This window comes from Paenibacillus haidiansis, from assembly GCF_036553665.1.
In the GTDB taxonomy this organism is placed as follows: Bacteria; Bacillota; Bacilli; order Paenibacillales; family Paenibacillaceae; genus Fontibacillus; species Fontibacillus haidiansis.
The window spans coordinates 1-115,343 of record NZ_JAZHPZ010000009.1 but is presented as its reverse complement, the minus strand read 5'-3'; the positions used below and the strand labels follow the sequence as shown (position 1 = coordinate 115,343).

Genomic DNA, 115,343 nt, shown 5'->3' with positions numbered 1-115,343 from the left:
CATACGGCCACGATGCCGGCGACGACGCGCTGCGGGATCTCGCGGCCAAAATGCGCGAAAAGCTGCGGGAAGCCGATTTGCTCGGCCGCTACGGGGGCGACGAATTCGCCATTATGCTGCCGGGGGCCGACGAGCAGGCATCGGCCGGCTTTGCCGAAGCGCTGCGGCTTTCCGTGGAGCAAGGCGGCGAAGGGCTGCCGCTGGCTTACTCGATCAGCATGGGCGTTGTCACGACGGTGCCGACCCCCGGCGTCCCGCTGGAGCGGCTTTACAAATCTAGCGACATCGCGCTGTATCGGGCCAAGCAGGGAGGAAGAAACCGGGTCGCCCGCGGCCGGATCGACGGGATGGCGGAGAGAGTGATGGAATAAATATCAGATTATAATATCGATAGATGGCTTCGCCCTTTTATTACTAAGGAGTGAGGCCATTTAAGTTTTGCCGGGAAGGAATCCAAAAATAGTGGAACTTTTCCCAATCAGCGTTCCCTTATGTCCTGGAATTATAGGTACTATAATTATGTATGCGGTTACAAAAAAGCCGACGAAACGAATAAAAAAGGGGGAGCAAGTTTGAAGCCTATGAAAAGTATGAAACGTGTTTTGGCCGGAATTTCCGCCACGCTTCTGATGACATCGGTTCTTGCAGCATGCGGTGGAAACACAACTTCGAATTCTTCCAGTCCAAGCAATTCGGCCCCATCAACCAATACGGCGGGGACTGAAACAAAGAGCGACGGCTCGAAGGTTACCATCAATCTCTGGAGCTTTACGGACGAAATTCCGAACATGACCCAAAAGTATCTGGAGACGCATCCCGACGCCAATGTGGAATTCAAAACAACGATTATTGCCACAACTGAAGGCGCTTACCAGCCTGCTCTTGACCAGGCCCTAGCCGCCGGCGGTAAAGACGCTCCGGACATTTATGCGGCCGAAGCGGCGTTCGTCCTCAAGTACACGCAAGGCGACGCATCCGACTATGCCGCCAATTATGCGGATCTAGGCCTTGACGACCAAATGGTCAAGGATGCGGGCATTGCCCAATACTCGGTTGATATCGGCAGCAAAGAAGGCCAGTTGAAGGCCCTCGGTTATCAAGCGACCGGCGGAGCCTTTATCTATCGCCGCTCGATTGCCAAGGATGTCTTTGGCACGGACGATCCGGCGACGATCAAGAATGAAGTGGGGCCCGGCTGGGATAAGTTCTTTGGAGCGGCCGAGAAGCTGAAAGCCAAAGGATACGGCATCGTATCCGGCGACGGCGATATGTGGCATGCGATCGAGAACAGTTCCGACCAAGGCTGGATTGTCGATGGAAAGCTTCATATTGATCCGAAGCGCGAAGAGTTCCTGGATCTCTCCAAGAAACTGAAAGACAACGGCTATCACAACGATACCCAAGACTGGCAGGAAGCCTGGTTCGCTGATATGTCCGGCAGTGGTCCTCAACCGATCTTCGGTTTCTTCGGTCCGGCTTGGCTCATTAACTATACAATGGGTCCTCAAGTAAAAGACACGAATGGCGACTGGGCCGTTACCGAGCCGCCGACAGGGTTCTTCTGGGGCGGTACCTGGCTGCTGGCCAACAAAGACGTTGCCAAGGACGACGCCAAGAAACAGGCGGTTGCGGACTTTATCAAATGGGTGACGCTCGATACTTCCGAAACTGGGCTCCAGTATTACTGGGCTAACGGCACGATGAAGGAAGGCGAGCAAGGTACGAAGGACAGCGTTGCCTCCTCCGTCGTTATGTCGAAATCCAACGGCGAAATTGAATTGCTGGGCGGCCAGAACATGTTCGACGTGTTCGTTCCGGCTAATGCCAACGCTTCCGGTAAGAACTTGACTCAGTACGACGAAACGATCAACAAGCTATGGCGCGATCAAGTACGCGAATACACCGCCGGCAACAAGTCGCGCGATGATGCAATCGCCACCTTTAAGCAGCAGGTCAAAGACCAGCTTAACATCGAAAGCGAATAAGAAGAAGCGGAGGGGCGGGGGTTACCCCGCCTCTTCATATCAACCAAAGAGGTGAGAGCATGCGCCGCAAAGGTGTGAACTATTCGAAATACGGCTATATCTTTACCTTACCGTTTGTCCTGGCGTTTCTGGTTTTCTCGCTGTATCCGATTATATATACAGCAGTCATCGGGTTCACCAATATGCAGGGAATCATACCGAAGCCGCTTCAAATTCTGGATAATCCTTTTCAAAATTTCAAAGATCTCATCTTTGATAACGCCTCGTTCAGGAAGTCTCTGGTCAATACGGGGTTGCTTTGGATTACCAACTTTATCCCCCAAATCATTCTGGCGCTTCTGCTCACGGCATGGTTCACGAATAAGCGCCTCAACATAAAGGGACAAGGTGCTTTTAAAGTTTTGCTTTATATGCCGAATATCATCACTGCGAGTACGATCGCGGTGCTTTTCAGCACGTTGTTTGCCTATCCGATGGGTCCGGTAAACAGTTTGTTTCAATCGCTGGGATGGACCGACGCCCCGGTCTTCTTTCTTCAGGATAAGACGACAGCACGCGGCATTGTGTCGTTCATCCAGTTCTGGATGTGGTACGGCAACACCATGATCATTCTGATCGCAGGCGTGATGGGCATAAATCCCGCCCTCTTCGAGTCTGCGGCAATCGACGGCGCAAACGGCTGGCAAACCTTCTTCCGCATTACGCTGCCGAGCCTCCGTACAATCCTGCTGTACACGCTGATTACCTCGATGATCGGCGGGTTGACCATGTTCGATATTCCGCAATTGTTTCTTTTGGGCGGACCGGACGACGCTACGCTTACCACATCCATGTTCATCTATGGGCAAGCGTTCAAGGGCAGCTATTTGTACAATCGCGCTGCCGCGGCGAGCATGATCCTGTTCATCATCGCGGCGGTTTTGTCCGGAATTTTGTTCTACCTGATGCGCGACCGCGATGCGGCAAAATTGAAAAAAACGCAAAAGCAGCTAAGAAAGTCTGCCCGTGCAGCAGCTAAAGTGGAGGTGTAGCAGATGGAAAAAATCAAGGAAGGCAGTGCCATTAATCTAAAGATAAACCGGACGATTATTTATATCGTCTGCATACTGCTCGCGCTCCTCAGCATTCTTCCGTTTTGGATCATGTTTGTCAACGCCACCCGCTCAACCGCGGAGATTCAAAGCGGTCTTTCGCTGCTTCCGTCGACTCACTTTATGAGCAACCTGCAAGTGCTGCTGGAAAAGAGCTTTGACCCTATTCAAGGGTTTCTGAATTCGTTTATTGTCTCGGCTTCGGCAACCATTTTAACGGTCTATTTCTCGTCCTTAACGGCCTATGGGCTTGTAGCCTATAACTGGAAGATGCGCCAGCCGTTTTTTACCTTTATCATGTGCGTGATGCTGATTCCCGCCCAGGCAAGCGCAATCGGATTCTATCAATTCATTTATAAATTACATTGGACAAATAACTTTCTTCCGTTGATTCTGCCTGCGATTGCAGCGCCGGCGGTGGTATTCTTCATGCGCCAATACCTGCTGGCAACGCTATCTTTAGAGATTGTGGAAGCGGCGCGCGTAGACGGATCCGGAGAATTCAAAACCTTCAACCGGATTATCCTGCCGTTGATGATGCCGGCCGTGGCGACGCAAGCCATTTTTGCGTTTGTCGCCAACTGGAACAACCTGTTCATGCCGCTCATTCTGCTGACCCAGAAGGAAAAATATACGATGCCGATCATGGTCAGCTTGCTGCGCGGCGATATTTATAAGACGGAGTTCGGCTCGATCTACATGGGGCTGGCTTTGACGGCTTTGCCGCTGTTTGTGGTGTACTTCCTGTTATCCCGTTATATTATCGCAGGGGTAGCGTTGGGAGGCGTCAAGGAATAATCGTTCGAATTCCGAGTCTCCGGGTTGTGCTGACCTTTTCTTTATCGGGTTCAATTATCTCCTTTCTGATACAAAAAGAGGGCCCCTCCAGTCGGTATATTGACTAGGGCCCTTTTTGGGTTGCTCCGCTCCGTTGGGTTTAAGCGCCTATTACACAAAATGCGAGACGACAAAGACGGCGGGCGAGTTCCAGTAAATCGTTACTTCATTGCCGGCATAGCTTTGCTCGTCGTCGATAAAGCATTGAGCCGGGGGCATACCCTGCAGATGCTCAAGCATGCAGTCGTCGTTCAGCCCGCGGTTCGGTCCGCCGGCCACGAGACCCGGCACCGGCTGGGCCACCTTGTCTCCGACCGACGGGCGGTGATGGGGGTGCATGACCGGACGGTCGCCGAACCCGGTGACATAGCTGATATCCAGCGCATTCCGGCCGATCAGGTAATGAATATGGTCAAGCGCGATCACCTCATACTTCTTGCTGCCTCCAAGATGATAGGCCAGAAGCAGGAGCATCGCCCGGTTCAAGACCACCATATTGCTGCCCCAGCTATAGTCCGTCGGGGTCAGGGAAATCCCGTAGCTGTCGGAAGCGCTGATCGCGGCGAACCGCTCCGCTTCCGCGATCAGGCCGTCCAATAATCGGCCGTAAAGCGCCGGATCGGCCTTGGCTCGATCCCCGAACAGATAGGCTATAGTTCCGTAGGCGCCCATGTTGGCCCAGCCCAGATCGTACTTCGGAAACTGCTGCGCGGCCAATACGAGAAACTCTCGATGGTAGGCCTCATCCCCGGTCGTGCGGAAGAGCTCCGCGGCCGCCCAGTAGCGCTCGTCGAGATCGAGGTTATCGCCGTATTCCCCGGTGCCGACATCCCCGGGATTGGTAAAGCCCGGTGCGTCGGGATGATCGGCCAGCCAGCGCCAGGCCCGCTCCGCCGCCGCAAGGCAACGGTCCGCAAATTCGCCGTCGAACGGCCGGTAAACACGCGCCGCCATGGCCATGACACCGGCAAAACAACCGGTAGCCGTAGCCGAAACCGGCAGGAAATACAAATCCGCCAGATCGTCTTCCGGCATGACATCGAGTCCCGGAAATTGCTTCGTGGTCAGCTTGTGAAAGGCGCCGCCCGTCCGCTCGTCCTGCATTTTAAACAGCCAGTCGAGCTCATAGCGGCATTCATGGAGCACGTCCGGCATCCCGCCGCCGCTTTCGGGCAGCGGAAGGGGCTCGCGGAAGGCCTGCGGATAGAGCTCGTAAGCAAGCAGCAAATCGGCTACCGCTTTGGCCCCCGGCCCCGTATACTTCCCGTAATCGCCGGCGTCATGCCAGCCGCCGACGCTATCCAGCTTGCGGCCGGGCTCGTCGTATACTGTCCCGTCCGCCAGATGGCATGCCTTGTGCTGCCACGGTCCGGCGAACTCCTCTTCAAGATCGCAGCCGCAGCGGAAAAAGTAAAAGGCTTTCAGCAGTCCGCGCTGCAATTCCGCATACGGACTTTCCGCAATGACGAACCGGGCGGAATTCTCGCCGCCAAGCCGGATAAAATAGCTTCCGGGCAGGGTAAGCGCAGAGAAATCCCCGGTACATAGCGTGATTCCCGCCGCTTCGTCAAATCGCGGCTGCGCGGTTTCTCCCCGATAGACGGCTTCGCCGCCGGCGGAGTCAACCACTTCGAACGGGCCCCCTTGTCCGATGCAGACAAATGATTTTCGGCCGTCCGCCGGATAGCCGATCTGGTTGACGGCGAGATTCCGAAGTTGTGCTTCTCTCATTGAAACTTCCTCATTTCCGAATTGTTTTGATCATGTGATACGATAAAATAGCCTGATTAAATATGTAATACAACAAGAAAACGCTTTCCAAAATGCAGATTCATTATATCAGAATAAATGGCGGCCTTGGATGTAAAAACTTCCAAGCCCAAGACAAAGCGAAGGGGGAGAATGTTATGAAAGAGGTGCCGGATCATTTGGATCATGGCTTGTCGGTCGTATTTATCGGCTTCAATCCCAGCCCGAAATCGGGGGAAACGGGCCATCACTATGCCAACCCGCGCAACAATTTCTGGCGCATTCTGTACCAGTCCGGGCTTACCCCTCGTCTTTACGAGGCGGCGGAGGACCGGGACTTGCTGAAGCTGGGCTACGGCTTCACCAATATCGTGGCTCGTCCGACCCGGGGGGCGGAGGATATTGCGCGCGAAGAATACAAAGAGGGCCGTTTGATTCTCCGCAGCAAGCTCGAGGAATACCGGCCGAAGGTGGCCTGTTTCGTCGGCAAGGGCGTTTACACGGAGTACAGTTTGCGTCCCCGGACGGAATGGGGGTTTCAGGAGAACAGCGTCGTGGATGGGGTGCTTGACTTCGTGGCTCCCTCGTCCAGCGGTTTGGTTCGAATGAAGATGGAGGAGATCGTCGGGATCTACCGTCAGCTTGCTTTGTTTTTATCGGTAGACCAGGGCACCAGATAGGGATTTCCAAACAGAAAACCGCTTTGGCTGCGGCAAAAGCCCCCTGGTCCGAAGTCCGAGGGACATGCCCAACCGGAGAAGGGGGCACCGCGTTCCTTCATGTGATAAAGTAATCAGGGACATCAAGGAATTGCGGAGGAATTTATAATGAACAAGTTTTTAAAAATCATGTATTGGCTTATTTTCGTATTTTATGCGGCGCTCCTGGTGGATACCGTATTTCTGGCCAGAGGCGAATTAAGAAGCGTCAACCTGGTTCCGTTCAGGATGATACTGGACAATATCAACTTCGATAACGGCGCAAGGACGCAACTGGTCGGAATGAACGTGTGGGGAAATATTCTGATGTTTATTCCCGCCGGGATTTATGCCATGGTTCATAGCAAAAGCGGGTCTTACTTCAAAGGATTCGTCATGATCCTGTCGTTCAGCGTCGGCATCGAGCTGATCCAATACGCATTTGCCATCGGAGCGACCGATATTGACGATTTGATTCTCAACGGTTTGGGCGGGGCGATAGGGCTTGCGGTATTTGCCGCGTTCCGGAAGATTTTTAAATCCAGGGAAAAAGTAAAAAATGCGATTGCCGTGCTGTCGTCGATCGTCGGCATCCCCGTGTTTGTCTTAACCTTGATTCTGGTCATTGTAAACTATTGAGGCCTTTTTTAAAATTCTATGAAATATCGGTCGCACCAATTCTGGAAATTGATCCTCTCTCTCGACTCTTTCTTGGTAGTATGGTATCATGATAGTCTGATAACGAATCACCGAACTAAAGCGAATTTGCTTTATTTATATTATGGGGGAGAGAGATTCAGATGAAAAAGAGCGGAATTTTAATCGTAGTATTGGGAATGATGCTAATAGCTTTGGCGGGTTGCTCCGGCTCCGGTTCGGGCAAAGACGATAACACGCTGGTGATCGGGATCGACGATAAATTCGCCCCGATGGGCTTCCGCGACGAAAATAACGAAATCGTCGGGTTTGACATCGATTATGCGAAGGCGGCGGCCGACAAGATGGGCATGGAAGTGAAGTTCCAGCCGATCGACTGGTCCTCGAAGGAATCGGAGCTGAACAGCGGCCGGATCGACCTGATCTGGAATGGCTACACGATCACCGATGAACGCAAAGGCAAGGTATTGTTCACGAAGCCTTATTTGAAGAACAGCCAGGTGATCGTAACTCTGGCGGATTCGCCGATTTCCGCGATCAGCGAGCTGGCCGGCAAAGTGGTCGGGCTTCAAACGCTGTCCTCCGCGGCGGACGCGCTGGATGCGAATCCGATTAAGGCGGACATCAAAGAGGTATCCGAATTTTCCGACAACGTGCTGGCTTTGAGCGATTTGAAGAACAAGCGGCTTGACGCGGTCGTCATCGATGAAGTGGTAGCCAACTATTATTTGTCCAAGGAAGAAGGCACCTTCAAGATTCTCGACGAATCGCTCGCGCCGGAGGAATACGGCATCGGCGTGAAGAAGGGCAACGAGGAGCTGCTGGACAAGCTGCAGAAAGCTTTGGACGAGATGAACGCCGACGGCACGGCGGCGCAAATTTCCCAAGAATGGTTCGGCGAGGACAAGGTTTTGAAATAATTTGATAGCATTTGATTGTAAAGAATATCCCAGTTTTAAAAACCGGATTGATCCCAATGAATCCGGTTTTTAGTTTTCATATGAGGAGCGTAGTCGTTTATGAGTTTGGAATATATTCTCGATATTACGGGGCCGATGCTGGAAGGGGCGAGGACGACCGTTCTGTTGTTTTTCCTGGCGATCATCACCTCCGTCCCGCTCGGTTTTGCCGTGACGTTGCTGGTCAAGAGCCGGGTGAAACCGCTGGCCTGGATCGCTAACGCCTACATTTATGTCATGCGCGGTACGCCGTTGCTGCTGCAAATGCTGTTTTTCTGCTTCGGCCTGCCGGTCATTCCCGGCATCGGCGAATATCTGGTCATGGACCGTTTCGCCGCCGCTTGCCTGGCGTTTACGCTGAATTACGCCGCATATTTCGCCGAGATCTTCCGCGGCGGGCTGCTGGCGATCGACAAGGGGCAATATGAAGCGGCGCAGGTACTGGGGCTCGGACGCTGGCATACGATGACCCGGATCATTCTGCCGCAGATGTTCCGGATCGCGCTGCCGGCGGTATCGAACGAGGCGATCACCCTGGTGAAGGATACAGCGCTCTTGTACGCCGTCGCGGTTCCCGAACTGCTGCATTTCGCCCAGACCGCGGTCAACCGCGATTTCACGATTATGCCGTTCATTATTGCCGGCATCATCTATCTGTTGATGACGCTGGTGCTGACGCTTTTGTTCAAGCTGCTGGAACGGAAATTCAAATTCGAGTAAAAGGATTAGAGGATATAAGATGACGATGGATAAAGCGATTATCGAAGTAAAGAATTTGCGAAAATCGTTCGGCGCGCTCGAGGTGCTGAAGGATGTATCCCTCAGCGTCGCCCGCAGCGAGGTTGTGGCGGTCATCGGGCCCTCGGGCTCCGGGAAAAGCACGATGCTGCGCAGCCTTGCGCACCTGGAAGAGGTGAACGGCGGAACCATCCGCATCGGGGAAGATCATCTGGTGCTGGACGGAAAATATCCCGGCGCGGCGAAGATCAAGGAAATAACGTCGCGCATGGGGATGGTGTTTCAGCATTTCAACCTGTTCCCCCATCTGACGGTGCGCGGCAATCTGGAGCTGGCTCCGAGACTGACGAAGCGGCTGCCCGCCGCGGACATTGCCCGCAAGGCGGAGGAGCTGCTCGCCAAGGTCGGGCTCCAGGATAAGGGCGACGCTTATCCGGCCAACCTGTCCGGGGGACAGAAGCAGCGGGTGGCGATCGCCCGGGCGCTGATGATGAGCCCGGAGATCCTGCTCTTTGACGAGCCGACGTCCGCGCTCGATCCCGAGCTTACGGGCGAGGTGCTGGAGGTCATGCGGCAGCTCGCCGGGGAGCGGATGACGATGGTCGTCGTCACGCACGAGATGGGCTTTGCCCGGGAGGTGGCCGACCGGGTGATGTTCATGGCGGACGGAGAGTTTATCGAGTCGGGGACGCCGGACGAGCTGTTCGGCAATCCGCGGCAGGAACGGACAAAAGTTTTTTTAAACCGGGTGCTATAGTCGAAGCCCCGGTTTTTTTGTACAATGGTTCGAGTAGAGTAGACGTAATGCATAGGAGAGAGAGGAATATCATGGAACAGCAAAGTGAGCAACAAGCCCAAGGAGCTACCGGGCCCGAGGTGGAACTGATGAAGGAGTACGCATCGGCCACGGTGCTGTCGACGGCGGCCAACTTTATCATTGAACGCGGCGAGGCGTTTACCCATACCTACCGGACCTACGTCCGGGTGCGGGAGCAGGGGGAGCTGGAGCTGCGGTTCTGGTTCAGCAACGCTGTGGATTCGACCTGGGACAAGGGGGCCGTAGCCAAAGGGAGCCAGCCCGGCGGCGACTGGCTGATCGAGGCCGCCTATGTCGCTGACGGAGGAACGGCCAAAGACGGCGGCGTGGCGCCCGGGACCCAGGTTCCCGTTACGTTCGACGGAAACTCCACCCGGCTGGTCCGCCCCGGCGAGAGATTTTGGAGCGATCCGGTTAAGATCGATCTGCCCTCAGGACATGATCTGGCCTTTACCTGGACGATCGCCTCGGGGTCCGGACGGTCGGTGCCTTACAATACCGAACAAATGCTGGTAACGGCGTACGATGCTCCGGGTAAGCATGCGGACGAGGAATCCGGGGATACTTTCTCCCTCTCGGAAAATAAGCTCGTAATGCCTGCCTGGATCGGCTACAAGAAAACGGTAAGCCGGCGGATGGTGTTTTTCGGGGATTCGATTACACAAGGAGTCAGAACGCGGAAGGACGGCTATGATTACTGGGTGGCGCGGATTGCCGACGGGCTCGGCACGGATTACGGCGTCTGGAATATCGGCTCAGGCTGGGCGCGGGCGTATGACGCCGCGACCAATGGCCCATGGCTGCACAAAGCGAAGCAGGGCGATCAGGTCCTGATCGCCCTTGGAGTCAACGATATCGATATCGGCGAGCGAACCGCCGAGCAGCTGCTGGGCGATTTGACAGAAATTATCTCGATACTCAAGCGCCATAATCTGGCGGTCGACATCATTTTGTTCACGGTGCCGCCGTTCAATTTCACAGCGGAACGCGAGAAAGTATGGCGCACTGTAAATGATGTCATTAGGAATTCCCCGCCGGCCGGAGTGAGCCGGGTATTCGATATCGCATCCGTTCTTTCGGTTCCGGCTCCCGAGGAGCACCGGATCAGACCGGAGTTTATGAGCCCGGGCAACGACCCACATCCGAACGGTTTGGCGGGGAAAGCCGTGGCCGAAGCTTTTTTGAGCTGGTATAAATGAATCATTGATATTTCAAGGTCGGCTTAATTGCTCCGGTATTCCCGCGGCGATACGCCGACCATTTTTTTGAATACCTTGCTGAAATATTTGACATCGGGAATGCCGACCATTTCGGCGATCTGCTGCACCTTTAAATTCGGATTCAGCATGAGCAGCTTCGCTTTGTCGATTCGGTATTTGGCCAGGTAATCGGAGAAATTGATGCCGAATTCCTGCTTGAATTTCCGCGAAATATACTCGCGGCTGACATAGAAATGGCTGGCGATATCCTGCAGGGACAGATCGGACCGGTAGTGCTGCTCGACATAGGCGACGATTTCGCCGATCGTGCGGTTCTCCCGCGATTTTCGGGCGGAGATTTCCGCCGCCAGCCGGACCATAAAGCCTTCAAACCAGTCCCGCCAAGCGAACGTGGAGAAGGTATAATCGTTGACGCGGGGAGGCTTGCGGTCCGCATCCTCCTGCTCCAGCAGCGTAAGAACGCTTTCGGCATCCTTGCCGAGCGTCTCTCTGAGCAGATCGAAACGGAAAGACAGGATATCGTTTTTCCAGGATTCGAGCAGTTCGGGCGTTACGACACCGGAACGGCACAACACGTCTACTCCGCGCTGCGCGGCCGAAGCCATTTGCCCCCGATCCCCGCTGAGCAACGCCGTTTTCCAATCCTCACGTACGCCGGCAAAAGCCTGGAAGCCCTCATCCGCGACGGATTCCTGAGCATTCGTCTTCAGCGTGTGGAAGTAAAGGTCCGGCTGCAGCAAATTGCGGCGGCGCAGGCCGAAGGCCGCTTCCTCATACTGGGCGGGAAGACTGCCCGGAAGAGGGCCGGCCGTCGCCGCGCCGACGTGAATTTTGCGCTGAAGGGTATGATACAGACCTTCGTTGATCATGGCCAGCAGCTCCGGCGCGCGGTCCGGAGCCCTCCAGAGCAGGATCGCGATTTCCATCGGCGCCCCCCAATATTTGAACGCGATGCCCAGCCGCTCGGACACCAGGAACTCGTTGCAAATATTAATCAGCGAAAACCGCAGCAGTTCGCTGTCGTGATTGAATCTTTGCTGCAGCGCGGCGTCTCCGGGATCCATCTGTACCAGCAGCAGCCGGGCCGTATCCGCTCCATCGGGGATGACGCCCTCCGCGCGCAGCCGCCGCATGGCGGATTCCGCCGAGCCCGGATCATCGATCAGCGAAGACAGCAGCTTCTCTCCGTAAACCGGCTTGAATTCGTTCAAGCGGATGCTTCTTTGCTGCTGCTCCCGCCGCTCCTCTTCTTCGCGCCGCCATTCGTCCACCGCCTTCGCCACGGCCGCGTTGATCGCCTCGGGTTCGATCGGCTTCAAAATATAGTCGATGCCTCCGTGCCGTACGGCGCTCCGTACGAATTCAAAATCGTCGTGCCCGCTGATCACGATGAACTTCAGCGCCTTGGCATGCTCGCTGACCCAGGCCATCAGCTCCATGCCATGGCCGAGATCCATCATCATATCCATGATCACGATTTCCGGTTTGTTTTCCTGTATGGACCGGATCGCTTCCTTGCCTCCCCCGGCTTCGAGGATTTCCTCCTCGTCGATCCCGTGCCTCCGCCAGTCGACCAACAGCCGTACCGCTTTTCTTACTCTAGCCTCGTCGTCAACGATTAGCGCCTTCATATTGGTTGTCCTCCCGACTTTCACTTTCGTTTTGTATTTTGAATTTCAGCTTGATTTGAACTCCGACCGGCTTCATATTCGTCACGGTCAATTCCGCATTCTCGCCGTAGACCAGGCGAAGGCGGGTCAACACATTGATGAGTCCGATCGACGGTTTCCGGCTCTCGACCTCATCTTCCCCGGGCCGTACCTGCTCCGCCCCCGATGCATTTAATCCGCGCTGCAGCATGCTCAGTTTTTCCTCGGGGATCCAGGCTCCGTTATTTCTTACGATAATAGTCACTTCGTCTTGCCGATTCATCGTCGCGGTCAGTTGAATCCAGCCTTTGGATTTCTTGCGGTCGATCCCGTGCTTGAAGTAGTTCTCCACAATCGGCTGCAGGATCATTTTCGGCATTTTCAACTGCATCATGGAGTCTTCAACCTGATAATCGAAGGAGAACCGGTTCTCGAAACGCTCCTTCTGCAATTCGATATAAGCCTTGACATGGTCGAGTTCGTCTTTCAACGTCACGCCCCGGTCGTCATTGTGCATGCTATAGTGCATCATCTTGGCCAAAGAAGATATGAGATTGTAAATTTGCGGCTCATTCTTCTCCAGAGCAAGCGTACCGATGATCTGTAGTGTATTATTCAGAAAATGAGGGTTGATCTGCGCCTGAAGCGCCCGGAGCTGGTTGTTTTTGCTTGTCAGCTCCAATTTGTACTCCCGCAGGATCAGATTATTGATCGTATCCATCATCTCCCGGAAGCGATCCGTCAGCACGCCGATTTCATCGCTGCCGGCGGAGGCGATGTCTACTTCCAGATTTCCGGTCGCCTGCACCTGGTTTATCGATTGGGTCAGCCGCTTGATCGGCCAAGTAATGCGGATCGAAGACAAGACGGTGGCGACGATAATGATAAGCAGAGCGACCCCGAACAACAGAGCGTTGATCATGGCGGACTGCTTGGCCTCGCCGTACAGGTAGGAAGCCGGGATTTGCTTGAACAGCATCCAATCCGCCCCCGCGCTTTCGATGCGCTGATAGATAAAGACGGAATCGTCCCGTTCGAAAAAGCCCTGATCCTGTTTCAGGCCGTCTCCCATATTGATATACCAGTCGGCATTCAGCGATTTCCCGATCGCCTCGGCGTCGGAGGAATATATCAGCCGGCCCGAGGTATCGGTAATGAACAAATTTTCTTCTCCCTGAACATATAACTGTTCCACGATCTCCCGCAAAGCGGATAATTTGACGTCAATCGACAGATATCCAAGGACTTGCGTCGACGGAACTTTCTCGATGCGCCGGTGAAGCGTGAACACTTGTTCAACTACTTCCTGAGGCAATGTGGAGGTCAGCCCGTAATTGTGGTTGATATGAGTACTCTGAATTTTAAGCGTCTCGTTCTCCGGGAGTACCGAATCCCCGTACGGACTTAGAGACTGCCAGCGTTTAGGGATATCCTGCGTAATCAGGGTAGCCTTATCGTTCTTGACTCCGTACAAATAAACCTGAAGAATGTCCGGCATGGAGCTGTAGATATAATTCATCGTCGAGTAGATCTTGGCATTGGAGGATATGTCCTCGTAACCGGCTTCAAGCAGCCGGTAGAATTCCGAATCGTTATAAACGGTGAGCGAGATACGGTTGACGCCTTGCAGAAGACTGTCGATATTGCGGTATCCCTGGTACAACAAGTTCGTATTTTCTTCGACTGCCCGTGTCCGTAACGATGATGTCGTATGGGTATAACTCACTAATATTGCCGCAACTGTACAAATTATTATAGGTACCAGCAAGGATATGATCAGCTTGGTACGGATGCTGTTCCATTTCACCTTAAACCACTTCCGATCAATATTTTACACCTTAGTGATCACATGCGTCGGTGTAACAAGCCGCTAAATAAGAACATAATAACATTACACAGAAGATTCAACAAAGATAGACATTGAAAGGGGGGGCCAATCATGCGTCATAGAAAGTTGTCCCAATATGGGCAGCAAATCTTTTTCGTCGGCCCAGCCATCCTATTCTTCACTGTAGTCATGATTATTCCTTTTATTATGGGGATGTATTATTCCTTTACGGATTGGAATGGCGTCTCGGGTGAAGTCGCATGGGTAGGTTTCGATAATTTCACTAAAATTTTCACTAATGATCCGGATTTTTGGAATTCATTCTGGTTTACGGTACGCTTTACGGTGCTTGGCGTTATTTTGATCAATGTGGTGGGCTTTTTCCTCGCCTACTTCCTTACCAAGCCGTTAAAATCGCGCAATGTGCTTCGGACCATCTTTTTTATGCCGAACGTCATCGGCGGTCTGCTGCTCGGTTTCATCTGGCAGTTCATCTTTGTTAAAGGTTTTGCCACTTTGGGCGATTTAACCGGCTGGTCGTTCTTCCAATTGCCTTGGCTCGGAACGGAAACAACGGGCTTCTGGGCGATCGTAATGGTGTTTGTATGGCAATACTCCGGTTATTTGATGGTTATTTACATCGCTTCGCTGACCAACGTGTCCAAGGAAGTACTGGAGGCGGCGGAAATCGACGGCGCGACTCATTTTCAGAAGCTGCGCAGCATTATCGTTCCGCTGGTTATGCCGGCAGTCACCGTCGGGCTGTTCCTGGCGATTTCCTGGTCTTTCAAAATGTTTGACCTGAACCTGTCCCTGACTCAGGGCGGACCGTTCAAATCGACGGAATCCGTAGCGATGAATATCTACAATGAAGCGTTCCTGAACAACCGGTACGGACTCGGAACGGCCAAAGCGCTGCTGTTCTTCGTTATCGTGGCGATCATCTCGCTGATTCAGGTGAAGGTCACGAAGAGCAAGGAGGTTGAGGCGTAATGGAAGCTAAATATCGCGGCAGAAACGTCATACTTGAAATCGTCATGGTGCTGATTGCACTGGTGTTTCTCGCTCCGTTTTATTTCTTGTTTGTCAACTCGGTAAAGAGCTTCGGTGAAATTTTGTCCGATGCGGCCAGCTGGCCTAGCCAATTCAATTGGGACAATTACTCCAAAGCCTGGGAATTGGCGCGTTTCTCGGAAGCGTTCCGCAACTCGATTGTTATTACCGTGATCAGCGTAGTTTTGATCACCCTGTTCAGTGCGATGGCGGCTTACCGCATGGTCCGCTCGGACAGCAAGTTTAACCGCGTTCTGCTGATGCTGTTCGTTATGTCGATGGTCGTTCCTTTCCAAACGATCATGATTCCGGTCCTTCAAGTAGTCAATGGCCTGGATATCAACAACAGCATTTGGGGCTTGCTCCTAACCAACCTGGGGCTGAGTCTTCCGATGGCGATCTTCCTGTTCCACGGCTTCGTCAAATCGGTACCGCTGGAGATTGAGGAAGCCGCTACCGTAGACGGCTGCAACCCGGTGAGAGTATTCTTCTCCATTGTACTGCCGCTGCTCCGTCCGATGATGATGACGATCATCGTACTGAATACGCTGGCGATCTGGAACGACTACTTGCTGCCGTCCCTGATCCTGCAGAAACCGTCCCTGCGGACGATTCCGCTGGCGACCTACTCGTTCTTCGGGCAATACACGAAGCAATGGGATATGGCGCTGCCGGCTCTAGCTATCGGCATTCTGCCGATCGTAGCTTTCTATCTGCTCTTGCAGCGTTACATTGTTGAGGGAATTGCGGCGGGTTCGGTGAAAGGTTGATTTCACCGGAACCCGGCGTTCCAAATATAAAAACAGTTTATCAAGGGGGAAAATAAAGTCATGAACAAGAAGCGTTCTTTGGTTCTCTTGTCCGTACTGCTCGTAATGAGTATGCTGCTTGCTGCTTGCGGCGGCAATAAAGCGAATACGGGCACTGCCGAAAACGGCGCGGGAAATGCCGCAAACAGCGGTGAAGTGAAAACGGTTAAAATTTTTCAGTTCAAAACCGAAATCGTTGAAGGCTTGAACGAGCTGAAAGTCGAATTCGAAAAAGAATATCCAAACATCAAGCTCGACATTCAAACGGTTGGCGGCGGCGCGGACTACGCGGCAGCGCTGAAAACGAAATTCGCATCCGGCGACGCTCCTGACATCTTCTCGAACGGCGGTTTCGCGGAACTCGATATGTGGCAGGATAAAATCGAAGATTTGTCCGATCAGCCTTGGGTAAAAGACCTTGTGCCTTTGGCGGCAGAACCGATGACAAAAGACGGTAAAGTATACGGTATGCCGATGAACCTTGAAGGTATTGGCTACGTTTATAACAAAGATTTGTTTGAAAAAGCCGGTATCACGGAAACTCCAAAAACGATCACCGAGCTGGAAGAAGCCGCTAAGAAGCTTCAAGCTATCGGCGTTACTCCTTTCGGCAACGCTTATCAAGAATGGTGGCTCCTTGGCAACCAAGGGATCAGCACCGCATTTGCAAGACAAGACAACGTCGATGAGTTCATCAAAGGCTTGAATGAAGGAACCGCATCGATCGTCGGCAACCAACAATTCGAAAATTGGAGCAATTTGCTTAAACTTACGGTACAATATGGTCAAAAGAATCCGCTCACAACAGACGCTAACACTCACTTGGCCTTGTTCGCCAACGGAGAAGTTGCTATGATGCAAGAAGGCAACTGGGCGCAAACGCTTGTTGACAACATCACGCCGGATATGAACATCGGGATGTTCCCAATGCCGATCGACGATGATGCCGAGAAGAACGACAAATTGACTGTAGGTATTCCGGCCAACCTGGTTGTCAACAAAGAGTCCGCATCCAAGGAAGAAGCCAAGACGTTCTTGAATTGGCTCGTAACTTCCGATATGGGTAAAGAATATATCGTTAAGAAGTGGAAATTCATCCCTGCTCTGACGACGATTCCGGCATCTGCCGAAGATATCGGCCAGCTCGGCGCCGACGTGAAGAAATATGTCGACGAGAACAAAGTCTATGGTCTGCAATCTTCCAAATTCCCTGACGGGGTAACCCAGGAATTTGCCAGCGTGATCCAAGAGCTCATCGCGGACAAGACCGATGTGAACGGCTGGATGACCAAAATGCAGGCGGCATGGGACAAGCTGAAAAAATAAATAAAGTCATCTTAGATTAACGATATGGCAGACTGTTTCCGCTCCTCGTTTTTTACCGGGGCAGCCGGGAGCAGTTTTGCCATTTTTCCGTTACATAAAACGAATGGGGGAAAATGATGATCATGTGGAGGAAGCAGGACAACACCGTTCAAATTGGCGTCGATTATTACCCGGAGCAATGGGATTCTTCCCTTTGGGAAGAAGACATCCAATTAATGAAGGTGACGGGGGTTCGGGTCGTTCGCGTAGCCGAGTTTGCGTGGAGCAGGCTGGAGCCCTCTTCCGGCATTTATGAGTTCGATTGGCTGGATAAGGTGCTCAATTTGTTTCACAAATACGGTATCGGCGTCGTGTTGGGGACACCGACCAATACGCCTCCGCGCTGGCTTACGGATTTAAGGCCGGATATTCTGCCTGTGTCTGCCGACGGCAGCCTCCATCACCCGGGCGTCAGAGGGCACCGCTGCTATAACAGCGAATCGCTCCAGTTGTACGGATTAAGGATCGTGGAACGGATGGCGGAACATTTCGGCGAACATCCGGCCGTGATCGGCTGGCAAATCGACAATGAGTTCGGTATGACCGATTGCCATTGTTCGCGCTGCAGCGCCAGATTCAGCGAATGGGTAAAACGGAAATACGGAACGCTGGCGGCGGTCAACAAAGCATGGGGGACAGTCGTTTGGAGCGGCGAGTACAGCGAATGGAGCCAGATCGGCGCGCCGCTTGGCGGGTCACCGTTTCAGAATCCGTCTTATTTGCTCGATTATGACCGTTTCCAATGGGATGCCGTAACCGAATTCCAACGCTGCCAGATTGATATGCTCCGCAGGCTTTGCCCGGGTCATTTTATTACGCATAATTTCCACAGCTATCCGCAGCGCCTTGATCTGTACCGGCTCGGCAAAGACCTCGACGTCGCTTCATTCGATTATTATCCGAACACCTCGCCGGATAAACAATCAACAGGGCCGTATAGCGGTGCGTTATCCCTGGATTTGACCCGTGGGATCAAGCGGCGGAATTTCTGGATTATGGAGCAGCTAAGCGGGCCTCCCGGCTGCTGGTTTCCGATGTGGAGAACGCCGTACCCGGGATTTATCCGCGCCTTTGCCTGGCAGGCGATCGCCCGGGGCGCCGATACCGTCGTCCATTTCCGCTGGCGGAGTGCCGTGGCCGGAGCCGAGCAATTTTGGCACGGGTTAATCGATCACAGCAATGTGCCCGGCCGAAAGTTTGAGGAATTCGCCGTCCTTTGCTCCGAAGTGAATGCGCTCTCAAATCAGTTGAAGGGCACTGAGCTGAAGCATGAGGCGGCGATCCTGTATTCCCCCGAACAACTGGCGGCACTTCGGATTCAGCCGCAGGCGGAGGGCCTGGATTATTACGAGAACATCAAGGATTACCACCGGGCCTTGACCAAGCTGGGGATCGGCTGCGACGTGATCGACTGGAATGAACCCCTGGACGGGTACAAATTGATCGTGGCTCCGGGGCTGTACTTAATGAATGAAGAAGCGGCGGCCCGGCTGGAGAAGTTTGCGGCGGATGGGGGATCCTTGGTGCTTACCAGCCGAAGCGGAGTGAAGAACATGGACAACCAATGCGAAATGATGCCGCTGCCCGGCCGTTTGGCCCGCTGTGCGGGCATCGTCGTCGAGGAATACGATCCGATCGGCGGCGATATCCACAGCATCGTCGATGCGGACGGCCGGTCTTTCGAATGCAGCCAGTGGTGCGACCTCGTTTCCCCGCGCGAAGCGGATACCTTGATGCGGTACGGCGGAGATTTTTACGCGGGCAAACCTGCGGTGACCGTAAACGCCTTTGGCCGGGGACAGGTGTATTATCTCGGCACACATGCCGAGGAATCCTATCTGAAGCGGCTTTTCTTTAAAATTGCCGGCAGGCAAAAGCTGACGATGTTCCCGAATTTGCCCGAAGGAGTCCAGATTACGATCCGGTCCGGCAAAAACAAGCGGTTCATGTTTGTCCTTAACTTATCCCGGGAGTCCCGTAAAGTCACCTTGCCGGGAGCATATCAAAGCATCCTTTACGAGGAGCCGCGAGGCCGCGAGCTTGAGATGGAACCGTATGGCGTTGATATATTGGAGATATCTAGCAATCAGTCATAGTAATTGCCGAAATTTTTGATCAATAATTTGGCGTGGACTTGGATATCCATGTTGGCGTAAATGTCGTCCCAATGGGCATCCTTCCACGCCTTATACCCCATTTTGTTCCGGACATATTGGCCGATGCCCAGATTGTCCGTACGGTGTTGCTGCAATTGTTTCACGACCCTTTGACCCTGCCGTGAAATAAACCCGCTTAAAGTTTCCTCCAGTTTGATTCTGTCCGAAGTGCTTAATTTTAAATTCCCATTGTATTCTATCAGCCCACCCTCCAATTTAATGTAGATATCCGCCCGGTACTTTCCGTCTGCGCTTCTGCTAATCCTGACCTTTTTTTTACTGTTAATGGCGTTCAGCGTTACGGACTCTACTTCAGGTATGCCCACAACGAGCGTAGTTTCTCCCTTGCTAAGATTCCCGTACATTAAAGAAAAATAAAAGATATCCTTCGGTTCCAGCTTATTTTCGTACTTATCCTCTTGAAACAAGGCGATTCCGCTGATCTCCAGGTCTTTTCCTCTTTGGCGCAGCATGGTCGCAATCGGGTCCTTGCCATCGTCGTAGTAATCGCGCAAAAATTGATGCAGCATAATGTTCGGCGTCGCTTGCGTCTTGAACTCTTTTTTGATCAGCCGGTCAATGTATTGTGCCGTACGGGGATGCTCGGGGTAGTCGCCGGAAATGATTTCGTGAGCCGAACCTTCCACGATGACCATTTCTGTCCGTTTTGAAATCGAGGCGTCCCGCATCAGCGTGTCCATGTACCTCCGCAATCCCCCTTTGGCCACTCTGTCGCTGAACAGAATCGTCCGGGCTTGTCCGCTAACCAGGTTCCGGCTAATCCGCCGGGACAGGTTGTTCCGCGCTTCCTTACTGCTATAGGCTTCACCGGTCAACACTTCGTCTGAAGAGCGGCTTTGATTGGCTTCGTTGACGACGAGCGGAATGCTAAGGGTAATTTGGACTTTTCCCGCCTCAGCCGCATCATATCCGACAGTGCGTATATACCCGATCCTTTCCAGAATATGTTGATCTTGGCTGCATCCCGCAAGCAGCAGGCAGGCCGCGGCCGCTCCTAACAGCATTGTTTTTTTAGGCATGGACTTTCTTTCCTTTCCTCAGTAACAGCGCCAGCAATGCCAGCAACGGAAGCAGGACCGCGACGCCCATTTGGAAATAGGTAACTACGTCAAACCATTGTTCGACGACGATCAGCGCTTTTGGGATATAGGAGACGGCAAAGGTCGCCGCCAGCAATATAAACGTTATCCATTTCCAATTTAATTTGGGGAGTATTTCCTTGAACACCGTTTGGCTGGACCAGTAATACATGGCGGATGTATTTAAAATAGAAAGCAAGAAAAAGCTGAATAGAAAATTTTGTACCCTTTCGGCGAACGGGAAGTGCAAATATCCGAACATTTCAAGTAAAGGAAAAGACAGATGGGTCAATTCTTTATAACTAAAAAATCCATAGCATAAAATGGTGACGAGTAAATAAATGATCGCGGTGAATGCGTTTGAGAAGTGAAGGTATTTCAGCCATCTTTTGCCGCTTTCCGCGTAAGGAAACAGAAAGATAGCCAGCTCATACCCCATAAAGGCACTGAATACTTTTAGGAGGCCCCGTCCCATATCCTTGCCCTCCTGAAAAAAGAAAGGAGTCATCCGGACAGGGTCGAAGCTTTTGAAAATTTCGAAGGCGAACGGGATCATGAGCAGTGTTAGCGTCAGAAAAAAGACGTTTGCCTTGGACATATTGTAGATCCCTTTGGTCACGAGCAAGAAAACAAGAATATCGATCACCAGCTTTAGTAGCATATCCGGGGTTTGCGGGAAGATGAGCATTTGGTACATCAGCGAATACTGCTTGACAACCAGGCAGCCCACCATAGCTAATGCGCAGCCGATCACGAAATATAAAGGTATTAGCAGAAAGCGGGGCAGTCCCGACTTTAAAATAGTAAACACCGATGCTCCGCCTCCCAAACGATAGACGGAATTAATCAGCACTATATTTAAAGTGACGATAACGAACATGATCGGCAAGATCACCCATCCGTTGGTGCCGAAATGGATGGCGATCGTACGCGGAAGAATGAAAAGCACCACACCGACCTGCGTATTATGAAACAGCATGGCAATCTGAAGTGGGCGAAGTTTTTCCTGTGACAACGGGATCACCTATTCCTTCATTTTGTTGGGATATTTGTCTACAGGACGCGGCTGGCTTGGACGCCGGCGCAGCGACCAGAACGGCCCGCGAATAAAAATATCTTTCCAATCCACAAATTTGATCGGAGCGGCCGGGATCGTATAAGGCGCTCCCAGGCTGGTCAGCTTCGATAAATGGATGAACAGCAGGGCTAGGCCGGTCACAAACCCGAAATTGCCGAGCATGCCCGACAAAATAATGAGCCCAAACCGCAACAGCCGGATCGAACCGCTCATGACATAACTGGGAATGACAAAGGAGGCAATCGCGGACATGGCCACGGCAATGATCAGAATATTACTCGTAAATCCGGCTTCCACGGCCGCCGTCCCGATCACAATACCGCCTACGATGCCGATCGTTTGGCCGATTTTCGTCGGCAGCCGCGCCCCGGCTTCACGCAAGAACTCAATGGTTGTTTCCATCAACAAAGCCTCTATGATTGGAGGAAAAGGTACCCTGCTTCTTGATTCCGTCAGCGAGGTCAGCAAATTCTCCGGGATCATTTCGTAATGGTAAGTCGTAATGGCGACATAAAGGGAAGTCAGGGATATCGTGATAATGAATGCGAGATAACGCAGCAATCTCAAGGCGGTGCCGACCACCCAGCGATTGTAATAATCGTCCGGCGTCGTGAAGAATTCAAACAGCGAAGACGGTGCTATGATTGCTGAGGGACTTTGATCCGCAATCACTATGATCTTTCCTTCATTCAGCTTGGAGATCGAAATATCCGGGCGCTCGGAGGTTTGAAACAGCGGAAAGAGGGAATTGGGAAAATCATCGATCATTTGTGTCAACATGGTCCCGTCATACAAACTGCTGAATTCAATGTCCTTAATTCTTTCACTCATCCGGTCGACATATTCCATATTCGCAATCCCGTCGATATAAAGCACGCAAACCGCCGTTTTGCTCAATTCGCCGACCCTGTATTGCCGGACCTTTAAGCGATTGCTTTTTAGCTTCCGGCGGATTAACGATAAATTCGTGTCCAGGGTCTCGGTAAAAGAATCATGCGGACCGGTGATGGCAGTTTCGGTTTCCGATTGCTCAATACTTCTTTTTTCCGGGCCAAAGGCGTCGACGATGTATACGCCTTGAGGCAGAAAAATCGCGATGCCTCCGGCAAGAATCTTCTGTACGGTGTCTGTCGCATCGGTGGCAGGGACGAATTTTGATTCCCCAAGCAGGCCGTCCAGTTCTTCCTTCCTGATATTTTGCAGCGGCCGGAGAACTTCCCGTTCATATAACTGGAGGTCGATTTGATGGCGGAAAAAGAGCAGCTCCGCCTCAAGGACGGGAATCGTATAACGGATCAGGTCCTGGCAATCCCGAAATTCTTGCAGTATCGTCCCCACTGTCAGCGGACCGGACACCTGCGGCTCTCCCTGGGGGAATTTCTCCTTAGGCTTATTCACGGAGCTGAACTTTTTAAAGAATTTGCCGAACATCGACACGACATGACTTCCTCCTCCCGATTCAACTACTCTGGTATTATGCGGAATTTTTGGAATATCATTCGGAAAGCATCACAAAAAGCCCGCCCAGCCATTTACGACATGGCATGGGCGGGCTTGGTTTGTTGTAGCAATGGCCGAAGCGGATCCGTCCGTTCAATCAAAGCGACGGCAGGAGCAGTTGCCTAAGTTCCTCGTAGCTGTTCGCTCGGAAATGCGGCTTGTGCTCCGATTCGGGCTGCGCGTTCCGGTGGTTAAACCATAGGACATGCCAGCCGGCGTCCAGGGCTCCGACGACATCGTTCCGCCAGGAATCGCCGATATAATAACAGGCTTCAGGCGGGAAATTCAGCTTGTCCGCCACATGGGCAAACAACCGGCGATCCGGCTTGGTGAAGCCGACGGCTCCGGAAATGTAAATCAATTCGGGGGGAATCAAATCCGCAAGCCCAAGCGCGGCAATCTTCTTCATTTGGTGCTCGGACGGACCGTTCGTAATCAGTCCGACGGTGCATTCCCGGCCTAATAGATCTGAAATCAGGGAGCGGGCCCCGTCGAACAAGCGGATATCAAATTGGCGGCTCAGATATTCGGCCTGCACCTCGGCAGCTTGCGCGGCGGATAATTCGAGGCCGAACTCGGCCAGGGAAAGGATAAACCGGCGGGTCCGCATCTCATGCAGAGCGCGCCCCTGTGTCGGTGTTCCGCCCGCTTGGGCGGACAAGGTGTCGCTATAATAGCGCATACGGTGATAGGCGGGGGCGTACGGGAAACCGTCGCCTGTGCCAAGTACATGCATGAGAGCTTCACGAAACGGAATCAAATGATCGTAAAGCGTGTCGTCGACATCGAAGAACACCGCTTTCGGCGGCGGTAATACAAAACCATTCATATTCTGCAAGTTTCTCTCCTTTGGCGGAAATCGGGTCGGGTCCACAGAATATTATAACTGGAAAAGGCGGCCCGCGGTATCAAAACCTCCGGCTCGCCCCCCCGCCCCCGGAAGAGCCGCCGCCCCCACCGCGAAATCCTCCGCCTCCGCCGCCAAACCCGCCGCCGCCCCGTCCGCCGCGTCCGAGCATCGCGAGCAGGAACAGAGTCATCGTGCCGCGGAAGAAAATAAAATCGACCGCAAGGAAAAGAACGATGAACAGCATCCATCCGAGCGATATATTCCTGCTCCCGGTTTTCCCGCCGGCTCCCGCGGGAAGGGACACGTCCTGCGGGGCGAGCTCATCTTCCACGCCGTATTCTTTGGCGACTTCATTGTAAAGCGTTTTGTAAGTTTCAACGATCGCTTCGCCGGACTGGCCATTGACCAGATAAGGAATCGTAACCTGGTCGAGAATTCTTCCGACCTTGCCGTCGGGCAGCGCCCCTTCAAGCCCGTAGCCGACCTCGATCCGCAGCGGGCGGTTGCCCGGTTCGCCGTCCTCCATGGATAGAAGCAGAAGGACGCCGTTGTTCTGCCGCTCGCCGCCGAGGCCGTATTGCCGAAACGCCTGCAGGGCGTACTCTTCCACGGAGTAGCCCTCCAGGCTGGGAACGGTAAGCACGGCGATCTGGGCTTCGGTCTTGTCGTCCAGCGCCCGGCCGAGCCGGTTCAGCGCGGCCGCCTGCTCGGCGTTCAGCAGCCCTTCGAAATCCTGAACGTAAATATCGCCCTGCGGCTCCGGGATAGCGGGAGCTGCATAAGCCCGGGAAGCTCCCCACAGCAGCGCCACCGCCAACAGAAGGGCAAACGCCGGCTTGAAATAGCCGGAACGGGACCGGAGCGGACAATCGGGCAGGAGCGGCTGCTTCTTTGCCCTGGTCATGTCCCGAATGTGCCGGCTCCGGCCCATGGCGCTTCCCTATTCGGAACGTTAAACGAAGTATTGTTCCCCGTTCCGAAATCCACCTCCGGATTGGTTCGCGATTCCGGCGTTGTTTCGAAATACTCCCGCGTCTCGAACCCCATCATCCCCGCCAGTAAATTGCCGGGGAAGCGTCTGCGCATGTTGTTATAGCTGGCGACCGCCGTATTGTAATCGTTCCGGGCGACGGCAATCCGGTTTTCCGTTCCGGCGAGCTCGTCCATCAGCTGCGTAAATTGGGCGTCGGCTTTGAGGGTAGGGTAATTTTCCACCACCACGAGCAGGCGGCCCAAAGCGCCGGACAATTGCTGATCCGCCTGCGCAAGTTCATCGGGCGTGCGGGCCCCGCCAAGCGCTGCGCGGGCATCGGCGATCGCTTGAATCACTTCTTTTTCATGCGCGGCGTATCCCTCCACCGTACGGACCAGATTCGGAATCAGGTCGTATCTGCGCTGCAATTGGACATCGATTTTGCTCCATTCCCGGTTTACGGCTTCGTCCGCGGCCACGAATTTATTGTAATTTCCCGCAAACAGGGCAATGAGAATCAAGACGACGGCGATGACGATAATCAGCGGAATCAAACAGCCTTTTCCTTTAAAATTCACGAATTCCCCTCCTGGCATCCTACTTACGATTTATCCGGCTTCTGTTATTACTTCTCCATACTTTTCTCCTTATGCAAGGAAACTACACCCATGCGGGCAAATTCCTGCTAAGATCCAGTTTTATAAGAGGAGCGGTGGATGAAAAAAAGAAATTCCTGCGATTGTGCAGCCATATTCAGACCATTTCCCCGCGAAAGGGGAATAACGCCCGAAAAAAATGCACATTTACAGGAATTTCGTTATCCTACATATTTGGCCAAAGAGATCAACGCCGTAATGGTAATAATATTGAGCAGCGTGGAGATCAGCACGGTTTGGGAAGCGAAATCGGGTTCATTGTCGTATTCTTCGGCGAGGATCGTACTGTTGACGCCGGTCGGCATGCCGGAAGCGATCAGCAGCGCTTGGGCGGGAATGCCCTTCAGGCCAAGCAGGAATACGAGCAAAACGCCGATCGCCGGGCCGGCCAATAGGCGCAGAACCACGCTGATATACACATCGGCACGGTCCAGCCGCAGCGGATACTTCACGATTTGCGCCCCCAGGGTGAGCAGGGCGATGCTGACCATTGAGTCGGAAACGTAGCCGAGCGGCTTGGACAGGAATTCGGGCAGCGGAAGCCGCAGGAAATGGAACAACAGGCCGAGAACGAGCGCATAAGGGACCGGCATTTTCAGGAAGCCGATGAAGGCCGCTTTCAAAGTTCCGCCGGATTTGGCCCGCTGCACCGACATGACACCGTACGTGAAGGTGACCAGGCTTTGAAAAGTCATGATCAGGGCTTGAAGAGAAGAGGCCAACGGATCGCCCTTGAAAGCCAATTGATTGATCGGCAGGCCGTAATTGCCGGAGTTGTCGAGAATCAGGCTGTTCGTGAAAGCCGCCTTCATCCCGGGGCTGAATTTGCGGCTCCGGCTGACAATTGCGCTTACGGCATACAGAAGTATGACGTACAGGACATAGAACAGCGTGACATTTCCGAGCAGTTCCGCCGACATCTCCGCTTCGTACATGCTTAGGAACACCACGGCAGGGGTGATATAATAAAAATTGATTTTGGCCAAGGTATACAGATCCAGGCGAAATGCCCGCTGCATCAGGGCGCCCAGTCCGATCAGCACGAAGATCGGCAGCACGACGTCAAGCAATATTTGAGCGATCATTCTTGATGTTCATCTTCTTTCCGTTCTGAAGTTACGCATTCCATTATAACATGACCATTTGGATAGAGAAGAGAGGAAGAATCATAGATGAGTGTACCCCATCCCTCAAGGTTAAGCGGGGCTTTGTCCGAGGTGGAACGAATCGTCGCCCTGGAAGCGGAGATGACGCAGTTTAACGCCCGGCGCGCCTTGTCGGCCGAAGAGAAAAATTTGGAGCTCAGAAAGCTCGGTTCGACAACGCTGCTGATCGAACCGGGCTCGCCGGATTCGAATTACTATAACCGGGTGATCCGGTTCGGCCTGACTGATCTGGACCTGCTGCCTGAAATATTGGACATATACGAACGGTACGGAATCTCTCCCTGCTTCGATATGACGCCGGATCTTCAGGGCCCTGAGGTGGCGGAAGCCTTGATTTCCTGCGGCTTTTTGCCCTGGCAGCAGCTTGCTTTTCTCTCCTTGGACTTAAGTGGGGGGACCCGGTCTCCGAATTTGGCGGACGAGGAAGCCGGCCAAGTGGAGTTGGTACCGGTAACGAAAGATAACGTGGAGTTCTTTCTGGAACTGGTCGGCCGCACCAAAGGCGAAACGGGCGTCGACCGCGGGCTGGTCGCGCGGAAGAAAGGCTATTACTGCCTCCCCGAATTCATGAACTGGATCGCCCGGATCGGAGGCGAAGCGGCGGGAATATGTTCCTTGTTTCTTCGCGGCGGGGAAGGTTATTTGGCGAACGATTATACATTTCCGGAATTTAGAGGCCAAGGCTGTCAGTCCAAGCTGATCGCGGAACGGATCCGGACCGCCCGAAGCCTGGGAAGTACGCGGCTGTACGTCGATGTCGAATTCGGCGGCACGAGCCATGACAATATGCTGAAGGCCGGTTTCTCCACCGTATACGTCAACACCTTCTGGATGAGGAAATTATAGGCCGGCTCAATTGCCGCGACGCTTTACGGGCAGGCGCCCCGGAATTCTGCGGATAATCATATTCAATACCTCGGACAACACGAGGCCGATGGCGATCGATCCGGAGATCAGGAACGCCTGGGCGGCAAGCTGAATCGCCATATTATAATCGTTCTCCACGAAGTTCCGCATCGCGTCATAGGCCAAGCCGCCGGGAACGAGCGGGATGATGCCCGAAACGCTGAACAGGATGACCGGCTTCTTGTAGGCTCTGGCAAAGAATTGGCTGATCACACCAACGATGAGAGTGGCCGCGACGGTGGCAAAGATCGTATCCAGGCGGTAGCCGAGCAAAATGTAAGCGGCCCAGCCCAGCATCCCGGAGAAGCCGCATTGGAGCAGCGTTCGTCTAGGGGCGCTGAAGATCATGCCGAAGGCGGCGGAGGCGATAAAGCTGGTGAGCATATGCATAGCCAGATTCATGACAGGTCAAGCCCTCTTTTCACGGTTATAAAGTAGTAAAAACAACGGCGATGCCGGCGCCGATGGCAAACGCCGTCAGAAAAGCCTCGGCGCCCCGGGACAAGCCGGAGACAAGATGTCCGGCCATCAGATCCCGTACGGCGTTGGTGATCAGCAGCCCCGGCACGAGCGGCATGACGGAGCCGATAATGATCTTATCCAGATGTGCTCCGATTCCCGCTTTGATGAACAGCGAGGCGATCAGGCCGATCAGGAAAGCGGCGATGAACTCGGCGAAAAATTTCACTTTCACGGCCCGGTTCAGCAGAATAAACGACAGAAAGCCGATTCCGCCGCAAATGACTCCCGGCAGCATATCCTCCCAGCCTCCCCGGAACATCCAGGTGAAGCAGCCGCTCGCAATCGCCGCCGCGGCGATCTGCACCGGAACCGGGTAGGCGTGCCGGGAGGTCTCGATCTCCGCCAGCATGCCCCGGGCTTCGGCGGCGGTTACATCTCCGCTGCACAGCTTGCGGGAGATGTCGTTGACGGCAGCCACCTTTTGCAAATCGGTCGTCCGCTCGACAATCCGGATGAGCTTGGCCCATCTCATCTCCCCGGATTGGAACACGATTCCGGTCGGCGTGACATAGCTGTGCGAACCCTTCAGCCCCAGACAATCGGCCATCCGGGTCATCGTATCCTCTACCCGGTAGGTTTCCGCCCCGCTCTGAAGCATGATTTTGCCCGCCATCAGGCATATCTCGATAGGCTCCTGTTCGTCAGGCGCCTTCGTGTCGTTCATCGCCTTTTCCTCCTTCTAACAACTTATGTCATTATAGCATGAGCCCTCCGAAAAGCGGAACAAGGGATAGGGGGGTATCAAACGATGTAGAATTATGTCGAATTAAATCGAAAATTACGCGAAAATATGACAATTTAGTGGGGTCGCTTCCTTATATTTATGATATGCTAATCATGTTCGCCATTTTTTGGCGCCTGCATATGGCAGGTTTGATTAAAGTCGAGAGGTAACCTTATGCTGCAGGGCTTGATTAACAACTTTACGCTTCTGACCACCTTTTTGTTCTTCGGCAATATGGTCTGGGACAAACGTCAAGCGAGCCGTCCGAACGGGAACTCGGGGACCGGGCTAATACTCGGCCTTGTGCTTGGCCTGTTCGGGGTCGGACTCATGTACTATACGTTTCCGATTAACGCGACGGTGGTCGCCGACTTGCGCCAATTGCCGATCCTCATTGCCGTCTCGATGGGAGGGTGGGTACCCGGCGTGATTACAACCGCAATTATCTTTTTATATCGCTTATTCCTGCTAAACGGTTTGAATATGGCTTCGGTTTGGGGAGCGGCGAATGCGCTGGGGACGCTTGCAATCGCGCTTTCGCTGCTGAGGGGCCAACATCTTTCGCTCCGCAGATGGGCGTCCGCCCTGGGCCTCACCGCAGTCTTGTCGATGCTGATATTCACATTCATCCTCCCGGGGGAGAAATGGGGTCCCATCGCTGTTTTTGGCCTTGTATTTATTGTCGGGGGCTCATTCACGTTCATCATGCTGCATTATCTAAAGCGATCTGGCGAATCCCTGCGGATTATGCGCGAAGCGGCGCACCGCGATTTCCTGACCGGCCTGTTCAATTTGCGGGCCTTTGAAATTATGATGGAGCAGAAAATCGCTTATTCCGACCGATATAGGATTCCTTTCAGTTTGCTGTTGGTCGACATCGACCACTTCAAGCAGGTCAATGACACTCACGGGCATCCTGCGGGCGATGCCGTATTGTCCCAAGTCGCCGCCGTGCTAAGGGATACGTTCCGTCCGGGGGACCACATCGCCCGGAAAGGCGGAGAGGAGTTCACCGTGATCGTGGACGAATGCGGCGCCGACAAGATCGGAATTGTCGCCGAGCGACTGAGGCGCAATATGGAGGGCACCCGGTTTGTTCTGCCGGACGGCAAAGAATTAAAGATTACCATTTCCGCGGGGAGCGCAACCTATCCGGACGTTCCCAGGGAATGTCTGATCGAGCGGGCCGACCGGGCGTTGTACCGGGCCAAGGCTTCCGGCAGAAACCGGGTTTGCACAGCATCGGCCGATGAAGATGAATAAAATAAAGGGCTGTTTTCCGTCAGGGTCCAAGATGACTCTAGGAAAACGGCCCTTTTTATTTTCGGGAGCCGTGAAAGCCAAATCATGAATGGGAAGTTACCATGGTTGGCAAAATAGGCTTGAATCCATAAAGAAATTACCGGAAACAGGGGGATCGCGGATGGTTAGAAAAGGAAGCGGAGAGCTGTCTTTATGGCTTGCGGACCAACTGTCCGACCAGATTGACTTTGAGCAGCTTAAACTGGGGCCCTCCAAGGAGGTCGGGCTTCAATACATGCGAAGCCTGACCAATTCCGATACGGTGAAGCGATATGTAGTCGTGCCGAGTTATGAACTGAAGGATGCGAAGGCATTTGAGGAGTATATCGCCGCTTTTCCGGGAACGGTCCGGGCCGAGGATCGCCGGACGGCGATGGAATATGTCCTGAAAGGATTTGCCATGCTTACTTTCGCTTCCCGGTGCTATTTGGTCGACGCGGTTAAAGTGGAGTCGAGCGGGATCGGCGAGGCAATGAACGAGAGTATCGTCCAAGGTCCGCGCGATGCGTTCAGCGAAAATATCGAGACCAATATCAACATGGTCCGGCGCAGGTATCAGTCTCCGACCTTAAAAGCCGACATGCTGACGGTCGGCAACATCTCGCGGACCACCGTCGCCATCTTGTACGATGACGCCCGGGTAAACCGGCAGGTGCTGCGGGAGATGAAAAAGCGGATCGAAGCCGTCAAGATCGATATATTGCAATCCTCGGGCGAGATGGAGAAATATCTCACCAAGGAGCGCTTTCGTGTATTTCCGACGATGATCGTGACCGAAAGACCCGACCGGGTCGTGTTCAATCTCGCCGAAGGCAAGGTGGTCGTTCTGATCAATTCCAACGGGTTTGCCATCATCGCTCCGACCGTGTTCAGCGATTTCTTCACGGCGATGGACGACAAGATCCAGGTTCCGATGGTCGGCTGGTTCCTGAAAATCACCCGCTATATCGGGTTGTTTTTGACGCTCACTTTGCCCGGTCTTTATATTACGTTTGCTTCCTACAATCCGGAAATTCTAAAAGCGCAGATCTCTCTCCTGATCGCGGGAAGCCGGGCTGGGGTTCCTTACCCGTCCTTTATGGAAGTCTTCCTGATGCTGCTGATGATGGAGTTTCTGACGGAGGCGTCCTTGCGTTTGCCGAAAGCGATCGGCCCAACGGCCACGACGGTCGGCGGTTTGATTCTCGGCCAGGCCGCCACCCAGGCCGGACTGGTCAGCAACATCATGATTATTCTCGTTTCCGCCGTGGCGATCTCGAACTTTATCATCCCGTTAAGCATGATGGGCTACACCATCCGGGTGATCAAGTACATTATCGCTGTACTGGCGATCGCCTTTGGGCTGGTCGGAATCGTCATTTCCGTCGTCGGCTTGATCTTGTATTTATCGGGGCTTCGCAGCTTCGGTCAGCCTTATATGAAGATGCATGTGCTGGAATTCAGGGCAAAGGGAGACCGTTGAGAATGCTGAACAGCAAATACTTCTACTACTTATTTCTGATCAACGCGCTGATCAATATTATTAACTATGTCCCCCGCACCCTGATCAACGACAGATTTGCCGGGGCGCTGCCGTCCATATTCATCTCCATGGTCGTCGGAACAATGCTGCTCTACGGGTTCGCCAAAACGATAAGCCATTTCGGAGGGAAGGGGCTTCCCGAGATTTTTGCCGAACGCTTCTCCAAAATCATTTCACTGCCGCTGCTGATTCTTTACTCCGGACTTTGGTTCGTCGCCGGCATAATCACGATGATTTCTTTCGTGGATATCACCGTACGCTTTGTCAGCCCCGATATTTCACCCTATGCCGTCATCATCGGTTTTTTGCTGGTGGTCAGCTTCTTTGCCCATTTATCCGAGGAATCTATCCTGTACGCCCTGGAGACGCTGTTGTTTCTGTTTACTCCGATTATTTTGTACATATTGATCAAATCTCTTCTAAGCCCGGATTTCAGTTGGGACGCCGTAATGCAGGTGATTACTTATATGTGGACGAAGCCGAAATACGGAACCGTTGCGGCCGGTACCTTTATCTTTTCCGGTTACTTTAATCTGGCGATTTTCAACCGCTGTTTTAAACGGCTCAATACCAGGTATATTTGGACGATTCCGATTACGGGACTAATGATCCTGCTTGTAACTTTTCTAGTTCCGATCGGTTATCATGGGACGATCGGCGTGGAGGATCATATATTCTCCTGGTTTTCCACTGCCGATTCGATTCGAATGGAGCTTTTCATCATCGAACGGTTGCTGTTTTTGTTTTATACCATTTACTTGGCTCTTTCCCTGGTCAGCGCGGTAATCCATTGGCATGTAGGACTGGAGTTGTTTAAAGGGGCTTTCGGTCCCAAAGAGGGAAATTCTGGCTTCAAAAAAGCGGACTGGTGGATTCTCGGCTCCTTTTCGCTTCTTACCGTGCTCATCATGAGCCAATTGGATCAGGAGCGGCTGGCCCTATTCGGTCAGTGGTTTTTGAACGTCCGTCTGGTGGGTGAATTTGCTCTGCTGGCCGTCATTCTTTTTGTAAGGATAAGGAGCGTTAAAAAAGCATGAAAAAATCACTTCTGTTACTGTCTATTATCCTGGCCTCCACGTCTCTCTCCGGCTGCCAGTTTAAAGATATCGACAAAAGAGCGTTCGTGCTGGCGATCGGCATCGACCGCCCGGAGAATATCGAAAAGCAAAGAAAATATGAGGTAACACTCAAGATCGCCGTTCCTGAAGGGGACCCGGCGAAGCGCAGCCAGGCGTCCATCAATATCACGGAAACTGCCGAAAGCGTTCCCGAGGCGATCCGTTTAATGAAATCTAGAATCGACAAGGAGATCGATTTCAGCCATTGCAAAGTAATAGTTTTCGGGGAGTCTTTTGCCCGCGACAATTTGACCCCCATTGTTGACTGGTCTTCCCGCCGTCGCGATATTCAATTGATTATGCTCTGCGCCATAGGGGTTCCCAACGCGCGGAAGGTGATCGAAACGCAGCCGAGAAACGAAAGACTGCCGGGGAACGCGCTGATTCTGTCGCTGGGCAAAGAAGGCTCCGAATCTCCTTTTACTTCTACCGTGTATTCCTTTGACTTACGCCGGAGGGTAAAGGAACGTGGAATTGATCCGATCATGCCGATCGTCGAGGCCAGAAACCCGGATTTGCTGATCTCCGATAAGACCGCTTTGTTCAACAAAAAAAAGCTGGTCGAAATTCTTACCACAAACGAGACAAGATTGCTGAATCTTTTACGGTCAAGCAATTTTCGCACCAGCTTTCACGTTATGGCAGAGGGCACCGCGTTCGACTATAATCTGGAGACGTTTCATTCCAAATACAAGATTAAAGAAAGGCCAAACGGACAAACAACCATCCAGTATCGTATATCGGGGAGAGCGGTCACGGAAGAAAGCGAGTCCGGCGTTCCGGTGGACGCGGCAATGATGAAAGCCGTCTCCAAAGCGGCCAGCGAAAAGCTGGAACGGGACGTCATGCAATTGTTCAAAAAGATTCAGGCTTCCGGATTGGACCCTTTAGGTTGGGGACTCCGCTATTCGTCGCGGCATTGGAATAACGAAACCGAGCAGCAGGACTGGGAACGGCTTTATCCCGGGCTGGAGTTTCAAGTGAATGCCGATCTGGAAATCAAGTATACCGGGATGATCCTTTAAACGAAGCAGGCGGAATAAAACGGGCCGCCCCACTGACTTAACCTTGGGGCGGCCCGCTTCTTCATTTTCTAGGATTACCGGGTCTCGTCTCCGTCGAAGCCGTTCAGCAGATCGGTCCCGTGCATGGCGTCAGGGTCGGGAGCGACCTGATCCACGGGAGTGTCCCGCTCGATCTCGTCCGCGTCGGGGACATCCGGCAGCGCCGTGTCCGCCAGGTAATCCGCATCACCTTCCTCCCCGGCTCCCCGCTCGCTGAGGCCTTGGGTAATCCTGGTGTCGTGCGGGAGCAGATCATCGCCGGGAATATCGTTCTCGGCCCGGTTGTCCCGCTCCAAATTGTACCGCTCGTAGACAAAATCTCCTTCGGTTTTAGGAAAGTCCGGCATAGGATACCGTCTCCTTTCGGGTGATGAATTTTGCTATTTGGAGTTTGCCCCAAATCCGGCGTTTCAAGCACCGGGGCCGGTTCAAAATTTCGGGAATACGTATTTCACGAGGAAATAGAGAAACCCGAAGAACAGGATGATATAGGCCGCATACTTAATGAAGGTCGATGCAACCATGCTGGGCTCGGATCTCTTCTGCACATCTCTGCGTTCCACATCCACATTGCTGTTTTCATTGCGGTCGCGAGGCTCATACATCGGATAATCCTCCTTTGTTCTCCCGTTCCGCCCCCGGTCAAGCTTGCCGGCTTGGCGGCCCGGCTCCGTTTGCTACTTAATAAACGCTACAAGGCGCGGTGAAACAAGCGGATTCCGTAGGGATCAAGCAAGCGTGCTTGTCGATTTGCAGTTGACTTTGTCGCGGGGGGACGGCTACAATTTCACATGAGTCCCCCGGATTGCCGGGCCATAAGAGCGGAGTTGAATGTGCAAGTGATCACGATTTACGATATAGCGAAAAAAACCGGTTTTTCCCCAACCACCGTGTCGAAGGTGTTTAACGATTATAGCGACGTGAGCGCGAAAACCCGGCGCAAGATTTTGGAGGCCGCCGAGCAGCTCGGGTATTTGCCCAATGCGCACGCCCGTACGCTGACGACCAAGCGATCCTGGACGATCGGCGTGCTGTATGTCGAGCCGTCGGGGGCAGGGATCCTGCATCCTTATTTTGCCGGCGTGATCGAAGGCTTCAAGCAGGTGGCGACCGCGAGAGGCTATGACCTGATGTTCATCAGCAAAGATATCGGCGGGAAGAAAAGAAGCTATCTGGAGCATTGCAAAATTCGCGGGGTGGACGGGATCGTCGTCATTTTGCCGGATTATGCCGATCCTTATTTTCTGGAGCTGCTGGATTCGAGCATCCCTTGCGTGCTGCTGGATCAGGAATCGGAGCTCAAGAGCACCGTCTGTTCCGACAACTTGGAAGGCAGCTTGCGTGCGGTAGAGTATCTGTACCGTCTGGGACACCGCAAAATCGCACATATCGGGGGCGGGGATACCTTCTCGGGCAATAGGCGGCTGCAAGGCTATATGCAGGCAATGGAGAAGCTGGGCCTGCCGGTCAACCCGGAGCATGTCATCCAGGGGAGCTTCGATTACACGGTGGAGAGCGGCCGAGCTGCGATGGAACAGCTGCTGCGGGCGGGCGAACGGCCTACCGCCGTCTTTGCCGCCGGCGACAATTTGGCGCTAGGGGCCATGATGGCGTTGAAGGAGCGCGGGATGAAGGTTCCCGGGGACATGTCCGTCGTCGGGTTTGATGATATCGAGATGGCCAAATATTTGACGCCTTCTTTAACAACGGTCCGGCAGGATACATACGCCCTTGGCAACCGGGCAGCCGACATGTTAATCTATACCATAGAAGGCGGGGAAGGGATCCGGACGGATATCCTTCCGGTCGAACTGGTCATCAGGGAGTCCTGTCGTTCTCTCTAGAGTCCGCAGGCTCCGTTTTTTCGCTCTTTTTCGAAACCGGTTTCGATCAAGCTGTTATCCTATTTTCTTCTAAGGAGAGGTTCGAATGGCAAATTGGTCAAAAGTGCTGACTTCCCGTGATTCCGGCGAGCGTCTGGAACAAAAAGGGGAATTGCCGGCTCGCGCAATCGCTTCGGCGGAAACGGGCATCGGTAAGATTCGGGTGAATCCGAACCAAACGTATCAAACCGTCATCGGTTTTGGCGGCGCTTTCACAGAAGCTGCGGCCTATACCTTGTCGCGGATAAGCCCCGACAAGCGGCGGGAGGTTATTGAAAGCTATTTCGACCCGGAGAAAGGGTTGGGCTATACACTGGGCAGAGTGCATATTCACAGCTGCGACTTTTCGCTAGGCAACTACACTTATGTTGAAGATAACGATGCTGAACTGAATACTTTCGATATTTCGCGCGATCGCAAATGGGTGCTGCCGTTCATTCATGACGCGGTTAAGGCGGCGGGCGGCGATATCACCATGCTCGCATCCCCCTGGAGCCCGCCGGCGTGGATGAAAACAAACGGGGAGATGAATCACGGCGGTCAACTGAAGCCGGAGTTCCGCGAGACCTGGGCTTTATACTATACGAAATTTATCAAGGCATATCGCGAGGAAGGCGTGCCGATCTGGGGCATTACGGTGCAAAACGAGCCGGCCGCCGTGCAAACCTGGGACTCCTGCATTTACAGCGGCGAAGAGGAGCGGGACTTCGTCCGCGATTATCTCGGCCCGACGATGCACCGAGAAGGACTGGAGGATGTGAAAATTCTCGTCTGGGACCATAACCGCGATCTTATGGTGGAGCGGGCATCCGCGGTGCTGAGCGACCCGGAGGCGGCGAAATACGTCTGGGGTACAGGCTTCCACTGGTATGTCAGCGAAGCGTTCGAAAACGTCGGCAAGGTGCATGATTTGTTCCCCGACAAACACCTGCTCTTTACGGAGGGCTGCCAGGAAGGGGGCGTCAAGCTGGGAGAATGGTTTACCGGCGAACGCTACGGCCGCAATATGATCGGCGATCTCAACAACTGGACGGAAGGGTACCTTGACTGGAATCTGGTGCTGGACGAAACGGGCGGACCGAATCATGTGGGCAACCTGTGCGACGCTCCGGTCATCGCCGACACGGTAACCGGAACCGTGAATTACAACAGCTCGTACTATTACATCGGCCATTTCAGCAAATTTATTCGCCCGGGCGCTGTCCGTATCGGTCTCGCCTCGGAAATCGCCGATTTGAATATGACGGCGTTCCGGAATGGCGACGGCAGCGTGGCCTTGGTCGTCCAGAACGAAACGGACGACAGCCGGGATTTTACGCTCGAATTCGGCGGAGAAGCCGTGACGGATAGTCTTCCGGGGCATTCGATCGCAACTTACATCATTAAATAACGCGGAACAACCGTTAGTGGAGGATAGAAGACATGCCAAATTACTACTTTGATAAAGACGCATTTATGATAGAAGAATTCGACAAGGCTTCGCCGTTTTCCAGCTTCTTGCCGGGGTTGGCCGGGCTGAAGGGGATTCCGATGTGGACGTTTTACGTCAACCGGGGACAGGGGATCTGCAGCTTCGGGATACGGGACAAGAACAGCCCGATCATGGAATTCTCCCCGGCCAACATCAGCTATCAATCCGTGTCGCTGCAAGGCTTCAGAACGTTTATCAAGCTTGCGGGCGCCGACCGGATTTACGAACCGTTCCAAAGCGCCTGCCCGGATCCCGCCGCCCGGCGCAGCATGATGATCCGGGCCAATGAACTGGGCATCGAGGAAAGTCATGAAGGTACCGGACTGCGCACCAAAGTGACCTATTTCCATATTCCGCATGAAGATTACGCGGCTTTGGTGCGCAAGGTGGAGATCGCCAATATATCCGGCGAATCTATTGTCGTGGAGGCGCTGGACGGTCTGCCGGAGATTCTGCCTTACGGCGTGGAGAATGCCGGGTACAAGGAGATCGGCAACCTGCTGCGCAGCTGGATGGAAGTGGACAATCTGGAGCACGGCATTCCGTACTACCGCAACCGCTCCAGCACCCATGACGAAGCCGAGGTAAGCGAAGTCCGCAGCGGCCATTTTTACTTGTCGTTCGATGAGCAGGGTCAAGTGATACGTCCGTTCGCCGATGCTGAACTCGTGTTTGGCGCGAACACCTCGCTCGGATACCCGGACCGGTTCGCCAGCACCCCGCTTGCCGAACTGGCGGCCCTGCCGCAGTACTGCACGAACAAGGTGCCCTGCGGGTTCACGGGCATTGCCGCCGAACTCGCCCCGGGCGAGAGCAAAACGATCTATACGCTGATCGGCCATTTCGACAGCGTCGAGCGGCTCAACGACAAGGCACCCGCGATTACATCGCCGGCCTATGTCGAGCGGAAGCTGCAAGAAGCGCGGGAGCTGACGGAGTCGCTCACGGCGGATATCGCGACCGCAACATCGCTGCCGTTGTTCGATGCATATTGCAGGCAGAGCTATCTGGATAATTTTCTGCGCGGCGGATATCCGTTCATCTTTGAAAACGGCAGAGAGGGCTTTGTGGTCCATCTTTACTCGCGCAAACACGGCGACCTTGAACGCGATTATAACTTCTTCTCGCTCGCCCCGGAATATTATTCGCAAGGAAACGGGAATTTCCGCGACGCCAACCAGAACCGGCGCAGCGACATTTACTTTAACCCGAGGGTCGGCTCGTTTAATATCAAGACCTTTTTCAGCTTGATTCAGGCCGACGGGTACAATCCGCTCGGGGTGGAGGGCACGAGCTTCCGGGTGCCGGTGGCCCGGGAAGAGCGGCTTACGGAATGGCTAAAGGGCGCGGCGGCCGACCATAGGGAAGAACTGCGGGCGCTTTGCCTCGGCAAGTTTACGCCGGGGAAGCTGATTTCTTATATCGCGGCGCATGGCGTTACGCTAAATATGAGCGAGGAGGCGTTCCTCACCGGCGTCTTCTCGCTGGCCGAACAGCAAATCGAAGCCGGTTTCGGAGAAGGCTATTGGTCGGATCACTGGACCTACAATATGGATCTGATCGACAGTTATCTCGATATTTTCCCGGACCGCAAACTTGAGCTGCTCTTCGAAGACAATGAGTACGCTTATTTCGACAGTCCGGCAAGAGTGCTGCCGAGAAGCGAGAAATATGTTATTAGCGGGGATAAGGTGCGTCAATACGGCTCGCTCGAGCATGATGAGGAGAAGATGCGCCGGTTCGGCTTAACGCTGAAGGATACTCACTGGCTGAAAACCGGGCACGGCATGGGAGAGGTGTACCGGACCAATTTGTTCGCCAAATTGCTGTCCTTGTCCCTGGTCAAATTCGCCACACTCGATCCGTACGGCATGGGGATCGAGATGGAGGGGAACAAGCCGGGCTGGAATGACGCGATGAACGGATTACCCGGCTTGTTCGGCTCGGGGATGAGCGAGACGTTCGAATTGAAGCGGATGCTGAAATTCATACGGGAAGCGGCGCTGGAATCGGGGGATAGAGAGGTGCGCCTGCCCGAAGAGATGGCGAATTTATTGGAGGAAGTATACGGCCTGCTGAACCGCCATTTGCAGGGAGAACTCGAATCGTTCGATTATTGGGATCAGGTCGCCGCGTGTCGGGAGCTATACCGCGACAACATCCGCTTCGGCATCGACGGCGCCGAGCGGACATTAAAGGCATCGTCGCTCATCCCGGCATATGACGCCATGCTGCGCAAGGTTGACGACGGGATTGCCCAAGCGATCCGATTGGGCGGCGGACTGGCGCCGACCTATTTTGCCTATGAAGCGGTGGAGTTTGAACCCGTACTGGACGAAGCGGGTCAGCCGGCGATCAGCTGCTACGGTTTGCCGAAGGCGTCGGTGAAGAAATTCGCGGCGCGCCCGCTGCCGCATTTTCTGGAAGGGCCGGCACGCTGGATGAAGACGCTGGAAACCCCGGAGGAGGCCAAAGCCGCCTATGAGCGGATCCGCCGCAGCGACCTGTATGACGCCGAGCTGCAGATGTACAAAACCTCGGTAAGCCTGGCCGAGGAAGCTCATGAAATCGGGCGAATCCGCGCGTTTACGCCGGGCTGGCTGGAGCGGGAATCCGTCTTCCTGCATATGAGCTATAAATACTTGCTCGCTTTATTGAAGAGCGGGCTTACGGAGCAATTTTTCGCGGAAATCCGCACTTCGCTGATTCCGTTTCTCGATCCGGCGGTTTACGGACGCAGTACCCTGGAGAATTCATCGTTCATCGCGTCCGGCGTCAACCCGGACCCGCAGGTGCACGGCCGGGGCTTTGTGGCCCGGCTTAGCGGCTCCACCGCCGAATTTATCAGCATGTGGATCACGATGATGGCCGGCAAACAGATTTTCCGGTTTATAGACGGGGAACTCCGACTTGGCTTCAACCCGTCGCTTCCCGGCTGGCTGTTCGACGAACAGGGAGAATTGTCGTTCCGGTTCCTCGGCAAGACCGAAGTGACTTATTATAATCCGGACAAACGGGATACTTACGGGAAAGGAGCCGTCTCGATCGCCAAAATGATGCTGCGGATGGCCGACGGAAGCGATGTAATCGTGGATGGCCCCGTCATTAAAGGCGTGCTCGCCGAAGAGGTTCGCAGCGGCGGCGTGGAACGCATTCGCATCGAATTGGCGTAATTTACGCTGAAGAGTTTTAAAAGGGCACTCATTAGCCTAGAAAATTAACACCAGCCTTTCAACACGGGTCCGTGTTGGAGGGCTTTTTTATTGGGCCGGTCCGCACAAACATCCAAATTAACAACATTTGTTAATCATTTGTGAAAGAATTTGGATGATTTCCAAAACTATTCATAGATTAAAATTGTTAATAACGGTAAAATACTTTTATTGCATTAGAACGATAAAATCATGAATTATTTTTTCCATAAAATTGAAGGTTTATTGGGTAATTGTATCGAAGCATTAAGTAATTCTTATTTCATTGGCAGGGGTGCGGTGCTGGAATGAAAGGTTTCTTTAGAGCCATAGCTATTTTCTTTGCATTGTTTCTAGTAACTTACTGTGCATTCCTATTGGAAATGTCCGACGGTAAAACCGAAAATGAGCAAATGATCGGAAATTGGCAAATTCTTTGGACGAATCAGTTTGACCCTAATTTGAGTGAAGAACAACTGGAGAACCTTAGCGGGTGGGTTGATGTAAGCAAGAACGATCCGGTAATCCCGGAAAAGCCTTACGGGGCGGTATCCCAGTGGATAAAAGTAACTCTTCCCGAGCTGAAGGAAAGCTCGCCCGCTATTTTATTCGATAAAGTCTATGGTAGAGAAATTATAGTCAGCATCGACGGCAACCGGGTCTATGAATCGAGCAGAAGTTATAACTACGGCATCAACAGCCTGCTTATTCCACTCAGCCGGATCCATTCCCATCAAACCATGTATATCGGAATCCACTCGGAGACAAGCCGAATAGGAATCTCCGATGAAATAAGAGTGGGCAACTACCAGGATTTGATCAAGTCGTTCGTGAAAGGCAATATTGCGGACTTCATTTTGGGCAGCACCCTTATATTTATCGCCGTAATTATGCTGGTTTGCTCCCTGTTTTTAAAGTCCGTAAATATGTCCCTATGGTTTTCGTTATGTTTGGTTATTTTATCATGCGGAGCCATCGTCATCACCTATTCATCGTTTTTGTTCTGGTTATTTGACGATGCCGGAGAAATGTTCGTGACTCTGTTTGATTTGGCGCTGTTTTTGTTATTGCCGTCCTTTACCTTTTTCTTTGAAAAAATATTCGGAGTCGGTTACGGCTCGATCATACAGCGGTACCGCAAATTCCAGATCGGGTATTCCGTCTTTTGTTTGCTGCTTCTGATCGTTAATGAATTAAGCCATAGTCGGTTCTATAACATTTACGTCTTCGCTACCACCGACATTCTCGGCTACATCATGATTATTCAATTTATAATTTTGATTTGCACCTCGACGGTGTATGCCTTTAAGGGGAATAAAGAAGCGATTATTTTCTGCATCGGATTTTTGATTTTTGCATTTCTGGGTGCCGGCGAACTGATCTGGTTTTTTGCCACATCGGGATATTATGACTTGTTCTTGTGGAAATGGGGAGTCGTATGCTTCCTGACTTCCTTGATCATCATTCTGGGGAGAAGGTTTGCGGAAAATCATGAGCAGGTTGTCGAATACTCCAAGCAGCTGGAGATGTTTAACAATGAGCTTCAACGCTCGGAGAAAATGGAGATCATTAGCGAGCTGGCGGCTTCCGTAGCTCACGAAGTGCGCAACCCGCTTCAGGTGACGCGCGGATTTTTGCAGCTGCTTGCCGAAAAACAACAGCCTTCCGATAAGGTCTATCTAAATATGGCGCTGGAGGAACTTGACCGGGCTTCCAATATTATTACCGACTTTCTGACATTCGCCAAACCGGAGGTCGGCAAGGTGACGACCCTCGATATTTTGGAGGAGTTTATCCATATCGAGGGCATCCTGATTCCGATGGCCAACCTGCAAGGGGGCAAGATATCCGTGCATATCCCCAAAAATCTGCATGTCAAAGGCAACTCCTCCAAATTCAAGCAGGCGTTTGTCAATATAATGAAAAATAGTATAGAAGCGCTGCATGGGGAAGGGAACATCCAGGTATGGGCTTATGAAGAGAACAATTATGTGACTATTCATATTAAGGATAACGGGGAAGGTATGGATGAAGAAGTTCTTTCAAGGCTGGGTGAGCCTTATTTCTCCAATAAGACCAAAGGGACCGGGTTGGGTTTAATGGTAACTTTTCGGATTATCGAGGTGATGAACGGAGAAATCCACTTTAACAGTGAAAAAGGGGTAGGAACGGAGGTTATTATCCGCTTTCCTTCTATTCAGAAGAAGGTAGATGCCGGATAACTTGTCCATTCCTTCCCCTTCGGAAGGCAGAACCGATAAAGAATCAGTTCAACTTATTTGGAAGCACTTGCCGCCCAAGATCCATATGGAGTTACTTCGCTCTTAATCACTCCGGATGGATTTTGGGGAAGCACCAGATAGAATTCGTCGGAATTTTCTTCTACAGTTTTAATTTTGATGTGATCCGGGAAAATTACACCGAGCGCTTCCTGAATTGCCGCCTTTGGGTCGGCGAGCAGTTTTGCTTTAAAGCTTGGGTCTTGCCATGCTTTTTCAATTACTTGTGATTGAAGGAGAGCTCCAGATGTCATTTGAATCACCCTTTCTTTTAAAATGGTTATATTTACCTTTTTTATTATAGCATAAATCAGGTTTGATAGCTAGGAATTATTCATATTTTTCGACAACCAGTATTCCAATCCGCCCCGTGTTAACATCATTCGTTCACGTTCGATCTCCATGGCACCTTCTTCCAAATTGCTTCGCAGGAATTCGTGAAATTCGTACAAATCCGGTACCGACTGCTTTAGATCATGAAGGGATTCATGGTTACGGTTGGACAATTCCGAAAGCCGCGACAGAACCCCATAAGTGTAAATTCCTTGCCGGATCTCGTCGGGCGTAGGACGATGATCGGCCGGGATGCCGGCTTCTCTCCGAACCTTTGAGATAAGAGAATTATAGCTGCCTTCCTGCAGATCCTTCTCCCAATCTTCCCAATCGTCAAGCAGCTGCAGCGTAACCAGTACCGTATCCACCGCTTGCTCCAGGCGGGAGATATGCGTCTCGCCTCCCTCGGCGCGAAGCATGGAGCCGGCGACGGACAGCTTGACCGGCGCGGCTTTGCGGCCCATAAGCACCGGGTTGTCATGCAGATAATCCGACCCGGCTTCCTGGGATACGGCTTCGGCCCATTCCGATACATACTTTCCATAATAAGCCCAAAAGGAAGAATCTCCGGGAAAAATGCCGGTATAATACCGCAGGAATTCCAGATGAATCATCTCCGCAAGCGGCAGCCGCCGTGTCGCTGTAGGCTCGGGCTCGTCCATGCAGGCATCGATCAGATGGTAGTACATCATCCCGAGAATATTGGCGACCGCTAGGCGCCGGCTGTCCCCGGCCCGGTGACCGGCTGTCCGCTCCAGCCAGAACGGCAGAAGATAACATATGTAATTTTGGGAGTGCTTTTTGTTCAGGATGTTAAATCCGTCGAGATAAACCAGTGCCTGCGACCGGAACGGCTCCGGAAAGCCGGACAACACCGCTTGCGCATCGTCAAAAGCAAGCTGGAGCTGCTGCTCATAGGCGGTTAGCCACTGCAAATAAAAGACCTCCTTTCACTACAGTGTTACCTGAATGATCCCCTTCATTATAAATGAAGTTCAGATAAGAAGATACCGGAGGCGGACGTACGGGGAGAATCGTACCGAATTCTTCAAAAATGAAAAGCGCCCGATAGCGGACGCTTTTTTCTTGCGGTTTAATATTCAGGCCGTGCCTTTTTGCTGGTTCATATAGGCCGCGATCAATTTGTCGCATTTGCTGATATGATTGATGAGCCAATCCGTCAGCATCCGGTTCAGCTTGATCGTTGTCAGCACGGAGGTCCCTTTGGCTTTCACGCTTTCCTCCAGCTCAAGCACCGTTTTGACGAATTGCGCATGCTCCTTGCGGTGGTCGGCAAGCTCGGGAAAATGAATATCTTCCATGACCTCTTCTTCGCTTCCAAAATGCTCTAGGGTGTAATCCTTAAGGAATTTCAGAGTTTCCTCGATTTTCTCGGCGCCTTGCCGGTTATTGCAGGCATCCATAAATTCGTTCAATTTAACAAGCAACTGCCGGTGCTGGCAGTCGATCTTCTCGATGCCGATATCGTAAGCGTCTTTCCAAGGAATCATCATCCTCACCACTCTCAAAAAAATTGAAAAATATGAATTCAACATATTTTCCCTCTTCATTCGGGTGGAGAACAGTGAATAACATCACATATTGTCGTCGTGACAAGAAAATTTGTTAGGTTTCTTGACATCATTCATAATAAGACTGCCTGTATGAAAATTCGGCTAAAGCACCACCAAGTCCCGTGTCAGCTTGTTTAGCCGCTCGTTGCCGTGCTCGGTAATGAGCAGCATATCCTCGATCATGACCGAGCCGACGCCGTAGCCGTAATACGGAGTCTCGATGCAGACGAGCATCCCCGGCTCGAGCACGGTCGTTTCGGCGGCGCTGAAGAATGGCGCCTCCTCGGTGGCCAGGGAGAGGCCGATGCTGTGGCCGAGATGGCCGCGGTTGTATTCCGGCAGCCCGGAGCGACGGATGACCTCCATGCCCTCGGCGAATACCGCGGCCATCGGCACGCCGGGGCCGGCCAGCTCGAGCATGCGGTCATGGCCGGGCCGCAGCGCCGCGTAGGCGCGCTTGGCGGCATCGCCCGGCTCGCCGAGCGCGAACGTGCGGGCGATGTCCGCGCCATAGCCCTGCACGTCGGCGCCGACATCGAATTTGACGATGTCGCCGGGGGCCGCGCGGTGCGGCCCGTACACCGACGCCGGCGCGAACGCGGGGCCGACGGAGATCGTGGCGAAGCGCTCGCTGAAGCCGAAGCAGCGGCGCGTCGCCGCGATCCGGAACGCCGCCGCCAGCTCGGCGGCGGTGACGCCGGGAGCGATCGCCGAGACGGCCTCGGCGATCGCTTCTTCCGAAATCGCGCAGCTCTCGCGCAGCCGCACGATTTCGAAACCGGTCTTACGCGCGCGAAGCCGCGTAAAGAGGGGGGCGGCGTCCGCCCAGCGCGCCAGCGGCAGCCGCTCCGCGAGCAGGGCGCGCGCCGGGCCGCGCATGCCGCCGAGCTCGGCGGCTATATGGGCGCCGCCCGCCAAGCCGCCGGCCTGGAGCACGCCGACCAGCGCCGCCAGCGCGGCGTCCGGGCCCGGGGCATCCGGACGCTCGCCGCGGAACAGATCCTTTCTCATTCCGAAAGGATCGTCCAGATCGATCCATTGCGGGTAAGTAACGACGTCGAAGCCCGGGATACTCTCAGGCAGTCCCGAAGCTTCGAATTCGCTCATCAGCAGAACGGATTTCCGGTTCGGATCGCGGAAGACGACGGCAAACGCCGCCTCGCTCATCCGGAACGTGTACATAAACATGCTGGGCTGGCCGGACAAGTAATAGACATTCTCGGCGGTGGACGCGATCAGGGCGTCGAGCCCCTCCCGCTCCAGGAGGTCTTTGGCCCGGCCGTTGACATCCAGCAGGTGTTCTTCTTTGGTATTCACTTCGCTCCAGCTCCTTGGGTAGGGTCGCTAAATTGGTTTTGGTTAATAGGCTTTGGATAGACGCTTTTCAATCCGGTCCAGGATGATGGAAAGCCCGGTGCTCATGATCCAGTACATCAAGCCGATCGCCAGAAAGAACGGCATGGCGACATAATATCTGGACATAAGTAATTGAGCCGCTCGGAACAGCTCCACTACGGTGACCACGGATACGAGGGAGGTCTCCTTGAGCATCCCGATGAACGAGTTGCCGAGCGGCGGAATCGCGATCCGGGCCGCCTGCGGCAGCACGACGTAGCGCATCGTCTGCCAGGGAGTCATGCCGAGCGACTGGGCCGCTTCGGTCTGTCCGTGATCGACGGACATAATCGTGGCCCGGAACGTCTCGGACAAATAGGCGCCGATGTTGATGCTCATCGAAATGTAGGCCGCCATCATAGGGCTCAGTGAGATGCCCCAGTCCGGCAGTCCGAAGTACACGATGAAGATCTGCACCATGAGCGGCGTTCCCCGGATAATCGAGACATATACCCGGGCGATCCCCCGCAGCAAGGCATTCCCCTTCAGGCGGGCGATGGCGACGATCAGCCCGATGATCAGTCCGAAGAACATCGATACCAATGTAATCTTCAGCGTGACATAGGCACCGGTCAGCAAATATTGAATATTGTCGAGCACGAGCTCCATCCGGTTTACCTCCCATCGATGTTGGCGGTGTTATCGTACTGCTTAGAAGTTTGGATCGACGTCAAACCATTTGTTGTAGAGGGTTTTCAGCGTACCGTCGTCCTTGATTTCCTGCAGCGCCTGATTGACGGCTTCCTGCAGCTCGGCGCTGCCTTTCGGCATCGCTACTCCGGCATAATCCGATTTCAGCGGATCTCCGACCGTTTTCAACTTCAGATTGTTGCTTTCGATCAGCGGCTTCAGGGCGAACACATTGTTGATCGTCGCGTCGATCCGGCCGCTGTTCAGGTCCATCAGCGCGTTCAGGTTGTCGTTGTAGGTGACGATTTCGAACTCGCCGACTTTGGGCAGCACTTCGTCGCGAAGGTATGCCTCGTCATTGGTGCCGAGAGCGACGCCGACCTTTTTGCCCTTAAAATCTTCCACCGATTGAATGCTGTCATTGTTGTCCTTGACGATGATGCTGACATCATTTTTCACGTACGGCTCCGAGAAATCGATCGATTGCTTGCGCTCGTCGGTAATCGTCACTTGGCTGACCAGCGCGTCGTATTTACCCTTCTGCAAGCCTTCGATAAGTCCGGAAAATTCACCGGTGACGAACTCGGCTTCAACGCCGAGCCGTTTGGCGATTTCTTTGGAAATATCGGCGTCGTACCCGTCCACTTCATTGTTTTCGTTGACGAAGTTGTAAGGTGCATAGGTCCCCATCAGCCCGATCGTAATTTTCCCCTTGCTCTTGATGGTTTCAAGCGAATTGCCGCCGGTTGGGGCGGTGCCGTTTTGCGCCTCGTTATTGCTTGGCGGTTCCACCGTATTGCCGGTGTTGCCCGGATTTCCCGCATTTCCGCAAGCGGCTAATACTAGGATCAAAGCGGTGAAGAGGGTGAGAAGAAGGAAGTTTTTCTTTTTGGATTGCATGTCGGTTCTCTCCTTTTTTATCTTGAAGTAGGTTAATAGACAGTTGTTCTTATTGTCCCGGCTCGCCGATCAGCCCGTAAAATTCAAACCGGGCGGTGGCGCGGGCCATCTGCTCCGCCGTAAAGACCGGGACGTAATCGATATCATGCTCCGGCCCGAACAGCCATTTGGAAATCGTGCCTTCGATAAGTGAAGTCAGAAGCAGCGTTCGCAGTTCCACGCCCGAAGATTCGGGCAGCATGCCGAGCTCGGACGCCCTTTGGATGTTGGCCCGGAAGGCTTGACCGAAAGCTTGCCAGGTTTGCGAGACGGCCTCCTGCACGGCGGGATCGGCCCCTTGGCCCTTGATGAGCAGCAGCGCCATCAAATGCCGCTCGCTTGCCGCGAAGCGGAACAGCTCGCTCAGAAGCCTGCGTGTGGACAGCTCCATATCCGCAACGGTACCCGGCTCTTTACGGTAGCCTGTATGGATCGTTTCGACTAATTTGTCCCTGCCGCTGTAGATCAATTCAAGCGTCATCTTTTCTTTGCTTTCGAAATACCAGTAGAACGTACCCTGGGAGACGCCGGCCGATCTCACGATATCCGAGATTTTGGTGTTGTGGTAGCCTTTCCGGGCAAACCATTCCAGGGCCGTGTCCTTTAATTGCCGTTTCCGTTCCGGGTCCGGTGAGTTTGCCGGATTCAAATCGGATCCCTCCTTCCCGATTGACTCGTCAGTCAGTTAATTCCGATAAATCTAATAGTATTAATAAGCATTTGATTTGTCAATTCGTTATTTAAAATTTTATACAAAAAATAATCAACGCCCCTTGCCAACGGGGAAGGGGCTTGTAAAGAAGATTTATAAAATTTGATGCAGTCCGATCAGAATGAGCAGCAGGCCGGAGATCACCGTAGCGCGATTGCCGAGTTTTTCGGCGGCGAATTTTTCCCCGAACCCGGCGCATAAGGCCAGGAGAATGTAGCTGAACACGCCGACCGACAGCGAGGTATAGAAAATATTTAAATGCGTTATCCCCGCGTTAAAGCCGCCCGCGAGCGCATTCATGGCTAGAGCGATCCCGAGCAGCAAGGATTCCCCGAGGCTGAGCGAATTGGAACTGTCCGCGTCGGCCTCCTCGGGGTTGCGGAGCAGCCGGGTCAGAATCGACGGGTCGTCCTCCGGGGGAACGGTTTTCTTTTCGACATAGGGTTGAATCAATACCCAGACCCCGACGGCCACGATGACGATGGTGCCGATCCATTGCCCGACCCATGGATGAACCCACAAGGCGATCCAGGTGCCGAACCATCCGGACAACAGCGTTGCCAGAAACGAGATGAGCGCGATCGCAAGATTGGAATACCAAGGAATATGGATTTTTCGGACTCCATACGCAATCCCGACTCCCGCGTTATCCAGATTGGAAGCCAACCCGATGGCGATGATCGCCCATAGACTGTACATGTTCATGATGCTCGCTCCTTCGCGTACAATATGCCACAGCATATGCCCAGGAGCCGGTTTTGGTTTCTTTCGGCTGTAATTTACGGGCAGAAGCGAGATTTTTATCGTTTACCCGAGAAATAGTTTTCCAATATTGCGGATAAAGTTGTATAATTTTAAAAAAGATAGCCTAAAGAGGTGATAAATGTGCTTGAAAATTTGTTAAGGCCGTCTCATTTGCTGTTGCTGGTTATCGCCGCCTTGCTGTTATTCGGTCCGAGCAAGCTGCCTGAGTTGGGGCGGAGCTTCGGGACGATGTTGAAGGAATTCAAAAGAGGGGCCCGCGGGGATTATGAAGACGAGAAGCCGCAGGAGGTTTCCGCGACGCAGAACATAGAGGCTGAACCGCAGAACGTACAGACCGTACCGACACAGACTGTACCTGTACAGACCGCACATGCACAGACCGTACAAGAGACCACTAAATCCTGAAAAAATAAATCCTGAATATAGACTAAGGGCGCCCAAACGGGCGCCCTCGTTGTATCTTTTCATATAAACTATCCTTCGAGAAGCAACAAAATAATCGAGGACAGGCCCAGGCAAGTGCTGACCAAGTACAGGACCATGACCGCCTGTTTATTGTTCAGCCCCGCGCGGAGCAAACGGTAATGGACCTGGCTGGCGTCGGCCTGATAAATCGATTTGCCCTGCAGAAAGCGGCGGATCACGACGAACAGGTTATCGAAGATCGGTACGCCGAGCGCAAGCACGGGGATGAACAACGAAAGCACCGTGGCTTGCTTGAACGCTCCGTCCAGCGCGATAACGGCCAGGATGAAGCCGAGGAATGTCGCTCCCGCGTCGCCCATAAACACCTTGGCCGGGGGTTTATTATAACGCAGATAGGCCAGGGTAACGCCGATCAGGGTCATGGATAGCATCGCCGACGTAGTCTGTCCCTTGGTCAAGGCGACGATGAACAAAGTCACGGCGGAAATGGCCGACAGGCCCCCGGCGAGACCGTCCAGCCCGTCCGAGAAATTAATCACGGTCGTGACGCCGAAGATCCACAGGATCGTCAGGATGAATTGCAGCCACACGGGCAGGAGCACATAATCGCCGCTGAACGGATTGACGAATCCGTTGAATCTGATGCCCGCGGCAAACACGAGCACGGCCGCCGACACCTGGACGATCAATTTCGGCAGCGCCGGGAAATCCTTGCCCTTGGTTTTGAACCAGTCGTCGACGGTGCCGATCGCGAGCAGCAGAATGCCGCCCAAAAAGAGCGCCCCGGTCTCTAGCGAGAAATTGCGCGTAAACAGCAGATAGGAGGCGAAAAAGCCGATGAAAATCGCATAGCTCGCGGTCAGCGGAATCGGGCTGCGGTGAATTTTGCGTTCGACGTCCGCTCTGGGCTTGTCCACGAAATCCAGCCGGAAGGCCAGTCTGCCGAGCGGCGGGATCAGAAAATAAACGATCAGAAACGATAACAAAAACGTACAAATATATAAAATAGTAGTCACCACCAAAATTAAATAATGGAGATTTCAACGTATACTCGCTTACTCGCTAACCCCTATTATAAAAAGAATCGTGGAATCTGTCGAATCATTATTGACTCCTGATCCGGCATTTTTTGGTTTGGCAACGGATTATCCCAGGCATATAGCGGATTATCCCGGCTTTATGCCCGTTTGATGCGCAGCCGCTGCACGGATACGAGCAGGGCGACCAGACAAATGCCCATCGCCGTCCAGAATACCGTATGCAGCGAGCTAAGCGCGGCCTGCGGTTCGCCGGGCGACACGGGGAGCAGATAGTTCAGGCGCGAGGAATACAGGGAGATGGACAAGGAAGTGCCGAGCACCATCCCGATATTCCGCACCAGCGCGTTCAAGCCGCCGGCCGTCCCCAGCTTGTCCCGGGGCACGGAGCCCATGATGCTGGAATTGTTCGGCGACTGGAACAGCCCGCCCCCGAGGCCGAACAACCCGAGATGCAGCCCGACCACCCACGCGCTTTCCTGTGTGGACAGCGTATTGAGCAGCCCGAAGGCCAGCGCGTTGACGAGCAGCCCCGCCGTAGTGAGCGAGTGCGACCCGATCCGGTCGGAGAGCCAGCCGGATATCGGAGCGACGACGGCCATGACGAGCGGGTAGACCATCATCGTGTAGCCCGTTTTGGCCGGCGAAAATCCAAGCACATCCTGCATGTAGAAAGGCATGAGCACATTGGTAAAGAAGAGGGCCATGAACGAAAGCAGCGCCGTGACGTTGCCGATCGCGAACGCCGGAATCCGGTACAGGCTGAAGTCGAGCATCGGATGGCGGGTGCGTTTTTCCCAGAAATAGAAACCGGCCAGCACCAGCAGGGAGACAACGCCTCCGACCCAGACGGACGGAGACACCCAGCCCCAATCCTGTCCGTTCGAAATCACGTACAGAAAAGCGAACATCCCGGCCATAAACAGCAGGGAGCCGGTATAATCGAAAGGCTGATTCTCTTTCTTGCTGCGGTCTTTGGGCAAGATGAACAGGCCGGCGATGAAACCGATCACGCCGATCGGGACGTTGATCCAGAAAATGGACGTCCAGCCCAGATGCTCGACCAGAATGCCGCCGATCCCCGGTCCGGTCAGCGAGCCGAGAGACACCATCGTACCGGTGATCCCCATGGCGCGCCCGCGTCCTTTGCTGGAGAACACTTCGGCGACGATGGCCTGGCTGTTGGACATCAGGCAGGCGGCGCCAAGCGCTTGAATCACCCGGGAGCCGATGAGGAGGCCAAGCGAATTCGAGAGACCGCACAGGGCGGAGCCCAAGGCAAAGATCAGGAAGCCGTAGTTGTAAATCCGGCTTCTGCCGAACATGTCGGAGATTTTGCCCATGATTGGCAAGGTGGCGCAGATCGTCAGGAGATAAGAAGTAAGCACCCATTGGACGACATGGATGGAAGCGCCGAGCTCTCCCGCGATGGTCGGCAGCGCCACGTTGGCGATGCTCCCGTCCAGGGTCGACATGAAGGTGCCCAGCGATACGTTGGCGAGAATGACCCAGGGATTCGCTCCCAGGGCGGCTTTTGATTTGAGTTGTCCTTCTGACACGTTAGGTACCTCTTTTCACTGGATGAGATATTGGTATAATTTCACGTTTTGTATTATAACATGAGTGAAGAAGGATCAGCCTCACGGGATGACATCGATAATCGACGAAAATTATGATACATTAGAAGTGTTATGCATGTGAGAGAAATTGAGGAAGCCATAGGTACGGAGGGATTGCGAATGCAGGATGATTACGCGCGCAAACTGGAGGATCAGAAGGGATTATTCAGACAACTGGGCATCAAACTGGACGCGCTTGCCATTCATGAGAAGGATTTCGACGTGAAAATGCGGGGATACGAAAAAGAAGAGGTCGACCGCTTCCTTGATGATATCATTGTCGATTATGAACGCTTTTATGATATCATTACGGATTTACTCGATAAATATAAAGAAATCCAGCGGCGCCAAGCTTATTGGGAAGAGGAGAAAAAAGCCTTTGCCATACGCAAGCCGCAAATCGACACCGAGAACTCGGTGGACCGCCGCGTGGTGGAGGACGGAATCCGCCAATTGGAACGCAGCCTGGAACAGCTGAAGATGCATATCCGCAATTGAATATGGGACACCGAGGACCGGCAGAATGCTTGCTGGCCCTTTTTTGCCGTCCGCATCGGATACGGGGATTGTATAAACGGAAGTTAATCAACGCAAACTTCAAGATAGGATGGGAAGAAATTCACGGATACCGCGATTTTCACGTGATGTTCATGTTTTTGAACTTGCGGAGAACAAGGTTAGATGGTAATATAATTATAGGATTTAGAATTAGTCTAAATTTAAAACATCTTACTTACATGTTGGAACTCAACCTTATTCTAATATTCGAATGGAGGAAATCGAAATGACGAATCAAAACCTGACCCAAGAAGAAGTAGCATTGGAAAAACAACTGAACCTGCAAATTGCGAACTGGACTGTACTTTACACCAAACTGCACAATTTCCACTGGTTTGTCAAAGGCCCGAATTTCTTCACCCTGCATGAGAAATTCGAAGAGCTGTACAATGAAGCGGCCGGGAACATCGACGAGCTGGCCGAACGCCTGCTGGCGATCGGCGGTAAACCGGTGGCAACCTTGAGCGAATCGCTCGCCATCGCAACCTTATCCGAAGCCAAAGGCGGCGAAACGCCCGAAGGAATGGTAGCCGCAGTCGTTGCCGACTTCGGCGTCGTGATCGACGAACTGAAACAAGGCATGGCAGCCGCCGAGGCGGCGGAAGACGAAGCGACCAGCGACCTCTTGCTGGGCATTGTGTCGGCGCTGGAGAAACACAACTGGATGTTGAACGCTTACCTGGGCAAATAATATTTCTTAATCGGCGTGAAGCACAAGCCGTTTCATTGCATGGAAGCTCATATAATGAGGCCATGCGATGGAGCGGCTTTTTGTTATGTTTTATCGGCTGCCTAAGAAAAGGAGTGTAACTTATGTTTGAGCAAAAATATGAGGAATGGTTGGAAGCGAACATCGCAGAAGAAACCAATCACAGAAGGCGCGAATTGCTTGGAAAGGGGCTTGGCCACGGAACAGCAGAATTCCTTCGCTTGGTTTGGTATCCGGCCGTAGGAAATTTCAATTACCTTTACCCGGAATGGGAAGTCTGGGATTTTAATAACGGATACCGCTACTTGGACCTGGCCTATATGCGGGGCGGCGCGAAGGGAGGGATCGAAATCCAAGGATACGGCTCCCACGCGAGAGACCTCGATGTAAGACGGTTTAAAGATTTATGCATGAGGCACAGTTTATTGGCGCTCGATGGTTGGATGTTTTTGCCGATAGCTTATCTGTCGATCAAGGAAGAACCGAAACAATGCCAGCAATTGATTTTATCTTTTGTCGGAAAGTTTCTTTCGACTGACGTGCCCATGGATCTGAGTTGGGCGGAAGCCGAGACTTTACGATTTGCCCGGCGGCTGCTTCGGCCATTTACTCCATCGGAGCTTGCGGCTCATCTTCGGCTGTCCGACCGCCACACCAGGCGGATTCTTCATGAACTGGTAAGGCGGCAGTTACTTATTGTGGCAGGCGGACGGCAGCGGTTTCGCCGTTATCGGTTGGCGGATACGTTGCACTTGACGTAAGAACGCAGATTTGGGGCAGGCTGCCAATTATTGCAGACATGAAGGCCGTTATTCGGCGGAAAACAAAGCGGTCGGAATACTAACGGACACAGCAGACGTTATTCCCGTATATTGCTTTCAGAAGGGGACAAATACCGTAAATAGCGGTAATGGTGTCCGTTATCCACAGAAAACGTCCTATTTGAACGAAATAACGTCCCGGGTGTCCGCAAGCAACATGAGGAGAGAGGGCGATCGGAAGCACTGTTTTGTTTTCGGGAGAGGGGGTAATACAATAGCGTACCGGAAACGGTACCTTCCAAACAACGATAAGGAGTGATTTCAAATGGCAAACAACAATCGCGATGGCAAAATGAGCCGTGAGGAAGCCGGTCGTATGGGAGGAGAGGCAACAGCCAAAAATCATGACAAGGAATTTTACCAGGAAATTGGTAAAAAAGGCGGCGAAGCCACTTCCCGCAGTCATGATAAAGATTTTTACCAAGAGATTGGGCAGAAGGGCGGGGAAGCGACTTCCCGCAGCCATGATAAGGAATTTTACCAGGAAATCGGCCAAAAAGGCGGCGAAGCCCGCGGCGATTCGGACGGCGACGGCGGCAAGATGAGCCGGGAGGAAGCGGGTCGCAGAGGCGGCGAAGCTCGGGCGCGCCAGCGGAAATAAATAGATTGCCGACTCAAAGCCGGCAATAAATAGACGCAAAGCCCCTCATTCCGGGTTAGGAATGAGGGGCTTTGTCTTGCGTCCTTATCGGCCGTCCTATACTTTAAAACGGTCGATCTGGCTTTGCAGCTTCTCCGACAGGCCGGAGAGGAAGGCGGCGGAAGCGTCGACTTCCTGCATAGCTGCAAGCTGCTCCTGCGAGGCGGCCGACATGGTCTGGGTTCCGTCGACCGTACTGTTGGCGACTTCAACCAATTGAGCCATCGCCTCAACCAGCAGCTTGGAATTGGCGGACAGCTGACGGACGGTTTCGCTGACATTCCCGGCGGCTTCGGCCGAATTTTTGGTCGATTGCTGGATCTCTTCGAACGAATTCCCGGCGTTGCCTACAAGCTCGGCTCCCAAATGCACTTCCCGGGACGTCTCTTCCATCGTCTCCGCCGTCGTGTCCATTTGATCGATGATGAACGTAATCAGCGAAGCGATCTGCTGCGCCGAAGCCGCGGAGCGTTCGGCGAGCTTGCGGACCGAAGAAGCGACGACCGCGAACCCGCTGCCCTGTTCGCCGGCGCGGGCCGCTTCAATGGCGGCGTTGATGGCGAGCAGGTTTGTTTCGGCGGCAATCTCGGTAATAATATCAAGTATATTCCGGATTTCCTTGGAATGGCTGCCGAGCTGCTGAATGCTGGAGGAAAGCGCGGCGATTTTGCCTTCGATCGTGTTCATTTGCCGCATGCCCAGCCGGATCGACGATACGCCTTCCTTCGCCGCGGCGGCGGAAATGCGCGCCTCTTCCGAGACATTGTCCGCCTTGTCGACAATCTGGCTGATAAATGCGGACATTTCTTGCAGTGCCGCCGAGCTTTGCTCCAGGTTTTGCAGCTGCTTCTCGGCGCCGGCGGCGAGCTCCTGGGTAATGAAAACGGTCTGCTCGCTGGCTTTGCCGGTTTCCTCCGCGCTGGCGGACAATTGCTGCGAGGAGGAGGCTACCTGCATAGACATTTCATTGACTTCGGTGATAAGCTGCCGCAAGCTGACGGTCATATTGCCGAAGTCCCTGGATAGGGTGCCGACTTCGTCCTTGCTGGACAGCGACAAAGGCTCGACCGATAAATCCCCTTGGGCCACCAGGTTGACTTGGCGGGACAGCTTCTCGATCGGACGAATCATCCGGTGGATGAACAGGTAAACCGCCATGATCGCCAACAGGAAGACGATTCCCCCGATAATGAACGGCAACGTAAGGATATCCCAGACCCGCTCGTGGATAATGGAAGCATCGAAGTTGATCGCCATCAGGCCGACGATTTCTTTCGTCGGGTCATGGTCCTTGTAGATGGGGCCGTAACCCGTAAGCAGATTGGTTCCGTCATAAGTATAAATCTTCGTGTACACGGAATGCTTCATCTGTATAATCATGTCGCGATCGGCCGGATTGAAGTAAAATTCGTCTCCCGCTTGATATCCCCGCTGCTTGATATTTTGATCCGCGGCCAGAATCTTGCCGTCGAGGGACAGGATGAACACTTCTTTGAACAGCGGCTTATGAGCGACGGTCCAGTTCAGTCTTTCTTCCAGCGCGTCCAATCCGGAGGTATCGCCTTGGGCCAACTGTTCGATGACGCCCGGATCCACAAGACCTGTGGTGATATTGGCACAGCCGACCGTCTCGATCCCGACGGCCTCTTCCACTTGGCGAAAGGCGGTTTGATAGCTGAAAAAGCCGATCAGCGCACTGACAAGGAGAAGCACTCCGATAATGCCAAGGGTAATTTTTCTAGCGAATCCCATATATATTCCCCAATCTTATAAATTGCTGTCGCTTCTAGGTGTACAATCTAATCAAATTATAATAATGAATGTTTGGGCAAATATTGTTTTAATCACCGCGTGTGTGACAAAAGTGTGGATTTTGTTTGTATTTTCGACTTAAGAGGTGAAGCTTTATGGAAAACATTGTAGAATCGTGGCGCATTTTCATCGCCATCCCCCTTCCGAAAGCCATAAAAGAAACATTGTCAGCCTGGTCGGAAGGGCAAAAAAGCGCCTGGGAATTCGCCAAATGGGTGCATCCGGAGGATTATCATATCACGGTGCAGTTTCTAGGCGACACGCCCGCGAACCGGATTCGGGAAATCAAGCAAATGCTGGAACGAACCGCTGCGCAAAGCCCGGCTTTTTCACTTGAAGTTGCCAAGTGCGGGACCTTTGGTGCTCCGGCAGCCCCGCGCGTGCTTTGGGCCGGTGTGGAAGGCGAACTGAAAGCGCTCCGCGAGCTCCAAGCCAAAATCGCGACGGCCAGCACGGAATTGGGCTTTACTCCCGAGGAGCGGCCGTATAATCCGCATATTACCCTGGCCAGAAAGTATCGCGGACACGGTAGGTTCGATCCCGACAGCTTGCGGCTGGCTTCCGCAGATTTCGGGACCTGGAAGGCGGATGCGATTGTTATTTACCGTACGCATATGAATAGAAAGCCTATGTATGAGGAGGTTGCCAGAGTACTGCTCAAGGCATAGCTTGATAGGAAAATGTAACCTTTTGTCGGCGATTTGTATTCAAAAGGTTTTTTTACGGTTACATAGATGAAAGAATGCGTCAATAGAGAGAAATGTCGAGCAGGAGGTCATCTATGTATATTTTTCGGCAGAACCGTTACGTCGCGCTCCTGATTGGGGCGATACTTGTGTGTATAGGGGCGATTTGCTTGCTGAAGCCAAATTCCGGGGCAAGCGGCCGGGAGGACCGGGAGCTTTATCCCGTTTCGGGGTATATGCAAGCAAATCGCGATCTTTCGGCTTCCGTAGGACCGTCCAACAGGAGCGAACCGGCAACGATGCCGGCAGGAGAGAATCGGAACAAGGCGTTCAATAAGGCGTTGCTGCCTAATTTAATAACCTTGGAAATGAAACGTCAGAGCGCGGAGACAGCCGTCCAGAGCTCGCCGAAGGCCCAGACGCTCGTTTCCGAGCGGATTTGGCTGCGCAAACAAGCATTGGAAAAGCCGGAACCCGCCGTAGCGGAGGTTGTTCCGGACCCGCTTACCCCTCCTAAACAATTATTCTTCACGCGGACAGAACTGTTAAGCCATGCGGATAAGGACAAGGCTGTATGGAGCTACGTTTTGGACGATGAAGAGCTGCTTCTCCTGCAAAAAATCGTCATGGCGGAAGCAGAAGGCGAACCGTACGAAGGCAAAGTGGCTGTCGCCAACGTTGTCTTAAACCGGCTGCGGTCCGCCAATTATCCCGACACGATCAAGGAAGTCATTTATCAGAAATCCCAGTTCAGCCCCGTAAGGAACGGGCGTCTGAATAAGGTCAAGCCGGACGAAGATACGATCCATGCCGTGAACGAGGCGCTGAACGGGCGAAAGGAAGTAGCCGACGATACTTACTATTTCTTGTCATTAAAGCTTGCCAAGGATCTCACCATCGCCAAAACGAAAGACAAGGCGAAGGTGATCGGCAACCATACTTTTTACAAATAATCGCAATCCAGAAGGCCCGCGATATTTCGGGCGCAGCTATCCGGTTGATATAAAGAAAAATCCGGATGAAGCGCGTGCTTGGAGGAGGAGACCGAACCGGATTTAGGGCCGGTGCTGATTTCGCCGAACCAAGTGTCCAGAAGCTTTGCGGACGAAAGTTCTCTTCCGCGGCCGATTTTCACGAAATAATCGCGGTTCTTCTCCTCCTGGCCGGGCAATGACGCGAAAAACAGCATGGGTATACCTTTCGCCAGCCCCTCGGTGCAGGTCATTCCTCCGGGCTTTGTGATCAGCAGGTCGCAGGCGTCCATCCACTTGCTGATTTCGCGGGTATAGCCGAGCACGGTAATATTCGGATGCCGCAGGGCTGCGTGACTGCGCAGTCTGGCGGCAAGCTTGTCGTTGCTGCCCACGCAGCAAACGAACTGAATCCGCTCTTTCCACGCGGACAACCGGGAGATCAACTCATCGGAAAATAGCATCCCCCAGCCGCCTCCCATGACAAGCACGGTGGGCATATTTTGGATTCCGAGCTCCTCCCTGACGGAAGCCTTATCCCGTCTGAGCCAAAACTCGGGGTGAACCGGGATGCCGGACACCTCGATGGCCTCGGGGGGAACCCCGCGCCGGATCAAGACGCTTCGCACGTCCGGCGTCGACACGAAGTAGCGGTCGACTCCCGGGCTGATCCAGGAACTGTGGGCATCGTAGTCGGTGATGAGCATAAAGAGCGGGATGTTCATTCCCGCCGCTTTCAGCCGTGACATAACCGCCCCCGGAATAGGGTGGGTGCAGACGATCAGCTCCGGGTTCAACCGGCCGATTACAGCGGCGGCGTGATGATAGAACAATTTATGCAGCGCAAGCCGGGTTAAGCGGCTGACCGGCTTGTCATAATTTTTGCGGTAGAGCCTGCCGACAAGCGTAGGGCTTGAATTTACGGTCATCCGGTAAGCGGACTGAACCCGGGGCGCCAGCTTCGGATTAAGCAGCGAACCGAGCTCCAGCACCTTCGGACGAATTTCGGGATTCATTTTTTTCAAACCGGCGGCCAGCGCACAGGCTGCCTGGGTATGGCCGCTGCCGAAGCCTTCCGATAAAATCAGGACTCTTTTGCCCGGCATGGAATTTCACCCTCTTTTCCAAACTGGATTAGCTCAAGTGGCTAAAACTTACATATCCAGTTTATTTTTTTTGCCCTGCGAGAGGAAGAGACTGCGGACTGGTCTGATGCTGGACTTAAGTCGGGAATAGAACTGGTGAGCAAGATGAGGGCCTAAATATGTGATGAAAATAACATTGAAAGATACAGAAAAATACTTGCATTGGGGCAAAGCAGGTGGTAAAGTGATGAATGACCAAATGACCATAACTGAATTTTAGTCATTTTATAAAATACACCATGAAAGTAAGGAGAGAACACAACATGAAATCGCTGGCGGTGTTTTTTAAGGATCTGACCGCTTCCTTCAAGAATCGCAAGGTTATCATTCCGATCCTGGTCGTGCTGTTTATTCCCTTACTGTACAGCGGGATGTTCCTGGCGGCGTTCTGGGACCCTTACGGCAAGATGAACGAGATTCCCGTCGCGGTCGTGAACCGGGATACGGGGGCCGAATACGAAGGGAAATCGCTGCAGGTCGGCAATGATTTGGTTGATGAGCTGAAGAAAGGCAATGATTTCGCCTGGGATTTCGTTACCCGGGAACAAGCCGAGGAAGGAATGTCCTCCAATAAATACTATATGACGATCGTCATTCCCGAGAATTTCTCGGCCCGGGCGACGACGCTGATGGATGAGCATCCGCAGCCGGCACAATTAATTTATGAACCGAATGAAGGTTATAATTTTCTGGCCGCGCAAATCGGCGGTACCGCCATTAAGGAAATCAAATCCAAAGTTTCTACCAAAGTGACGGAGGCTTATACGGAAACCTTGTTCGATCAGGTGGAGAAAATCTCGGGCGGCCTGAACGACGCCGGTGCGGGCGCCGCGGCGCTGAATGACGGTGCAACCACGCTTGCCGAAGGAGCCGAGCAGATCAAGGCGAATCTGGCCAAGCTGGTCGACGGCACAAGCCGGCTGCAAGACGGAATCGCGCCGCTTGAGCAAGGCGCCGGTTCCCTTACCCAGGGAGCGGCTGATCTTAAGGCAGGCGCTTCTTCGCTTGCCGGAGGGCTGAGTCAGTTGACCGCGGCGGAGCAACAGCTTGAGAACGGCGCGGCGCAGGCTCAGCAAGGCGGCGTTCAACTGCAAGACGGGCTTAAGACTTCCGCGCAAGGCGCCGACAAGCTCAAAGCCGGCCTGGCTTCCTCGACGGAGGGCAGCGCCAAGCTGGTAAGCGGCCTCGAATCCTCGGTGCAGGGCAGCGGTAAAGTGGCCGAGGGTGCCAAGGGTTTAGCCCAAGGCTTGGAACAGCTTGCCGAGGCTAACCCCGAGCTTGCGCAAAGCCCGGAGATGCAGCAGCTGCTTACCGCCAGCAAGGCGGTCGCCACGGGCAGCGAGCAAGTGCGCCAGGGACAGGAGCAGCTGCTCCAGGGCGGCAAGGAGCTTGAGTCCGCGCAGCGGCAATTGCTGCAAGGCGGCGAGCAGCTTGCCGAAGGGCAGCATCAGCTCGCCAAAGGCGCGGCACAATTGACGGCGGGACAAGCGCAGCTTACGGCCGGGCTGAAGCAGTTCGGCGGCAAATTGTCCGAGGCGGCCGTAGGCGGCGGTGAGCTGGCGCAAGGTGCCGGCAAGCTGAGCGCGGGCGCCGAGCAAATGGAAAGCGGCATGGAACAACTGGCCGGAGGGGTCGGTACCTTAACCAGCGGGTCCCGGCAGCTCGATGCTGGCGCGGGCGAGCTCAAGAGCGGCATGGATCGGCTGACCGAAGGCTCCGGTGAACTGGCGACGAAGCTGACGGATGCCGCAAAGCAAACCTCCGGCGTGAAGAAGACCGACGAACTTGTGGATATGTATGCCGAACCGATCGGTATCGAGGAGCAAAAAGTCAGCGAAGTTCCGAACTACGGTACCGGATTCGCTCCATACTTCCTTTCGCTCGGCCTGTTTGTCGGAGCTTTGATCTCGACGCTGGTCGTTCCGCTTCGCCAATCATCGGTCGAAGGGGCTACCGGGTGGAACCGGTTCGTCAGCCGCGCCTTGGCTTTTACCGGTATGAGCCTGCTGCAATCGCTGCTGGCTTCGATTTTGGTACTGTACGGACTGGGGCTTAAGGTGCAAAGCGTTCCAATGTTCTATCTCTTTAGCTTTGTCACGAGCCTGTGCTATATGTTCATTATCCAGGCTTTGGTCACATGGCTGGACAATCCGGGGCGCTTCCTGGCCATCTTGATCCTGATCTTCCAATTGACGACCAGTGCCGGTACTTTCCCGCTGGAGCTGATCCCCGGCTGGATGAAGGCGTTCAACCCGCTGCTGCCGATGACGTACAGCGTCAGCGGCTACAAGGCGGTCGTCTCTACGGGCGACTTCGGTCACGCTTGGCAGCAGCTCGGCATACTGGCTGCATATGGGGTCGTTTTCCTGGCATTGACACTGGCTTACTTCCTCACGCATCAACAGGATAAGCGTGTGAACGCGGAAGCGAAGGCATAAATAATACAAACGCTGGATATAAAAAACTTTTATTATAAATCCGACCTGCAAACACCGCATTCGTCATGGTTTTGCAGGTTTTTTTTATTTAAGATTCATATGATGGAAAGTAGAAAAAAAGGTTTGGTACCGGCCGGAATCGCCTGTTCTTTGAATCTCTGTTTCAAGCTGGTTTGATGCCCCGACTCTGGCAAGTATATCTATCAGGACAACGCTTTCAAAGCCGATGGATGTCATACCTCCGCAAATTTATTAGCATTAGTGCAAAAGAAAGAGAAGATAGTGCAAAAACAGCCGAAGCGTTTTCCGTTAGAATAAAAAGTACAAAATAACCTGTCGTTTACAAGTTGCGTTACTTATTTTTTTAAATAGAAAGGTTGCGCTGATTATGAAACACACAGTTATACCCCCAAAGCAGGGACTCTATGATCCGTCCTTCGAAAAAGACGCCTGCGGCATGGGCTTCGTCGCTCATATCAAAGGCCGGGCTTCCCACGATATCGTGAGCAAGGCGCTTACGATGCTGACCAATATGGAGCATCGCGGCGGACAGGGAAGCGAACCGAATTCGGGGGACGGCGCAGGTATTTTACTGCAAATCCCGCACCGCTTTTTCGCTTCGGAGGCGAAGAAGCTGGGCTACAAGCTTCCCGAAGCCGGACAATACGGGGTGGGAATGCTGTTCCTGCCGCATGATGCCGCGGCCCGCGGCCGGCAGGAAGCCGAACTGACCCGGATTGTCGAGGAAGAGGGACAGAAAGTGATCGGGTTCCGGACGGTACCGACACGTGATGACATGCTTGGGAAAACGGCTAGGGAAGCCAAGCCGTTCGTTCGCCAGATATTCATCTCCCGCGGCGAAGGGCTTGTCACCGATCTGGACTTCGAACGCAAATTGTACGTGATCCGGCGCCGGGCCGAACAGGCGATCCGCTACAGCGGCAGTGCCGACGGCGACGCGTTTTATGTGTCGAGTTTGTCTTGCCGGAAAGTTGTTTATAAAGGGATGCTCACGACCGAGCAGGTTGGACAATTCTACCTGGATCTTAAAGACGAGGGCCTGGAGTCGGCAATCGCTCTGGTGCATTCCCGCTTTAGCACGAACACGTTTCCCAGCTGGGAACGGGCTCACCCGTACCGCTTCATGATTCACAACGGGGAGATCAACACCTTGCGCGGCAATGTGAACTGGATGCATGCCCGTCAATCGCTGTTTGAAACGGAAGCGTTCGGCAGCGATCTGGAGAAGGTGAAGCCGGTCATCAATCCGGACGGATCCGATACCGCCATGTTCGATAATACATTTGAATTTCTGTACCTCAGCGGCCGTTCCCTCCCGCACGTCGCGATGATGATGGTGCCGGAGCCTTGGGACAATAACGCCGATATGGCTGAGGACAAAAAGGCATTTTACGAATACCATAGCGCCCTGATGGAGCCGTGGGACGGGCCTGCGGCGATGGGCTTCACCGACGGGGTGCAGATCGGGGCTATTCTTGACCGCAACGGGCTGAGACCTTCCCGTTACTATGTCACGAAGGACGATCTGATCGTGCTATCCTCCGAAGTAGGGGTGCTCGACATTCCGGCCGAGGAAGTGCTGTACAAGGACCGCCTGCGTCCAGGACGGATGCTGCTGGTCGACACCAAGGAAGGTCGGATTATATCCGACGAGGAAGTCAAGGCGTCGATCGCCAAGGAAAACCCGTACCGCGAGTGGCTGGATGAGCATCTGGTGGAGCTTGAGGAGCTTCCCGAGGCGCCGGAGCTGCCGGCGGAGCCGCACGAGAGCATTACGCAGCGCCAGATGGCGTTCGGATACAGCTATGAAGATTTGCGCAAAGTGTTTGAACCGATGGCGCTGACCGGGCAGGAAAACGTAGCCTCGATGGGTTACGATGCGCCGCTGGCCATCTTGTCGGAACGCCCGCAAATGCTCTACAACTACTTCAAGCAGATGTTCGCCCAGGTGACCAACCCGCCGATCGACGCGATCCGAGAGGAGCTGGTTACCTCGACGGCGACGATGATCGGACCGGAGCGCAACCTGCTGAAGCCGGAGCCGGAAAGCTGCCGCCAGATCCGGTTGGATTCGCCGATTTTGTCGAACGAGGATTTCGCCAAGCTGCGCCATATTCGCAGACCTGGCTTCAAGGCGATGACCATTCCGATTTTGTTCCCGGCGAGCGAAGGCCCGGAAGGGCTCCGGAAAGCGCTGGATACGCTGTGCGAAGCGGCGGACCGCGTCATTGCCAAAGGCCATAACATTCTGATCTTATCGGACCGCGGCGTGGACGCCGATAACGCGGCGATTCCCGCATTGCTGGCCGTCTCCGCCCTCCATCACCATTTGATCCGGATGGAGACCCGGACCAAGGTCAGCCTGCTGCTGGAGTCCGGCGAGCCGCGGGAAGTGCATCATTTCGCGCTCTTGCTCGGATACGGGGTCAGCGCGGTCAATCCGTACCTCGCGTTCGAGACGCTGGACGATATGATCAGTCAAGGAATGCTGAAAGGCATTTCCCATTCCAAAGCCGTTTATAATTTCATCAAAGCCGCCACCAAGGGCGTAGTCAAAACATTGTCCAAAATGGGGATTTCCACGATCCAATCGTACCGGGGCGCCCAGATTTTCGAAGCGGTGGGCCTGAAGGAAGATTTCGTGGACCGCTACTTCACCTGGACACCGTCGCGGATCGGCGGGATCGGGCTCGAAGAGGTGGCGCTGGAGACGCTGGCCCACCATGGGCGGGCCTACTCCGCGCAGGACGGCAACGACAAAGTGCTGGATTCCTCCGGGGAATACCAATGGCGCAGCGACGGGGAAGAGCATCTGTTCAACCCGCAAACCGTCCATCTGCTGCAACAGTCGGTCAGAACCGGGGACTATAATCTGTACAAAAAATTCGCCTCGCTCGTTATGGGTGAAAATAAAAAGCATCTGACGCTTCGTTCGCTGCTCGATCTGAAGCCGGTCGGACCGAAGGTTCCGCTAGAAGAGGTGGAGTCTGCCTCTTCGATCATGCGCCGCTTCAAAACGGGAGCCATGTCGTTCGGTTCCATCAGTAAAGAAGCGCATGAGACGATCGCGATCGCGATGAACCGCATCGGCGGAAAGAGCAATACCGGCGAGGGCGGGGAGGATCCGGCGCGTTTCGTGCCGGATAGTAACGGCGATTTGCGCCGCAGCGCGATTAAGCAGGTGGCTTCGGGCCGCTTCGGGGTGACATCCCAATATCTTGTCAATGCGGATGAAATTCAGATCAAGATGGCGCAGGGGGCGAAACCGGGTGAAGGCGGACAGCTCCCGGGCAAGAAAGTCTATCCGTGGGTAGCCGAAGTTCGCGGTTCGACACCTGGCGTAGGCCTGATCTCGCCGCCGCCGCACCATGATATCTATTCGATCGAGGATTTGGCCGAGCTGATCTTCGATCTCAAGAACGCGAACCCGCGGGCCCGCATCAATGTGAAGCTGGTATCCGAGGTCGGCGTCGGCACGATCGCGGCCGGCGTGGCCAAGGGCCGCGCGGACGTCATCCTGATCAGCGGCTATGACGGCGGTACCGGCGCTTCGCCGCAAAGCTCGATCCGCCATGCGGGCCTGCCGTGGGAGCTTGGCCTGGCCGAGACGCACCAGACGCTGATGATGAACAATCTGCGCGACCGCGTCGTACTGGAAACGGACGGCAAGATGCTGACCGGCCGCGACCTCGCCGTGGCGGCGCTGCTCGGCGCCGAGGAGTACGGCTTCTCGACGGCGCCGCTCGTCGCCGTAGGCTGCATCATGATGCGCGTTTGCCAGCTTGATACATGCCCGGTCGGCGTGGCGACGCAAAATCCGGAACTGCGGAAGAACTTCACCGGCGATCCTCAGCATGTGGTCAATTTCATGACCTTTGTAGCCGAAGATCTCCGGGAATGGATGTCCGAACTCGGATTCCGCAGCCTTGACGAAATGATCGGGCGGACCGATTGCCTGGATACGATCAAGGCGGTCGACCATTGGAAGAAGGCAGGCGTCGACCTGTCGTCGCTTCTGCATATGCCGAAGGCGCCCGAAGGCAGCAGCCGGTATTGCACGCGCAAGCAAAACCACGGCCTGGAGGAGACGCTGGACGTTACCCAGCTTCTCGGTCTCGCCCGTCCTGCCCTGGAGCGTGGCGAAGCGGTCAGCGCCGAGCTGGCGATCTGCAATGTGAACCGGGCGACCGGTACGATCCTCGGCAGCGAGGTGACCCGCATTTACGGCGGGGCCGGCCTGCCGGAGGATACGATCACGTTCCGGTTCGAGGGTTCGGCCGGCCAAAGCTTCGGCGCCTTCGTACCGAAGGGCATGACGCTGACGGCGGTTGGCGATGCGAACGACTACACCGGCAAAGGCTTGTCGGGCGGCAAGATCATCGTGAAGCCGTCGCCGAAGTCGACGTTTGCCGCCGAAGAGAACATCATCGTCGGGAACACCTCGTTCTATGGCGCGACCGGCGGGGAAGCGTACATCCGCGGCATCGCCGGCGAGCGGTTCGCGGTCCGGAACTCCGGCGCGAACATCGTCGTCGAAGGCGTGGGCGATCACGGCTGCGAGTACATGACCGGCGGACGCGTCGTCGTCCTCGGCGGCACGGGCCGCAACTTCGCGGCCGGGATGTCCGGCGGGATCGCGTATGTGCTGGATGTGCAGGGCGACTTCGTCAAACGCTGCAACCTGGAGATGGTGCTGCTGGAGCAGGTCACCGAACCTGCCGAAGTCGACCAGCTCCGCACGCTGATCAGCCGCCACATCCTCTACACGGACAGCGTCGTCGGACGCCGCGTGCTGGACAACTGGAATGAGCTGCTGCCGAAATTCGTCCGCGTCATTCCGAAGGATTACAAGCGGATGCTGGAGCAGATCCGCAAGGTGGAAAGCGAAGGCTTGAAAGGCGAAGCCGCCCTTCTCGCCGCGTTCGAAGCCAACACGCGCGAGCTCGCCCGCTCGGGCAACTAACCAATCTGGCCGTTGGCGATTGCAACGGCAGAAGATTCAAACAACCGGAGCACGGATTAAGAATTGATCCGTGCCTCCGGTTGTTTTTTAATGAGCTTGATTGGAAATTTCCAATCTTTTAAAGGATAAAGTCGATTTTTTGAGAGTCCCATTGGATATTTCCAATAAGGCCCTCCGAAAATAAGTTAATATTGAGCAAGTTGGTCATTTTGATTGGAATTATCCAATTAAAATCTCACATTCCAGTTTGAAGTGCCCCTTTTATTGGATATTTCCAGTGAAAATAAGGTAGCAAGCGACTATTTGTCCGTCTCCAGATGATCTATATAGCGCATCTCGAATGGAACCAATTTACTGAACGTGTTATACTTTTTCTAAGACGAAGAACGTCCTTTACATTTTTGTAGAGGGCGTTTTTTTATTTTTAGGTGCGGGAGGCAGGGATAATGAGGGGGACATTTGATGAGGCGCATGCCTCTTTTATTAATGAACATTTGACTCGTAGAACGGGGGAACGTAAAGGCAGGCTGTTAAGAGGGCATAATTATGCCGAGAAGCTGCTGCTGCAAAATGTATGGTGGCCGGTATTCGGTACATTTCAGGATTTGCATCCGGAGTATGAAATTAGCGATTGGAACCGCAAATCGCAGTTTTTAGATTTTGCATATTTACCGCCGTTCGGTAAATTCGGGCTGGAATGCGACGGATTCCAAAGCCATGTGCGGGATATGGACCGCGAAAGGTTCAGTTACTCATTAAATCGGGATACATTTCTTACCGGAATGGGATGGAAAATGATTCATTTTTCATTTGACGATGTTCTACAGCGGCCGGAGATATGCCGGATGTTGCTTCAGTTAGTTATCGGCCCGCATTTATTGCGGAATACCTCGGAGCAGCCTTTGCATGTAATAGAACGAGAGATTCTGCGCCTGGCTTGGAGCCTGGGAAGAAGAGTACGCCCTAAGGATGTGACCGAACTGCTGGGGATAGATTTCAGGACTGCGCGAAATTGGTTGTGCGGCTTGGTTGATAAAGGGATGCTTCAGCCTGTTGGAAACGGGGAAAAGATCCGCAGTTATGAAATGTTGGCTACGGCTATTGTCAGGTTGACGGAATAGAGTAGTTCGATTCTTTGCTTCCATTCTTATGGTAAAATAGGAAAAACGCTGCCGGTTCAGAAGAGAATGAATAAGGGAATGGAAATGGTGGCGGTTGGATTGGCAAGCGGAAGGAGAGTGAAGGCATGGCACAGGAGTCTGTCGTAAGGATACAGGGCGTCAGCAAAAGGATCGGAGGAAAGACGCTGATCGATGATTTGAGTCTCGATATTCCGCCGGGTCAGGTATATGGCTTTCTGGGGCCGAACGGGGCCGGGAAGACGACGACGATCCGGATGATGGTCGGGTTGATGTCGATTACGGAAGGGGATATTCTGATCCAGGGGTTGAGCATCAAGCGTGATTTCGAGCGGGCGATCTCCCATGTGGGGGCGATTGTGGAAAATCCGGAAATGTACAAATTTCTGAGCGGATATCAGAATCTGCTGCATTATGCCCGGATGTCGCCGGGGGTGACCCGGCAGCGGATTATGGAAGCGGTCGAGCGGGTGGGGATGGAGCACCGCATCCACGACAAGGTGAAGACCTATTCTCTGGGGATGCGGCAGCGGTTGGGCGTGGCCCAGGCGATCCTGCACCGGCCGAAGCTGCTGGTGCTGGACGAGCCCACGAACGGGCTAGATCCGCAGGGCATCCGCGAGCTCCGCGATTATTTGCGCATCCTGGCCAAGGAGGAAGGGACGACCGTGTTCGTATCCAGCCACTTGCTGTCGGAGATGGAGCTGATGTGCGACACGGTGGCCGTTATTCAGCAAGGCCGGCTGGTTGACGTCAAATCGCTGCACGCGGAGGATGCCTTGCCCGGCCGCCGTCACGAGACGGCCTTTGAAGTGGATGATCCGGCCAGAGCCCTGGAACAGATCGGACAAGGCCGCATCGAAGACGGCAGTCTGATCGTCGCAACCTCCCGGGGAGAAGCTGCCGATATCAATAAGCAGCTGGTCCTGGCAGGGGTGGCCGTTTACGGCATCCGGGCCGTTACCCGGTCGCTGGAGGATCAATTTTTGGAAATGACGGGAGGCGGGCGAATTGAGTGATTTTTTGCGGCTTGTCCAAAATGAAAATATGAAAATTTACCGCCGGATGCGGACATGGATCATGTTTGCCATTTTGGTGGCGTTGTCGATCATGTTCGGTACGCTTTTTTATCTCGGCAGCGCATCTTCGCCGCTGTCCGCCTGGGACGCGGTGGACCAATTATCGGTACTGTACTTTCTGGTATCGATTTTCTCGGTCGTCATCGCCTCCGATATCGTGGCGGGGGAGTTTACCTGGGGCACGATCAAGCTGCTGCTGATCCGCCCTTGGACCCGGAGCAAAATCCTCTTCTCCAAGCTGCTGGCGGTATTGATCTTTACGCTGGCTTCGACGGCGGTTTTCCTGATTGCGAACTTGGCGGTTTCGTTCCTGCTGTTCCCGAATACGGGATCCGTGATCTTCCCCGAAACCCAAGGGGCGGGACCATTGGCTTCCATTATGGAAAACCTGCTCTACAGTTATATCGATCTGCTGGTGATCACGATATTTGCGTTCATGATCTCTACCGTATTCCGCTCCGGCGGCATCGCGATCGGACTGTCGATGTTCATCCTGTTCGCGGGCAACATCTTCACGATGCTGTTCCATCCGTCGCGTTACGCCTGGGCGAAATATATGCTGTTCGTCAATATGGACCTTTCCCAGTACCGGGGAGGGCAGGTCGGACCCGCCGGGATGACGCTCGGTTTCTCCGCGACGGTGCTGGCCCTGTACGTGCTGGCGTTCCTTGCCGTCAGCTGGCTTGTCTTCAATAAGCGGGATGTGGCGGCTTAGCCGAAAACAAATAGTTCCCGTTTGCTCCGGGCGAGCAGGCGGGAACTTGGTATATATGCTTCATCCCGTGCTTACCCCGCTTCGGTCCGAACCGCTTTTTTGGAGGACTTCTCCTTCTCCTTGACGGGTACGACGGTGGCCGAAGCTTTCTCCATATGGCTGGAGCCGTTGAGAAGCCCGCCTTCGATGATGACCAGCTTGGCGACGCTGACATTTCCGTCGACCTGGCCGCTGGAAGTGATCGTCAGCCGGCCTTGGCTTACGATGTCGCCGATGACCTTGCCGGCCACAATGATATCGGTTCCTATGATATTGGATTTCGCCTCGCCGGTCTCGCCGACAATGACCTGCCCGCCGCAGTCGATTTCCCCCTGAAATTTTCCTTCAATCCGGAGATTGGCCTTGCACTCCAGTTTGCCTTCGATGGTGCTGCCGCGGCCGATCAGCGTATCGGTCGTGACTTCCGTCAATTTGTTTTTCTTCCGCATAAGGTTTCCTCCTCCTGAAATAAAAATTGATATTGGATTATTGCAAATAAGGCATAGGATCGATAGGCTTATCCTGCTTGACGATCTCGAAGTGCAGATGAGGACCCGTGCTGCGGCCGGTGTTGCCCAAACTGCCGATGCGTTCGCCTTTCGTGACGGTATCGCCTGCGGATACGCTGATCTTGCTGAGATGGAGATACCAGCTTTGCAAGCCGCCGGGATGCTCGACGATAATATAATTGCCATGGGAGCTGTCTTTGTCGGTCAGGATCACCTTGCCGGCACCGGCGGCATATACGGGATCCCCGGTTTTGCCGGCGATATCGATTCCGGCGTGAAAAGAGGCCCGTCCCGTGAACGGGTCGGTCCTATAGCCGAAATTGGAGGTCAGGCGCTTGGACAGGGTGGGCCATTCCGTAGGCGTTCCCGAAATGGTGTACTGGGTTTGCTTGGCTTTTTTCAGCGTGACCGGCACATGCTGTTCCATCTCATCAAGCAGTTTGCTCATCTCCGTGAATTTATCGCGGGTATCCGCGGCCAATTGTTCGATCTCGTTCTCGTGCACCGCAATAAATTCACCCCCGATGCCGAGCGTTTCCCCTTCGTCCCAGGACAGGGAGGTCAGTCCGCTCTTGTCTTCCGGGTCCCCGTATTTGTCGATAAACTTCTGCAGCTCGGTTTCAAGCTCGGTTACGCGCTCCATCCGGTCCATCATTTCCTCGGATTGGCCCGACAAGGCGATCACTTCGTTCTGCAAGCGTTCGATGGCGGCGTCTTTGTCGGTCACGATGGCTTCAAACCGCAGACTTTGGCTCTCAAGCTGCCGTTCGAGCTTGCCGATCGTCTGGCTGGACTGGATTTGCAGGCTGATGATCAGACCCGAGATCGATAACAAGGCAACCAGCGGAACCGCGATGACCAGCGGCTTGGATACGCTAACCTGCTTGACGGGCTGATTCGCGTCCCTAAGTACGAGCAAGGTCATCTTATGAGGATTCGGTAAACTTAAGCTGGCGGTTTTCATGGCGTCTCCTTTCCTCTCCATACTTTTATAACTTATCTATTCCTCTATCTCTTAAATCATGTCAAAAAATATGTCTTGTCTGATATATCCGTGGACTTGAACCGCTGTATTCCGCAGGCTTTTCGCGGCGAGCTCCCCATGAATAAATTGCCTTCAGGATGGTTAATGCTGAGTGAAGGGAAGGTGGAACTCATATGGTTTGGCTGGTTATTGTCCTATTTGCCTTTATCTTTCAAATCGCTACGATTCTCTTGCTTGAATTCCGCAATCCCGGAAAAACGGTAGCCTGGATACTCATCCTGTTTCTGGTTCCGCTCGTCGGCTTCGTTCTTTATTACTTTGTTGCCCGGGACTACAAAAGCCGCAGAAGGCTGCGGCGCAGCGGTAGCAGGTTGTTTCAGGAGATGAAGGCCCGCCTGTGGGAGCAGGCGGACATCGTGGATCGCCTGGATAAGATGCGGAACAGGGATTTTGCGGGCCAGGAGCGCTTGTTCAGCCTGCTGACCCATCTGTCGGAAAGCCCGATCACGGGATGCAACGAGACGCGAATTCTCTCAAGCGGGGAAGAAGCTTTTCCGGCTATGCTGGCGGCGATGGAAGAAGCGCACGATCATATACATATCGAATTTTATATCTTCCGTCACGACGGCATCGGGACCAGGTTCAAGGAGGTCATGATCCGTAAAGCCCGGGAAGGCGTCAAGGTCAGGCTCGTTTGCGACGGATTGGGCAGCCATCGTCTGGCGCGGATCTTTGTCTCGGAGCTGAAGGCGGCGGGGGTGGAGGTTTATTTCTTTCTGCCTCCGCTGATTGCTTTTTTGGACCGGCGGGTGAACTACCGGAATCACCGGAAAATCATCGTCGTCGACGGAACCGTCGGTTTTTTGGGCGGCCTCAATGTGGGGGACGATTACCTGGGGCTTTATAAAAAAATGGGTTACTGGCGGGATACGCATCTGCAAATTCGGGGAGATGCCGTTTATTTTCTGCAAAATACATTCCTCGGCGATTGGCAGCTCGCTTCCGGGCAGCGAATTTACGACCGCGATTTGTTCCCGGAGCATCACTGCACCGGGCAGGAGCAGGCGCAAATTTTAACCAGCGGTCCCGACCAGCATTGGAACGCGATTCAGGAAATGTGCTTCGGCGCCGTATCCGTGGCCAAACGGCGGATTTGGATTACCACGCCGTATTTTATTCCCGATGCCAGCATTTACGCAGGGTTGAAAACGGCGGCGGTCAGCGGCGTGGAGGTGATCGTGATCATTCCCGGCCGTTCCGACAGCCGTCTCGTCAAGCTCGCTTCGCTCTCTTATGTGGAAGAACTGATGCAGGCTGGTGTGCAATTTTACGAATATGGAAAAGGTTTCGTGCATGCCAAAGTGATGATCGTCGATGATTTGTTGGCCTCGGTCGGGACGGCCAATCTCGATATGCGCAGCTTCTTTTGCAATTTCGAATTGACCGCGCTTCTGTTCGACCCGAAGCCGATCTCCGGGCTGGCGCAAGACTTCGAGCGGGATTTGGCGGACTCCCGGCGGATCCCGCTGCAGGAATTCGCCCGCCGCCCCCGGCGGCAAAAGGCCGCCGAATTGCTGGCCCGGCTATTATCGCCGCTGCTGTAACCTTCGGCCGGGGTTACCTCTTTCCCGCGGGCTGTTGCAAATGCCGCAGGATCATCTCTACCGACTGGGGCGGTACGGCCGCGAGCAGGTCGCCGCGCTCCTTCAACCGGGCTCCGATATTGAGCAAATGATAGTCGGACGGGGAGGGGCTTCGCCGAACTTCCTCCCAGGTCAAGGGCGTCGAGACACTGGCCGCTTGGCGGGCCCTCGGGGTATAAGGGGCGGCCAACGTTTTTCCGCCGTAATGCTGAAGGTAATCGAAATAGATTTTGTCGCCCCGGTCCTTCTTCAGCCGCTCGATCGTGAACAGGCGGGGATATTTCTCCGTGACGTAGCGGGCTACGAAATGCCCGATCAGGCGGAGCTCGTCAAAGGTGACGCCGTATTGAATCGGCACGATAATCTGCACTCCGGTAGCCCCGGATGTTTTCGGCACGGAGGAGAGGCCGAGCGAGGTCAAAATCTCGCCTACATACGATACGGCCTCCATGATCCGGGGCTCCTCCTCCAGCGAAGGGTCCAGATCGATCATCCATTCGCAGGGCAATTCGTCGCCGATATAATGAAGCGAAGGGTGAAACTCGATGGCCGCGAGATTGCCCAGCCACAGCAGGGTCGGAAGATTATCCAGCACAACGTAGCGGATGCTCTCGTGAACCGCGGTCCGCACAAAGGGCGGCAGCGGTTCGGGGGCGTTTTTTTGATAAAAAAACTTGCCGTGAATGCCTCCGGGATAACGGATCGTCGTGAGCAGCCGGTTGCGGCAGTAACGCAGCAGGTACGGCGACAATTCGGCGAGCTTCTGTAAATATACGAGTTTGGTGATCCCGGCTTCCGGCCACAGCAGCTTGTCGGGATTGCTGACGGCGACCTCCTCGCCTTCGATGCTGATGCTTCCCTTGATGCTTCGGGCCATAGGAAATCATCCCTCCTTTGGCTGTTAGGCTTGCCGATTTCGCGAAAAGTATGAGCGGACGCCACAGAAGCATGGTTATGCGCGGGAGAGGGAACACTCTTTGGGAAACAATCAGATGGCTTATCGGTAGAAGGAGGTCGCGATATGGATTTGGACCCGGTGTTTCCGTTTGAACCGGTCCGGGCTCATGATTTTCCCGCGGGAGAAGAGTGGATTGCCCAGGTGAAATGGGACGGCGTACGGATACTGACGTACTACGACGGCCGCGAAGCCCGGCTGATTAACCGCAAAAAGAACGACCGTACCTTGCAGTACCCGGAGTTCACCGATGTGCGATCCTTTTGCCGGGCGGACTCGGTCATCCTGGACGGGGAGATGATCGCGCTGGCCGGCGGGAAGCCGTCGTTTCACGAGATCATGCGCCGCGACAGCCTGCGGCGGGCTCGGGAGATCGCCTTCGCGGTACCGAGAATTCCGGCGATTTATATGGTCTTCGACATATTGTATTGCGACGGAATTTGGGTGACGGACCGCCCGCTGCGTGAGCGGCAGCGGCTTCTGCAGGAGCGGGTCACGCCGGGCGAGCGGCTCCAGCTCGTTCCCAATGTGGCCGATGCGAGGAGCCTGTTCTCCGTCATGGAGGAGCGGGACTGGGAAGGCATTGTATGCAAGCGTCTGGACAGTACTTATCTTCTAGGCGGAAAAGACCCGCGCTGGGTCAAGCTCAAGCTGGCTCATGATCTGAACGCCGCCGTCGGCGGGGTAACGTACCGGGACGGTACGGTCAACGCGCTGCTGCTCGGCTTGTATGACGAGGAAGGCAGATTTATCTATATCGGCCATGCCGGGACGGCGAGATGGAAAGGAGAGGAATGGGTACGGGCCACCAAGCTGGCCCGGCAATTGGCGGTGAACAACAGGCCTTTCTTCAATACCCCGGAACGGATCAAAGGGGCGGAATGGATGAAGCCGGAGCTTACCGTGAAGGTGCAGTTTCTGGAATGGACCCCCGGAGGGACGATGCGCCATCCGGTGATCCAAGGATGGTCCGCCGCGCCTCCGGAAGCTTGTACATTATCGCAGAGTATGTGATTTTCCGTACGGTATTACGAGATCGTCTTTTTCGCGGTCTTGGCGGTTTTCCGCTTCGGCTTCGGCCCGGCCGCTGCGGCGTCGTCCGCGCCTGCGGCTGCTTTTTCCTCGGCGGCCGGTTGCTTGGCTTTTTTGCCGGCGCCTCCGGCGGCGGCCGTCTTCCGGGCCCGCTTCGGCTTCGCGGGACCTGGATCGGTAGCGATCGGCTTAACCGCTTCAATGCTGGCCTGCAGCGCGGCCATAAGGTCGATCACATTAGTCTCCGGCTTGGCCGGAGCGAGGCTGATTTCTTCGCCGGAGACTTTTTGCTCGATCAGCTTGAGCAGATTCTCGCGGTAGTCGTCCGTATATTTCTCCGGTTCGAACGGGGTTGAAAGCTGCTCGATCAACAGCTTGGCCATCGACAGCTCCTTCTCGTTCGTCTCCACGTTTTCCGGGAGATTCGGCACTTGGGAGATCGGGCGGATCTCATCGGGATAAAAGATCGTCTCGACCGCAAGGCATCCTTCCATCACCCGGATGGCGGCGAGGCTGCTCTTGGAGCGGATGGCGATCTTGGCGATGCCGATCTTCCCCGAATCCCGCATCGCTTCCAGCAGAAGCTGGTAGGCGTTCGATCCGGCCTGGTCGGGGGACAGATAATATGTTTTCTGAAAATAGATCGGGTCGATCTCCTCCAAATCGACGAAATCGAGGATGGTGATCGTCTTTTCCGTCCGGGCGGACAGCTGCTCGAGTTCTTCTTTTTCAAACAGCACATATTTGCCTTTCTCGTATTCGTATCCCCGGGAGATTTCGTCCCAATTCACATCCTCATCGCAAGTCGGGCAGCGTCTGACATAGGAGATCGGACTGCCGCATACTTTATGGATGTATTTCATGGAAATGTCTTTATCCTCCGTAGCGGAGAACATTTTAACGGGCACATGGACAAGCCCGAAGCTGATGGCCCCTTTCCAGACGGTATGCATTGCCGGGTAACTCCTTTCTTTTTTATAGCTTGATATGGTTAGTATGGATAGAAAAACGATTTCTATGACCCTTGAAGCTTTAGCCGGCGGATGAGCGATGTTTTACGGAAGGTTTTCGTGTTGCGGGTGCCGGAACGGACCGATATAATGGGGACATACGTTTTTTTGGGTTGCAGGCTTGCAAAAAAGGAAGGGTAACGATGGATTGGATATTCGATAAATCATCCGCAGGATTCATATATAAAGCGGAGAATCTGGATTATACGGACAAGCTCGCCGCGTTTCTGGCCAAAGCGGCCGTCCCCGGCTCGGTCATTGCGCTCGACGGCGATCTCGGAGCGGGGAAGACGGCTTTTTCGCAGCGGTTTGCCGCGTATTTGGAGGTAAAGGGCACGGTCAACAGCCCGACGTTTACGCTGATTAAAGAATATGAGGGGCGGCTGCCTTTTTACCATATGGACGTGTACCGGCTGTCGTTGGAGGAAGCCGAGGAGCTCGGGCTGGACGAGTATTTTTATGGCCAGGGCGTCACGCTGGTGGAATGGGCCAGTCTGATATCGGATATTCTGCCGCCGGAGGCGCTTTATATTTACATAGAATCGCTGAACGGCACGGAGCGGAATTTCTATATCCGGGCTTGCGGGCAGCCCTATGAAGCCTGGATCGACACCTTGAAAGAGAATGGAGTCCTGTAATTATGGATCATGGACGCAATGAAGCGCAGCCGCCGCGGCGGCTGCTTGCTTTCGATACATCGACATCATCGCTCGCGGTTGCCGTCATGGACGGCGGCAAGCTGCTGGCGGAGCGGAACATTCACGCCGAGCGGAATCACTCGGCTTATTTGGTCAGCGCCATCGGCGACGCGCTCGCCGCGGCGGGCGTAGCGAGGACCGAGCTGGACGGGATCGCCGTCGGCGTGGGCCCCGGCTCTTATACCGGGGCCCGGATCGCGGTCACGACGGCGAAGACGCTGGCCTGGGGGCTGCGCCTGCCGGTCTACGGCGTCTCGAGCCTGGAGGCGCTCGCGCTGGGCGGCTGGGCGCATGGCGCGCGGCAGGACGCGGCGGCGCTGGGCGCCGCGCTGGAAGGCGCGAACGGCGGTGAGATGGGCGTGGGCGCCGGGGCGGGCGAGGTTGGCTCGACTGGCGATGACGCTGAGACCGGAGGCCCCGGCAGCGTGGCGAGCGGGACAGGCCGGACCGGCGAAGCGCCGGTCCCGGGAACAAGCGCAGCGGGCGATCACTGGATCGTCCCGCTGGTCGATGCGCGGCGCGGTCAGGTCTATACCGCGCTGTTTGCCGCGCAGGCCGGCCGGCTGCCGGAGCGGCTCGAGCCGGATGCGATCCGGCTCATGGCGGGCTGGACGGAGCAGCTGGCCGGCCTGCTGCGCACGCTCCGGCCGGAGGATCGTCCGACGGGCGTGTGGTTTGTGGGCGAAACGGCGCAGCATGAGCCTGCGGTTGAGGCGCTTCGGCCCCTCTTGGGCGAAGCGCTGCATCTGATCCCCTACGAGCTGGAGGGGATCTGGATCGGGCTCGCCGGCGCCCGCCGGGCGCGGCGGGGCGGCGGCGATGACGCGCACGCGCTGGAGCCGAATTACACGCAGCTCGCCGAGGCCGAAGCCAAGCGGCTGCGCGGACGATAAGGAGGAACCGGGGATGAGTGTGACGCAAAGTGCGGAATCGGGGCATATTGAATTTCGGACGATGACGCTGGAGGATATCCCGGATATCATGGTGATCGAACATGAATCTTTCACCCTGCCTTGGAGCGAGGACGCTTTTCGCAACGAGCTGACGCTGAACCATTTTGCCCGCTATATCGTGATGGATGTGGACGGGAAGCCGGTCGGCTACGCCGGCATGTGGACGATCGTCGACGAGGCGCATATCACCAATATCGCCGTTCGCACGGCGTACCGCGGGCGGCATTTGGGCGAGAAGCTGCTGCGCGAGATGATGAGATGGGCCAGGGAGCTTGAAATGGAACGGATGACCCTGGAGGTCCGTTCCTCCAACATGGTGGCGCAATCGCTGTATGCCAAGCTCGGGTTTGTCGCCGCCGGCGTGCGTAAAGGCTATTATTCGGATAATCAGGAAGATGCCGTCATTATGTGGTGCGAGCTGCCGGAGCAGGCGTACGAATGCTGAAGAAGAGGAAGGAAGCGAACACAATTGCCTAATCAGGATTGCTATATACTCGCGGTCGAAACGAGCTGCGACGAAACTTCGGCCGCCGTTGTAAAGAACGGGACCGAGGTGCTGTCGAATCTGATCGCCAGCCAGATCGAAACGCATAAAGCTTTCGGGGGCGTCGTGCCGGAGGTGGCTTCCCGCAAACATGTCGAGAATATTACGCTGATGCTGGAAGAAGCGGTGAAGCAGGCGGGCATCGCCCCCGAGGATTTGTCGGCCGTGGCCGTCACCGAGGGCCCGGGTCTCGTCGGCGCGCTGCTGGTCGGGATTATGGCCGCCAAAAGTCTGGCCTTCGCGCTGGACAAGCCGCTGATCGGCACGCATCATATCGCCGGGCATATTTACGCCAACCGGCTGGTCGGCGAAATTCATTATCCCTGCCTGGCGCTGGTCGTCTCCGGCGGCCATACCGAGCTCGTCCTGATGCGGCGGGAAGGCAGCTTCGAGCTGCTCGGCCGCACGCGGGACGACGCCGTGGGCGAGGCGTACGACAAGGTCGCCCGTGCGCTCGGCTTCCCGTATCCCGGCGGGCCGCATGTCGACAAGCTCGCCCTGGCGTCGGACACCGCCGAAGAGCTGCCGCGCGCCTGGCTGGAGCCGGATTCATATGATTTCAGCTTCAGCGGGCTGAAATCCGCCGTGCTGAATGCGGTGAATCAGCATAAGATGCGCGGGGAGGACGGTTACCAGGCGGCGATTGCCCGCGGATTCCAGGAATCGGTGATCGACGTGGTGGTGGAGAAGGCGATCCGCGCGGTGAAGGCCACCGGAGCGGTGCAGCTGCTGCTTTGCGGCGGGGTTGCGGCCAACCGCGGCCTGCGCGCGGCGCTCAGCGAGCGCTGCGACAAGGAGGGCATCCCGCTGTCGATTCCGCCGCTCGGCTATTGCACGGACAACGCGGCGATGATCGGCGCCGCCGCCTACCTGAAGTGGAAGCACGGCGAATTTTCCGACCTGGAGCTTAAGGCGGAGCCTTCGCTGCCGCTGGAAACCTGGTCGGTCGGAGTCGGCAAATAGTCGGCCAATCATTAGTTGTAATAAATGCAACAATTAAACCCGGTAAGCCTCAGGAGTACGGGCTATGTTGCAGCTTATACAACAATTGGCCCTTAAGTGAGGTAAACGGGTCCAGTATTGGATCAAAAAGTTGCATAATGTGCAGTATTGGCTGCAGAGCATGGCTTTGTAAAAGTAAAATGCTGCATTTTATACAACTCTAGCCCACGGGACAATTTAACGCTAAAAAAGGAGTGAGCTGCGCAAATCGCGCAGCTCACTCCTTTTTTAGGGGTTGGGGCCGTGTTCACCAGGTAGTTTTGTACTTATCCGCGTCCTCTCCCGCCTTCTGACGGTTGTCGGACGAGCTGAATCCTTCGGCCGCTGCCGCGACTTCCTTCGCCGCTGCCGACTTGGCGTCGGCAGAAGCTGCCGCTTCGCTACCCGGCTCGGAAAGACTCTCCATCCGGCTGGTTCCTTCAAAAATACTTCCTTCCTCGATCGACAGGGACACGGCCGTAATGTTGCCGTACAGCTTGCCTTTAGAGGTGATGGAAATCTTCTGCCGCGCCCGGACATTGCCGTTTACGACGCCGGCGATAATGACGTTGCGGGCGATAATGGTATTGGATTCGACATGCCCTTTCTCCCCGACGGTAACGTCTCCTTCACATTCGATATCCCCGACGACCTGCCCTTCGATCCGGACGCCGGCGCCCGAGGTGATTTTTCCTTCAAATGTGCTGCCTTCCCCGACCAGTGTATCGGTGGTGTTCGGGTCCAGCTTGACGGTTTTGTTTTTGAACATTACAGCGCTTCATCCTCTCCGGGAATTGTTAAGTAATTCAAGGGATCGACGGGGGTGCCGCCTTTGACGACTTCAATGTGAAGATGGGGACCCGTGCTTCTGCCGGTAGAACCCAGCAGTCCGATCGTATCGCCTTGCTTGACGGTGTCGCCTTTGGCGGCGATCCCTTTTTGCAGATGCATATAAATCGTTTGCAATCCCGAAGGATGGGCAACCGTGACATAATTGCCGCGCGCGGAGCTGTATCCCGTATCCGTTACTTTGCCGTCGGCCGCGGCGTATACCGGGTCGCCGGTATTGCCGCCGATATCGAGTCCGTTATGCGAAGTCAGTCTGTTGCTGAACGGATCGCTTCTTTTTCCGAAATGGGAGGTGATCCGGGTGGAATCGGTCGGCCAATAGGTCGGCAGAATCCTCATCATTTCCTTGTATTTCTCTACGTTTACCTTGGTTTGTTCAAGCCGGGCCTGCAGCTCGGGCATCTCATTCAAGGAAGCGGTGATGCTTGCTTTCGTTTCATCGATCAGGGAGCGGACTTCCGCGTCGGATAAAGGGACGGATTCGCCGCCGACTCCCCCGTCCTGGGGAGCTTCCTTGTCTTGATTAATTTTGGTTGAGGCGGGGCTGATCCGGCTTCCGGTCGTTATCGCCTTTAATTCTGCCTCGAGGTTTTCCAATTCCACCATTTTCGACTCGATCGTTTTGGATTTCTCCGACAAGGCGATCAGCTCGGTCAGCAGCTCGTCGATCGCCTTTTCCTTATCGTCGACCGTGCTTTGAAGGCGGTCCTCCGATGAGGTAAGCTCGGCTTCCAGCATGACGATCCGGCTTGTGTTGCTACGGTTCACCAAAGCGAGAACCAGCGCCAATATAATTACGGCCATGGCCGAAACCAGCAGGGAGAGCAGCAATGCAAACCGCATTTTAAAGCGGAAAACGGGGCTGGTTCCCTCCGGTACGATGAGTACGGTAAATTTCTTGTTCGTCGGCTTAAATCTGAATTTCATGCGTTCCTCCTGAACCTCCGTGTAAATAGATCAACCGGGCAAATCTTTTCTGCTCCAAAGGTACTAATTCGGCAAAACATTCCAAATCCCTGCCCAATCAAAAAAATGTTCGATTATTCACAATAAAAGCAGGAATTTGTCGGAAAATCACGAAATCTATTTACTCATAAGAGTCCTGGATAAATGTAGCAAGGCAAAGGAGGTAATTATGATTAAAATTGCCGGTATTGATATCGGGAATGACAGCGTGAAGGTCGTCGTCGACGGATCGCCGCGCCCTATTCTCATTCCAAGCATCGTGTCGCCGGGATATGACAGACATATTCTGCAGGAGGAGGATTCCCCCCTTAAAGCGCTTGATGTACAAATTCGCAGTCCCAAACTGAAAAAAAGCAACCAACGGTATTTCGTCGGCCTGCTGGCAATGGAGGATCAGGACAACTCCGAGCTGGAGGAAACGGACAACAAGGCGACGAGCGACCAGTCGCTGGTCGTGGCGTTGACCGCGCTTGCGTATGCCGCGATTGCCGGCCAATCCCACCCGGTCGGGGGCGGATTGGAGGAAGTGGAGTACATCATCGGGACTGGGCTCCCCGTACGCTCGTATGTAGCTTTCCATCGCGCTTTTGAAGAGCGGTTGGTCGGTGAGCACGAGGTCGCGTTTCTTTCCACGCCGGAGCTGCACGGGAGAACGGTCCGTGTCATAATCCGCCGCGCCGTGGTTTCTGTGGAAGGCGCCGCCGCGTTGTACCATCTAGCGACCAATGACCAGCTTCAGGTGAAGAACGAAGAGTTGCATGGCGGCTGCATCGGCATTTGCGAAATCGGGGCGCTGACCACGGATTTCCCGGTGGTCAAACGGATGAATATCGACAATCAATTCAGCACCGGGGAGCAGTTCGGGCTTGCGACTTATCTCGATTCCATCATTAGAGAGGTGGAAGACCGGTTCGGTTACCGGTTCCCGAGCCGCACGAAGCTGATCGGGCGCATCCGCAACCGGGAATTCACGGTGCAGCGGGTAGGCGAGGGCAAAGCCGATATCCGTCCGATCGTGGACGTCTATTTTGGCCGGGCCGCGCAGAAGCTGGTCGATCTGATCCGCAAACGGTGGAAGAAGTATCCCGACATCGAATGCTTTTATGTGCTGGGAGGCGGCGCATCGGCGCTCCGCTCGTACATCGTCGAGGCCGCCGGTGATATGCGGCTGCGGTTCGAGGAAGACAGCGAGCTGCTCAATGTGCACGGATATTTAAAACTGGCGAAGAGCAAGGCCGGACAGATGCCCGTGGCACAAGACTAGGAATGGTGTGACGATAGCGCCGTGGAAACGTACTACATAGATATAGAGATAGATAAAGCTGCATTAGGGTAATTAAGCTAACTTATTTGAGATTGAGGATTTACTAGGGTTCATAATACTTGTTCACGAATGGATAACATGGAAAACGGCCGGATTAGAGGGAGGCAGCTATCCCTTAGTCCGGCCGTATTAATTATGACGACTTTGATTAGCTGTAAAACCTCCAGTTAATTGATCGTTTTCGGCTGCTTTTGATTAATTAACTGGAAAACATGTAGTTAATTTAGCGGAAATGGGGAACTTGAGCGAAAGAAGAGAAAATAGCTGGAGGTTTTCCAGTTAATTATCGAATTTACACTCTATCGGTAAAAATAACAGGAGGTTTTCCAGTTAATTTTTGATGCTTAGGCTACTCCCAAACCCTAACTTTCGAACTCCCCACTCCCCAACCCCTCACTCTCCAGCCCCTCCCTTCCCAGATCCTCACTCCCCAGATCCTCCCTACCTCCATTCCTAATTCCTCACTTCCCACATTCCACCGGAGCATCAACCCCCACTCCCCGGTGAAATCCCACTGCCGCTTAATTTCTTCCATCCCCATGGCAATCCTATGTATAATACTTAATAACCCGACAAACCGATTAACCGATAAACCGTTGATTAAGGCAGCGAGACAGTTACATAGCCGAAAAGCGAAGGAGGACCTGCCGATGAGCTATAAAAATACGTTCATTTTGATTTCGCCGGATTGCCCCGTGAATGAGGGGGTCATTCCGGTGACCGCCAAAGACAGCAAGCCGGTGCATGTCATTCAATACGAGCTGCTCGCGGAGCATCCGTACCAATACGACTACCCGGAACTGTTGTTTGAAACGCATATCCGGCATAAACGGATCCCCGAGCAGGAGGTCCAAGAGCGCAGGCAGGAGATATGGGAAGAGCTTTTTGCCAAAAAACACGCCTGCTTGCGCGCCTCCGCGCTGCCCAAAAGATACGGCTGGGGCGTCCATTACGACGAGGAAGGGAAGATTGCCATCTACGGCGCGGACTCGGCGGAATATAAGAGTTTTGCCGAAGCCCCGGAGGGCGGCATCCAATTGTTGTACGGGATGCGCAGCCGGAAGGGGTAACGGAAGCAGAGGAAATTCCCGCATGAGCCGGGCGATAAGGTAACCGGGAGGGGCTTTGCATGAAACCTGTCCACAGATCCAAGGCAAGAATTTGGTTGGGAACGCGGTATTACCGGTTGAAACGATACTTGGTCTGGTGGTTTGGCGGCGACAAAATCGCCAGCCAGCGGGATTCGTCGCTGCTTCCCAACAAGATGGCCGAGCACCGGACGATTTTGCTTCGCAGGCTCAAGGATGTCGACATGCAGCTTCAGCACAACAAAATCGTGAATTTGCGGCTTGCGGTCAGGCAGATCGACGGGCTGGTCATTCGGCCGGGCGAAACCTTTTCCTTCTGGCGGATGGTCGGAAAGCCGACGCGCGGCAAAGGCTATGTACCGGGGATGGTGCTGCACTACGGCAAATACAAGCAGGGAGTCGGCGGCGGCTTATGCCAGTTGACGAATCTGCTGTACTGGATGGCGCTGCACTCTCCGCTGGAAATAAAGGAGCGGCATCGCCACAGTTACGATGTTTTTCCGGATTCGGGGCGAACGCAGCCGTTTGGAAGCGGGGCGACCTGCTCTTACAACTATCTGGATTTGCGTCTATACAATCCAACCCAGGACCCGATCCAGATTCATGTCCATGTGTCCGAACATCATCTGGTCGGCGAGCTCAGGTCGGCCAAACGGCCTTTATACCGCTACGAAGTCTATGAACAAGAGCATCGGATTACGAGGGAATATTGGGGAGGATATATCCGGCATAATCTGATTTACCGCAAGGTGTTTAACCGGGCGGGAGAATTGCTTAAGGACGAATATATCACGGAAAACCACGCCCTGATGATGTACGAACCTTTGCTTGAGGCCGGAAAAGAAGAATGGACGAGTGGATCATGATACTAGGATTATGAGAGATGAAATAGAAGCTTGATATAGAGATAGAGGGGGTTTAAATATGGAAGAAATAAAAGGCACGCTGATTACGGTGGACTCCTTACAGGCCGATTTTGCGGCCTTGGGTGTAAGAGAAGGGATGACGCTGATCCTTCATTCCTCGTTCAAATCGCTCGGCCGGTGGGTTGCCGGAGGGCCGGTCGCGGTTATTTTGGCTCTGGAACAAGCGCTGGGGGACACAGGCACCCTGGTGATGCCCACGCATTCGAACGACCTGAGCGATCCGTCGGGCTGGGAAAACCCGCCCGTGCCGAGGGAATGGTGGGAGAAAATCCGCGAACAGATGCCGGCTTACGACCCCGATTTGACGCCGCTTTGGCATATGGGGATCATTCCGGAGCTGTTCCGCAAACAGAGTGGTACGAAACGGAGCGGGCATCCCCAAGTGTCCTTTGCGGCCCGGGGGCCGCTGGCCGATACAATTACCGCTGATCATAGCCTGGATTACGGGATGGGGGAGCATTCTCCGCTCGCCCGGATTTATGAAGCGGAAGGCTGGGTCCTGCTGCTCGGCGTCGGACACGGAAACAACACGTCGATCCATCTCGCCGAATACCGGGCCGATTATCCCGGGAAGAAGGAAACCCGCGGCAAGGCGCCGATCATCGTGAACGGCCGCCGCGAGTGGGCGGAATTCTCCGATATCGCCATCGACTCGGAGGACTTCCCGGAGATCGGCGCCGATTTCGAGCGGGACACCGGCATGGTGCTGCGCGGGAAAATCGCCGGAGCCACGGCCATGCTGGTGCCGCAAAAGCCGCTGGTGGATTATGCGGCGGGCTGGATGACGCGGCGCAGGAAGTAAACGGGGGCTTCCGCCGCGCCCCCGCCGAGAGACCGGGATCTAGTCGAAGATCCCCATGCTGAGATATCTTTCGCCGGTATCCGGCGCGATGCACAGAATCCGCCGGCCTTTCCCCAGCCGGCGGGCAAGCTGGAGCGCGGCCCAGACCGACGCTCCGGAGGACGGGCCGACGAGGATGCCTTCGAGCGCGGCGAGCCGGCGGACCGTGCCCAGCGCGTCTTCGTCCGCGACCTGAACGATTTCGTCGTAGATGTCCTTGTTCAGGATCGGCGGGACGAAGCCGGGGCTGGTGCCGACCAGCTTGTGCGGACCAGGCTCGCCGCCGGAGAGGACGGGGGAACCCTTCGGCTCCACGACGGCGATCCGGATATCCGGCAAATGCTCGCGCAAATATTCGCCGGTTCCGGTGATCGTGCCCCCGGTCCCCGAGGTGGCGACGAACGCGTCAAGCCGGCCCTCCATCTGCTCGAGGATTTCCGGCCCGGTGGTCAACCGGTGAATGCCGGGATTGGCCCCGTTTTGGAATTGCTGGGGAATAAAGCTGCCAGGGATTTGCTCCTTCAGCTCCAGCGCCTTTTCGATCGAGCCGGGCATTCGCTTTGCGGCGGGGGTCAATACCACCTCGGCACCGTAGGCTTTGAGCAGGTTGATCCGCTCCGCGGTCATATTGTCCGGCATGACCAGGATCGCTTTATAGCCCTTGGCGGCGGCGTTCATGGCCAGGCCGATGCCGGTATTGCCGCTGGTCGGCTCGATGATCGTCGCGCCGGGCTTGAGCATGCCCGCTTTCTCGGCTTCGGCTATCATATGGGAAGCGGCCCGGTCTTTGACGCTGCCGCTGGGATTGAAATATTCCAGTTTGACGTACACCTCGGCGTCTTGCGGGCCGGTAAGCCGTCCCAGCTTAACCGCCGGCGTGTCGCCGACGAGCTCCGTAATGCTGTCAACCACTTTACGGGTCATAGGTTGAAATCACCACTTTCAGTACCGAACGCAATCGTCGGAGTTTTTTTGTATATTCTACCCCGGGTTGCCGCGCCCGTTCAAGTCGGAGGGGAAGGTATTTCCAAGCCGAACTTCATATGATAAATTAGATTTGACAGCGAAGATGAGACCTCAAGGAGGTCCCATCTTTTTTTTGTTATATGCTAGTGATTTCGTTCACAACTTTCATGAAAAGAGGGGAGATTACATGACGGTGACCGGAAAAAGGCCATTTACGGTAAAGCTGCTGGCCGTCTTGCACGGCTTTCTGGGGATTGGCGCCGTTTTTGGCGGAGGGGCGCTGGTCATTGATCCCAGCGGGCAAATGCTCGGCATGCCGACGGACATCATGCAGCTGCCGGTGTTCCCGGATTATTTGATTCCCGGAATCATTCTGCTGCTTGTCCTTGGCTTAGCCCCGCTGGGGATTATGATCTCGCTGCTGCTGAGAAGGGAGTGGAGGCTCGGGGAGAAACTGAATTTGTTCCGGCCCATGCACTGGTCCTGGTCTTTTTCCCTGTATGTCGCGTTTGCCTTGATTATATGGATTATGGTGCAGCTCTATATCATCAAGACGACGGAATGGATTCATCTCGTCTACGTGGCGCTGGGTCTGGCTATTCAAGTTGTGACTCTGCTTCCGTCCGTAAGAAACCATTTTGAGATTGGGCGGGAGAGCGGGCAAGGCATTACCATGAATTAAGCTCCGTCCGCTTCCAGGTGTCTTTGGCCACGCAGATGTAGATATAGTTGTCATCCCAGGCGATATCTCCCTGGTTGCCCGGAGAATTGACCGAGGCGGGAGTGCGGGATTCGCGGATGCGAATGCTGTCGCCGGCGACATCGAGCTTGCTCTCGGGCGTTTTCGTGCCGATTCCGACATTGCCCGCGTCCCGGGTCACGCTCAAAGCGCTGTCGACCGCTTCTCCCGCGTCATTGTACCGGATGAGATTGAAATTGGCGTCGGCGGCATTGCCGCTTGCTTCACCGCTGTCGGTCCGCAGCACCCAGAGCGGGGTAGTGGCGTTATCCTCGCCGGTCTTGGCAAACTCGATATCCCGTTTTCCTTCCGCCGCAACCCTTAAGATGCCGTCCATTACGTTGAAGTTGGAGGAATGGGTGCGGATTTCCGCCACATCGGTGTCGTACGGAATCTCCAGCCGGGTGAACAGCTCGTCCTTGTTTTCTCCGGTCGGCGACATCGTAGTTTCAATAGAAATATGTTTATGATCGTGCTGTTCCGGATTATTGGCCTTGTCGTGAGAGACGATGGCGGTTTTGTCGTTTCCGTTTTCGTCGGCCCAGGAGATCGCCGGTTTGGCCCGGTCGGCCGTCCATTGCAGCCGGATCAGGTCGGACAGATGTCCTTCGGCGGCGACCCATTTCTGGTTCGTGGACAGATGAATCCGCTCGTTCTCCGGCAAAGCGAGCCCGCCTCCCGGCAAGGACGATTCCTGAAAGGAGGGGTTCGAAGATGAAGCGCTCTCGGCAGCGCCAAGCGCCTGACATCCTCCGACAAAAGCAAGACTGGCTCCTAGCGAGGTAAGAGCGACGATTTTTACCAGCTTCATTTCATACTCTCCTTTTTTACAAATTTTATCGAAATCCTACTTGAAATGATTGTATTTTTCGGAAGAAATGACAATAGGTACATGGGATGGTTTAACCGGGACGCCGATCCGGAAAACCGGGGTGTGGGAAAATAGCATCAGATTTTTAGGAGGTCATGAAAAATGTCGAATTCAGTAGAAAACGGGCAATTCATCAAGTATGTCATTTTGCTCTCGATGAATCCCGGAAAAAGCTTCAACGAGGAGTTGATCCGGGAGCATGTCGCGCATCTCAGGGAACTGCAAGCGATGGGGAAGCTGGTCATGTGCGGCCCGTTTGCGGATTATCCCGGAGGCATGATCGTCATTGAGGCGGCGGATTTGGAAGAGGCGCGTGCTTTGGCCGAGCGCGACCCGTTCGTAAAATCGGGAACGGAGAACTATGAACTTCGGGCCTGGGAGATTTCCTCCGAAGAGAACAATCATCTGGGGATGGGTTGATGCCGGGCCAAGAGTTCATGACATAAAATAATATCATTTGTCAAGCTGTGGACAAGGTTATCCACAACTTTGCATCCGCTTCCTGAAAATAAGCTGAAAGCTTGCCTGGCAACATATTGAGCTACTTTATGAAAAGTCAAGGATTTTTTCCTGAAAATTGTGGATAATGTGCATAACATGGTGGATAAATTGTACAATTGCGCAAAAAAGGCGATAAATTACGAAAAAAAACGGCCAAACAGGCCGTTTTTTTGGTGTATATCCCCAAATTTATGTGGATAACGCTGGGGATAAACCCCTAGGAGAATTTTTTGACTTTTTTAAAAATTATTCCGCGGCGAGCGTTTCCCATTCTTCATAGGCGGCGGACAATTCCGATTTATGCTGATCGATGGCGGATTGGCGCTGCTGAACAGCCTCGTAATCCTGATAAACTTCGGGAAGCGTTAATTCCGCTTCGAGCGCGGCGATGTCGCCCTCCAATTTGGCGATGGCTTCTTCAAGCTGCTCCATTCGCCGCTGGCGGGCGCGCTCTTGGCGCTTGGCCTGCTTATCCGCTTCAAAGGAGGCGGCCCCGGATTTTTCCGAAGCCGGCTCCGCTCCGGCACTTCGCTCTTGCGGGTTTGTTTTTGCCGCTTCAACGCCGGCCTCTTCGGCAGCAAGCTCCTGCAATTCCTGTTTTTTCGCCAAGTAATCGTCATAATTACCCAGGAAATGCTCCGCGCCGGACGGATGAAGCTCTTCGATCCGCTCGGCCATTTTGTTCAGGAAATAACGGTCATGGGAAATGAACAGCAATGTACCGTCATAATCCAGCAGGGCCGATTCCAGCACTTCCTTGCTGAATAAGTCCAAATGGTTCGTAGGTTCGTCAAGGATCAGAACATTGGCCTTTTGCAGCATCAGCTTCGCCAAGGCGACCCTTGCCTTTTCACCTCCGCTTAGCGCGGAGATCCGCTTGAGCACGTCTTCGCCGCTGAACAGGAAATTGCCGAGCACGCTGCGTACCCGGGCTTCCTCCATATGCGGGAAGGTGCCCCAGACTTCCTCCAGCACCGTATTCTGCGGATTGAGGTGGGTTTGTTCCTGGTCATAATAACCGATCTTCACTTTGGTGCCCCAGTTGACCGAGCCCGCGGATGGGGACAGGTCACCGGTCAGAATTTTCAATAACGTGGACTTTCCGATCCCGTTCGGGCCGATCAAGGCCACCGTCTCGCCGCGCCGCAGGCTGAACGATACGTTCCGGAATAATGGGGATGCCCCCGGTTCGAAAGCGTAGGCCAGGTCGTCGACCTGAAGCACCTCCTTGCCGCTCATGATTTCGGCCTCAAAAGAGAAGCTGGCCTTCTTGAGATCTCCGAGCGGGCGGTCCATAACCTCCATCTTCTCCAGCGCCTTGCGCCGGCTTTGCGCCCGCTTGGTCGTCGAGGCGCGAACGATGTTCCGCTGAATGAAATCTTCCATGCGGGCGATCTCGTCCTGCTGTTTCTCGTACAGCTTCATCTGGCTCTCGTATTCCGCCGCTTTCAATTCGATATACCGGCTGTAATTGCCGGTATATCTGCGCGACTGATGGCGCTCGATCTCCACGATGGCCGTGACGAGCCGGTCCAGGAAGTAACGGTCGTGCGACACGACGAGCAGGGCGCCGGAGTAACTCCGCAAATAATCCTCCAGCCAAGTCAGCGTCTGGATATCCAAATGGTTGGTCGGTTCGTCCAGCATTAACAGATCCGGAGCCTGCAGCAGAATCCGCGCCAGCGCCAGCCGGGTCTTCTGGCCGCCGCTGAGCGTGGAGACGACCGTATCCGGCGCGAATGAGCCGAATCCCATACCGTGCAGCACGCTTTTGATCCGGGTCTCGATTTCATATCCGCCATGGTCTTTGAACCAGTCGGATTTCACCGCGTAACGGGTCAACAATTCCTGATACGCTTTCTCATCCGCAGCCGCGGCCGGGTCGGCGATTTGCGCCTCCATCCGGCGCAGCTCCTGCTCCGTCTCCGTCAGATCGGCAAACACGCCCAGCATTTCTTCCCAAATGGTGCGATCCGATTGCAGCCCGCTGTTTTGCGCGAGATAGCCGACCGTTGTTTCTTTGGCCTTGAATATTTGTCCGCCGTCCGGTGTCAATTCCCCCGCCAATATTTGCAGCAGCGTCGACTTGCCAGCTCCGTTCACGCCGACGAGACCGATCCGGTCCCGTTCGAGAACCTGCAGGCCGACGCCGCCCAGGATGGTAGTCACACCGTAGTGCTTGGTAATGTCAGTAGCTTGAAGCAGCATAATTCTAATCGATCCTCCTATATAACTCCCTCTCTATGAGTAGTGTACATGAAATGCGGCGCAAATGCACCGCCGATTCCCGTCACGAAAGGGTTTGTTGTATTTCATATGAAGTTTTCATTTTGCGTCAACAATGATAAACTAAAGAAAGAGATGGAATAGCCCGCCTTATTTGGCGGGAGAGGAGTTCGGGATATGGACAACATCGACATCGGGGCAAGCAAAAAAGCGCTGAGAACGCGGATGGCCGGCATCCGTTCGGGGATTCCGCCGGAGTCCCGGAAAGCACAAGCGTTGGAAGCGTGCCGCATTGCCGAACTTGAGGTGCTGGATCCGCTGCGGAAGAGACGAAATGCCGGCCTCACGATCTTCAGTTACCTTTCGTTCCGCGATGAGCCCGATACGAGCCCGCTGCTGCGGAGCTGCCTGGAGCGGGGCGATACGATCCTCGTTCCCAAAATAATCGGAAACGGAACGATGTCCTTACATAACATAACCGGCCGGCAAAACCTCGTTTCCGGGGTTTGGGGAATTCCCGAGCCGGACGGAACGATCCCGGCATGGCCGGCCGAACGCTACGGCGAGATCGATCTCGTTCTTGTTCCGGGACTGGCCTTTGACCGGTATGGAGGGCGGATCGGGTTCGGCGGCGGATATTACGACCGGTTTATAGCCGAACTGGCGAAGCGGCCCGGGGCTCGGGGCAGGGATGAAGAAGGCGGCTCCGCACTCAAAGCGGCGCTAGCTTTCGAGGAACAGATCGTCGACGAGACTCTCCCGGCGGAAAAGCATGATTTGAAACTGGATATGCTGTTCACGGCTTCCGGTATCCTATATATAGAAGGAAAGTAGTTGAGACATTGGAAATGGATTCGGCACAGGATCGAGGGAAACTGACCCACTTTAATGAGCAGGGGAGAGCGCGCATGGTTGACGTCTCCGGCAAGGAAGCCACGATACGCGTGGCCGTCGCGGAGACGACGGTGTCGATGCTGCCCTCTACACTGCAGGCGATCAAGGAGGGCAAGATCGGCAAGGGCGATGTGCTGGCCGTGGCCCAGGTCGCCGGGATTCAGGGAGCAAAACGGACCTCGGATTGGATTCCGATGTGCCATCCCCTGGCCTTAACCGGCGTGAATCTCGTATTCACCGACAATGGCAAGGACCGGCTTCATATTGAAGCCACGGTGAAGACGGAGGGCAAGACCGGGGTGGAGATGGAGGCGCTGACGGCGGTGTCCGCCGCGGCCCTTACCGTTTACGACATGTGCAAAGCGCTGCAGAAAGATATGGTGATCGGTCCCACGCAGCTCCGCTCGAAGAGCGGAGGCAAGAGCGGGGACTACGTCCGGGACGGCCAAGCGTAGGATGATAAGTCCCGTCAGGCCGGTCCTTTTTAGTAGAGGTATATAAGTAAGAGTTGGATGAGGAGGGTATGGCCCATGGTTTGGAAAACAGCGGTCTTAACGGCAAGCGATAAAGGTGCCAGAGGCGAACGTGAAGACACAAGCGCCCAGGTGATTCGTGAACTGGTCGAAGAGGAACTCGGCGGAGAAATTGTGGAATACCGGATAGTTCCCGATGAACCGGATGAAATTATCGCGGCCTTGATCGAGATGACCGATTATTTTCAAGCCGACCTTATACTCACGACGGGCGGCACGGAGCTCGCCATCCGGGATGTTACCCCGGAAGCGACGCGCAGAGTCATAGAGCGGGAGGTTCCGGGCATGGCGGAAGCGATGCGTTACGCGACGATGCAGAAGAACAGGGGAGCTATGCTGTTCAGGGGCGTTGTCGGTATTCGCGGCCGCACGCTGATCGTGAATTTGCCGGGCACGCCGAAAGGGGTGCACGAGAATCTCGCCGCGATCATGGACCAACTGCCCGAGGCATTGCTGATGGTGACGGGGCAATTTCGTCTGTAATCGGAAATTTTCTTCTAGTTTCCGAATACCAGTTCCGAAAAACATGGTTCGATTCCGACAAATGAATGGACTATTTCTGTGATATAGGTTATGGTAATATTAGTGTTCACAGTAATTTCACAGGTTTGCGGAAGGGGAGACTAGGGTGACAGCCGGATTTCTGCTCATCGTAATTGCTGCATTGCTGCTGTTCGGCCCCAATAAATTGCCCGAGTTGGGCAGAGCGGTCGGGCGCACGTTTCGCGAATTCAAAACGGCTACCCGGGATATTGTCGATGACAGACCCGAGGCGGGCGGCTCCGGGACGGAGGCGGCTTCGGCTCCGCCGGAGGAGAGAACCGATCATCGCCGTTTGCCGGAATAGAACTGTTTTTGTAAATGAGAATTGACGATATCCCTTCCTGGACCGGGAGGGATTTTGTTTGCGATTGCTTTTTGTAAATGGGTGGCGAAGGAGGCCGGGTCGTGGCTGAAGATACGGATAAACAAAGTGTGGTGGAGCATTTGGCCGAACTGCGGCGGCGTTTGGTTTACGTCTTGTCCGTGTTCGTCTTCGTTCTCGTGGCTGCGTTCTTTGTGGTCGATCCGATTTATCACTATCTGACTCTCAATGTCTTATCCGGCGTCCGGATTGAACTGAATGCGTTCTCTTTCTGGGACGGGGTCGGCGTATATACGAAGATCGCCATGGTCGTCGCGCTCGGGATTACACTGCCTTTTATGCTTTATCAGATATGGGCTTTCGTCAGTCCGGGACTGAAACCGGCGGAGCGGAAGGCGACGCTGCGTTATATTCCGTTTGTCTTCATCTGCTTCTTGATCGGCCTTGCCTTCGGATATTTTGTGGTGTTTCCGCTTGCGATGACCTTTACGGGCTCGCTCAACAAACAGCTCGGCTTGATTGAAACGTACGGGATGGCGGATTATTTCAAATTCCTGATGAATATCGTGTTGCCGATCTCGTTATTGTTTGAGCTGCCGCTCGTCATTCTGTTTCTGACGGGGATCCGGATCCTGAATCCGCAGCGGCTGCAGAAGATGCGCCGGGTAGCCTATTTCATTCTGGTGGTCATCTCGGTGATGATTACCCCTGCCGACCTTTTCTCGGCGTTCCTTGTGCTGATTCCGCTCGTCCTTTTGTACGAACTGAGCGTGCTCCTGTCCCGGCGGGTGTATGCCAAGCAGCAGGCGGCCGATGCGGAGCGGGCGGAAAGATACAATTAGCGGGGAAACGCGCCCTTTAACGGGCGTGTTTTTTTGCGTGAAGGCACCGCCGAACGTTGTCCGGTCTTTTCTTTTCTCACACGGGCAATTTCAAGTCCCTCCTAAAATAAGCATCCAACCTTAGCTCGGTCACATCGACAATCCGGGCCAGGAACGGATCGTTTAACGCTTGCAGAATACGGTTCGCCTCCGCCAAGAGCTGTTTGCAGGCAGCATGGATCGTTTTTAAACGTCGTTCGTCTTTTAGAAGCTTCTTCGCTATTTCGCCGGGTTTATGCCCTTTCTGATATAGTGTAACCGCGTCCGAATCGATGGTGATATATGTGAAATGCCCGATGGAGAGATCCTCCTCCAAGTCCTTCAAATCGTCAATGATTTGGATGACGGCGCCGAATAAAAAGAAAACTTCAAAATAAGCGTCGATAGCGTCGGATTTCCCCAATCGCTCCAGACTAAGCATGAACGGGGTCAAAAGATGCGCCGCTTTGAACCCGCACTCGATCGGTTTATCTTTTTCATACGGACTGCTTTGGCCGCGCAGCATTTTTTCTTTGATTTCGGCATCGAGAAATTGAGCGCGAATCCGATGCAATATGTTTAGATTTACCTCAGTCGTCCCGAAATGTCGAAGGATCCCCGCCTCGTATTCGGCGATTAGCTTATGGGCTGTCAGGAGTTCAACCGGCGAGAAGCGGCCGCCGTCCACTTGAACATCCAATATCCCGTAGCCTGCGATCCCATATACCACGGCCCGCAACAAATCGCCAAAAGCGTTCAGATTGTCGGCCAACCCGACTTCCTCCATCCATATGACGAGAAAGGCATAAACCGGATAGGCATCTTTAAAATACTCGTCTTTCTTATTTAGGCTCTGCCAGCGCGAAACATCGAATCCGAGGGGAAGCGTGTACTCGGTAAGAAACCTTTTTCTCTCCCGATCCACCGTTTTGAATATGTTTAACAATTCCAAACCGACCTTGCGATTCTTCCATTTTGCCAAAATCGTTGCATCGGATAAAAACGGAGTCATTACAGCGTTCCAGAAGTCCTCTTTTCCGCCGTGATAGAGTCTAAGAATTCTACTGGCAAACTCATCAAAAAAGTGAGGTTCATTCATCGCCATGCTCCTTTCTTCACAATCTTACTTTCCCAGTATGCTGTCCTTATTCGAATAAATCAAGCCGGCCGGAGCAGGCCGTCTCACGCAAGAAACGGAGGTCGCTTGGACGGAGCAACCGGGAATAATCGCTAGGTCGCCAGGGTAGAATGGGAATGGAGTGCAAACGGGGCCGGGCAAGAAAAAAATGTTTAAAGGAACTTGAAATCTGTCCGCAAGTTGAGTAATATATAAGTGGTTATTAGCACTTGAGGATGTCGAGTGCTAATACATAAATTACATTAATCAACCAACACAACATATTAAAAGGAGGCTATTTTTTCATGATCAAACCTTTAGGTGAACGTGTATTGGTAGAACCGATTGAACAAGAAGAAACCACATCTTTCGGCATCGTGCTCCCGGACACGGCGAAAGAAAAACCGCAGGAAGGCAAAGTAGTCGCTGTCGGCAGCGGCGCGTTGAAGGACGGGGTGCGTGTTCCTTTGGAAGTGAAGGAAGGCGACCGCGTATTGTTCTCCAAATATGCCGGTACGGAAGTAAAATATGAAGGTAAAGAATATTTGATTATGAAAGAAAGCGACATTCACGCGATCATCGGCTAAGAGCGAAGCTCTACGTGAAAGCGAAAAATATCTTTAACACCATTTATTCTTAATCAGGGAGGTAATTTAACAATGGCAAAAGAGATCAAATTCAGTGAAGACGCCCGCCGCGCGATGCTTCGTGGGGTCGACACTTTGGCTGATGCAGTTAAAGTTACACTCGGACCGAAAGGCCGCAACGTCGTATTGGAGAAAAAATTCGGCAGCCCGCTGATCACTAACGACGGCGTAACGATTGCCAAGGAAATCGAACTGGAAGACGCTTTTGAAAACATGGGCGCCCAGCTTGTTAAAGAAGTAGCGACCAAAACGAACGACGTAGCCGGTGACGGTACGACGACGGCGACCGTTCTGGCTCAAGCGCTGATCCGCGAAGGATTGAAGAACGTAACGGCCGGCGCCAGCCCAATCGGTCTGCGCAAAGGGATCGACAAAGCGGTTCGCACCGCGGTCGAAGAACTGAAGAAAATCTCCAAATCGATCGAAGGCAAACAATCGATCGCTCAAGTTGCCGCTATTTCCGCTGCGGACGAAGAAGTAGGCGAACTGATCGCCGAAGCGATGGAAAAAGTGGGCAAGGACGGCGTCATCACCGTCGAAGAATCCCGCGGTTTCGCGACCGAGCTTGAAGTGGTTGAAGGGATGCAATTCGACCGCGGTTATGTCTCCCCGTACATGATTACGGATACGGACAAAATGGAAGCCGTGCTCGACAATCCTTACATCCTGATCACCGACAAGAAGATCAGCAGCACGCAAGAAATTTTGCCGCTGCTTGAGAAGATCGTACAACAATCCAGACCGCTGCTGATCATCGCCGAAGATATCGAAGGCGAAGCGCAAGCGATGCTGATTGTCAACAAACTGCGCGGCACATTCAGCGCGGTAGCCGTTAAAGCTCCTGGCTTCGGCGATCGCCGCGAAGCGATGCTGCAAGATATCGCCGCTTTGACCGGCGGTCAAGTCATCACCGAGAAGCTCGGCCTTGATCTGAAGAGCACGACCGTCGACCAACTCGGTAACGCTCGTCAAGTTATCGTGACGAAAGAAAACACAACGATCGTAGACGGCAGCGGCGACAAGAAAGACATCGACGCTCGCGTCAACCAAATCCGCGCGCAATTGGAAGAAACGACTTCCGAATTCGACAAAGAAAAACTGCAAGAACGTCTGGCTAAACTGGCCGGCGGCGTAGCGGTTATCAAAGTCGGCGCGGCTACCGAAACCGAACTGAAAGAACGCAAACTGCGCATCGAAGACGCGCTGAACGCTACGCGCGCGGCGGTTGAAGAAGGTATCGTATCCGGCGGCGGCGTAGCCCTCGTGAACGTATACAATGCCGTAGCGGCTCTGTCCCTGAGCGGCGACGAAAAAACCGGCGCCAACATCGTGCTTCGCGCTCTGGAAGAACCGGTTCGCACGATCGCTGCCAACGCCGGCGAAGAAGGTTCCGTCATCGTGGACCGTCTGAAGAAAGAACAAGTGGGCATCGGCTACAACGCCGCTACCGGCGAATGGGTCAACATGTTTGACGCAGGTATCGTCGATCCGGCGAAAGTAACCCGCTCCGCGCTGCAACACGCGGCTTCCGTTGCCGGGCTGTTCCTGACGACCGAAGCGGTCATCGCCGACAAACCGGAACCGGAAAAACCGGCCGCTCCTGACATGGGCGGAATGGGCGGCATGATGTAATCAAGGGATCAAAACCCCTAAATTATATCAGGATTTGAATATAAAAAAGGCTCCCGAGAGGGAGCCTTTTTTGCGTTTAAGGAGAGGTGTTGAATTGGCGCGACGGATGGAATATTTTTTATGCGAATTGCCTCGGATAAATTTGTGCGGATATATATTGACGTTCTTCAACGGCCATGGTACTCTTTGACCAGACAACTAACATGTCAGTCTTGAAAATAGCATGTTAGCATGTTAGTTGTTATTTTTATTCCTATTTAAGGAGGACACATTTTGTGGATGCAGTCAATTATGTAATCGGTTTCGCGATGGTGCTGTCATTCTTTGGGCTCGTGTGGTATTGCGTGAAGGGGTACAACCTCATGGTAGGCTTCTTCATCATGTCGGTACTCTGGACGGCAATCGCCTTGATCGGAAACGCGATTTCACCTAACTCGATGATGGAAGGGCAGACGATCGTCTCCGTACTGACGAATGTCTTTCAGACGGGACCCGAAAACTATGGTAAATCCATTCTTGTAAACGTTTTCTTCGGGGCGTTCTTCGGCAGAATTTTGATTGATACCGGAATTGCCGCCACTTTAATTCGCAAAGTGGTTGAACTGGGCGGAGACAAACCGAGAGTGACGATGTCGCTACTCTGTATTGTAACGGCAGTCATCTTTACTTCCATGACCGGAATCGGGCCGGTTATTTCCATTGCCGTCATCGTTTTGCCGATTATGCTGTCGCTCGGCATTCCTTCGCCGATCGCCCTTTTCTCGTTCATGGGTTCCATTATGGCCGGGATATTCGGGAATATCGTAAACTTCAAACAGTATCAGGCTATTTTCGCTACCGCCAACGAAAGCTACGCCAGCTATGATTATAACGCCTATTTCACCTTCGGGATGATCGCGATGGGCGTCTCGTTGATCATTGTACTCCTTGTGGCTAACCTCGCCATGAACAACAAAAAGATCTCCCGCGCCTGGGCGGCGGCGACGCCCGAAGAACAGAATTCCAATGACGCGCCCGCCGTTTCCTGGATTTCGATCATTCTTCCGGTTATCGGCGTGGTCGTGTTCAAAATTCCGATCATTTTCGGATTTATTTTTGCAGGCTTGTTCGCTTTGCTGACCTGCGGCAAATTGAAAGGCGGGTTCGCGAACGTTTGCCGGATGCTGTCGAAGCAGTTTGCGGACGGCGCGATCGACGTGGCCCCCATGATCGGATTCCTGCTCACGCTCTCCATGTTTAACAACGCGGCTACATATGCTGCACCTTATTTTAAAATTCTATTCGGCGGTGTTATGCCGCAGACCGCGTTGACGCTATGTATCGTGTTTGCCGTATTGACGCCGCTGGGCTTTTTCCGCGGCCCGATGAATCTGGTCGGATCGGGGGCGGCCATTCTGGCCGTAGTCGTCTCGACGGCGGCTTGGCCGGTACAATTTTTGTATCCTTTATTCGCCGTTACGACGATTGCGCCGCAGCACCTGGATGTTACCCAATCATGGGTCGCCTGGGGATTCGGCTATACGAAGGTGTCGGCCAGAGACTTTATGAAAATGTCCATTCCTTCAGGCTGGATCATCGGAATTATACTTTGCGTCGTCACTTTTGTCATGTACGGCAGTTTGGTTTAAATAAAAAGACCGTGAACGAAAGCCGGCTGCCGCACTTAGGGCGGCAGCCGCCCATACAAGGATTGGAGGATAAACATGGGCAGAATGATTCGCATGGGAATTGACGTAGGGGGGACGCATACGAAAGCTGTGGCCATTGACAACGAGAACCACGAGATCATCGGGAAATCGTCCGTCAAAACGACGCATGACGATCCTAGAGGCGTGGCCGCCGGGGTAGTGAAATGTTTCCAAAACTGCTTGAAGGAAAATAACATCCGGCCGGAGGACGTTATTTTTGTCGCGCACAGTACGACGCAGGCGACCAATGCGCTGATTGAAGGCGATATCGCCCAGGTCGGCATCATCGGCATGGGGAAAGGCGGATTCGAAGGGTTTTTGGCCAAAAGGCAGACGAAATTGCCGAACATCGATTTAGGCAACAATAAAGCGATCCAAATTTTCAACAGCTTTATCAATGTCAGACAAATGACGGAAGCGACCGTACAGCGGGTGATCGAAGAGCTGGAACGAATGGGGGCGCAGGTCATTGTCCCGTCCATGGCCTTCGGCGTCGATAACGGCAGACCCGAGCAGCTCGTATATGAGGAAGCGGAGAAAAAAAGGCTTCCCACCACGATGGCGTCCGATATTACGAAATTATACGGGCTGACCCGAAGAACGAGAACGGCGGCGATTAACGCCAGCATTCTCCCTAAAATGCTGGATACGGCCAATTCCACGGAGCAATCCGTCAAGGAGGCCGGCGTTCATGTACCATTGATGATCATGCGCGGCGACGGTGGAGTCATGGAAATCAACGAAATGAAGAAGCGCCCGATTCTCACGATGCTGTCCGGTCCGGCCGCTTCGGTCATGGGCTCTTTGATGTATTTGAGAGCTTCCAACGGCGTGTATTTTGAGGTGGGCGGAACGACAACCAATATCGGTGTCATTAAAAACGGACGTCCGGCTATCGATTACTCGATCGTCGGCGGCCATCCCACCTATGTCAATTCTCTGGATGTCCGGGTGCTCGGCGTGGCCGGAGGGTCTATCGTTCGCGCCGATAAAAACGGGGTGATCGATGTCGGTCCGAGGTCCGCGCACATCGCAGGACTTGATTATGCGGTATTTAGCGACCCGGCCGAAATCAAAGGACCCAAGGTTGAATTTTTTTCGCCCAAACCCGGCGATCCGGCGGACTATGTGGCGATCCGGCTGGAGAACGGCGAACGGGTAACCATTACGAATTCCTGCGCGGCAAACGTGCTTGGACTGGTGAAGGAGGACCATTTTTCCTACGGCAACGTGGAAGCGGCCAGAAAGGCGATGCAGGCGCTGGCCGATTATTGCGGGACGACGGTGGAAGACATCGCGGGACAAATTATGGAGAAGGCGTACGCGAAAATCGAACCGGTCATTTTGGCGCTGGCGGAGAAGTATAAGCTGGAGAAGGATCAGATTTCTTTGGTTGGAGTCGGAGGCGGGGCGGCTTCGCTGATCGTATATTTTGCGGACAAAATGGGGCTAAAGTACAGCATCCCCGAAAACGCCGAGGTTATTTCGTCGATCGGCGTCGCTCTCGCCATGGTCAGGGACGTGGTGGAACGGATCATTCCGTCGCCTTCCAAAGAGCAGATCAGCGCGATCAAAATGGAAGCGATGAACAAAGCGATTCAAAGCGGGGCGACGCCGGAGAGCGTGGAAATTCATATCGATATTGATCCGCAAACATCGAAGGTCACGGCGATCGCCACCGGCTCCACGGAAGTCAAAACCAACGAGTTGTTAAAGGAATGCAGTGAAGAGGAATTGATCGAAATCGCCGCAAATGATATGCGGATTTCCGCCGAACAAACACAGATGCTGCAAAAAACTCGGTATTTTCATATATACGGCGAAAAGGTCGACAAGCCGGGAGACGCCGGAGCCATCCGGATTCTGGACAATAAAGGATTCATCAAAATACAACGCGGCCGCGCCATGGCGATCAAGACGTCCGCCGGGGAATATATGCAAGCCGTGAAAAAACTGTGGGAAGACATGGCCGTTTACAAGACGGAGCTTATTGCCCGGCCGGACTATTATTTATGCATCGGCGCGCGCGTCATGGATTTTTCGGCATCCGAATTTCAACAATTGGAATTGCTCATGGATATTGAGGTTTCCACTTTTGAACCGGATACGGAGATTGTCGTGGTCGCCGCCAATATGAAGCAAAGTTGACGTACCGGGAACGGAGGGAGCATGCGGGAGCCGAACCAGTTGGAGGATAAGATCGGGGCGTTGTTGGGGGTGGATGACGATACCTGGGGAGAATATGCTTTTTCCAGGGATCTGTTAAACCGCCGTATCCGGCGGGAACAAAAAGCGGAGATGACGGCCAAGGCGATGCTTTGCGGCAAACAAGTCGCCCGGCAAATGATCGATGAATATGGCTGTACGGATGTACACTTGCTTGCTGAAAAATTGAAGTTGAGGATCGAGTTCAAGGAAGCTTTCATGACAGGAAACCGTATCCTGTTCGCCTGCTATACTCCGCCGGACAACATCGTCGTAATGGCGGAACCCGTTCGTAAGGCGGCGCGGCTGGTGTCCCGGGAAGCACCGTGTCTGGTTGAACTATTCCGGCAAGATGATATAATGAATACTATCCTGGGGCATGAAATTTTTCATGCTGTGGAAGAGCGGCTCGAACCGGAAATATATACACGGACCGAAAAAATTTTATTATGGAATTTTCTCAGGTTTAAGAACTATTCAACCATTCGCGCTTTGAGTGAAATCGCAGCGATGGCGTTTACCCGGGAGTTGAACGGACTAAACTATTCCCCGTTTATTCTGGATTTTCTTTTGTATTTCAGTTACGATTCTTCCGCCGCGGAGAACATATATCGTAACGTTCTAGGATTGGGTTCGGGAAGGTGTAGGGAAACCGTTGAAGATCATTAATAACAGCAGTTCATTAAACGACGTGACATATAATAAGATCAAAGAAGACATCATGAACATGACGCTGGAGCCGGGCATGGACGTGAGCGTACAGAAGCTGTCCGAACGCTACGGCGTTAGCCGTACGCCGGTCCGGGAAGCCGTCGTGCGTCTGCAACAGTCCGGCCTTGTGGAAATCTATCCTCAGCGCAAAACGGTAGTTTCCAAAATCGATTTACAGCGGGTGCGCGAGGAATGGTTTATTCGCACTTCGCTGGAATCCGCCGTGGTGGATGAATTTATCCGCAAGTGCAGCGAACTGGTGGCGGATACAATGCAGGAATTGATCAACAAACAGAAGAAATACTTGGACAGGAAGTTTTTTATCGAGTTTTACCATAAGGACAATCGTTTCCACCAGCTTATATTCGAGACGGCGGGAGAATCGCTTGCCTGGTATACGATTGAAGAGGTAGCCTCCCATTTTAACCGCATTTGTCTGTTGTACGGCAAGATGGAAGGCGCCCGGCAGTCCCATATCCGTCAGCATGAAAACATGGTTGCGGCCATCCGCCGCCGCGATGCGGAAGGCCTGCGCCAAGCCGTGACGGAGCACTCGGGCAGCCTGCTGGAACAGGTGAACAGCATGTCCAAGCAATACCCCCAATATTTCTGAATATACTTTGATAATAAACCGCAGCGGTTCCGTTCATGACGCAGCGGTTTTTGTTTTTTGGTGGCAATCCGGCAGAATACACTTTAAAATTTTAGAAAAGCCTGTAAAGTATAGGCCTTCCTTTTCAGCAGGATAATAACTTAATGATTTGAACAAGAAGAAGTGGTGAATGTCATGGGGTAACCGTTAAAGATATGCTGCAATTGCCTTCGTTTAGAGGCGCAAAGGTGTTGACCGGAAGAAACAGTCTCCATCGAACCGTCTCCTCCTTATCCGTATTGGAGGTTTCCAACGTGGACTTTTCTTCGGAGATCGTCCAAACGGTACAGGAAGAGTGGTATGCGGAAGAGATTGTGATCAGCTCTCTGTATTCCATCAAGGACAGCGTAGACAAGCAGTGCGAAGCGGTCCAATACTTGATCGATCTCGGAGAAGTGGGACTGATTTTATATTATGTGGGAATCATCATCCCCAAAGTGCCGGAGGAAGTGCTGCAATTAGCCGAGTCGCAAAATTTTATGATTATCTGCATGCCCGAGAACGATTTTTCCCTTCGCTATAACGAGGTCATTTATGAAGTGATGGAAGCGATTGTTCTGGACAATCAAACGATCAACGATAATTTCGTCAATGAATCGTTAGAGAAGGTGTCGTTCCTGCCGGAGCATTCACGGAGTGTGGAAATTATGCTGAAATTGCTATCCGACCGGCTGAAGGCCAATATGGTGCTGACGAACACGAATTTGGAGATTGTCAATCAGGTGATGTGGCCGCGCAACTCGACTTTGGATGTGTTGAAGTTGGTCCATGAATACGGACCTCCGATGGTCAACGGCAGAAGAAGAATGGAAGAAACGGATATCTCTTGTTTTGTCGAGCATAGGAGCATTCATCAAAAGAATGGAGAAATTCTGTATCTGTTTGTGATCAAAGAGAACTCGAAATTACCGGGGAAGACGATCGACAAAATCAGCGAGGTCGTGCAGGTGGCCATTAATCTTTGGGGAGACAAGCATAACGAGGTCAGCGAATACGCCTTGGTAAAGGCGATCATTAACGATGAAAGCGAAAAAATGCGGAGACTGGCGCATCTGCTTCACATCGACGTGGCGGCGATCCAGATGATGTGGCTCGTCTATATTCAGGATTTATCGGAGGAAAAACGCATCAGGGAAGAACTGGCGGAGCATCTCTCCAAATACTATAAAACGGCGGTCATTCAAACAATCGATCATTGCATTATCGTGCTGTTGGGCAATTGCTCTTACAAATACAGTGAAATCGAAATTGCCGAGGAGTATGTCGAGACGACAAGCTTCATATCGTCCATATCCGAAATGGTATACGCGCCAAGAATGAGAAATACGACGGATGTGCGCCGGATGTATCAGCTCGTCAATCAAGTCGGGAAGAAGGTCCATCTGATTTATCGTCAGCGAAAATGGTTTACGGCCGCGGAAATTCGCTCGATGAAGCGAGCCATTGACTTGAGTGTGCAAGGGGAAGAGGTCATTGAAGAATGGATGTCGGTGATCGCGCCCGTTTTAGAGGACCCCGAATCGGTTAGAACACTAATGGTATTTCTATTGGATGCAAAGGGGAATTTCGATGCCTGTGCCAAGCTCCTGTATGTCCACAAGAATACGGTAAAATATCGCATCAGGAAGATCAGTGAGCTGATTGGATACGATGTGACGATGAATTCCGAATTTTACGATGTGTACCTGGCCTGTATGATTTACCGGTTAATTAACAGTTAAATCCTAAGAATCCGAAGTTCTTGTCGAAATCGACAAAAATTCGGATTTTTATTTTTATTTCTGAAAAAGACGGTTCTCTTTTCTTCTTTTACAATAAGAAAAAAAGTTTTTAGTCCATCGATCAAGATTGGGGGAGTAGAGTGTATGAGCAATAATGAAAAAACTCAGTCTTGGTTCACTCTGGGGATAGTCTGGGCCGGAGCAATGATTAGTATACCGGGTCTTCTAGTAGGAAATACGCTGATTTCCGGTATGAGCATTTCCAAGACATTATTGGTCGCGTTGATCGGGTATGCCATTATCGTGGCCCTCATGATTTTACAGGGAATTCAAAGCACGGATTTGGGGAAGTCGACCGTTCAAGTCGCCAGCCAGGTGTTTGGCAAAAAGGGGTCACGCACGATTCTATCGATCATTCTGACTATCGCCTGCCTCGGTTGGTTCGGGATTCAGGCCAATGTGTGCGGGGCGGCGCTGGCGAATTTGCTGGCCGAGTTCGATATTGCGATGCCGGTTCCCGTAGCCTCGCTGATCTGCGGCCTGGTCATGGTCGTTTCCGCGATGTACGGAATCAAAGTGCTGCGTGTGCTCAGCTATATCGCGGTGCCTTTGCTGGTCGTGCTTTGTGTGTACGGTCTGATCAAAGCGTTGAATGGAGAGACTTTGCAGCTTATCTCTAGCTATAGACCCGAACAAAACATGAACTTTATGGACGGGTTGGCGGTAACGATGGGGTCTTTTGCGCTCGGAGCGGTCATTGCCGGGGATTATTCGCAATTTTCCGTGAAGCGTTCCGATGTGTGGAAGGCGGCCCTCTTCGGCATTATCCCGGCAGGCGTACTGATGATCAGCGTAGGGGCTGTCTTAACCCTGGCCTATCAAACGAATGATGTTACGGCCGTCTTTTTGAATATCACTACTCCGTTTATCGGCGGGGTCGTGTTGATTCTGGCGGCATGGAAGACCAATATGGTGAATGCGATCTCGGGCGGGTTCGCGTTGATCAATGTGTTTAACGTATCCAAGGATAAGGAAAAATGGGCCGTAGGTGTAGCCGGGCTGATCGGTACAGTACTCGCCGTCATCGGCATCTTGGATTACTTTACACCCGTAATGTCCATTTTGTCGGCCATGGTTCCTCCTGTAGCGGGCGTCATGATCGCTTCCTATTGGGTGATGAACAAAGGGGATAAGGGCTGCTGGAAGGAAACCGAGGGCGTGAATCGCCTAGGCGTATATTCCTGGCTGATCGGTTCGGTCATTGCCTGCCTTCCCGTCTTGCTGTCATTTTTCCCTAGCTTGCCTCAGGTATCCAATCAGCCGCTCATCGGCATTGTAATTTCATTTGTCCTGTATATCGTTGGATATCGTTTCACTGCTTCAAAGTCTGACCTATTGGAGGTAAATCGATGAGATATTTAGATAAAGCCGCGATTGAAAATATTGCGATAGGAGCCGCATTCCTGGGAACGGGCGGCGGCGGAGATCCTTATATCGGAAAACTGATGGCGATTTCGGCCGTGGAGAAGAACGGGCCCGTCAAATTGGTTTCGGTCGATGAAATCGGCGATGAAGACTTTTTTATTCCGGCAGCCATGATGGGAGCCCCTTCCGTATCGGCGGAGAAATTCCCGAACGGAAGCGAGTTCGTCAAAGTGTTTCAAAAGCTGGCGAAGTATTTGGGCAAAGACAAAATCGCGGGCACGTATCCGATGGAAGCGGGCGGCGTCAATTCCATGATTCCGATCGTCGTCGCGGCGCAGCTCGGCTTGCCGCTGGTCGATTGCGACGGGATGGGCAGAGCCTTCCCCGAGCTTCAGATGGTGACGTTCAACCTGGACGGCATCTCGGCGACACCGATGGCGATTACCGATGAGAAAGGGAATATCGGCATTTTCGAAACGATCGACAATAAATGGACGGAGCGTTTGGCCCGGGCGGCCACGGTGGAAATGGGAGCCAGCGCATTGGTGAGCTTGTATCCGACGACCGGCGCTCAGATGAAGAAGAGCGGAGTTCATCATATCGTTACCCTGTCCGAACGAATCGGGGATATTATTGCTTCAAAAAACAAGGAAGCGAAAGAAAAACTGCAGGAGCTCTTGGCTTTGGTATCCGGTTATGAGCTTTTCCAAGGGAAAATCGTCGATGTCATCCGGGAAACCAAGGGAGGATTCAACCTCGGCAAAATGATTCTGGAAGGGATCGAAGCCCATAAAGGCGGCAATATGAAGGTTCATTTTCAAAATGAGAATCTCATCGCCGAAAAGGGCGGCCAAGTGGTCGGGATGACCCCGGATTTACTCTGTCTGGTCGATTACGAAACATTGTCTCCGGTTACGACCGAGAGCCTGAAATACGGCAAACGCGTGCGGGTGCTCGGACTCCCTGCCCATGAGAAATGGAGAACGGAAAAAGGCATCCAAACCGCGGGGCCAAGATACTTCGGGTATGATTACGATTATGTTCCGATTGAAGAACTGGTAAAAAAGGCGGTGGCTGATCATGTATAGAATCGGGATCGATGTGGGCGGAACGAATACGGACGCTATTATTTTGGACGAGCGGCATCGGTTGATTCACGCCGTGAAATCCCCGACAAGCTTGGATATCAAGACAGGGATTGAAACATCGCTCAGGAATTTGCTGCAGGAAGCGAATATCGATAAAACCAAAATTACGCATGCCATGTTAGGCACGACGCAATGCACCAATGCGATTGTTGAGCGCAAGAAGCTGGCGAAGGTCGGGGTCATCCGGCTGGGCTATCCCGCAACGGCTTCCGTCCCTCCGTATACGGCTTGGCCTAATGATATGGTTGAAAAGCTGTCGGGAAACTACGCTTTGGTTCAAGGCGGTTATGAGTATGACGGCCAATTGCTCGGTGAAGTCAACGAAGCCGAAATTAAAGCCCTCTTGGAGGAATGGCGGGACAAAGTGGAGTCGATTGCGGTCATCGGCGTGTTTTCTTCCATTAAAAACGATCAGGAATTCCAGGTGCGCGATGTGATTCATGAAGTGTACGGAGAAGAATTTCCTGTCTCCTGCTCTTCCTTGATCGGTTCGGTCGGACTTATCGAGCGGGAAAATGCAACGATCTTGAATGCGGCGTTATGCAAGGTGATTGAGACGACGACGCAAGGGTTCGTACATGCGCTGGAAGAGGAAGGGATCACGGATGCGGCCGTGTATCTGTGTCAAAATGACGGAACCTTGATGTCAATCGAATACGCCAAACAGTTCCCGATCCTCACGATTGCCTGCGGACCGACGAACAGCATTCGCGGCGCCTCTTATTTGGCGCAGATCAAAGATACGATGGTGCTCGACGTCGGCGGCACGACTTCGGATATCGGGGTCCTGCAGGACGGGTTCCCCAGAGAGTCGTCGGTCGCCGTCGAAGTCGGCGATATCCGCACCAATTTCAGAATGCCGGATATTATCTCCGTCGGACTGGGCGGGGGAAGCATCGTTCGCGTGGACGACCGGGGCAGAATTACGGTCGGGCCCGACAGCGTAGGCTATAGAATCGGCGAAGAAGCGCTTGTCTTTGGCGGCAGTACACTCACGACCACGGATATCGCCGTCCGGCTGGGACTGGCCGAGGTGGGCGACAAGAGCCTAGTGTCCCACATTGAGGAGGACTTCGCGAAGGCGGTGCAAGCCGAAATTGCCGCGATTGTCGAGCAGGCGATCGATAAAATGAAAACATCGTCCGAAGATGTTAAGCTCGTGCTTGTCGGCGGGGGCAGTATTATTATCCCGGATACGATTCGCGGCGTAGCAAGCATGATGAAGACGGAGAACGGAAATGTTGCCAATGCCATCGGCGCATCGATCGCCCAAATCAGCGGGCAATATGAACAGATTTATATTTATTCGCGCGAACCGCGCGAGGCTTCATTGAAGGATGCCGAGGAAAAAGCGGTCAAGCAGGCTGTATTGGCCGGAGCGGCTTCCGATACGATCGAATTGGTCGAAGTGGAAGAGACGCCGCTGGCTTACCATCCGGAGAATGCGACCAGATTAAGAGTAAAAGTCGTAGGCAAAATGAAATAGAGCGCAAGGATCTTCAAGCAAAAATATGGTATGGTCTCTCAAATGTCGTTCTGCGGCTTCTTGAGAGGCCTTTTTTGCTTGATCGTGGAGCGACCAACAATTGATAATATATCCAATGTAATCTATTGATTTACAATATTTGCTATATGGATGTATAATATAGTCGAATCGGCCGGTTCACCCCTCATTACCCTTTTCCTCAGACAGAGGTTACCTTGTTAATGGTCGGAAAATTGCAACTCGACTTTCATAGAGGTCAGAAATGAATGCGCTTTCTTTGTTGGTGTATTGATTTTCGTTTGGCTTCATTAATAGAATCGAGGAGGGAATAGGAATGTTGTTTAGCTTTAAGAGACTTGCGAAGGTATTATTGGCGAGCGTGCTGCTGGCGGGCATCTTCGCCTATTCGGGCGGCAGCGCGCGGGCCGAGGACGGGGAAGGTTACTTCCATACCTCGGGCAACCGGATCGTCGATTCCGACGGAAATCCGGCCGCCTTCAACGGGCTGAACTGGTTTGGCTTCGAGACGGGGAACTACTCGCCGCACGGATTATGGTCCCGTTCCATGGACGATGTGCTGGATCAGGTGAAATCCGAAGGATACAACCTGATCCGGCTCCCATACTGCAACCAGATGTTTGACGCAGGCTCCCAGGCCAACAGCATCGATTATGCCAAGAACCCCGACCTAGTTGGCCTGAAACCGATTGAGATCATGGATAAGCTGATCGAAAAAGCCGGCAACCGCGGCATCCGCATCTTCCTGGACCGTCACCGGCCGGATTCCGGCGGCCAATCGGCGTTGTGGTATACGAACGCCTACCCGGAATCGCGCTGGATTAGCGATTGGGTCATGCTGGCGGAGCGGTATTTGGACAACCCGACGGTGATCGGGGCGGATCTGCACAATGAGCCGCACGGCGACGCCAGCTGGGGCACCGGCAATTTGGCGACGGATTGGCGTCTGGCCGCCGAGCGGGCGGGCAATGCGATTCTTGACGTCAATCCGCATTGGCTGATCATTGTCGAAGGCATCGAGAAGAATGTGCAGGGCAATTCCAGCGGTTATTGGTGGGGCGGCAACCTGACCGGAGTTCGGAATTATCCGGTGGAGTTGGATGTGCCCAATCAGCTGGTCTATTCGCCGCATGATTACGGCCCGGGCGTCGCTTCGCAAACCTGGTTCAGCGATCCGAACTTCCCGAATAACATGCCGGCGCTATGGGACCAGACCTGGGGATATATCAGTAAGGAGGGCATCGCCCCGCTGATTGTCAGCGAATTCGGCGGACGCAGCGTCGATACTGTATCCGTGGAAGGCAAATGGCAAAACGCGCTGGTCGATTACATCGGCGACAACGATCTCTATTGGACGTATTGGACGCTGAACCCGAACAGCGGCGATACCGGGGGACTTCTGCTCGACGACTGGGTGACCTGGAATGAGCCCAAGCAGCAGATGCTGGACCGGATCATGAAGCAGGTCACCTTCCCTCCCGTCGGCGGAAACCCGGGCGGGGAGCCCAATCCTGAAGTCGTTGCCGTCACTCCGCTTTACCGCGTCGGAGAAACGGGAACCGCCGTCAACTCGATCCGAGCCGACCTGCAGCTTAAAAGCAGTTCCACCATTTCCATCCCGCTGAGCGAGCTGACCGTTCGTTACTGGTATACGAGCGACGGAAGCTCGGCCCAGACCGTGGAAATCGATTACGCTGCGATAGGCAAGGCGAACATTACAACCGCTGTCGTTCCATTGGCCGCGCCGGTAAACGGGGCCGACACGTACGCGGAGTTTTCCTTTGCGGCGGGTGCGGGCACGCTTTCGGCTTCCGGCAACAGCGGCGACATCCAGTTCCGCATCCACAAGAACGACTGGTCCAACTACAACCAGGGCGACGACTACTCCTTCGCGCCAAGCTTGACCAGCTACACAGCCAACGACCGGATTACCGTTTACCGCAACGGGGAGTTGATTTTTGGCGAAGAGCCGTGATGGGTAAGAGGAAAAAATATCGGTTTAGCATTTCGTGAAAAATGAGTTTCTATATGGTATTGTTTCTGCATTAAAAGGGACTTCACCCCGATTGGATAAGTTTTCAAGAGATCAATCTTGAATAACTAAAAGGGGTGAAGTCCCAAGATCTTTCTATTGATCAATTTTTTATTTAGAGACCGATTACCTCCATAATTCATCATACTAAAAGGATTGGCAATTTAATTATTAGTATGTCTTTTTCTCCACATAACGAAGCCCCTTTATATGCCCTATTACATAAAATAAAAAAGATAGAGAGATGATCGAAATTTTCTAATTCTAACTGATTTCGACATAAAAAATACAAAATTAACCTCTACCGGAAAAATAATGATTTGACTATACTGTACTTAACTGAATTTTGTAAAAAAATGTAATAAATAATAGTAATTAATATCTTTTCAGGGAATTTTGTTTTATTGGTTTGTTATTTCTATGAATCTTATTGATTGGAGGGCTTAAATGTTGAAGAAGTTTAAAGTCACTCACAAAAAAGCACTACGCTTGGGAGTAATCTTATTATTGCTGTTTGAGATTTACCCCTCAAGGATTTTTGCAGAAGAACTTGAAAGTCAAGTTATCGCAGCAGATCGATCCGGCTTTCTTTTATGAGCCGGAATCTTCAAATGATGAGTACAATAATTTGCTAGAAAATAGCGGTTTTGAAACCTATACGGGAACCGAGGGAATAGCGGACGAATGGGATTCCAGCGTAACCGARGGRGCCRTACCGAACATGCAGGTCGTCTCCTCGCCCGTGGAGGAAGGAACTTATGCTCAACAGATCGCAGGCAGCGGAATTCCGGAGGAAGGACGGATAAAGATCTACCAAACGGTAGACATTGAGCCGAGCAAGGCATTCGCTATGATAGCTCATGTGAAGACGGAAGAACTGAGAAATGCGAAGCTAGAGTTTTCTATAGATTACGGAGATGCAGAGGGAGAGTGGCTGGACTCCAATTTGGTAGAGCAAACGGAGCTGACCGATGGTTATGTAGCATTGCGGCTGTCCGGGGAAACTCCGGCAACGGCAGCAGAAGCCACGGTGAACCTGACCTTACGATCGATCGGGGAAGATGGCGGAGGAACGGTATATGTGGACAATGTATCGTTGTATTACGGGGAAGAAACTCCTGAGCCATTGAAAGCCCCCTACAATTTTCGGATAGTACAACAGACTTATCAAAAAATTGAATTCACCTGGGACCCTCCAGTGGATAATGTGGAGATTATGGGCTATGAGGTTTATCAAGATGACATCTTTTTAGGGACGATAACAACTAATACCTACACTGCCAAGGGTCTTCAGCCTAGAAAGTGGTATAAGTTCTCGGTAAGAGCATTTGATAATTCAGGGAACTATTCTGAACTAATTGATTTCAGAGCAGCTACCTTTGGAGCCAACCTCATTAACAATTGGAGCTTTGAAGAGTTTGGTCAATCAGCTGACATTGGAACAGGATGGAGTAAGATCACCAGCGACGGTTCAACAGCCAACTTTGGATTAGTACAATCACCTGTTTATAACGGACATACCGCTCAGAAAATAGTAGGAACCGGAATGACGAAAGACAAAAGTATAGGAATAAAACAAGATATTAAAGTGAAACCAGAACTATCCTTTTCAATGAAAGCCCTTGTAAATATCTCTTCATTAACCAATAGTCAATTGGAGTATTCCGTTGATTTTGCAGACGAAAATGGAGTTTGGATCGATAGAATTTATCTGGAGAGAAAAACAGTAACAGGAGGATATATTTTACTTACTACCTCTGGGAAGGTCCCTAAACAGGCAACAACAGCTTCCATAAATTTGGTTATTAAGTCGACGGGAAATGGGGGAACGGGGACCGCATTCATCGATGCATTAGAATTTTCCTATACTAATACGAAGGCCACCTATCAGTATAATAGCTCGAATCAATTGGAGTCTATAACTTATAGTGATGGTTCCAAGGTGTTATATAAGTATGATGCGAATGGTAATATACTGGAAATAAAATTTCAGGATATTTAATGCAAGGCGTTAAAGGGTGGGCATTAAACTAGGAATTCACAACGCGGGGATTAACTTTTACGTTTAGAAGAAGCGGCCAAAATAAATAAAGGGGAATTTGCTTATGAAAAAGCGAATAAGCGAGATATTAGTTTTTATCTTACTGTTTATTACAATAGTTAATCCAAATATCTTACCATCCGTCTTTGCCGAAAATACTGACATCCCTTTAGTTCAAAGCACAGTTACATCAGATGTGTACGATGATATAGTTTCGCCTGACTCATTGCCTGTTGAATTGGACCCTGAAGAACTTATTACCATTACAACGTTAACTGAACGCTTTCATGTTGAACGGGATTGGGTACTTCAGGAATTACTGCGTGGCTATTTGCTTCATGAAATTTATCAGGGGTTACTTCATCAAGAATCGGGCGGTTCTTATGAAGAATATATGCAATCCACTTATCCCGGCAGAGTAGCAGATCCATTATATACATCATCTATTACGGATGATGTTTATGGCGTGAAAACCGTTACAGAAGATGTCTACATAACCAAACCGTCTGTCACCGATGATGTCTATGGATTGAATTCATTTTTGGCAGCCTCTTCCAAATATGATAGTGTGGCGTTGGAACGTCAGAACATCAAAATGAACAGCGCCCCCTATACGGTAGGTTCGGAAACGGATCAAATCTCAACCCTCGACGGCTCCCTTCGGGTGACGGCCACGGATTTATATCTTGAAGGCGTAAACGGTCTGGATTTTGCTTTAACGCGGATTTATGACAGTTCGCTTAGTAAGGATCGTATGACTGTGGATACCGATCGATGGGAGAACGAAACGAAAATAACGAAAGAAGAACGACGGTTCAACATAGGGCAAGGCTGGATTTGGGATATTCCCTATTTAAAAAAAGAAGAGGGCACTCAGTATATTTATCTTCCCAATCTAGGAACCTATGTTCTTGATATTGAAGAGGATGATGAATTGGTAGGTTACCCGTGGGATAATCTGGACTTTGGAGAAGTGAGTGAATCCCGTCTTGAGGAATTGGATGAATATTTCGAAGTGGATGATGCGGACTATGTCTTATTTGATTATACCGCAGGGATCAATACCTATTTCACCAGCAACGGCGATGTAGTATTAATCACCAATCAATACGGGAATCACATCAAGTTCAGTTGGGGAGCCGACGGGCTTGACTCTGTATTCGTCTATGCCGGAAAAGATGAAATGGTCAGCTATTTATATACCGACTTTGACGATCAGTCGGTTGAAATCAATGCCTACAATATAGCAAAAGGCGAGACTCAAACCGTTGTGTATCATAAAACGGTTATGGAAGGGGATGTACGAGATCACGAGGTTCTTTCGGAAGTTGTTGATCCGGTGGGAAGATCTACAAAGTATGATTACTATATCGATTGGAACTTCTTCAATCTTATAAGCGGTTACGAATATTATACGGGAACCGAACGAATGATTTATTGGGGAGTTAATGATTGGGTTGAGCTCACCGCAATCGAGTTTCCGACGAAAGCTATGGTTCAATATGCGTATGCCGGTCTTGCCGCGCGTCATATTGGAGAAGTAGCCGTCCAATATGAACCTGTATACAAAGTCAGACACTTATTTTACAGTACGACGGAAGAAACAGAATATAGCAGTATGGATGTAGAGCTGGAAGGCGATATCGGGGCGGTTTATGGAGAGGACGATACCTTCTCCGCCATCGTAGATGATGGCTTGACATTAACTACGTATCACTATGAGAAAGATTTTTCCGGCAACCGCAGACCCGAAGTGGTATATCTTACAAAAACGACTGTGGAATCACTTGATAAGCAGATGCGTCAGGAAACGAATTATACTTACGATAAAACGAAATATCGTGCGGTCCCCATTCAAATTCAGAGCCGCTCTTACACCGGCTCGTCCAGTTCTTCTGCCGTAACCACGAAAACTTCTTACAACGACTGGGGACTGATTACTTCCCAAACCGACCCTATGGGAGTTACGACCACTTATGAGTACGATTATTACGTAAATTATAATGTGAGAAGATGGTCTCCGATCAAAGTCACGGTACCGGTCAGTTCAACAAATAGCTTGATTACAAGCTATACTTATGATGACGACACAGCTACACTGAGTCAGGTCCAAGTGAAAGACAGTTCCGGGAAGTTATACGGACAAACCAATTATCAATATAACACGTACGGGAATCCCATTGAGATCAGGATGAAGGGAGATTCCTCGGATACGGTTGTCAATCAAACGTTTGAATATGCCCCGTCAAAAATTCAACAAAGTGTAAGTGTAACCAATGCGCAAGGAGTCAAAGCTTCGATTGTTCAAGATGCTAGTTATGATAATAGGGGGAATTTATTAAACTACAAGGATGGGAATCGTTACAACACAACCGTGACTTATGATGCTATAGGCCGTCCATTAACACAGACAAATCCGGATGGCTCCAAAATAAGCTCTTCATATAATGATTCCACAAATACCACGGTTGTTACGGCTCCAAACGGCGCTAAAACGACATATGAATATGACCCGTTCGGGCGCTTAACCAAACAAACCGATGCTTTGGGGAGTATCACCAATACCTATGACTCGTTTGATCGGCTTATCGGCCAAACGGATGCGGAAGGAAATAAAAGCACCTTCACCTATGATGCCTACGGTCGGATTCTGACTGAAAATGATGGAACCAGTACTACAACGTATACCTATAATGATGCCGCCCGGACCAAGACGATCAAAGACGGAGTAGGCAACCAAATCCGGGAGACTTACGATATACTAGGCCGGGTAATTAAAACCGAAGAACTGAAATCGACCGGAAATCTTACGTTATCCAGCAGTGTCTACGACAACTATGGACATCTGATGTCTACGACGGATGCGAAGGGGAATAAAACCACATATGCTTACGATGCGCTTTCCCAATTAATATCCGTGACGGATGCCGAAGGCAAGATCACCAGCTACAGCTATAATATGGCTGGGGATATGATTAA

At 53.3% G+C, this 115,343-nt stretch carries 101 protein-coding genes (1 of these 101 running past the window's edge); 65 read left to right on the top strand and 36 right to left on the bottom strand.

What is annotated here, in order from left to right:
• The 4 genes from V3851_RS17635 to V3851_RS17620 all read left to right on the top strand — a co-directional run.
• On the top strand, window positions 1–371 hold the 3' portion of the coding sequence (locus tag V3851_RS17635) for a GGDEF domain-containing protein (RefSeq protein WP_331847870.1). The gene continues 130 nt to the left of window position 1, outside the view; only the last 371 of its 501 coding nucleotides appear in the window; its start codon lies off the left edge, out of view; the stop codon is at window positions 369–371.
• Between the two features lie 210 nt (window positions 372–581).
• Window positions 582–1,985, top strand: a complete 1,404-nt coding sequence (locus V3851_RS17630) for an ABC transporter substrate-binding protein (protein WP_331847941.1) — start codon at window positions 582–584, stop codon at window positions 1,983–1,985.
• 59 nt (window positions 1,986–2,044) lie between these two features.
• Window positions 2,045–3,016: a carbohydrate ABC transporter permease gene (locus tag V3851_RS17625; RefSeq protein WP_331847869.1), complete on the top strand. Its 972-nt coding sequence runs from the start codon at window positions 2,045–2,047 to the stop codon at window positions 3,014–3,016.
• Between the two features lie 3 nt (window positions 3,017–3,019).
• Entirely contained in the window at window positions 3,020–3,874 is an 855-nt protein-coding gene (locus V3851_RS17620) for a carbohydrate ABC transporter permease (protein WP_331847868.1), read from the top strand.
• A gap of 150 nt (window positions 3,875–4,024) precedes the next feature.
• Here V3851_RS17620 and V3851_RS17615 read toward each other — a convergent pair whose 3' ends face one another.
• Window positions 4,025–5,644 (bottom strand): glycoside hydrolase family 9 protein, encoded by a 1,620-nt coding sequence (locus tag V3851_RS17615; RefSeq protein WP_331847867.1) that lies wholly within the window; start codon window positions 5,642–5,644, stop codon window positions 4,025–4,027.
• Window positions 5,645–5,820: 176 nt separating this feature from the next.
• Between V3851_RS17615 and V3851_RS17610 the strand changes: the two genes are divergently transcribed.
• The 6 genes from V3851_RS17610 (at window position 5,821) to V3851_RS17585 (ending at window position 10,730) form a co-directional block, all read left to right on the top strand.
• Window positions 5,821–6,342 carry a mismatch-specific DNA-glycosylase gene (locus V3851_RS17610; protein ID WP_331847866.1) on the top strand — a complete coding sequence of 174 codons (522 nt, stop codon included), beginning with the start codon at window positions 5,821–5,823 and terminating at the stop codon, window positions 6,340–6,342.
• Window positions 6,343–6,489: 147 nt separating this feature from the next.
• Window positions 6,490–6,999 carry a VanZ family protein gene (locus V3851_RS17605; RefSeq protein ID WP_331847865.1) on the top strand — a complete coding sequence of 170 codons (510 nt, stop codon included), beginning with the start codon at window positions 6,490–6,492 and terminating at the stop codon, window positions 6,997–6,999.
• Window positions 7,000–7,160: 161 nt separating this feature from the next.
• A complete protein-coding gene (locus V3851_RS17600) occupies window positions 7,161–7,937 on the top strand; it encodes an amino acid ABC transporter substrate-binding protein (RefSeq protein ID WP_331847864.1) in 777 nt (258 codons plus the stop codon).
• 99 nt (window positions 7,938–8,036) lie between these two features.
• Window positions 8,037–8,696 (top strand): amino acid ABC transporter permease, encoded by a 660-nt coding sequence (locus V3851_RS17595; RefSeq protein ID WP_331847863.1) that lies wholly within the window; start codon window positions 8,037–8,039, stop codon window positions 8,694–8,696.
• 25 nt (window positions 8,697–8,721) lie between these two features.
• Complete coding sequence (locus V3851_RS17590; protein WP_331847940.1) at window positions 8,722–9,471, top strand: amino acid ABC transporter ATP-binding protein; 750 nt, start codon at window positions 8,722–8,724, stop codon at window positions 9,469–9,471.
• Window positions 9,472–9,542: 71 nt separating this feature from the next.
• Window positions 9,543–10,730 (top strand): SGNH/GDSL hydrolase family protein, encoded by a 1,188-nt coding sequence (locus V3851_RS17585; RefSeq protein ID WP_331847862.1) that lies wholly within the window; start codon window positions 9,543–9,545, stop codon window positions 10,728–10,730.
• A gap of 23 nt (window positions 10,731–10,753) precedes the next feature.
• Here V3851_RS17585 and V3851_RS17580 read toward each other — a convergent pair whose 3' ends face one another.
• Window positions 10,754–12,382 (bottom strand): response regulator transcription factor, encoded by a 1,629-nt coding sequence (locus V3851_RS17580; RefSeq protein ID WP_331847861.1) that lies wholly within the window; start codon window positions 12,380–12,382, stop codon window positions 10,754–10,756.
• The gene (locus V3851_RS17575; RefSeq protein WP_331847860.1) at window positions 12,363–14,066 is read right to left on the bottom strand and encodes a cache domain-containing sensor histidine kinase; all 1,704 of its coding nucleotides are present in this window, start codon (window positions 14,064–14,066) and stop codon (window positions 12,363–12,365) included. The genes V3851_RS17580 and V3851_RS17575 overlap by 20 nt, the downstream gene beginning before the upstream one ends.
• A 273-nt stretch (window positions 14,067–14,339) precedes the next feature.
• Between V3851_RS17575 and V3851_RS17570 the strand changes: the two genes are divergently transcribed.
• The 4 genes from V3851_RS17570 (at window position 14,340) to V3851_RS17555 (ending at window position 19,551) form a co-directional block, all read left to right on the top strand.
• Window positions 14,340–15,221, top strand: a complete 882-nt coding sequence (locus V3851_RS17570; protein ID WP_331847859.1) for a carbohydrate ABC transporter permease — start codon at window positions 14,340–14,342, stop codon at window positions 15,219–15,221.
• Window positions 15,221–16,051 carry a carbohydrate ABC transporter permease gene (locus V3851_RS17565; protein ID WP_331847858.1) on the top strand — a complete coding sequence of 277 codons (831 nt, stop codon included), beginning with the start codon at window positions 15,221–15,223 and terminating at the stop codon, window positions 16,049–16,051. The genes V3851_RS17570 and V3851_RS17565 overlap by 1 nt, the downstream gene beginning before the upstream one ends.
• A 60-nt stretch (window positions 16,052–16,111) precedes the next feature.
• A complete protein-coding gene (locus V3851_RS17560; protein ID WP_331847857.1) occupies window positions 16,112–17,416 on the top strand; it encodes an ABC transporter substrate-binding protein in 1,305 nt (434 codons plus the stop codon).
• A gap of 122 nt (window positions 17,417–17,538) precedes the next feature.
• Window positions 17,539–19,551, top strand: coding sequence for a beta-galactosidase (locus tag V3851_RS17555; protein WP_331847856.1), 2,013 nt, complete (start codon window positions 17,539–17,541; stop codon window positions 19,549–19,551).
• Here V3851_RS17555 and V3851_RS17550 read toward each other — a convergent pair.
• The 7 genes from V3851_RS17550 to V3851_RS17520 all read right to left on the bottom strand — a co-directional run bounded on the left by V3851_RS17550 (window position 19,542) and on the right by V3851_RS17520 (window position 26,853).
• Window positions 19,542–20,651 (bottom strand): Ger(x)C family spore germination protein, encoded by a 1,110-nt coding sequence (locus V3851_RS17550; RefSeq protein WP_331847855.1) that lies wholly within the window; start codon window positions 20,649–20,651, stop codon window positions 19,542–19,544. The genes V3851_RS17555 and V3851_RS17550 overlap by 10 nt on opposite strands.
• On the bottom strand, window positions 20,644–21,726 hold the full coding sequence (locus tag V3851_RS17545; protein ID WP_331847854.1) for a GerAB/ArcD/ProY family transporter: 1,083 nt from the start codon (window positions 21,724–21,726) through the stop codon (window positions 20,644–20,646). Before V3851_RS17545 ends, V3851_RS17550 begins: the two co-directional genes overlap by 8 nt.
• A gap of 9 nt (window positions 21,727–21,735) precedes the next feature.
• Window positions 21,736–23,220: a spore germination protein gene (locus V3851_RS17540; protein ID WP_331847939.1), complete on the bottom strand. Its 1,485-nt coding sequence runs from the start codon at window positions 23,218–23,220 to the stop codon at window positions 21,736–21,738.
• A gap of 166 nt (window positions 23,221–23,386) precedes the next feature.
• On the bottom strand, window positions 23,387–24,118 hold the full coding sequence (locus V3851_RS17535; RefSeq protein ID WP_331847938.1) for an HAD family hydrolase: 732 nt from the start codon (window positions 24,116–24,118) through the stop codon (window positions 23,387–23,389).
• Window positions 24,119–24,197: 79 nt separating this feature from the next.
• Window positions 24,198–25,043, bottom strand: a complete 846-nt coding sequence (locus V3851_RS17530) for a TPM domain-containing protein (RefSeq protein WP_331847853.1) — start codon at window positions 25,041–25,043, stop codon at window positions 24,198–24,200.
• Window positions 25,040–25,690: a LemA family protein gene (locus tag V3851_RS17525; protein WP_331847852.1), complete on the bottom strand. Its 651-nt coding sequence runs from the start codon at window positions 25,688–25,690 to the stop codon at window positions 25,040–25,042. Before V3851_RS17525 ends, V3851_RS17530 begins: the two co-directional genes overlap by 4 nt.
• A gap of 239 nt (window positions 25,691–25,929) precedes the next feature.
• Window positions 25,930–26,853 carry an AEC family transporter gene (locus V3851_RS17520; RefSeq protein WP_331847851.1) on the bottom strand — a complete coding sequence of 308 codons (924 nt, stop codon included), beginning with the start codon at window positions 26,851–26,853 and terminating at the stop codon, window positions 25,930–25,932.
• An 87-nt stretch (window positions 26,854–26,940) separates the two neighbouring features.
• Between V3851_RS17520 and V3851_RS17515 the strand changes: the two genes are divergently transcribed.
• Window positions 26,941–27,780 (top strand): GNAT family N-acetyltransferase, encoded by an 840-nt coding sequence (locus tag V3851_RS17515; RefSeq protein WP_331847850.1) that lies wholly within the window; start codon window positions 26,941–26,943, stop codon window positions 27,778–27,780.
• A gap of 6 nt (window positions 27,781–27,786) precedes the next feature.
• Here V3851_RS17515 and V3851_RS17510 read toward each other — a convergent pair whose 3' ends face one another.
• The gene (locus tag V3851_RS17510) at window positions 27,787–28,242 is read right to left on the bottom strand and encodes a threonine/serine exporter family protein (protein ID WP_331847849.1); all 456 of its coding nucleotides are present in this window, start codon (window positions 28,240–28,242) and stop codon (window positions 27,787–27,789) included.
• A gap of 25 nt (window positions 28,243–28,267) precedes the next feature.
• Window positions 28,268–29,026, bottom strand: coding sequence for a threonine/serine exporter family protein (locus tag V3851_RS17505; protein ID WP_331847848.1), 759 nt, complete (start codon window positions 29,024–29,026; stop codon window positions 28,268–28,270).
• A gap of 234 nt (window positions 29,027–29,260) precedes the next feature.
• Between V3851_RS17505 and V3851_RS17500 the strand changes: the two genes are divergently transcribed.
• From V3851_RS17500 to V3851_RS17485, 4 genes are all read left to right on the top strand, one after another.
• On the top strand, window positions 29,261–30,349 hold the full coding sequence (locus tag V3851_RS17500; protein ID WP_331847847.1) for a GGDEF domain-containing protein: 1,089 nt from the start codon (window positions 29,261–29,263) through the stop codon (window positions 30,347–30,349).
• Window positions 30,350–30,509: 160 nt separating this feature from the next.
• The gene (locus V3851_RS17495) at window positions 30,510–31,850 is read left to right on the top strand and encodes a spore germination protein (RefSeq protein WP_331847846.1); all 1,341 of its coding nucleotides are present in this window, start codon (window positions 30,510–30,512) and stop codon (window positions 31,848–31,850) included.
• A 2-nt stretch (window positions 31,851–31,852) separates the two neighbouring features.
• Window positions 31,853–32,947, top strand: a complete 1,095-nt coding sequence (locus V3851_RS17490) for a GerAB/ArcD/ProY family transporter (RefSeq protein WP_331847845.1) — start codon at window positions 31,853–31,855, stop codon at window positions 32,945–32,947.
• Window positions 32,944–34,053, top strand: a complete 1,110-nt coding sequence (locus V3851_RS17485) for a Ger(x)C family spore germination protein (protein ID WP_331847844.1) — start codon at window positions 32,944–32,946, stop codon at window positions 34,051–34,053. Before V3851_RS17490 ends, V3851_RS17485 begins: the two co-directional genes overlap by 4 nt.
• A gap of 74 nt (window positions 34,054–34,127) precedes the next feature.
• On the opposite strand, the gene V3851_RS17480 is transcribed toward V3851_RS17485, so the two are convergent.
• Both V3851_RS17480 and V3851_RS17475 read right to left on the bottom strand, forming a co-directional pair.
• A complete protein-coding gene (locus V3851_RS17480; RefSeq protein ID WP_331847843.1) occupies window positions 34,128–34,439 on the bottom strand; it encodes a hypothetical protein in 312 nt (103 codons plus the stop codon).
• Window positions 34,440–34,520: 81 nt separating this feature from the next.
• Entirely contained in the window at window positions 34,521–34,697 is a 177-nt protein-coding gene (locus tag V3851_RS17475; protein ID WP_331847842.1) for a hypothetical protein, read from the bottom strand.
• Between the two features lie 234 nt (window positions 34,698–34,931).
• Between V3851_RS17475 and V3851_RS17470 the strand changes: the two genes are divergently transcribed.
• From V3851_RS17470 to V3851_RS17455, 4 genes are all read left to right on the top strand, one after another.
• Complete coding sequence (locus tag V3851_RS17470; RefSeq protein ID WP_331847937.1) at window positions 34,932–35,936, top strand: LacI family DNA-binding transcriptional regulator; 1,005 nt, start codon at window positions 34,932–34,934, stop codon at window positions 35,934–35,936.
• Between the two features lie 85 nt (window positions 35,937–36,021).
• Window positions 36,022–37,365, top strand: a complete 1,344-nt coding sequence (locus tag V3851_RS17465; RefSeq protein WP_331847841.1) for a glycoside hydrolase family 30 protein — start codon at window positions 36,022–36,024, stop codon at window positions 37,363–37,365.
• Window positions 37,366–37,397: 32 nt separating this feature from the next.
• Window positions 37,398–40,619, top strand: a complete 3,222-nt coding sequence (locus V3851_RS17460; RefSeq protein ID WP_331847840.1) for a cellobiose phosphorylase — start codon at window positions 37,398–37,400, stop codon at window positions 40,617–40,619.
• A 326-nt stretch (window positions 40,620–40,945) separates the two neighbouring features.
• Window positions 40,946–42,859: a HAMP domain-containing sensor histidine kinase gene (locus V3851_RS17455; protein WP_331847839.1), complete on the top strand. Its 1,914-nt coding sequence runs from the start codon at window positions 40,946–40,948 to the stop codon at window positions 42,857–42,859.
• Between the two features lie 53 nt (window positions 42,860–42,912).
• Here the strand turns inward: V3851_RS17455 and V3851_RS17450 are convergent, their stop codons facing one another.
• From V3851_RS17450 to ytaF, 8 genes are all read right to left on the bottom strand, one after another.
• Complete coding sequence (locus V3851_RS17450; RefSeq protein ID WP_331847838.1) at window positions 42,913–43,170, bottom strand: NHLP leader peptide family RiPP precursor; 258 nt, start codon at window positions 43,168–43,170, stop codon at window positions 42,913–42,915.
• 69 nt (window positions 43,171–43,239) lie between these two features.
• Window positions 43,240–44,184: a hypothetical protein gene (locus V3851_RS17445; RefSeq protein ID WP_331847837.1), complete on the bottom strand. Its 945-nt coding sequence runs from the start codon at window positions 44,182–44,184 to the stop codon at window positions 43,240–43,242.
• A gap of 165 nt (window positions 44,185–44,349) precedes the next feature.
• Entirely contained in the window at window positions 44,350–44,763 is a 414-nt protein-coding gene (locus tag V3851_RS17440) for a bacteriohemerythrin (protein ID WP_331847836.1), read from the bottom strand.
• 162 nt (window positions 44,764–44,925) lie between these two features.
• Window positions 44,926–46,140, bottom strand: coding sequence for a M24 family metallopeptidase (locus V3851_RS17435; RefSeq protein WP_331847835.1), 1,215 nt, complete (start codon window positions 46,138–46,140; stop codon window positions 44,926–44,928).
• 42 nt (window positions 46,141–46,182) lie between these two features.
• The gene (locus tag V3851_RS17430) at window positions 46,183–46,827 is read right to left on the bottom strand and encodes an amino acid ABC transporter permease (RefSeq protein WP_331847834.1); all 645 of its coding nucleotides are present in this window, start codon (window positions 46,825–46,827) and stop codon (window positions 46,183–46,185) included.
• 42 nt (window positions 46,828–46,869) lie between these two features.
• On the bottom strand, window positions 46,870–47,748 hold the full coding sequence (locus tag V3851_RS17425) for a substrate-binding periplasmic protein (RefSeq protein WP_331847833.1): 879 nt from the start codon (window positions 47,746–47,748) through the stop codon (window positions 46,870–46,872).
• 49 nt (window positions 47,749–47,797) lie between these two features.
• Window positions 47,798–48,436 carry a TetR/AcrR family transcriptional regulator gene (locus V3851_RS17420; RefSeq protein WP_331847832.1) on the bottom strand — a complete coding sequence of 213 codons (639 nt, stop codon included), beginning with the start codon at window positions 48,434–48,436 and terminating at the stop codon, window positions 47,798–47,800.
• Window positions 48,437–48,592: 156 nt separating this feature from the next.
• On the bottom strand, window positions 48,593–49,240 hold the full coding sequence (gene ytaF / locus V3851_RS17415; RefSeq protein WP_331847831.1) for a sporulation membrane protein YtaF: 648 nt from the start codon (window positions 49,238–49,240) through the stop codon (window positions 48,593–48,595).
• A gap of 144 nt (window positions 49,241–49,384) precedes the next feature.
• On the opposite strand from ytaF, the gene V3851_RS17410 reads away from it, so the two are divergent.
• Entirely contained in the window at window positions 49,385–49,669 is a 285-nt protein-coding gene (locus V3851_RS17410; protein ID WP_331847830.1) for a twin-arginine translocase TatA/TatE family subunit, read from the top strand.
• Between the two features lie 68 nt (window positions 49,670–49,737).
• Here the strand turns inward: V3851_RS17410 and V3851_RS17405 are convergent, their stop codons facing one another.
• Both V3851_RS17405 and V3851_RS17400 read right to left on the bottom strand, forming a co-directional pair.
• On the bottom strand, window positions 49,738–50,706 hold the full coding sequence (locus V3851_RS17405; RefSeq protein WP_331847829.1) for an MraY family glycosyltransferase: 969 nt from the start codon (window positions 50,704–50,706) through the stop codon (window positions 49,738–49,740).
• Window positions 50,707–50,867: 161 nt separating this feature from the next.
• A complete protein-coding gene (locus V3851_RS17400; RefSeq protein ID WP_331847828.1) occupies window positions 50,868–52,286 on the bottom strand; it encodes an MFS transporter in 1,419 nt (472 codons plus the stop codon).
• Between the two features lie 180 nt (window positions 52,287–52,466).
• Here V3851_RS17400 and V3851_RS17395 point away from each other — a divergent pair, with 180 nt between their 5' ends.
• The 4 genes from V3851_RS17395 (at window position 52,467) to V3851_RS17380 (ending at window position 55,035) form a co-directional block, all read left to right on the top strand.
• Window positions 52,467–52,844, top strand: a complete 378-nt coding sequence (locus V3851_RS17395; RefSeq protein ID WP_331847827.1) for a DivIVA domain-containing protein — start codon at window positions 52,467–52,469, stop codon at window positions 52,842–52,844.
• A gap of 286 nt (window positions 52,845–53,130) precedes the next feature.
• Window positions 53,131–53,595, top strand: a complete 465-nt coding sequence (locus tag V3851_RS17390; protein WP_331847826.1) for a Dps family protein — start codon at window positions 53,131–53,133, stop codon at window positions 53,593–53,595.
• A gap of 122 nt (window positions 53,596–53,717) precedes the next feature.
• Window positions 53,718–54,374: a transcriptional regulator gene (locus V3851_RS17385; RefSeq protein ID WP_331847825.1), complete on the top strand. Its 657-nt coding sequence runs from the start codon at window positions 53,718–53,720 to the stop codon at window positions 54,372–54,374.
• Between the two features lie 325 nt (window positions 54,375–54,699).
• Window positions 54,700–55,035, top strand: coding sequence for a general stress protein (locus V3851_RS17380; RefSeq protein WP_331847824.1), 336 nt, complete (start codon window positions 54,700–54,702; stop codon window positions 55,033–55,035).
• 96 nt (window positions 55,036–55,131) lie between these two features.
• On the opposite strand, the gene V3851_RS17375 is transcribed toward V3851_RS17380, so the two are convergent.
• Window positions 55,132–56,826: a methyl-accepting chemotaxis protein gene (locus V3851_RS17375; RefSeq protein ID WP_331847823.1), complete on the bottom strand. Its 1,695-nt coding sequence runs from the start codon at window positions 56,824–56,826 to the stop codon at window positions 55,132–55,134.
• 155 nt (window positions 56,827–56,981) lie between these two features.
• On the opposite strand from V3851_RS17375, the gene thpR reads away from it, so the two are divergent.
• The gene (gene thpR, locus V3851_RS17370; protein ID WP_331847822.1) at window positions 56,982–57,554 is read left to right on the top strand and encodes an RNA 2',3'-cyclic phosphodiesterase; all 573 of its coding nucleotides are present in this window, start codon (window positions 56,982–56,984) and stop codon (window positions 57,552–57,554) included.
• Window positions 57,555–57,667: 113 nt separating this feature from the next.
• Entirely contained in the window at window positions 57,668–58,525 is an 858-nt protein-coding gene (locus V3851_RS17365; protein ID WP_331847821.1) for a cell wall hydrolase, read from the top strand.
• Here V3851_RS17365 and V3851_RS17360 read toward each other — a convergent pair.
• Window positions 58,516–59,649 (bottom strand): MGDG synthase family glycosyltransferase, encoded by a 1,134-nt coding sequence (locus V3851_RS17360; RefSeq protein ID WP_331847820.1) that lies wholly within the window; start codon window positions 59,647–59,649, stop codon window positions 58,516–58,518. The two genes, V3851_RS17365 and V3851_RS17360, sit on opposite strands and share 10 nt — an antisense overlap.
• Before the next feature lie 302 nt (window positions 59,650–59,951).
• Here V3851_RS17360 and V3851_RS17355 point away from each other — a divergent pair, with 302 nt between their 5' ends.
• From V3851_RS17355 to V3851_RS17335, 5 genes are all read left to right on the top strand, one after another.
• Complete coding sequence (locus V3851_RS17355; protein WP_331847819.1) at window positions 59,952–62,126, top strand: YhgE/Pip domain-containing protein; 2,175 nt, start codon at window positions 59,952–59,954, stop codon at window positions 62,124–62,126.
• A 388-nt stretch (window positions 62,127–62,514) separates the two neighbouring features.
• Window positions 62,515–67,110 carry a glutamate synthase large subunit gene (gene gltB / locus V3851_RS17350; protein ID WP_331847818.1) on the top strand — a complete coding sequence of 1,532 codons (4,596 nt, stop codon included), beginning with the start codon at window positions 62,515–62,517 and terminating at the stop codon, window positions 67,108–67,110.
• A 446-nt stretch (window positions 67,111–67,556) separates the two neighbouring features.
• Complete coding sequence (locus V3851_RS17345) at window positions 67,557–68,231, top strand: hypothetical protein (protein WP_331847817.1); 675 nt, start codon at window positions 67,557–67,559, stop codon at window positions 68,229–68,231.
• A gap of 125 nt (window positions 68,232–68,356) precedes the next feature.
• Window positions 68,357–69,268, top strand: coding sequence for an ABC transporter ATP-binding protein (locus V3851_RS17340; protein ID WP_331847816.1), 912 nt, complete (start codon window positions 68,357–68,359; stop codon window positions 69,266–69,268).
• Complete coding sequence (locus V3851_RS17335) at window positions 69,261–70,043, top strand: ABC transporter permease (protein ID WP_331847815.1); 783 nt, start codon at window positions 69,261–69,263, stop codon at window positions 70,041–70,043. Before V3851_RS17340 ends, V3851_RS17335 begins: the two co-directional genes overlap by 8 nt.
• A 71-nt stretch (window positions 70,044–70,114) precedes the next feature.
• Here V3851_RS17335 and V3851_RS17330 read toward each other — a convergent pair whose 3' ends face one another.
• Both V3851_RS17330 and V3851_RS17325 read right to left on the bottom strand, forming a co-directional pair.
• Complete coding sequence (locus V3851_RS17330; RefSeq protein ID WP_331847814.1) at window positions 70,115–70,531, bottom strand: bactofilin family protein; 417 nt, start codon at window positions 70,529–70,531, stop codon at window positions 70,115–70,117.
• Window positions 70,532–70,568: 37 nt separating this feature from the next.
• Window positions 70,569–71,555, bottom strand: a complete 987-nt coding sequence (locus V3851_RS17325) for a M23 family metallopeptidase (protein WP_331847813.1) — start codon at window positions 71,553–71,555, stop codon at window positions 70,569–70,571.
• A gap of 194 nt (window positions 71,556–71,749) precedes the next feature.
• On the opposite strand from V3851_RS17325, the gene cls reads away from it, so the two are divergent.
• Window positions 71,750–73,180, top strand: a complete 1,431-nt coding sequence (gene cls / locus V3851_RS17320) for a cardiolipin synthase (RefSeq protein ID WP_331847812.1) — start codon at window positions 71,750–71,752, stop codon at window positions 73,178–73,180.
• 13 nt (window positions 73,181–73,193) lie between these two features.
• On the opposite strand, the gene ligD is transcribed toward cls, so the two are convergent.
• Window positions 73,194–74,096 carry a non-homologous end-joining DNA ligase gene (gene ligD, locus V3851_RS17315; protein ID WP_331847811.1) on the bottom strand — a complete coding sequence of 301 codons (903 nt, stop codon included), beginning with the start codon at window positions 74,094–74,096 and terminating at the stop codon, window positions 73,194–73,196.
• Window positions 74,097–74,240: 144 nt separating this feature from the next.
• On the opposite strand from ligD, the gene V3851_RS17310 reads away from it, so the two are divergent.
• Window positions 74,241–75,188 carry an ATP-dependent DNA ligase gene (locus V3851_RS17310; protein WP_331847810.1) on the top strand — a complete coding sequence of 316 codons (948 nt, stop codon included), beginning with the start codon at window positions 74,241–74,243 and terminating at the stop codon, window positions 75,186–75,188.
• Between the two features lie 14 nt (window positions 75,189–75,202).
• Here V3851_RS17310 and ku read toward each other — a convergent pair whose 3' ends face one another.
• Window positions 75,203–76,159, bottom strand: a complete 957-nt coding sequence (gene ku, locus V3851_RS17305) for a non-homologous end joining protein Ku (protein WP_331847809.1) — start codon at window positions 76,157–76,159, stop codon at window positions 75,203–75,205.
• 200 nt (window positions 76,160–76,359) lie between these two features.
• On the opposite strand from ku, the gene tsaE reads away from it, so the two are divergent.
• From tsaE to tsaD, 4 genes are read left to right on the top strand one after another with little or no spacing between them, the layout of a single operon-like run.
• Complete coding sequence (tsaE, locus tag V3851_RS17300; RefSeq protein WP_331847808.1) at window positions 76,360–76,854, top strand: tRNA (adenosine(37)-N6)-threonylcarbamoyltransferase complex ATPase subunit type 1 TsaE; 495 nt, start codon at window positions 76,360–76,362, stop codon at window positions 76,852–76,854.
• Between the two features lie 2 nt (window positions 76,855–76,856).
• The gene (gene tsaB, locus V3851_RS17295) at window positions 76,857–77,807 is read left to right on the top strand and encodes a tRNA (adenosine(37)-N6)-threonylcarbamoyltransferase complex dimerization subunit type 1 TsaB (RefSeq protein WP_331847807.1); all 951 of its coding nucleotides are present in this window, start codon (window positions 76,857–76,859) and stop codon (window positions 77,805–77,807) included.
• Between the two features lie 13 nt (window positions 77,808–77,820).
• Window positions 77,821–78,312 carry a ribosomal protein S18-alanine N-acetyltransferase gene (rimI, locus tag V3851_RS17290; RefSeq protein ID WP_331847806.1) on the top strand — a complete coding sequence of 164 codons (492 nt, stop codon included), beginning with the start codon at window positions 77,821–77,823 and terminating at the stop codon, window positions 78,310–78,312.
• Window positions 78,313–78,336: 24 nt separating this feature from the next.
• A complete protein-coding gene (tsaD, locus tag V3851_RS17285; RefSeq protein WP_331847805.1) occupies window positions 78,337–79,374 on the top strand; it encodes a tRNA (adenosine(37)-N6)-threonylcarbamoyltransferase complex transferase subunit TsaD in 1,038 nt (345 codons plus the stop codon).
• A 286-nt stretch (window positions 79,375–79,660) separates the two neighbouring features.
• Here the strand turns inward: tsaD and V3851_RS17280 are convergent, their stop codons facing one another.
• Both V3851_RS17280 and V3851_RS17275 read right to left on the bottom strand, forming a co-directional pair.
• Complete coding sequence (locus V3851_RS17280; protein WP_331847804.1) at window positions 79,661–80,161, bottom strand: bactofilin family protein; 501 nt, start codon at window positions 80,159–80,161, stop codon at window positions 79,661–79,663.
• Window positions 80,161–81,168 carry a M23 family metallopeptidase gene (locus tag V3851_RS17275; RefSeq protein WP_331847803.1) on the bottom strand — a complete coding sequence of 336 codons (1,008 nt, stop codon included), beginning with the start codon at window positions 81,166–81,168 and terminating at the stop codon, window positions 80,161–80,163. The genes V3851_RS17280 and V3851_RS17275 overlap by 1 nt, the downstream gene beginning before the upstream one ends.
• A gap of 208 nt (window positions 81,169–81,376) precedes the next feature.
• Between V3851_RS17275 and V3851_RS17270 the strand changes: the two genes are divergently transcribed.
• The 4 genes from V3851_RS17270 (at window position 81,377) to V3851_RS17255 (ending at window position 85,347) form a co-directional block, all read left to right on the top strand.
• Window positions 81,377–82,471, top strand: coding sequence for a ParM/StbA family protein (locus V3851_RS17270; RefSeq protein ID WP_331847802.1), 1,095 nt, complete (start codon window positions 81,377–81,379; stop codon window positions 82,469–82,471).
• A 710-nt stretch (window positions 82,472–83,181) separates the two neighbouring features.
• A complete protein-coding gene (locus V3851_RS17265; RefSeq protein WP_331847801.1) occupies window positions 83,182–83,601 on the top strand; it encodes a DUF6157 family protein in 420 nt (139 codons plus the stop codon).
• Between the two features lie 59 nt (window positions 83,602–83,660).
• Window positions 83,661–84,485: a VanW family protein gene (locus V3851_RS17260; protein WP_331847800.1), complete on the top strand. Its 825-nt coding sequence runs from the start codon at window positions 83,661–83,663 to the stop codon at window positions 84,483–84,485.
• Window positions 84,486–84,543: 58 nt separating this feature from the next.
• Window positions 84,544–85,347: an AAC(3) family N-acetyltransferase gene (locus V3851_RS17255; protein WP_331847799.1), complete on the top strand. Its 804-nt coding sequence runs from the start codon at window positions 84,544–84,546 to the stop codon at window positions 85,345–85,347.
• Between the two features lie 39 nt (window positions 85,348–85,386).
• Here the strand turns inward: V3851_RS17255 and cysK are convergent, their stop codons facing one another.
• Window positions 85,387–86,310, bottom strand: a complete 924-nt coding sequence (gene cysK, locus V3851_RS17250) for a cysteine synthase A (protein ID WP_331847798.1) — start codon at window positions 86,308–86,310, stop codon at window positions 85,387–85,389.
• 229 nt (window positions 86,311–86,539) lie between these two features.
• Between cysK and V3851_RS17245 the strand changes: the two genes are divergently transcribed.
• Window positions 86,540–87,034 (top strand): hypothetical protein, encoded by a 495-nt coding sequence (locus V3851_RS17245; protein WP_331847797.1) that lies wholly within the window; start codon window positions 86,540–86,542, stop codon window positions 87,032–87,034.
• Here the strand turns inward: V3851_RS17245 and V3851_RS17240 are convergent.
• Complete coding sequence (locus V3851_RS17240; protein ID WP_331847796.1) at window positions 87,021–87,902, bottom strand: hypothetical protein; 882 nt, start codon at window positions 87,900–87,902, stop codon at window positions 87,021–87,023. The genes V3851_RS17245 and V3851_RS17240 overlap by 14 nt on opposite strands.
• A 162-nt stretch (window positions 87,903–88,064) precedes the next feature.
• Here V3851_RS17240 and V3851_RS17235 point away from each other — a divergent pair, with 162 nt between their 5' ends.
• The gene (locus V3851_RS17235; RefSeq protein ID WP_331847795.1) at window positions 88,065–88,382 is read left to right on the top strand and encodes a YciI family protein; all 318 of its coding nucleotides are present in this window, start codon (window positions 88,065–88,067) and stop codon (window positions 88,380–88,382) included.
• A gap of 327 nt (window positions 88,383–88,709) precedes the next feature.
• Here V3851_RS17235 and V3851_RS17230 read toward each other — a convergent pair whose 3' ends face one another.
• A complete protein-coding gene (locus V3851_RS17230) occupies window positions 88,710–90,671 on the bottom strand; it encodes an ABC-F family ATP-binding cassette domain-containing protein (protein ID WP_331847794.1) in 1,962 nt (653 codons plus the stop codon).
• Between the two features lie 195 nt (window positions 90,672–90,866).
• Between V3851_RS17230 and V3851_RS17225 the strand changes: the two genes are divergently transcribed.
• The 5 genes from V3851_RS17225 (at window position 90,867) to tatC (ending at window position 93,823) form a co-directional block, all read left to right on the top strand.
• On the top strand, window positions 90,867–91,523 hold the full coding sequence (locus tag V3851_RS17225; RefSeq protein ID WP_331847793.1) for a 5-formyltetrahydrofolate cyclo-ligase: 657 nt from the start codon (window positions 90,867–90,869) through the stop codon (window positions 91,521–91,523).
• A 14-nt stretch (window positions 91,524–91,537) separates the two neighbouring features.
• Window positions 91,538–92,038: a cyclic pyranopterin monophosphate synthase MoaC gene (gene moaC / locus V3851_RS17220; protein WP_331847792.1), complete on the top strand. Its 501-nt coding sequence runs from the start codon at window positions 91,538–91,540 to the stop codon at window positions 92,036–92,038.
• Window positions 92,039–92,113: 75 nt separating this feature from the next.
• Complete coding sequence (locus V3851_RS17215; protein WP_331847791.1) at window positions 92,114–92,599, top strand: MogA/MoaB family molybdenum cofactor biosynthesis protein; 486 nt, start codon at window positions 92,114–92,116, stop codon at window positions 92,597–92,599.
• A 145-nt stretch (window positions 92,600–92,744) separates the two neighbouring features.
• On the top strand, window positions 92,745–92,963 hold the full coding sequence (locus V3851_RS17210; RefSeq protein WP_331847790.1) for a twin-arginine translocase TatA/TatE family subunit: 219 nt from the start codon (window positions 92,745–92,747) through the stop codon (window positions 92,961–92,963).
• A gap of 101 nt (window positions 92,964–93,064) precedes the next feature.
• Window positions 93,065–93,823: a twin-arginine translocase subunit TatC gene (tatC, locus tag V3851_RS17205; RefSeq protein ID WP_331847789.1), complete on the top strand. Its 759-nt coding sequence runs from the start codon at window positions 93,065–93,067 to the stop codon at window positions 93,821–93,823.
• 76 nt (window positions 93,824–93,899) lie between these two features.
• Here tatC and V3851_RS17200 read toward each other — a convergent pair whose 3' ends face one another.
• On the bottom strand, window positions 93,900–94,940 hold the full coding sequence (locus V3851_RS17200; protein ID WP_331847788.1) for a hypothetical protein: 1,041 nt from the start codon (window positions 94,938–94,940) through the stop codon (window positions 93,900–93,902).
• A gap of 323 nt (window positions 94,941–95,263) precedes the next feature.
• On the opposite strand from V3851_RS17200, the gene groES reads away from it, so the two are divergent.
• The 13 genes from groES to V3851_RS17135 all read left to right on the top strand — a co-directional run.
• Window positions 95,264–95,545: a co-chaperone GroES gene (gene groES / locus V3851_RS17195; protein WP_331847787.1), complete on the top strand. Its 282-nt coding sequence runs from the start codon at window positions 95,264–95,266 to the stop codon at window positions 95,543–95,545.
• 72 nt (window positions 95,546–95,617) lie between these two features.
• Complete coding sequence (gene groL, locus V3851_RS17190; protein ID WP_331847786.1) at window positions 95,618–97,237, top strand: chaperonin GroEL; 1,620 nt, start codon at window positions 95,618–95,620, stop codon at window positions 97,235–97,237.
• Window positions 97,238–97,512: 275 nt separating this feature from the next.
• Window positions 97,513–98,865 carry a citrate transporter gene (locus V3851_RS17185; protein WP_331847785.1) on the top strand — a complete coding sequence of 451 codons (1,353 nt, stop codon included), beginning with the start codon at window positions 97,513–97,515 and terminating at the stop codon, window positions 98,863–98,865.
• Between the two features lie 75 nt (window positions 98,866–98,940).
• On the top strand, window positions 98,941–101,073 hold the full coding sequence (locus V3851_RS17180) for a hydantoinase/oxoprolinase family protein (RefSeq protein ID WP_331847784.1): 2,133 nt from the start codon (window positions 98,941–98,943) through the stop codon (window positions 101,071–101,073).
• Between the two features lie 21 nt (window positions 101,074–101,094).
• Entirely contained in the window at window positions 101,095–101,799 is a 705-nt protein-coding gene (locus V3851_RS17175) for a hypothetical protein (protein WP_331847783.1), read from the top strand.
• Window positions 101,786–102,454: a GntR family transcriptional regulator gene (locus tag V3851_RS17170; RefSeq protein WP_331847782.1), complete on the top strand. Its 669-nt coding sequence runs from the start codon at window positions 101,786–101,788 to the stop codon at window positions 102,452–102,454. Before V3851_RS17175 ends, V3851_RS17170 begins: the two co-directional genes overlap by 14 nt.
• 194 nt (window positions 102,455–102,648) lie before the next feature.
• Window positions 102,649–104,214 (top strand): PucR family transcriptional regulator, encoded by a 1,566-nt coding sequence (locus tag V3851_RS17165; RefSeq protein WP_331847781.1) that lies wholly within the window; start codon window positions 102,649–102,651, stop codon window positions 104,212–104,214.
• A gap of 144 nt (window positions 104,215–104,358) precedes the next feature.
• Window positions 104,359–105,627, top strand: coding sequence for a cytosine permease (locus V3851_RS17160; RefSeq protein WP_331847780.1), 1,269 nt, complete (start codon window positions 104,359–104,361; stop codon window positions 105,625–105,627).
• Entirely contained in the window at window positions 105,624–106,727 is a 1,104-nt protein-coding gene (locus tag V3851_RS17155; protein WP_331847779.1) for a DUF917 domain-containing protein, read from the top strand. The genes V3851_RS17160 and V3851_RS17155 overlap by 4 nt, the downstream gene beginning before the upstream one ends.
• Window positions 106,720–108,273, top strand: coding sequence for a hydantoinase/oxoprolinase family protein (locus V3851_RS17150; protein ID WP_331847778.1), 1,554 nt, complete (start codon window positions 106,720–106,722; stop codon window positions 108,271–108,273). The genes V3851_RS17155 and V3851_RS17150 overlap by 8 nt, the downstream gene beginning before the upstream one ends.
• Before the next feature lie 334 nt (window positions 108,274–108,607).
• Window positions 108,608–110,266 (top strand): cellulase family glycosylhydrolase, encoded by a 1,659-nt coding sequence (locus V3851_RS17145; protein WP_331847777.1) that lies wholly within the window; start codon window positions 108,608–108,610, stop codon window positions 110,264–110,266.
• 607 nt (window positions 110,267–110,873) lie between these two features.
• Window positions 110,874–112,325: a fibronectin type III domain-containing protein gene (locus V3851_RS17140; protein ID WP_331847776.1), complete on the top strand. Its 1,452-nt coding sequence runs from the start codon at window positions 110,874–110,876 to the stop codon at window positions 112,323–112,325.
• Between the two features lie 103 nt (window positions 112,326–112,428).
• A partial coding sequence (locus tag V3851_RS17135) for an RHS repeat domain-containing protein (RefSeq protein WP_462686687.1) occupies window positions 112,429–115,343 on the top strand: 2,915 nt, incomplete at its 3' end.

What these genes read in the sequence shown, in the direction of transcription:
- V3851_RS17630 (WP_331847941.1), top strand. Translation starts at nt 582, where the DNA reads ATGAAAAGTATGAAACGTGTTTTGGCCGGAATTTCCGCCACGCTTCTG.
- V3851_RS17625 (WP_331847869.1), top strand. Translation starts at nt 2,045, where the DNA reads ATGCGCCGCAAAGGTGTGAACTATTCGAAATACGGCTATATCTTTACC.
- V3851_RS17620 (WP_331847868.1), top strand. Translation starts at nt 3,020, where the DNA reads ATGGAAAAAATCAAGGAAGGCAGTGCCATTAATCTAAAGATAAACCGG.
- V3851_RS17615 (WP_331847867.1), bottom strand. Translation starts at nt 5,644, where the DNA reads ATGAGAGAAGCACAACTTCGGAATCTCGCCGTCAACCAGATCGGCTAT.
- V3851_RS17610 (WP_331847866.1), top strand. Translation starts at nt 5,821, where the DNA reads ATGAAAGAGGTGCCGGATCATTTGGATCATGGCTTGTCGGTCGTATTT.
- V3851_RS17605 (WP_331847865.1), top strand. Translation starts at nt 6,490, where the DNA reads ATGAACAAGTTTTTAAAAATCATGTATTGGCTTATTTTCGTATTTTAT.
- V3851_RS17600 (WP_331847864.1), top strand. Translation starts at nt 7,161, where the DNA reads ATGAAAAAGAGCGGAATTTTAATCGTAGTATTGGGAATGATGCTAATA.
- V3851_RS17595 (WP_331847863.1), top strand. Translation starts at nt 8,037, where the DNA reads ATGAGTTTGGAATATATTCTCGATATTACGGGGCCGATGCTGGAAGGG.
- V3851_RS17590 (WP_331847940.1), top strand. Translation starts at nt 8,722, where the DNA reads ATGGATAAAGCGATTATCGAAGTAAAGAATTTGCGAAAATCGTTCGGC.
- V3851_RS17585 (WP_331847862.1), top strand. Translation starts at nt 9,543, where the DNA reads ATGGAACAGCAAAGTGAGCAACAAGCCCAAGGAGCTACCGGGCCCGAG.
- V3851_RS17580 (WP_331847861.1), bottom strand. Translation starts at nt 12,382, where the DNA reads ATGAAGGCGCTAATCGTTGACGACGAGGCTAGAGTAAGAAAAGCGGTA.
- V3851_RS17570 (WP_331847859.1), top strand. Translation starts at nt 14,340, where the DNA reads ATGCGTCATAGAAAGTTGTCCCAATATGGGCAGCAAATCTTTTTCGTC.
- V3851_RS17565 (WP_331847858.1), top strand. Translation starts at nt 15,221, where the DNA reads ATGGAAGCTAAATATCGCGGCAGAAACGTCATACTTGAAATCGTCATG.
- V3851_RS17560 (WP_331847857.1), top strand. Translation starts at nt 16,112, where the DNA reads ATGAACAAGAAGCGTTCTTTGGTTCTCTTGTCCGTACTGCTCGTAATG.
- V3851_RS17555 (WP_331847856.1), top strand. Translation starts at nt 17,539, where the DNA reads ATGTGGAGGAAGCAGGACAACACCGTTCAAATTGGCGTCGATTATTAC.
- V3851_RS17550 (WP_331847855.1), bottom strand. Translation starts at nt 20,651, where the DNA reads ATGCCTAAAAAAACAATGCTGTTAGGAGCGGCCGCGGCCTGCCTGCTG.
- V3851_RS17540 (WP_331847939.1), bottom strand. Translation starts at nt 23,220, where the DNA reads ATGTTCGGCAAATTCTTTAAAAAGTTCAGCTCCGTGAATAAGCCTAAG.
- V3851_RS17535 (WP_331847938.1), bottom strand. Translation starts at nt 24,118, where the DNA reads ATGAATGGTTTTGTATTACCGCCGCCGAAAGCGGTGTTCTTCGATGTC.
- V3851_RS17530 (WP_331847853.1), bottom strand. Translation starts at nt 25,043, where the DNA reads ATGACCAGGGCAAAGAAGCAGCCGCTCCTGCCCGATTGTCCGCTCCGG.
- V3851_RS17520 (WP_331847851.1), bottom strand. Translation starts at nt 26,853, where the DNA reads ATGATCGCTCAAATATTGCTTGACGTCGTGCTGCCGATCTTCGTGCTG.
- V3851_RS17515 (WP_331847850.1), top strand. Translation starts at nt 26,941, where the DNA reads ATGAGTGTACCCCATCCCTCAAGGTTAAGCGGGGCTTTGTCCGAGGTG.
- V3851_RS17510 (WP_331847849.1), bottom strand. Translation starts at nt 28,242, where the DNA reads ATGAATCTGGCTATGCATATGCTCACCAGCTTTATCGCCTCCGCCGCC.
- V3851_RS17505 (WP_331847848.1), bottom strand. Translation starts at nt 29,026, where the DNA reads ATGAACGACACGAAGGCGCCTGACGAACAGGAGCCTATCGAGATATGC.
- V3851_RS17500 (WP_331847847.1), top strand. Translation starts at nt 29,261, where the DNA reads ATGCTGCAGGGCTTGATTAACAACTTTACGCTTCTGACCACCTTTTTG.
- V3851_RS17495 (WP_331847846.1), top strand. Translation starts at nt 30,510, where the DNA reads ATGGTTAGAAAAGGAAGCGGAGAGCTGTCTTTATGGCTTGCGGACCAA.
- V3851_RS17490 (WP_331847845.1), top strand. Translation starts at nt 31,853, where the DNA reads ATGCTGAACAGCAAATACTTCTACTACTTATTTCTGATCAACGCGCTG.
- V3851_RS17485 (WP_331847844.1), top strand. Translation starts at nt 32,944, where the DNA reads ATGAAAAAATCACTTCTGTTACTGTCTATTATCCTGGCCTCCACGTCT.
- V3851_RS17480 (WP_331847843.1), bottom strand. Translation starts at nt 34,439, where the DNA reads ATGCCGGACTTTCCTAAAACCGAAGGAGATTTTGTCTACGAGCGGTAC.
- V3851_RS17475 (WP_331847842.1), bottom strand. Translation starts at nt 34,697, where the DNA reads ATGTATGAGCCTCGCGACCGCAATGAAAACAGCAATGTGGATGTGGAA.
- V3851_RS17465 (WP_331847841.1), top strand. Translation starts at nt 36,022, where the DNA reads ATGGCAAATTGGTCAAAAGTGCTGACTTCCCGTGATTCCGGCGAGCGT.
- V3851_RS17460 (WP_331847840.1), top strand. Translation starts at nt 37,398, where the DNA reads ATGCCAAATTACTACTTTGATAAAGACGCATTTATGATAGAAGAATTC.
- V3851_RS17455 (WP_331847839.1), top strand. Translation starts at nt 40,946, where the DNA reads ATGAAAGGTTTCTTTAGAGCCATAGCTATTTTCTTTGCATTGTTTCTA.
- V3851_RS17450 (WP_331847838.1), bottom strand. Translation starts at nt 43,170, where the DNA reads ATGACATCTGGAGCTCTCCTTCAATCACAAGTAATTGAAAAAGCATGG.
- V3851_RS17440 (WP_331847836.1), bottom strand. Translation starts at nt 44,763, where the DNA reads ATGATGATTCCTTGGAAAGACGCTTACGATATCGGCATCGAGAAGATC.
- V3851_RS17430 (WP_331847834.1), bottom strand. Translation starts at nt 46,827, where the DNA reads ATGGAGCTCGTGCTCGACAATATTCAATATTTGCTGACCGGTGCCTAT.
- V3851_RS17425 (WP_331847833.1), bottom strand. Translation starts at nt 47,748, where the DNA reads ATGCAATCCAAAAAGAAAAACTTCCTTCTTCTCACCCTCTTCACCGCT.
- ytaF (WP_331847831.1), bottom strand. Translation starts at nt 49,240, where the DNA reads ATGCTGTGGCATATTGTACGCGAAGGAGCGAGCATCATGAACATGTAC.
- V3851_RS17395 (WP_331847827.1), top strand. Translation starts at nt 52,467, where the DNA reads ATGCAGGATGATTACGCGCGCAAACTGGAGGATCAGAAGGGATTATTC.
- V3851_RS17390 (WP_331847826.1), top strand. Translation starts at nt 53,131, where the DNA reads ATGACGAATCAAAACCTGACCCAAGAAGAAGTAGCATTGGAAAAACAA.
- V3851_RS17385 (WP_331847825.1), top strand. Translation starts at nt 53,718, where the DNA reads ATGTTTGAGCAAAAATATGAGGAATGGTTGGAAGCGAACATCGCAGAA.
- V3851_RS17380 (WP_331847824.1), top strand. Translation starts at nt 54,700, where the DNA reads ATGGCAAACAACAATCGCGATGGCAAAATGAGCCGTGAGGAAGCCGGT.
- V3851_RS17375 (WP_331847823.1), bottom strand. Translation starts at nt 56,826, where the DNA reads ATGGGATTCGCTAGAAAAATTACCCTTGGCATTATCGGAGTGCTTCTC.
- thpR (WP_331847822.1), top strand. Translation starts at nt 56,982, where the DNA reads ATGGAAAACATTGTAGAATCGTGGCGCATTTTCATCGCCATCCCCCTT.
- V3851_RS17365 (WP_331847821.1), top strand. Translation starts at nt 57,668, where the DNA reads ATGTATATTTTTCGGCAGAACCGTTACGTCGCGCTCCTGATTGGGGCG.
- V3851_RS17360 (WP_331847820.1), bottom strand. Translation starts at nt 59,649, where the DNA reads ATGCCGGGCAAAAGAGTCCTGATTTTATCGGAAGGCTTCGGCAGCGGC.
- V3851_RS17355 (WP_331847819.1), top strand. Translation starts at nt 59,952, where the DNA reads ATGAAATCGCTGGCGGTGTTTTTTAAGGATCTGACCGCTTCCTTCAAG.
- gltB (WP_331847818.1), top strand. Translation starts at nt 62,515, where the DNA reads ATGAAACACACAGTTATACCCCCAAAGCAGGGACTCTATGATCCGTCC.
- V3851_RS17345 (WP_331847817.1), top strand. Translation starts at nt 67,557, where the DNA reads ATGAGGGGGACATTTGATGAGGCGCATGCCTCTTTTATTAATGAACAT.
- V3851_RS17340 (WP_331847816.1), top strand. Translation starts at nt 68,357, where the DNA reads ATGGCACAGGAGTCTGTCGTAAGGATACAGGGCGTCAGCAAAAGGATC.
- V3851_RS17330 (WP_331847814.1), bottom strand. Translation starts at nt 70,531, where the DNA reads ATGCGGAAGAAAAACAAATTGACGGAAGTCACGACCGATACGCTGATC.
- V3851_RS17325 (WP_331847813.1), bottom strand. Translation starts at nt 71,555, where the DNA reads ATGAAAACCGCCAGCTTAAGTTTACCGAATCCTCATAAGATGACCTTG.
- cls (WP_331847812.1), top strand. Translation starts at nt 71,750, where the DNA reads ATGGTTTGGCTGGTTATTGTCCTATTTGCCTTTATCTTTCAAATCGCT.
- ligD (WP_331847811.1), bottom strand. Translation starts at nt 74,096, where the DNA reads ATGGCCCGAAGCATCAAGGGAAGCATCAGCATCGAAGGCGAGGAGGTC.
- V3851_RS17310 (WP_331847810.1), top strand. Translation starts at nt 74,241, where the DNA reads ATGGATTTGGACCCGGTGTTTCCGTTTGAACCGGTCCGGGCTCATGAT.
- ku (WP_331847809.1), bottom strand. Translation starts at nt 76,159, where the DNA reads ATGCATACCGTCTGGAAAGGGGCCATCAGCTTCGGGCTTGTCCATGTG.
- tsaE (WP_331847808.1), top strand. Translation starts at nt 76,360, where the DNA reads ATGGATTGGATATTCGATAAATCATCCGCAGGATTCATATATAAAGCG.
- tsaB (WP_331847807.1), top strand. Translation starts at nt 76,857, where the DNA reads ATGGATCATGGACGCAATGAAGCGCAGCCGCCGCGGCGGCTGCTTGCT.
- rimI (WP_331847806.1), top strand. Translation starts at nt 77,821, where the DNA reads ATGAGTGTGACGCAAAGTGCGGAATCGGGGCATATTGAATTTCGGACG.
- V3851_RS17280 (WP_331847804.1), bottom strand. Translation starts at nt 80,161, where the DNA reads ATGTTCAAAAACAAAACCGTCAAGCTGGACCCGAACACCACCGATACA.
- V3851_RS17275 (WP_331847803.1), bottom strand. Translation starts at nt 81,168, where the DNA reads ATGAAATTCAGATTTAAGCCGACGAACAAGAAATTTACCGTACTCATC.
- V3851_RS17270 (WP_331847802.1), top strand. Translation starts at nt 81,377, where the DNA reads ATGATTAAAATTGCCGGTATTGATATCGGGAATGACAGCGTGAAGGTC.
- V3851_RS17265 (WP_331847801.1), top strand. Translation starts at nt 83,182, where the DNA reads ATGAGCTATAAAAATACGTTCATTTTGATTTCGCCGGATTGCCCCGTG.
- V3851_RS17260 (WP_331847800.1), top strand. Translation starts at nt 83,661, where the DNA reads ATGAAACCTGTCCACAGATCCAAGGCAAGAATTTGGTTGGGAACGCGG.
- V3851_RS17255 (WP_331847799.1), top strand. Translation starts at nt 84,544, where the DNA reads ATGGAAGAAATAAAAGGCACGCTGATTACGGTGGACTCCTTACAGGCC.
- cysK (WP_331847798.1), bottom strand. Translation starts at nt 86,310, where the DNA reads ATGACCCGTAAAGTGGTTGACAGCATTACGGAGCTCGTCGGCGACACG.
- V3851_RS17245 (WP_331847797.1), top strand. Translation starts at nt 86,540, where the DNA reads ATGACGGTGACCGGAAAAAGGCCATTTACGGTAAAGCTGCTGGCCGTC.
- V3851_RS17240 (WP_331847796.1), bottom strand. Translation starts at nt 87,902, where the DNA reads ATGAAGCTGGTAAAAATCGTCGCTCTTACCTCGCTAGGAGCCAGTCTT.
- V3851_RS17235 (WP_331847795.1), top strand. Translation starts at nt 88,065, where the DNA reads ATGTCGAATTCAGTAGAAAACGGGCAATTCATCAAGTATGTCATTTTG.
- V3851_RS17230 (WP_331847794.1), bottom strand. Translation starts at nt 90,671, where the DNA reads ATGCTGCTTCAAGCTACTGACATTACCAAGCACTACGGTGTGACTACC.
- V3851_RS17225 (WP_331847793.1), top strand. Translation starts at nt 90,867, where the DNA reads ATGGACAACATCGACATCGGGGCAAGCAAAAAAGCGCTGAGAACGCGG.
- moaC (WP_331847792.1), top strand. Translation starts at nt 91,538, where the DNA reads ATGGATTCGGCACAGGATCGAGGGAAACTGACCCACTTTAATGAGCAG.
- V3851_RS17215 (WP_331847791.1), top strand. Translation starts at nt 92,114, where the DNA reads ATGGTTTGGAAAACAGCGGTCTTAACGGCAAGCGATAAAGGTGCCAGA.
- V3851_RS17200 (WP_331847788.1), bottom strand. Translation starts at nt 94,940, where the DNA reads ATGAATGAACCTCACTTTTTTGATGAGTTTGCCAGTAGAATTCTTAGA.
- groES (WP_331847787.1), top strand. Translation starts at nt 95,264, where the DNA reads ATGATCAAACCTTTAGGTGAACGTGTATTGGTAGAACCGATTGAACAA.
- groL (WP_331847786.1), top strand. Translation starts at nt 95,618, where the DNA reads ATGGCAAAAGAGATCAAATTCAGTGAAGACGCCCGCCGCGCGATGCTT.
- V3851_RS17180 (WP_331847784.1), top strand. Translation starts at nt 98,941, where the DNA reads ATGGGCAGAATGATTCGCATGGGAATTGACGTAGGGGGGACGCATACG.
- V3851_RS17175 (WP_331847783.1), top strand. Translation starts at nt 101,095, where the DNA reads ATGCGGGAGCCGAACCAGTTGGAGGATAAGATCGGGGCGTTGTTGGGG.
- V3851_RS17165 (WP_331847781.1), top strand. Translation starts at nt 102,649, where the DNA reads ATGCTGCAATTGCCTTCGTTTAGAGGCGCAAAGGTGTTGACCGGAAGA.
- V3851_RS17160 (WP_331847780.1), top strand. Translation starts at nt 104,359, where the DNA reads ATGAGCAATAATGAAAAAACTCAGTCTTGGTTCACTCTGGGGATAGTC.
- V3851_RS17155 (WP_331847779.1), top strand. Translation starts at nt 105,624, where the DNA reads ATGAGATATTTAGATAAAGCCGCGATTGAAAATATTGCGATAGGAGCC.
- V3851_RS17150 (WP_331847778.1), top strand. Translation starts at nt 106,720, where the DNA reads ATGTATAGAATCGGGATCGATGTGGGCGGAACGAATACGGACGCTATT.
- V3851_RS17145 (WP_331847777.1), top strand. Translation starts at nt 108,608, where the DNA reads ATGTTGTTTAGCTTTAAGAGACTTGCGAAGGTATTATTGGCGAGCGTG.